This window comes from Mycobacterium sp. DL (genome assembly GCF_039729195.1).
GTDB lineage: Bacteria > Actinomycetota > Actinomycetes > Mycobacteriales > Mycobacteriaceae > Mycobacterium > Mycobacterium hippocampi_A.
The window spans coordinates 2,452,650-2,565,983 of record NZ_CP155796.1 but is presented as its reverse complement, the minus strand read 5'-3'; the positions used below and the strand labels follow the sequence as shown (position 1 = coordinate 2,565,983).

The 113,334-nt window shown below is 67.3% G+C and carries 107 protein-coding genes, 4 tRNA genes and 3 pseudogenes (2 of these 114 running past the window's edge); 58 read left to right on the top strand and 56 right to left on the bottom strand.

The window, feature by feature from the left end; translation table 11 throughout:
* The 7 genes from ABDC78_RS12410 to ABDC78_RS12380 all read right to left on the bottom strand — a co-directional run.
* On the bottom strand, positions 1–411 hold the beginning of the coding sequence (locus ABDC78_RS12410; protein ID WP_178358411.1) for a phosphatidylinositol mannoside acyltransferase. It extends 546 nt beyond the left edge of the window; only the first 411 of its 957 coding nucleotides appear in the window; its start codon is at positions 409–411; its stop codon lies off the left edge, out of view.
* Positions 408–1,079, bottom strand: coding sequence for a phosphatidylinositol phosphate synthase (gene pgsA, locus ABDC78_RS12405; RefSeq protein ID WP_306172911.1), 672 nt, complete (start codon positions 1,077–1,079; stop codon positions 408–410). Before pgsA ends, ABDC78_RS12410 begins: the two co-directional genes overlap by 4 nt.
* Complete coding sequence (locus ABDC78_RS12400) at positions 1,076–1,645, bottom strand: HIT domain-containing protein (protein ID WP_178358522.1); 570 nt, start codon at positions 1,643–1,645, stop codon at positions 1,076–1,078. Before ABDC78_RS12400 ends, pgsA begins: the two co-directional genes overlap by 4 nt.
* Positions 1,629–3,692 carry a threonine--tRNA ligase gene (gene thrS, locus ABDC78_RS12395; RefSeq protein WP_178358410.1) on the bottom strand — a complete coding sequence of 688 codons (2,064 nt, stop codon included), beginning with the start codon at positions 3,690–3,692 and terminating at the stop codon, positions 1,629–1,631. Before thrS ends, ABDC78_RS12400 begins: the two co-directional genes overlap by 17 nt.
* Before the next feature lie 87 nt (positions 3,693–3,779).
* On the bottom strand, positions 3,780–4,208 hold the full coding sequence (locus tag ABDC78_RS12390; RefSeq protein ID WP_178358409.1) for a TIGR02611 family protein: 429 nt from the start codon (positions 4,206–4,208) through the stop codon (positions 3,780–3,782).
* Entirely contained in the window at positions 4,205–4,834 is a 630-nt protein-coding gene (locus tag ABDC78_RS12385) for a PaaI family thioesterase (protein WP_178358408.1), read from the bottom strand. The genes ABDC78_RS12390 and ABDC78_RS12385 overlap by 4 nt, the downstream gene beginning before the upstream one ends.
* Before the next feature lie 21 nt (positions 4,835–4,855).
* On the bottom strand, positions 4,856–5,644 hold the full coding sequence (locus ABDC78_RS12380) for an aldo/keto reductase (protein ID WP_347133498.1): 789 nt from the start codon (positions 5,642–5,644) through the stop codon (positions 4,856–4,858).
* A gap of 98 nt (positions 5,645–5,742) precedes the next feature.
* Here ABDC78_RS12380 and ABDC78_RS12375 point away from each other — a divergent pair, with 98 nt between their 5' ends.
* From ABDC78_RS12375 to ABDC78_RS12365, 3 genes are all read left to right on the top strand, one after another.
* Positions 5,743–6,240, top strand: coding sequence for a DUF1990 domain-containing protein (locus ABDC78_RS12375; RefSeq protein WP_178358406.1), 498 nt, complete (start codon positions 5,743–5,745; stop codon positions 6,238–6,240).
* On the top strand, positions 6,237–7,139 hold the full coding sequence (locus ABDC78_RS12370; RefSeq protein WP_347133448.1) for a hypothetical protein: 903 nt from the start codon (positions 6,237–6,239) through the stop codon (positions 7,137–7,139). The genes ABDC78_RS12375 and ABDC78_RS12370 overlap by 4 nt, the downstream gene beginning before the upstream one ends.
* 132 nt (positions 7,140–7,271) lie before the next feature.
* Positions 7,272–8,030: an ANTAR domain-containing protein gene (locus ABDC78_RS12365; protein ID WP_347133447.1), complete on the top strand. Its 759-nt coding sequence runs from the start codon at positions 7,272–7,274 to the stop codon at positions 8,028–8,030.
* On the opposite strand, the gene ABDC78_RS12360 is transcribed toward ABDC78_RS12365, so the two are convergent.
* Both ABDC78_RS12360 and ABDC78_RS12355 read right to left on the bottom strand, forming a co-directional pair.
* Positions 8,008–8,775, bottom strand: coding sequence for an alpha/beta fold hydrolase (locus ABDC78_RS12360; protein ID WP_178358404.1), 768 nt, complete (start codon positions 8,773–8,775; stop codon positions 8,008–8,010). The two genes, ABDC78_RS12365 and ABDC78_RS12360, sit on opposite strands and share 23 nt — an antisense overlap.
* A 27-nt stretch (positions 8,776–8,802) precedes the next feature.
* Positions 8,803–9,366, bottom strand: a complete 564-nt coding sequence (locus ABDC78_RS12355) for a hypothetical protein (protein ID WP_347133446.1) — start codon at positions 9,364–9,366, stop codon at positions 8,803–8,805.
* Positions 9,367–9,727: 361 nt separating this feature from the next.
* Between ABDC78_RS12355 and ABDC78_RS12350 the strand changes: the two genes are divergently transcribed.
* From ABDC78_RS12350 to ABDC78_RS12340, 3 genes are all read left to right on the top strand, one after another.
* Positions 9,728–11,536: a hypothetical protein gene (locus ABDC78_RS12350; RefSeq protein ID WP_347133445.1), complete on the top strand. Its 1,809-nt coding sequence runs from the start codon at positions 9,728–9,730 to the stop codon at positions 11,534–11,536.
* Between the two features lie 872 nt (positions 11,537–12,408).
* A complete protein-coding gene (locus ABDC78_RS12345) occupies positions 12,409–13,200 on the top strand; it encodes a universal stress protein (RefSeq protein WP_347133444.1) in 792 nt (263 codons plus the stop codon).
* Positions 13,201–13,238: 38 nt separating this feature from the next.
* Positions 13,239–13,886, top strand: a complete 648-nt coding sequence (locus ABDC78_RS12340; protein ID WP_178360548.1) for a response regulator transcription factor — start codon at positions 13,239–13,241, stop codon at positions 13,884–13,886.
* 30 nt (positions 13,887–13,916) lie between these two features.
* On the opposite strand, the gene ABDC78_RS12335 is transcribed toward ABDC78_RS12340, so the two are convergent.
* Positions 13,917–14,909 (bottom strand): nitroreductase family protein, encoded by a 993-nt coding sequence (locus tag ABDC78_RS12335; protein ID WP_178360547.1) that lies wholly within the window; start codon positions 14,907–14,909, stop codon positions 13,917–13,919.
* Positions 14,910–14,999: 90 nt separating this feature from the next.
* Positions 15,000–16,652, bottom strand: coding sequence for a glycoside hydrolase family 13 protein (locus tag ABDC78_RS12330; protein WP_347133443.1), 1,653 nt, complete (start codon positions 16,650–16,652; stop codon positions 15,000–15,002).
* 118 nt (positions 16,653–16,770) lie between these two features.
* Between ABDC78_RS12330 and ABDC78_RS12325 the strand changes: the two genes are divergently transcribed.
* The 11 genes from ABDC78_RS12325 to ABDC78_RS12275 all read left to right on the top strand — a co-directional run bounded on the left by ABDC78_RS12325 (position 16,771) and on the right by ABDC78_RS12275 (position 28,801).
* The gene (locus tag ABDC78_RS12325; RefSeq protein WP_178360535.1) at positions 16,771–17,793 is read left to right on the top strand and encodes a LacI family DNA-binding transcriptional regulator; all 1,023 of its coding nucleotides are present in this window, start codon (positions 16,771–16,773) and stop codon (positions 17,791–17,793) included.
* Between the two features lie 117 nt (positions 17,794–17,910).
* The gene (locus ABDC78_RS12320) at positions 17,911–19,221 is read left to right on the top strand and encodes an extracellular solute-binding protein (RefSeq protein WP_178360534.1); all 1,311 of its coding nucleotides are present in this window, start codon (positions 17,911–17,913) and stop codon (positions 19,219–19,221) included.
* On the top strand, positions 19,218–20,150 hold the full coding sequence (locus ABDC78_RS12315) for a sugar ABC transporter permease (protein WP_178360533.1): 933 nt from the start codon (positions 19,218–19,220) through the stop codon (positions 20,148–20,150). The genes ABDC78_RS12320 and ABDC78_RS12315 overlap by 4 nt, the downstream gene beginning before the upstream one ends.
* Positions 20,147–20,974, top strand: coding sequence for a carbohydrate ABC transporter permease (locus ABDC78_RS12310; RefSeq protein WP_178360532.1), 828 nt, complete (start codon positions 20,147–20,149; stop codon positions 20,972–20,974). Before ABDC78_RS12315 ends, ABDC78_RS12310 begins: the two co-directional genes overlap by 4 nt.
* Positions 20,975–20,977: 3 nt before the next feature.
* Complete coding sequence (ugpC, locus tag ABDC78_RS12305; RefSeq protein WP_178360531.1) at positions 20,978–22,177, top strand: sn-glycerol-3-phosphate ABC transporter ATP-binding protein UgpC; 1,200 nt, start codon at positions 20,978–20,980, stop codon at positions 22,175–22,177.
* Positions 22,178–22,197: 20 nt separating this feature from the next.
* On the top strand, positions 22,198–23,457 hold the full coding sequence (locus tag ABDC78_RS12300) for a DUF4032 domain-containing protein (RefSeq protein WP_178360530.1): 1,260 nt from the start codon (positions 22,198–22,200) through the stop codon (positions 23,455–23,457).
* 75 nt (positions 23,458–23,532) lie between these two features.
* Complete coding sequence (locus tag ABDC78_RS12295; RefSeq protein WP_178360546.1) at positions 23,533–23,937, top strand: TOBE domain-containing protein; 405 nt, start codon at positions 23,533–23,535, stop codon at positions 23,935–23,937.
* A 26-nt stretch (positions 23,938–23,963) separates the two neighbouring features.
* Complete coding sequence (modA, locus tag ABDC78_RS12290) at positions 23,964–24,677, top strand: molybdate ABC transporter substrate-binding protein (protein ID WP_218621137.1); 714 nt, start codon at positions 23,964–23,966, stop codon at positions 24,675–24,677.
* The gene (locus ABDC78_RS12285) at positions 24,674–25,483 is read left to right on the top strand and encodes an ABC transporter permease (RefSeq protein ID WP_178360528.1); all 810 of its coding nucleotides are present in this window, start codon (positions 24,674–24,676) and stop codon (positions 25,481–25,483) included. Before modA ends, ABDC78_RS12285 begins: the two co-directional genes overlap by 4 nt.
* Positions 25,480–26,595: an ABC transporter ATP-binding protein gene (locus ABDC78_RS12280; protein ID WP_178360527.1), complete on the top strand. Its 1,116-nt coding sequence runs from the start codon at positions 25,480–25,482 to the stop codon at positions 26,593–26,595. The genes ABDC78_RS12285 and ABDC78_RS12280 overlap by 4 nt, the downstream gene beginning before the upstream one ends.
* 10 nt (positions 26,596–26,605) lie before the next feature.
* Positions 26,606–28,801 (top strand): acyltransferase family protein, encoded by a 2,196-nt coding sequence (locus ABDC78_RS12275; protein WP_256736262.1) that lies wholly within the window; start codon positions 26,606–26,608, stop codon positions 28,799–28,801.
* 30 nt (positions 28,802–28,831) lie between these two features.
* Here the strand turns inward: ABDC78_RS12275 and ABDC78_RS12270 are convergent, their stop codons facing one another.
* Positions 28,832–29,803, bottom strand: a complete 972-nt coding sequence (locus ABDC78_RS12270; protein ID WP_178360526.1) for a tripartite tricarboxylate transporter substrate-binding protein — start codon at positions 29,801–29,803, stop codon at positions 28,832–28,834.
* Between the two features lie 301 nt (positions 29,804–30,104).
* Between ABDC78_RS12270 and ABDC78_RS12265 the strand changes: the two genes are divergently transcribed.
* On the top strand, positions 30,105–30,326 hold the full coding sequence (locus tag ABDC78_RS12265; protein ID WP_178360525.1) for a hypothetical protein: 222 nt from the start codon (positions 30,105–30,107) through the stop codon (positions 30,324–30,326).
* Between the two features lie 741 nt (positions 30,327–31,067).
* Positions 31,068–31,352 carry an ANTAR domain-containing protein gene (locus ABDC78_RS12260; protein ID WP_178360524.1) on the top strand — a complete coding sequence of 95 codons (285 nt, stop codon included), beginning with the start codon at positions 31,068–31,070 and terminating at the stop codon, positions 31,350–31,352.
* Between the two features lie 482 nt (positions 31,353–31,834).
* On the opposite strand, the gene ABDC78_RS12255 is transcribed toward ABDC78_RS12260, so the two are convergent.
* Positions 31,835–31,909: transfer RNA gene (locus ABDC78_RS12255), tRNA-Val, on the bottom strand.
* A gap of 122 nt (positions 31,910–32,031) precedes the next feature.
* On the opposite strand from ABDC78_RS12255, the gene ABDC78_RS12250 reads away from it, so the two are divergent.
* The 5 genes from ABDC78_RS12250 (at position 32,032) to ABDC78_RS12230 (ending at position 34,152) form a co-directional block, all read left to right on the top strand.
* On the top strand, positions 32,032–32,445 hold the full coding sequence (locus ABDC78_RS12250; protein WP_256736261.1) for a DUF6636 domain-containing protein: 414 nt from the start codon (positions 32,032–32,034) through the stop codon (positions 32,443–32,445).
* Positions 32,446–32,540: 95 nt separating this feature from the next.
* A tRNA-Gly gene (locus ABDC78_RS12245) sits at positions 32,541–32,613 on the top strand.
* A gap of 27 nt (positions 32,614–32,640) precedes the next feature.
* Positions 32,641–32,711 (top strand) — tRNA-Cys (locus ABDC78_RS12240).
* Between the two features lie 14 nt (positions 32,712–32,725).
* Positions 32,726–32,800 (top strand) — tRNA-Val (locus ABDC78_RS12235).
* 929 nt (positions 32,801–33,729) lie between these two features.
* Complete coding sequence (locus ABDC78_RS12230; RefSeq protein ID WP_178360523.1) at positions 33,730–34,152, top strand: hypothetical protein; 423 nt, start codon at positions 33,730–33,732, stop codon at positions 34,150–34,152.
* A gap of 3 nt (positions 34,153–34,155) precedes the next feature.
* On the opposite strand, the gene ABDC78_RS12225 is transcribed toward ABDC78_RS12230, so the two are convergent.
* Complete coding sequence (locus tag ABDC78_RS12225) at positions 34,156–34,518, bottom strand: helix-turn-helix transcriptional regulator (RefSeq protein WP_178360522.1); 363 nt, start codon at positions 34,516–34,518, stop codon at positions 34,156–34,158.
* An 80-nt stretch (positions 34,519–34,598) separates the two neighbouring features.
* Between ABDC78_RS12225 and ABDC78_RS12220 the strand changes: the two genes are divergently transcribed.
* From ABDC78_RS12220 to ABDC78_RS12200, 5 genes are all read left to right on the top strand, one after another.
* On the top strand, positions 34,599–35,093 hold the full coding sequence (locus tag ABDC78_RS12220) for a polyketide cyclase (RefSeq protein WP_178360521.1): 495 nt from the start codon (positions 34,599–34,601) through the stop codon (positions 35,091–35,093).
* A 32-nt stretch (positions 35,094–35,125) separates the two neighbouring features.
* The gene (locus tag ABDC78_RS12215; RefSeq protein ID WP_178360520.1) at positions 35,126–35,836 is read left to right on the top strand and encodes a Clp protease N-terminal domain-containing protein; all 711 of its coding nucleotides are present in this window, start codon (positions 35,126–35,128) and stop codon (positions 35,834–35,836) included.
* A gap of 92 nt (positions 35,837–35,928) precedes the next feature.
* Positions 35,929–36,354, top strand: coding sequence for a PPOX class F420-dependent oxidoreductase (locus ABDC78_RS12210; RefSeq protein ID WP_178360519.1), 426 nt, complete (start codon positions 35,929–35,931; stop codon positions 36,352–36,354).
* 71 nt (positions 36,355–36,425) lie between these two features.
* Complete coding sequence (locus ABDC78_RS12205; protein WP_178360518.1) at positions 36,426–36,920, top strand: hypothetical protein; 495 nt, start codon at positions 36,426–36,428, stop codon at positions 36,918–36,920.
* Entirely contained in the window at positions 36,905–37,462 is a 558-nt protein-coding gene (locus ABDC78_RS12200) for a GNAT family N-acetyltransferase (protein ID WP_347133442.1), read from the top strand. The genes ABDC78_RS12205 and ABDC78_RS12200 overlap by 16 nt, the downstream gene beginning before the upstream one ends.
* On the opposite strand, the gene zapE is transcribed toward ABDC78_RS12200, so the two are convergent.
* A complete protein-coding gene (zapE, locus tag ABDC78_RS12195; protein ID WP_178360517.1) occupies positions 37,438–38,475 on the bottom strand; it encodes a cell division protein ZapE in 1,038 nt (345 codons plus the stop codon). The two genes, ABDC78_RS12200 and zapE, sit on opposite strands and share 25 nt — an antisense overlap.
* A gap of 34 nt (positions 38,476–38,509) precedes the next feature.
* Between zapE and ABDC78_RS12190 the strand changes: the two genes are divergently transcribed.
* The 4 genes from ABDC78_RS12190 to msrB are packed head-to-tail and all read left to right on the top strand — an operon-like array spanning position 38,510 to position 42,666.
* Entirely contained in the window at positions 38,510–39,307 is a 798-nt protein-coding gene (locus tag ABDC78_RS12190; RefSeq protein WP_178360516.1) for a pyrimidine reductase family protein, read from the top strand.
* Positions 39,308–39,330: 23 nt separating this feature from the next.
* Entirely contained in the window at positions 39,331–40,902 is a 1,572-nt protein-coding gene (locus ABDC78_RS12185; protein ID WP_178360515.1) for an alpha/beta fold hydrolase, read from the top strand.
* A gap of 51 nt (positions 40,903–40,953) precedes the next feature.
* A complete protein-coding gene (gene aftC / locus ABDC78_RS12180; RefSeq protein ID WP_178360514.1) occupies positions 40,954–42,222 on the top strand; it encodes an arabinofuranan 3-O-arabinosyltransferase in 1,269 nt (422 codons plus the stop codon).
* A gap of 33 nt (positions 42,223–42,255) precedes the next feature.
* Positions 42,256–42,666, top strand: coding sequence for a peptide-methionine (R)-S-oxide reductase MsrB (gene msrB, locus ABDC78_RS12175; protein ID WP_178360542.1), 411 nt, complete (start codon positions 42,256–42,258; stop codon positions 42,664–42,666).
* Here the strand turns inward: msrB and ABDC78_RS12170 are convergent.
* The 4 genes and pseudogenes from ABDC78_RS12170 to hemE all read right to left on the bottom strand — a co-directional run bounded on the left by ABDC78_RS12170 (position 42,618) and on the right by hemE (position 48,298).
* Positions 42,618–44,023: pseudogene (locus ABDC78_RS12170) on the bottom strand (EAL domain-containing protein). The gene msrB and the pseudogene ABDC78_RS12170 sit on opposite strands and share 49 nt — an antisense overlap.
* 1,129 nt (positions 44,024–45,152) lie before the next feature.
* On the bottom strand, positions 45,153–45,857 hold the full coding sequence (gene hemQ, locus ABDC78_RS12165; protein ID WP_178360511.1) for a hydrogen peroxide-dependent heme synthase: 705 nt from the start codon (positions 45,855–45,857) through the stop codon (positions 45,153–45,155).
* Between the two features lie 30 nt (positions 45,858–45,887).
* Positions 45,888–47,237 carry a protoporphyrinogen oxidase gene (locus tag ABDC78_RS12160; RefSeq protein ID WP_178360510.1) on the bottom strand — a complete coding sequence of 450 codons (1,350 nt, stop codon included), beginning with the start codon at positions 47,235–47,237 and terminating at the stop codon, positions 45,888–45,890.
* Entirely contained in the window at positions 47,234–48,298 is a 1,065-nt protein-coding gene (gene hemE, locus ABDC78_RS12155; RefSeq protein ID WP_178360509.1) for a uroporphyrinogen decarboxylase, read from the bottom strand. Before hemE ends, ABDC78_RS12160 begins: the two co-directional genes overlap by 4 nt.
* A 130-nt stretch (positions 48,299–48,428) precedes the next feature.
* On the opposite strand from hemE, the gene ABDC78_RS12150 reads away from it, so the two are divergent.
* Both ABDC78_RS12150 and ABDC78_RS12145 read left to right on the top strand, forming a co-directional pair.
* Positions 48,429–48,965 (top strand): DUF3000 domain-containing protein, encoded by a 537-nt coding sequence (locus tag ABDC78_RS12150; RefSeq protein ID WP_218621132.1) that lies wholly within the window; start codon positions 48,429–48,431, stop codon positions 48,963–48,965.
* Positions 48,966–48,971: 6 nt separating this feature from the next.
* Complete coding sequence (locus tag ABDC78_RS12145; protein ID WP_178360507.1) at positions 48,972–50,270, top strand: ribonuclease D; 1,299 nt, start codon at positions 48,972–48,974, stop codon at positions 50,268–50,270.
* Here the strand turns inward: ABDC78_RS12145 and ABDC78_RS12140 are convergent.
* The 12 genes from ABDC78_RS12140 to ABDC78_RS12085 form a co-directional block, all read right to left on the bottom strand.
* Positions 50,233–52,410, bottom strand: coding sequence for a thiamine pyrophosphate-dependent enzyme (locus ABDC78_RS12140; protein ID WP_178360506.1), 2,178 nt, complete (start codon positions 52,408–52,410; stop codon positions 50,233–50,235). The two genes, ABDC78_RS12145 and ABDC78_RS12140, sit on opposite strands and share 38 nt — an antisense overlap.
* A 15-nt stretch (positions 52,411–52,425) precedes the next feature.
* Positions 52,426–53,619, bottom strand: coding sequence for an acyl-CoA dehydrogenase family protein (locus ABDC78_RS12135; protein ID WP_178360505.1), 1,194 nt, complete (start codon positions 53,617–53,619; stop codon positions 52,426–52,428).
* Between the two features lie 25 nt (positions 53,620–53,644).
* A complete protein-coding gene (locus tag ABDC78_RS12130) occupies positions 53,645–54,880 on the bottom strand; it encodes an amidohydrolase family protein (RefSeq protein WP_178360504.1) in 1,236 nt (411 codons plus the stop codon).
* On the bottom strand, positions 54,877–56,004 hold the full coding sequence (locus ABDC78_RS12125; RefSeq protein WP_178360503.1) for an FUSC family protein: 1,128 nt from the start codon (positions 56,002–56,004) through the stop codon (positions 54,877–54,879). The genes ABDC78_RS12130 and ABDC78_RS12125 overlap by 4 nt, the downstream gene beginning before the upstream one ends.
* The gene (locus ABDC78_RS12120; protein ID WP_347133441.1) at positions 55,991–56,506 is read right to left on the bottom strand and encodes a (2Fe-2S)-binding protein; all 516 of its coding nucleotides are present in this window, start codon (positions 56,504–56,506) and stop codon (positions 55,991–55,993) included. The genes ABDC78_RS12125 and ABDC78_RS12120 overlap by 14 nt, the downstream gene beginning before the upstream one ends.
* Positions 56,496–57,374, bottom strand: a complete 879-nt coding sequence (locus tag ABDC78_RS12115) for an FAD binding domain-containing protein (protein WP_178360501.1) — start codon at positions 57,372–57,374, stop codon at positions 56,496–56,498. The genes ABDC78_RS12120 and ABDC78_RS12115 overlap by 11 nt, the downstream gene beginning before the upstream one ends.
* Positions 57,371–59,710: a xanthine dehydrogenase family protein molybdopterin-binding subunit gene (locus ABDC78_RS12110; protein ID WP_256736259.1), complete on the bottom strand. Its 2,340-nt coding sequence runs from the start codon at positions 59,708–59,710 to the stop codon at positions 57,371–57,373. The genes ABDC78_RS12115 and ABDC78_RS12110 overlap by 4 nt, the downstream gene beginning before the upstream one ends.
* Positions 59,707–60,498 carry an ABC transporter permease subunit gene (locus tag ABDC78_RS12105; protein ID WP_178360500.1) on the bottom strand — a complete coding sequence of 264 codons (792 nt, stop codon included), beginning with the start codon at positions 60,496–60,498 and terminating at the stop codon, positions 59,707–59,709. The genes ABDC78_RS12110 and ABDC78_RS12105 overlap by 4 nt, the downstream gene beginning before the upstream one ends.
* Complete coding sequence (locus ABDC78_RS12100) at positions 60,495–61,352, bottom strand: ABC transporter permease (RefSeq protein WP_347133440.1); 858 nt, start codon at positions 61,350–61,352, stop codon at positions 60,495–60,497. Before ABDC78_RS12100 ends, ABDC78_RS12105 begins: the two co-directional genes overlap by 4 nt.
* The gene (locus ABDC78_RS12095) at positions 61,349–62,128 is read right to left on the bottom strand and encodes an ABC transporter ATP-binding protein (protein WP_218621122.1); all 780 of its coding nucleotides are present in this window, start codon (positions 62,126–62,128) and stop codon (positions 61,349–61,351) included. The genes ABDC78_RS12100 and ABDC78_RS12095 overlap by 4 nt, the downstream gene beginning before the upstream one ends.
* A gap of 67 nt (positions 62,129–62,195) precedes the next feature.
* On the bottom strand, positions 62,196–63,194 hold the full coding sequence (locus tag ABDC78_RS12090; protein WP_178360498.1) for an ABC transporter substrate-binding protein: 999 nt from the start codon (positions 63,192–63,194) through the stop codon (positions 62,196–62,198).
* A gap of 344 nt (positions 63,195–63,538) precedes the next feature.
* Positions 63,539–64,537 carry an LLM class flavin-dependent oxidoreductase gene (locus ABDC78_RS12085; protein WP_178360497.1) on the bottom strand — a complete coding sequence of 333 codons (999 nt, stop codon included), beginning with the start codon at positions 64,535–64,537 and terminating at the stop codon, positions 63,539–63,541.
* A gap of 58 nt (positions 64,538–64,595) precedes the next feature.
* Here ABDC78_RS12085 and ABDC78_RS12080 point away from each other — a divergent pair, with 58 nt between their 5' ends.
* On the top strand, positions 64,596–65,246 hold the full coding sequence (locus tag ABDC78_RS12080) for an SRPBCC family protein (protein ID WP_256736258.1): 651 nt from the start codon (positions 64,596–64,598) through the stop codon (positions 65,244–65,246).
* Here ABDC78_RS12080 and ABDC78_RS12075 read toward each other — a convergent pair.
* The 5 genes from ABDC78_RS12075 to nhaA all read right to left on the bottom strand — a co-directional run bounded on the left by ABDC78_RS12075 (position 65,221) and on the right by nhaA (position 71,092).
* Complete coding sequence (locus ABDC78_RS12075; protein ID WP_178360496.1) at positions 65,221–65,691, bottom strand: RidA family protein; 471 nt, start codon at positions 65,689–65,691, stop codon at positions 65,221–65,223. The two genes, ABDC78_RS12080 and ABDC78_RS12075, sit on opposite strands and share 26 nt — an antisense overlap.
* Positions 65,688–66,449 carry a GntR family transcriptional regulator gene (locus ABDC78_RS12070; protein WP_178360495.1) on the bottom strand — a complete coding sequence of 254 codons (762 nt, stop codon included), beginning with the start codon at positions 66,447–66,449 and terminating at the stop codon, positions 65,688–65,690. Before ABDC78_RS12070 ends, ABDC78_RS12075 begins: the two co-directional genes overlap by 4 nt.
* Positions 66,450–66,596: 147 nt before the next feature.
* Complete coding sequence (locus ABDC78_RS12065; protein ID WP_178360494.1) at positions 66,597–67,787, bottom strand: prolyl oligopeptidase family serine peptidase; 1,191 nt, start codon at positions 67,785–67,787, stop codon at positions 66,597–66,599.
* Positions 67,788–67,809: 22 nt separating this feature from the next.
* Positions 67,810–69,723 (bottom strand): 1-deoxy-D-xylulose-5-phosphate synthase, encoded by a 1,914-nt coding sequence (dxs, locus tag ABDC78_RS12060; RefSeq protein WP_178360493.1) that lies wholly within the window; start codon positions 69,721–69,723, stop codon positions 67,810–67,812.
* 28 nt (positions 69,724–69,751) lie between these two features.
* Complete coding sequence (gene nhaA / locus ABDC78_RS12055) at positions 69,752–71,092, bottom strand: Na+/H+ antiporter NhaA (RefSeq protein WP_347133439.1); 1,341 nt, start codon at positions 71,090–71,092, stop codon at positions 69,752–69,754.
* A gap of 198 nt (positions 71,093–71,290) precedes the next feature.
* On the opposite strand from nhaA, the pseudogene ABDC78_RS12050 reads away from it, so the two are divergent.
* Positions 71,291–72,007: pseudogene (locus tag ABDC78_RS12050) on the top strand (UPF0182 family protein); the annotation flags it as partial.
* A 45-nt stretch (positions 72,008–72,052) separates the two neighbouring features.
* Here the strand turns inward: ABDC78_RS12050 and ABDC78_RS12045 are convergent.
* A complete protein-coding gene (locus ABDC78_RS12045; protein WP_178357649.1) occupies positions 72,053–73,282 on the bottom strand; it encodes an IS256 family transposase in 1,230 nt (409 codons plus the stop codon).
* 123 nt (positions 73,283–73,405) lie between these two features.
* Between ABDC78_RS12045 and ABDC78_RS12040 the strand changes: the two are divergent.
* A pseudogene (locus ABDC78_RS12040) lies at positions 73,406–75,631 on the top strand (UPF0182 family protein); the annotation flags it as partial.
* Between the two features lie 17 nt (positions 75,632–75,648).
* On the opposite strand, the gene ABDC78_RS12035 reads toward ABDC78_RS12040, so the two are convergent.
* Together ABDC78_RS12035 and ABDC78_RS12030 are read right to left on the bottom strand one after the other, a co-directional pair.
* Positions 75,649–76,908, bottom strand: coding sequence for a class I SAM-dependent RNA methyltransferase (locus ABDC78_RS12035; protein ID WP_178358537.1), 1,260 nt, complete (start codon positions 76,906–76,908; stop codon positions 75,649–75,651).
* The gene (locus ABDC78_RS12030; RefSeq protein ID WP_178358538.1) at positions 76,905–78,899 is read right to left on the bottom strand and encodes an APC family permease; all 1,995 of its coding nucleotides are present in this window, start codon (positions 78,897–78,899) and stop codon (positions 76,905–76,907) included. Before ABDC78_RS12030 ends, ABDC78_RS12035 begins: the two co-directional genes overlap by 4 nt.
* A 111-nt stretch (positions 78,900–79,010) precedes the next feature.
* Between ABDC78_RS12030 and ABDC78_RS12025 the strand changes: the two genes are divergently transcribed.
* Both ABDC78_RS12025 and ABDC78_RS12020 read left to right on the top strand, forming a co-directional pair.
* A complete protein-coding gene (locus ABDC78_RS12025; RefSeq protein ID WP_178358539.1) occupies positions 79,011–79,682 on the top strand; it encodes a TrkA family potassium uptake protein in 672 nt (223 codons plus the stop codon).
* A 25-nt stretch (positions 79,683–79,707) separates the two neighbouring features.
* Entirely contained in the window at positions 79,708–80,373 is a 666-nt protein-coding gene (locus tag ABDC78_RS12020) for a TrkA family potassium uptake protein (protein WP_178358540.1), read from the top strand.
* A 7-nt stretch (positions 80,374–80,380) separates the two neighbouring features.
* Here the strand turns inward: ABDC78_RS12020 and ABDC78_RS12015 are convergent, their stop codons facing one another.
* Together ABDC78_RS12015 and ABDC78_RS12010 are read right to left on the bottom strand one after the other, a co-directional pair.
* Positions 80,381–81,109: a DUF3159 domain-containing protein gene (locus ABDC78_RS12015; protein WP_178358541.1), complete on the bottom strand. Its 729-nt coding sequence runs from the start codon at positions 81,107–81,109 to the stop codon at positions 80,381–80,383.
* Positions 81,106–81,477: an OB-fold nucleic acid binding domain-containing protein gene (locus ABDC78_RS12010; protein ID WP_178358542.1), complete on the bottom strand. Its 372-nt coding sequence runs from the start codon at positions 81,475–81,477 to the stop codon at positions 81,106–81,108. Before ABDC78_RS12010 ends, ABDC78_RS12015 begins: the two co-directional genes overlap by 4 nt.
* Before the next feature lie 131 nt (positions 81,478–81,608).
* Between ABDC78_RS12010 and ABDC78_RS12005 the strand changes: the two genes are divergently transcribed.
* Positions 81,609–82,334, top strand: coding sequence for an alpha/beta hydrolase (locus tag ABDC78_RS12005; RefSeq protein WP_178358543.1), 726 nt, complete (start codon positions 81,609–81,611; stop codon positions 82,332–82,334).
* Here ABDC78_RS12005 and ABDC78_RS12000 read toward each other — a convergent pair.
* Together ABDC78_RS12000 and dut are read right to left on the bottom strand one after the other, a co-directional pair.
* Complete coding sequence (locus tag ABDC78_RS12000) at positions 82,321–83,097, bottom strand: DUF3710 domain-containing protein (protein WP_178358544.1); 777 nt, start codon at positions 83,095–83,097, stop codon at positions 82,321–82,323. The two genes, ABDC78_RS12005 and ABDC78_RS12000, sit on opposite strands and share 14 nt — an antisense overlap.
* A gap of 2 nt (positions 83,098–83,099) precedes the next feature.
* Positions 83,100–83,564, bottom strand: coding sequence for a dUTP diphosphatase (gene dut, locus ABDC78_RS11995; RefSeq protein ID WP_178358545.1), 465 nt, complete (start codon positions 83,562–83,564; stop codon positions 83,100–83,102).
* Between the two features lie 25 nt (positions 83,565–83,589).
* On the opposite strand from dut, the gene ABDC78_RS11990 reads away from it, so the two are divergent.
* Positions 83,590–84,066 carry a DUF3093 domain-containing protein gene (locus ABDC78_RS11990; protein WP_178358546.1) on the top strand — a complete coding sequence of 159 codons (477 nt, stop codon included), beginning with the start codon at positions 83,590–83,592 and terminating at the stop codon, positions 84,064–84,066.
* 6 nt (positions 84,067–84,072) lie between these two features.
* Here ABDC78_RS11990 and ABDC78_RS11985 read toward each other — a convergent pair whose 3' ends face one another.
* Positions 84,073–84,375, bottom strand: coding sequence for a DUF4193 domain-containing protein (locus ABDC78_RS11985; protein WP_178358547.1), 303 nt, complete (start codon positions 84,373–84,375; stop codon positions 84,073–84,075).
* A gap of 176 nt (positions 84,376–84,551) precedes the next feature.
* On the opposite strand from ABDC78_RS11985, the gene cei reads away from it, so the two are divergent.
* The gene (cei, locus tag ABDC78_RS11980) at positions 84,552–85,208 is read left to right on the top strand and encodes an envelope integrity protein Cei (protein ID WP_178358548.1); all 657 of its coding nucleotides are present in this window, start codon (positions 84,552–84,554) and stop codon (positions 85,206–85,208) included.
* 21 nt (positions 85,209–85,229) lie between these two features.
* Here the strand turns inward: cei and ABDC78_RS11975 are convergent, their stop codons facing one another.
* The gene (locus tag ABDC78_RS11975; RefSeq protein ID WP_218620646.1) at positions 85,230–86,105 is read right to left on the bottom strand and encodes an inositol monophosphatase family protein; all 876 of its coding nucleotides are present in this window, start codon (positions 86,103–86,105) and stop codon (positions 85,230–85,232) included.
* Positions 86,106–86,243: 138 nt separating this feature from the next.
* On the opposite strand from ABDC78_RS11975, the gene ppgK reads away from it, so the two are divergent.
* The 3 genes from ppgK to ABDC78_RS11960 all read left to right on the top strand — a co-directional run bounded on the left by ppgK (position 86,244) and on the right by ABDC78_RS11960 (position 89,801).
* Positions 86,244–87,047 (top strand): polyphosphate--glucose phosphotransferase, encoded by an 804-nt coding sequence (gene ppgK / locus ABDC78_RS11970; protein ID WP_178358550.1) that lies wholly within the window; start codon positions 86,244–86,246, stop codon positions 87,045–87,047.
* A gap of 204 nt (positions 87,048–87,251) precedes the next feature.
* Positions 87,252–88,706, top strand: coding sequence for an RNA polymerase sigma factor (locus tag ABDC78_RS11965; protein WP_178358615.1), 1,455 nt, complete (start codon positions 87,252–87,254; stop codon positions 88,704–88,706).
* 3 nt (positions 88,707–88,709) lie between these two features.
* Entirely contained in the window at positions 88,710–89,801 is a 1,092-nt protein-coding gene (locus ABDC78_RS11960; protein WP_178358551.1) for a methyltransferase, read from the top strand.
* A 14-nt stretch (positions 89,802–89,815) separates the two neighbouring features.
* On the opposite strand, the gene ABDC78_RS11955 is transcribed toward ABDC78_RS11960, so the two are convergent.
* From ABDC78_RS11955 to ABDC78_RS11945, 3 genes are all read right to left on the bottom strand, one after another.
* The gene (locus ABDC78_RS11955; RefSeq protein WP_347133438.1) at positions 89,816–91,477 is read right to left on the bottom strand and encodes a hypothetical protein; all 1,662 of its coding nucleotides are present in this window, start codon (positions 91,475–91,477) and stop codon (positions 89,816–89,818) included.
* Between the two features lie 279 nt (positions 91,478–91,756).
* Entirely contained in the window at positions 91,757–92,539 is a 783-nt protein-coding gene (locus ABDC78_RS11950; protein WP_178358553.1) for a hypothetical protein, read from the bottom strand.
* A 47-nt stretch (positions 92,540–92,586) separates the two neighbouring features.
* On the bottom strand, positions 92,587–92,958 hold the full coding sequence (locus ABDC78_RS11945) for a DUF952 domain-containing protein (RefSeq protein ID WP_178358554.1): 372 nt from the start codon (positions 92,956–92,958) through the stop codon (positions 92,587–92,589).
* Positions 92,959–93,091: 133 nt separating this feature from the next.
* Between ABDC78_RS11945 and ABDC78_RS11940 the strand changes: the two genes are divergently transcribed.
* A complete protein-coding gene (locus ABDC78_RS11940) occupies positions 93,092–93,283 on the top strand; it encodes a hypothetical protein (RefSeq protein WP_137147806.1) in 192 nt (63 codons plus the stop codon).
* 27 nt (positions 93,284–93,310) lie between these two features.
* On the top strand, positions 93,311–94,291 hold the full coding sequence (locus tag ABDC78_RS11935; RefSeq protein ID WP_178358555.1) for a YihY/virulence factor BrkB family protein: 981 nt from the start codon (positions 93,311–93,313) through the stop codon (positions 94,289–94,291).
* Here the strand turns inward: ABDC78_RS11935 and ABDC78_RS11930 are convergent.
* Complete coding sequence (locus ABDC78_RS11930; RefSeq protein ID WP_178358556.1) at positions 94,281–94,517, bottom strand: DUF3039 domain-containing protein; 237 nt, start codon at positions 94,515–94,517, stop codon at positions 94,281–94,283. The two genes, ABDC78_RS11935 and ABDC78_RS11930, sit on opposite strands and share 11 nt — an antisense overlap.
* A gap of 77 nt (positions 94,518–94,594) precedes the next feature.
* On the opposite strand from ABDC78_RS11930, the gene ABDC78_RS11925 reads away from it, so the two are divergent.
* From ABDC78_RS11925 to ABDC78_RS11915, 3 genes are all read left to right on the top strand, one after another.
* Positions 94,595–95,017 carry a DUF3099 domain-containing protein gene (locus ABDC78_RS11925; RefSeq protein WP_178358557.1) on the top strand — a complete coding sequence of 141 codons (423 nt, stop codon included), beginning with the start codon at positions 94,595–94,597 and terminating at the stop codon, positions 95,015–95,017.
* A 147-nt stretch (positions 95,018–95,164) separates the two neighbouring features.
* Complete coding sequence (locus tag ABDC78_RS11920) at positions 95,165–96,124, top strand: sigma-70 family RNA polymerase sigma factor (RefSeq protein WP_178358558.1); 960 nt, start codon at positions 95,165–95,167, stop codon at positions 96,122–96,124.
* A 139-nt stretch (positions 96,125–96,263) separates the two neighbouring features.
* Positions 96,264–96,956, top strand: coding sequence for a metal-dependent transcriptional regulator (locus ABDC78_RS11915; RefSeq protein ID WP_178358559.1), 693 nt, complete (start codon positions 96,264–96,266; stop codon positions 96,954–96,956).
* A 5-nt stretch (positions 96,957–96,961) separates the two neighbouring features.
* On the opposite strand, the gene ABDC78_RS11910 is transcribed toward ABDC78_RS11915, so the two are convergent.
* Positions 96,962–98,014: a DUF4192 domain-containing protein gene (locus ABDC78_RS11910; RefSeq protein WP_178358560.1), complete on the bottom strand. Its 1,053-nt coding sequence runs from the start codon at positions 98,012–98,014 to the stop codon at positions 96,962–96,964.
* 175 nt (positions 98,015–98,189) lie between these two features.
* On the opposite strand from ABDC78_RS11910, the gene sthA reads away from it, so the two are divergent.
* Genes sthA through ABDC78_RS11885 form a run of 5 tightly spaced genes read left to right on the top strand, consistent with a single transcriptional unit; the run spans position 98,190 to position 102,634 of the window.
* A complete protein-coding gene (gene sthA, locus ABDC78_RS11905; RefSeq protein WP_178358561.1) occupies positions 98,190–99,605 on the top strand; it encodes a Si-specific NAD(P)(+) transhydrogenase in 1,416 nt (471 codons plus the stop codon).
* Between the two features lie 57 nt (positions 99,606–99,662).
* On the top strand, positions 99,663–99,818 hold the full coding sequence (locus ABDC78_RS11900) for a hypothetical protein (protein ID WP_178358562.1): 156 nt from the start codon (positions 99,663–99,665) through the stop codon (positions 99,816–99,818).
* A complete protein-coding gene (locus ABDC78_RS11895) occupies positions 99,811–100,809 on the top strand; it encodes a PAC2 family protein (RefSeq protein WP_178358563.1) in 999 nt (332 codons plus the stop codon). The genes ABDC78_RS11900 and ABDC78_RS11895 overlap by 8 nt, the downstream gene beginning before the upstream one ends.
* A gap of 58 nt (positions 100,810–100,867) precedes the next feature.
* Positions 100,868–101,890, top strand: a complete 1,023-nt coding sequence (locus ABDC78_RS11890) for an alpha/beta hydrolase (RefSeq protein ID WP_178358564.1) — start codon at positions 100,868–100,870, stop codon at positions 101,888–101,890.
* A 57-nt stretch (positions 101,891–101,947) separates the two neighbouring features.
* The gene (locus ABDC78_RS11885; protein WP_178358565.1) at positions 101,948–102,634 is read left to right on the top strand and encodes a PhzF family phenazine biosynthesis protein; all 687 of its coding nucleotides are present in this window, start codon (positions 101,948–101,950) and stop codon (positions 102,632–102,634) included.
* Here ABDC78_RS11885 and nrdR read toward each other — a convergent pair.
* A complete protein-coding gene (gene nrdR, locus ABDC78_RS11880; protein WP_178358616.1) occupies positions 102,622–103,104 on the bottom strand; it encodes a transcriptional regulator NrdR in 483 nt (160 codons plus the stop codon). The genes ABDC78_RS11885 and nrdR overlap by 13 nt on opposite strands.
* Before the next feature lie 163 nt (positions 103,105–103,267).
* Positions 103,268–103,747: a LysM peptidoglycan-binding domain-containing protein gene (locus tag ABDC78_RS11875; RefSeq protein ID WP_178358566.1), complete on the bottom strand. Its 480-nt coding sequence runs from the start codon at positions 103,745–103,747 to the stop codon at positions 103,268–103,270.
* 190 nt (positions 103,748–103,937) lie between these two features.
* Here ABDC78_RS11875 and lexA point away from each other — a divergent pair, with 190 nt between their 5' ends.
* On the top strand, positions 103,938–104,636 hold the full coding sequence (gene lexA / locus ABDC78_RS11870; protein ID WP_178358567.1) for a transcriptional repressor LexA: 699 nt from the start codon (positions 103,938–103,940) through the stop codon (positions 104,634–104,636).
* 14 nt (positions 104,637–104,650) lie between these two features.
* Here lexA and ABDC78_RS11865 read toward each other — a convergent pair whose 3' ends face one another.
* Both ABDC78_RS11865 and ABDC78_RS11860 read right to left on the bottom strand, forming a co-directional pair.
* Positions 104,651–106,723, bottom strand: coding sequence for a hypothetical protein (locus ABDC78_RS11865; RefSeq protein WP_178358568.1), 2,073 nt, complete (start codon positions 106,721–106,723; stop codon positions 104,651–104,653).
* 195 nt (positions 106,724–106,918) lie between these two features.
* Positions 106,919–108,091: an acyl-CoA dehydrogenase family protein gene (locus tag ABDC78_RS11860; protein WP_178358569.1), complete on the bottom strand. Its 1,173-nt coding sequence runs from the start codon at positions 108,089–108,091 to the stop codon at positions 106,919–106,921.
* Between the two features lie 108 nt (positions 108,092–108,199).
* Here ABDC78_RS11860 and ABDC78_RS11855 point away from each other — a divergent pair, with 108 nt between their 5' ends.
* Positions 108,200–110,494, top strand: coding sequence for a molybdopterin-dependent oxidoreductase (locus ABDC78_RS11855; protein ID WP_178358570.1), 2,295 nt, complete (start codon positions 108,200–108,202; stop codon positions 110,492–110,494).
* 9 nt (positions 110,495–110,503) lie between these two features.
* On the opposite strand, the gene ABDC78_RS11850 is transcribed toward ABDC78_RS11855, so the two are convergent.
* Both ABDC78_RS11850 and hflX read right to left on the bottom strand, forming a co-directional pair.
* Positions 110,504–111,850, bottom strand: coding sequence for a DEAD/DEAH box helicase (locus ABDC78_RS11850; protein ID WP_178358571.1), 1,347 nt, complete (start codon positions 111,848–111,850; stop codon positions 110,504–110,506).
* A 201-nt stretch (positions 111,851–112,051) separates the two neighbouring features.
* A protein-coding gene (hflX, locus tag ABDC78_RS11845) for a GTPase HflX (protein WP_178358572.1) crosses the window boundary here: on the bottom strand, positions 112,052–113,334 show its 3' portion. The gene runs 115 nt beyond the window's last position; only the last 1,283 of its 1,398 coding nucleotides appear in the window; the start codon falls outside the window, past its right edge; its stop codon occupies positions 112,052–112,054.

Genomic DNA, 113,334 nt, shown 5'->3' with positions numbered 1-113,334 from the left:
CAACGCCAGGACCGCTCCCCGACCGTCCTCCAACGCCGACCACACCAAGTCGATGTCGTTGACGCTCAGGCGCCGACCCAGCTCCGCGTGATCCATCGATGGCAACCGAAAGGCCTCCCGCCAGTATCGGGCGTAGGAGGCCAGCGAATCACGAATCAACGCGTCCGGCACCTGCTCGGGCGCCACCCCGATCACCCGTGCCAGGTTCTTGCGCAGCTGCTGGGGTCCACCGTTGCGCGCGGAGTATCGAGCGCCGACGCCGAAGGCATTGCGCGCCACGATCTCCGGGGCAGCGCGCACCAGTCGCCAACCGGCGGCATACCCCCAGTCGGTGAGGTAGCCACCCCATGCGCCCGGGGACGGGATGAGGCCACCGCGACTGCTGTTCGAGCCGGCCGGGTGCGGTGTCATTGTTCGGTGGTCTCGGGTTTCTCACTGGTCTCGGCGCTCGCGAGGCGCTCCATCGCGCCGTTGGAGACCCGCACACTGTGCAACCGCTGGCCCACCGTCACCACGCTGGCGAGCGCCAGCACCCACATCGCGATGTCGAGCACCCAGGGCAGGCTGACGAACGGCAGGTCGGACAACCATGCACCCAGCAAGATGATCACCAGCCGCTCGGGCCGCTCGATCAGCCCGCCGTCGCCGCTGAGGCCGCTGGCCTCCGCGCGGGCCTTGATGTACGAGATGACCTGCGAGGACACCAGGCAGATCATCGTCGCGACCACCAACTCGGCGCTGTCACGCCCGAACGCGGCCCACCACAGCAACCCGCAGAACAACGCGCCGTCGCTGATCCGGTCGCAGGTGGCGTCGAGCACCGAACCGAACCGGGTGCCGCCGCCCCGTTCGCGGGCCATCGCCCCGTCGAGCATGTCGGCGAGCACGAAGAACGCGACCACCAGGGCGCCGGCGAACAACTGTCCGATGGGGAACAGGATGAGCGCGCCCAGCACGGCGCCTGCGGTGCCGAGGATGGTGACGCTGTCGGGGGTCAGACCCAGCCGCAGCGCGCCTTTGGCCACCGGTCGCGACAGCTTCGCGTAGGCCGCCCGGGTCATCAGGTAGAAGTCGCTCAACGCTGGTTCTCCCACTCGGCGGCGAGCAGCTGACGGGTGTCCCTGAGCAGCTGTGGGATGACCTTGGAGTCACCGATGATCGTGATGAAGTTGGCGTCACCGCCCCAGCGCGGCACCACATGCATGTGCAGGTGCTCAGCCAGGCTGCCGCCCGCCGAGTGACCGAGGTTGAGGCCGACGTTGAAACCGTGTGGTTGCGAGACGGCTTTGATGACCCGAATGGCCATCTGCGCGAATGCCATCAACTCCGCGCCTTCCTCGATGGTGAGGTCCTCGAGCTCGGAGACCCTGCGGTACGGCACCACCATCAGGTGGCCGGGGTTGTACGGGTAGAGGTTGAGCACGGCGTAGACCAGTTCACCGCGGGCGACCACGAGACCGTCTTCGTCGGACATCGTCGGGATGTCGCTGAACGGCTCGGTGGTGGTCGCGCGTCCGGTTTTCATCGGCGCCTCGGCGATATAGGACATCCGATGCGGCGTCCACAGCCGCTGCAGATGGTCCGGGTCGCCGACCCCGCGGTCTACGATCGTGTGCTCGGGATCCACGTCACCCCTCGCCTGCATCTGTGTCGACGACGACGAGTTCTGCAGTGGGCGTGGCATTCTCGCGGCGCGTAACCCAGTCCACGATCGCCTCGACCGCCTTGTCACGTGGGACGCCGTTGATCTGCGTGCGGTCCCCGAACCGGAATGACACCGCGTCAGCCTCCACATCGCGGTCGCCCGCGAGCAGCATGAACGGCACCTTCTGGTTGGTGTGGTTGACGATCTTCTTGGCCATCCGGTCGTCGCTGGCGTCGACCTCGGCGCGGATGCCGCGCTTGCGCAGCTGTGCCACCACGTCGTCGAGGTAGGCGACGTGGCCGTCGGCCACCGGGATCGCGACCACCTGCACCGGGGACAGCCAGGCCGGGAAAGCGCCGGCGTAGTGCTCGGTGAGGATGCCGAAGAACCGCTCGATCGAGCCGAACAGCGCGCGATGGATCATCACCGGCCGCTGCCGCGTGCCGTCGGCGGCGGTGTACTCCAGTTCGAATCTGTCCGGGAAGTTGAAGTCGAGCTGGATGGTCGACATCTGCCAGCTGCGACCGAGCGCGTCGCGGGCCTGCACCGAGATCTTGGGGCCGTAGAACGCGGCGCCCCCCGGGTCGGGCACCAGTTCGAGCCCAGACTCGGCGGCCACCTCGGCCAGCGTGTTGGTGGCCTCCTCCCAGATCTCGTCGGAACCGACGAATTTCTTGGGGTCCTTGGTGGACAGTTCGAGGTAGAAGTCGTCGAGCCCGTAGTCGCCGAGCAACTCGAGGATGAAGCTCAGCAGCGACCTGAGCTCGTCGCGCATCTGATCCCGGGTGCAGAAGATGTGGGCGTCGTCCATCGTCAGCCCGCGCACCCTGGTCAGCCCGTGGACCACACCCGATTTCTCGTAGCGGTACACCGCACCGAACTCGAAGGCGCGCAACGGGAGTTCGCGGTAGGACCGGCCCCGGGCACGGTAGATCAGGCAGTGCATCGGGCAGTTCATCGGTTTGAGGTAATAGTCCTGGCCCGGCTTGCGCACCGTGCCGTCCTCGTTGAACTCGGCGTCGATCTGCATCGGCGGGAACATGCCGTCGGCGTACCAGTCCAGGTGTCCGGAAGTGTGGAACAGCTGCGCCTTGGTGATGTGCGGGGTGTTGACGAACTCGTAGCCGGCCTCGATGTGCTTGCGGCGCGAGTAGTCTTCGAGTTCGCGACGCACGATTCCACCCTTGGGGTGGAATACCGGTAAGCCCGAACCGATCTCGTCGGGGAAGCTGAACAGATCCAGCTCGACGCCGAGCTTGCGGTGGTCGCGGCGCTGCGCTTCCTCGATGAGCTCGAGGTGACGGTCGAGCGCTTCCTGCGACTCCCAGGCGGTGCCGTAGACGCGCTGCAGGCTCGCGTTGTTCTGATCGCCGCGCCAGTACGCCGCCGAGCTGCGGGTCAGTTTGAACGCCGGGATGTAGCGCGTGGTGGGGATGTGCGGCCCGCGGCACAGGTCGCCCCAAACCCGTTCGCGGGTGCGGGGGTTGAGGTTGTCGTAGGCGGTGAGCTCGTCCCCACCGACCTCCATGACCTCGGGGTCGCCGGACTTGTCGTCGACGAGTTCCAATTTGTAGGGCTCACCGGCGAGCTCGTCGCGGGCCTCGTCCTTGGACTCGAAGACGCGGCGGGAGAACAGCTGGCCTTCCTTGACGATCTGACGCATCCGCTTCTCGAGCGCCTCGAGATCTTCGGGGGTGAAAGGCTCGGTGACATCGAAGTCGTAGTAGAAGCCGTCGGTGATGGGCGGGCCGATCCCGAGTTTGGCATCGGGGAACAGCCCCTGCACCGCCTGGGCGAGGACGTGGGCGGCCGAGTGGCGGATGACGCTTCTTCCGTCCTCGGTGTCGGCCGCAACGGGGGTGACCTCGATGTCGGCGTCGGGGACCCACGCCAGATCACGCAGTCGCCCGTCGGGGTCGCGTACGACCACGACGGCGTCTGGTTCCCCCCTGGCAGGCAAGCCGGCGTCGCGAACCGCCTGCCCTGCGGTCGTCCCGGCAGCGACCCGGATCGGGGCTGCTGGGGCAGGGTTGGCGGGGGCGCTCATCGCGGGCTCTCCAAACTTTCGGGTGGTAAGTGCGTGGTCAGGCCGGGGGCGGGTCGCTGACCGCGACCATGCTATCGGTGTGTGCCCTCACGACCCGATACCAATAGGGCTATCCAGCCAATCGTGCTCGATGCCGACCAACCCCGCCGCCCAGCCGAGCGCGCCGAACAACCACAGCGTGGCCAGCACGATGGCAGCCGTGAACACCGCGCCCAGCAACTGCACCCACAGGCCCTGCTCCTTGAACCACGCCATCGCGGCGTCGTAGCGCTCCCGCGCATACGCCAGCAGTTTCCGGGCCCAGTCGAATTCGGTCGCCAGGATCGCCAGGCCGACGAAGACGATCGCCCAGCCCGGGCCCGGGTACGGGATGGCGATGATGCCCACGGCAAGGACCAGCAGGCCGACCACGCCGACGATGATGCGATACACCAGGTCGGCCACGCGTCGCTCGCGCAGTCGATCGCGCCAGCGCGCCCACCGGCGGGTGAAACCGACACGTCTGCCCTCGCTCATGGCTGCCCCGGCTTGAGCATCACGAACAGCGAATGGGCCTCGGCGAGCACATCGCTGCCGTCGAGCAGGCGGCCGGAGACGAAGATCTTGCGGCCCACGATCTCGTCGATGGTCGCCTCGACCTGGAGTTGCTTCTCCACCGGGGCGATCTTGCGGTAGTCGACATGCAGGAACGCGGTGCGTTGCGCCCGGTTGCGGCTGAGCTTGAACGCCGTGAAACCCAGCAGCGAATCGAACAGATGCGCCACGGATCCGCCGTGCGCTGCGCCGTTGCGGCCCAGGTGGAAGCGGCGGAACTGAGCGACACCGCTGATCCGGCCATCCTCGGTGACGTGCAGGTCCACCGGGACCTGCAGGATGTTCCCGCGATTCGGCAGGTCCAGCCTGCGCCCCGACGGGGAGGACCATTCGTCGGCGTCGTAGGGGGCGAGCAGCCTCGACGCCGCCTCGATCAAGTCGGCGGCTTCGGTGATGATCTGGTCGGGAGCGTCGGCCGCACGGGCATGGTCCTGCAGTGCGCGCACGGCTGCGACGAAGCGCCCGTAGTCCGGCCCGCCGTGGGTCGTCGGTGCCGGCGGATTGAATCCCCCGCCCACGGGTGCATCGACGGGTTCATGGGAACTCACCCGCTCACCGTATTGGTTGGCTCATCCCTGGGCTGCCCCGGCGCTGCTCAGCGTCTCGAACTCCGCGTCGGTGAGTTCGATCTGGGCGGCGGCCACGTTCTCCTCCAGGTGCGCCACCTTCGACGTGCCGGGGATGGGCACCATCACCGGCGAGCGCTTCAGCAGCCACGCCAACGCCAGCTGCGAGGGGCTGGCGTCGTGGTCGGCGGCGATGCGCTGCAGCGGCCCGTCGGCGGCCGCGAGCGGCCCGGCGGCCAGCGGGAACCACGGGATGAACGCGATGCCATCTGTTTCGCAGGCGTCGAGCACGGGTTCGGCGTCACGTGCGGTGAGGTTGTACATGTTCTGCACCGAGGCGATCGGCGTGACCGCTCGGGCGGCAGTGAGCTGTTCCGCACTGACCTCGGACAGCCCGATGTGGCGGATCTTGCCCTCCTGCTGCAACGCGACGAGTTCGCCGATCTGGTCCTCGGCGGGAAATTTGGTGTCGATGCGATGCAGCTGGAACAGGTCGATGGTGTCCACTCCGAGGCGGCGCAGGCTCATCTCGCACTGCTGACGCAGGTACGCCGGGTAACCGAGCGGCGGCCACTGGTCCGGGCCGGTGCGCAGCAGGCCGGCCTTCGTCGCGACGACGATCCCGTCGTAGGGGTGCAGCGCCTGGCGGATCAGCTCTTCGGATACGTAGGGACCGTAGGAATCTGCGGTGTCGATGAAGTCGACTCCGAGCTCCGCGGCTCGGCGCAGCACCCTGATGCATTCGTCCGGGTCAGCAGGCGGACCCCACACGCCCTGGCCGGTCAGCCGCATCGCGCCGAAGCCGAGTCGGTTGACGGTGAGGTCACCACCGATGGTGAGAGTCGGATTCACGGTGACGACGCTACGCCGACGGTGACAAGCTGACACCTGTGAAGTTGAGCGCTCTATCAGGCAAGCCGCTGACCTACACCGAGGTGGGGGCGACCGCGGGGAACATGCCTACCGGGTATCACCACCTGCACAAGTCATCGGTGATCGGCCGCGGTCGCGACCGCTTCGAGACGGCCGCCGGACAAGGCATGGCCTGGGGCATGCTTCGCGGTGCCGGTCTGCGCGTGACGGCCACGACGCCGGTCGCCCAGATCGGCGCCGAGGTTCTCGTGCACCTCGGCCCCGTGGTGGCCCCGTGCCGGGTCGTCTACGTCGTCGACGAGCCCGACCGCCGCGGATTCGCCTACGGGACACTGCCCGGGCACGCCGAATCCGGCGAGGAACTCTTCCTGGTCCGTTACGACCCCGCCACCGAGGACGTCATCGCCGAGGTGGTCGCGTTCTCCCGGCACGCCACCTGGTGGAGCCGGCTGGGCGCTCCGGTCACCTCCCTGGTTCAGCGGCGGGTCACCGACCGCTACCTGCGGGCACTGTGATCAGCCGGGCATCGCTGCGGCGGGCGCAATCGGTGCTCAGCGCTGAGATCTCCGCGATCCGCCGCCGCGATCCCGACCTCGACGCAGGCGATCTGACGACCTTCACGATGCCCCTGCTCGTGAGGGCACTCGGAATACTGGCCCTCGGCGTCGTGCCGCTGCTGGTGATCCGCAGCGGTGACGACACCGACTCGCTGCTGGTGCCGCTGATCGGGTCTTTGGCCCTGGTGATGATCTGCACGGCGGTGGTGGCCTGGCTGACGTCGATCGTCATCTCGGGGCTGGTGGTGATGATTCTCTACCGCACAGGTCCGGCCGCATCGTCGCGTCTGGTCATTCGCACGCTGACCGATTCGTTTCGGCGCGTCAGCGATGCCACGTCGTACCTGACGCTGCTCGCGTTGGTGGCGGGGCTGTTGTCGCTGGCAATCGGGCTTCCCACCCGACGTGGCGACGACCTTGCAAACTCGGTGATCGACGATCTGCTGGCCGCCCAGGTCGGCGTGTTGCTGGCCGTGTTGGGCCTGGCCTTTGTCGCGGAGTCGATCAGGTCGGCCGCCGACGTCGTCGATGACCAGTCACTGATGCTCGCCTGGCCATGGGCCCTGATCATCGCCTGCGTCTCGTGGACGGTGGCAACCACTTTCGGTCCGTTCGAGATCACCCGCATGCTGACGATTCTGCTCAACGAGTGGCTGCCGGCGATGGTCGACGGCGTCTCACGCCAGCAGGTCATCGCCGAGCTCCTGCCGCCCGGAGCCAGATGGTGGGCTGCGCTGGGACCGCTCCCCGTGATCGCGCTCGTGTGGGTCATCGAGGCCTGGCGACGTGACGGCCTCACTCATCTGCGCGATTTTCTGCAGGGTGAGGACGACGTTCCGGCCACTCGGGTGATCTGATCGGCGCTTCCGGGGATGGGCTCGACGCGCCAACTGGTCACGGAAGCGACATCGCCCATGCGTAAGCCATCGGCGGTGGTCAAGGGTAATCTGGGAAACCTCAATTCGAGCGCGACTACACGGACGGTGACGGTGACGGATCAAGCCGGCATGGAGGCTGCGCACCTGCGCGTCGCCGAACTGGTGCAGGGGCTGCACAACAGACCCGATACCGATTCCGAAACCGTGGTGGCCGAGCTGGCTGAGCACGCCGCTGCCGAGATTCCCGGCGCGCAGTACGCGGGGATCACGCTCACCCGTAACGCCAAGGAGATCGAGACCCCGGCCGCGACCCATCATTGGCCGCTGCTCCTGGACAAAATCCAGCAGCGCCACCTCGAGGGGCCGTGCCTGACGGCTGCGTGGGAAGAGAAGACCATCCACGTCGTCGATCTGAAGACCGACGACCGGTTCCCGAAATACCGCGAAGACGCGCTCGCCGAGACTCCCATCCGGTCGATCATGGCGTTCCAGATGTTCATCGCCGGCAAGACGCTCGGTGCCCTGAACGTCTACTCCGAGCAACCCGGGGTGTTCGACGCGGAATCGCGCAACTTCGGGCTGATCTTCGCGGCGCACTCGTCGGTCGCGTGGAACTCCGCACGCCGTGACGAACAGTTCCGCCGGGCGCTGTCGAGCCGCGACGTCATCGGCCAGGCCAAAGGCATGGTCATGGAGCGCTACGGCGTCAGCGCGGTTCAGGCGTTCGATCTGCTGCGCAAGCTCTCGCAGGATTCGAATGTCCCCCTGATTCAGATCGCTACCGACCTGGTCGCCAGCACGCAGTCCCCGGAGTCCACGGGCACTGATCAGTCGCTGTCTCTGAAAGCTAGCCAGTCAAATTCAGCGTGACGTTCAGCCATGTCAGGACGGGCGGCGCGACCTCGTCAACCGCTGACTCGGCGATGATCCAATGCGGAAGCCCGGGATGCACTTGATGCTCGGCCCGGTAGCGTGCCGCGATTCGTCGTGAGATCCATTGCGCGACGTTCCGGTCCTGTCCCGCGCTGACACAAAGTACGGGGCAGGCCACCTGCGCGGCGTCGACCCGGGTTGACGGGGCGCCCATCGACATCTCCCGGAAGACTCGACCCGAGTCCCGGACCAACTCTGGGATCAACGCGTCCTGCTCGGCGGTCGACAACGTGCTCAAAGGGACTCTTCGAAGGGTGCGCTCCGACGGAAAGAACGCCCGCCCCGCCAGGATTCGCGGCAGCAACGGGAACAGGTGCGGAAGAACTTTCACCTGCGGCCACAGAATCCCCGGTGGGATCGATGCCAGCAACACCGCTGCGCGTGGCGAGCGCGCCGCCGCGAGCTTTTGAGTAAGAAGGCCGCCCATGCTGTGACCGATCACGATCGGCGGACTGCTCAACCGGTCGTAGGCGGCCAGGACCACGTCGAAACAGTCCTGGATGCCGGTCGCGGCGAGCACGTCGTCGCGCGTCGGATCCCTGCCGGGCAGTGCCGGGGCGTGCACTTCGAAGCCTCTGGCCTCGAAGTACACGCGCCACGGTTCCAGTAGCGACGGTTTCCCGAACACACCGTGCAGGAACAGGATTGGTGGCTTGACGTGTCCGGCCATCTCAGAGCCCATTGCGTCAGTATGCCCCGAATGTCCCTTCTAGTTGTCCCAGCGGTCCCGGCGATCGCCCACCGGATCGGCCCCGGTGACCAATGCCTTCGGAATGTCTACATTGACTGCCGGCGCAGCCGAATCTCCCTGAGACGCTGACCAATCGGTGCCAATGCACAGCAGGTCGGACGGCACAGGGATCTCGTTGGGTAGCGGCACAGGCAAGCCGGGGATCGACGGGATGTTCAGCGGCGGGGGCGCGATCAGATTGGACAACCCCGTGGCCGCAAGCGGGGTGAACGGGTCCGGCGTCGCCGGCACACCCACGTTGACGGCTCCCGCTGCACCCGGTACCGGCGCAGGCGGCGGCGGAAGCGCCCCGGCCACCGACGAAGCGCCGTCCTGCACGGTGCGAATCAAGCCGGGAGGAGTGAGCAGATCCCCGACCGTCACTGAACTGCCCGGGGTTCCGGGAATCGGCGACTGCGGCGTGCCCGTGTTGGCGCCCACCGACGACGGCGGGGCCGGCGGGTAGGGCGGAATGGGGTTGTTGACCGCGGCGTTCGTCGAGGACGGCGGGACAGGTGGTGCCGGCGGGGTCGCGCCAGGCACCGAAGTACCAACGGGCACACCAGGAACTGGGGGTGACGGAGGCGTCACGTTGGCAACTGGAACCGCTCCGCCGCCACCGGGGACCGGCGGAACGGGCGGTGGAGCCACTCCAGCCTCACCGAAGATCGGTGCGCCCGGGACCGGCGGCGCGGGCGGCGTGCCACTGGGGATACCCGCGGCGGCGGAGCCTCCGGGAGCCGGCGGACCAGCGGGACCGCCGACGCCCGCGGCAGCATCCACGGGAGCACCAGCGGCCAGCGTGCCCCCGGGGACTGCTCCACCGGCGGCAGCCTCGACAGGAGCACCACCGCCGGGCAGCCCACTCGGGGCCACCGCACCGGCGTCGCCGAAAACGGGCGTAGTGGGGAGCGGAGGACCGGCAGGCGCGATACCGGCAGAAGCGGCGTCGATCGGAGCACCTGGAGCACCCAGGGCCGGAGGTGTCGCTGCACCCGCAGCGGCGTCGATCGGAGCGCCAGGAGCCGGCGGCCCCGGGGGCGTTGCCAGGCCGGCCTCACCCACCACCGGAACACCCGGCGCAGGCGGGCCCGGCGGCGTCACCACACCAGCCTCACCCACAACCGGAACGCCCGGAGCCGGCGACCCGGACGGCGTCACCACACCTGCCTCACTCACCACCGGAACACCGGGAGCACCCGGAACCGGAGGAGTTGCCAGGCCGGCCTCACCCACCACCGGAACACCCGGCGCAGGCGGGCCAGGCGGCGTCACCACACCAGCCTCACCCACAACCGGAACGCCCGGAGCCGGCGACCCGGACGGCGTCACGACCTCGACCGAACTACCCGCGGGAGTCGCAGGCACACCCGGAGCAGGAGGCGTCACCACACTCGACGAACCCTCCACCGGCACACCCGGAACACCCGGCGCAGGAGGCGTCACCACCTCCACCGAACTACCCGCAGGAGTCGCAGGCACACCCGGAGCAGGAGGCGTCACCACACTCGACGAACCCTCCACCGGCACACCCGGAACACCCGGCGCAGGAGGCGTCACCACCTCCACCGAACTACCCGCAGGAGTCGCAGGTGCAGGAGGCGCAGGTGGCGAGAACGTCTCCACCGTGCTCGACGAAGGTGTCGCGGGCGCCGGTGGGGCTGGCGGCGAGAACGTCTCGATCGTATTGGCGGCAGGTGTACCAGTGGCACCCGGTGCAGGCGGCGTCACCACACCCGAAGAACCCTCCACCGGAGCACCCGGCGCAGGCGGGCCCGGAGGCGTCACTGCCTCAACCGAATTCACCACCGGCACACCAGGAGCACCCGGCGCAGGCGGCGCCACCACACCCGAAGAACCCTCCACCGGAGCACCCGGCGCAGGCGGGCCCGGAGGCGTCACTGCCTCAACCGAATTCACCACCGGCACACCAGGAGCACCCGGCGCAGGCGGCGCCACCAAGCCGGCCTCACCCACCACCGGAGCACCCGGCGCAGGCGGACCAGGAGGCGTCACTGCCTCAACCGAATTCACCACCGGCACACCAGGAGCAGGAGGACCGCCCGGAGTCACCGCTGCGGCAGCACCGTTGAGCGGCGCACCCGGAATGCCGGGACCAGGAGGGGTTGCGATGCCCGCTTCGCCAACGAGCGGCGCACCCGGCACGGGCGGGGCCGGCGGCGCGACTCCCCCGCCGGGCACAGCTGCGGGGAGCCCGAGAGACGGCGGCGCCGGTGGTGTCGCGACTCCCGCCTCGCCGAAGATTGGGGCGCCCGGCACCGGGGGTGCCGGCGGAACGATGTTGGCCACCGGCGTGCCGACGGGCCCACCCGGGACAGGCGGCAGCGGAGGCGTGGCGCTGCCGCCGGGGTTCCCCACAGGCACACCGGGAGTCGGTGGCGCGGGCGGGGTGGACCCCGACGCCGGGACCGACACCGAGGCCGGCGGGCGTGGCGGCACCGGAGGCGTGCCTCCACCGGTAGATGCCGCAGCAGGAACGGCCGGAGTGGGCGGGCTGGGGGGCGTCGCACCCGAGGACGATGTGGACACCGATGCCGGCGGGCGTGGCGGCACCGGAGGCGTGCCTGCCGAGGACGAGCTGGCGGGAGGCACGACTACCGGAGGTGTCGGCTGTCCCGGACCGGCGGTGAACGAGGTAGCGGCCCGCTGTAGCGACTGCGGGATGTCGGCCGGATTGGACACGATTTGCTGAAGGATCCCGACACACGGCACCCCGCCACGGACTGGGTCAGCGTCTGCCAACGGGCTGAACATCGGGGCGCTCAGAAACATCCCGGCGCTGCCCAGCATGACAACGACCATGCCCTTCTTGGTGCGTGACATGTGCTCCCAGTCTCTCTACATCCGGCCGAACGAATTACATCTGTGTAGTTACGGTGCTTACTGAACCGACAATTTCCGCTTTTGCCTCCGCGACAATTCTGGCGTTATGCAACTGTTGCGAATGAGAAGCGATCCCGTCATCAACAAAACCCGCTGACCTGGGCATATGAATTTTCGGCCGTTGTCGGTGAATGTTCCCGTTTCGAACGGCTGGCGAAAGAGTTCGAGAGGGGCCTGGCCGCCACACCCTGCATCGGGCAAGTGCGTGCCCCGATCTATGCAGCCGGTATCCGAGCCCTCCCGCTCGCACGTCCGCCGCCACATTGACGCCGCGGGCGCGACAGCTTGCAGCAATCTCGGCGGCCATCCTCCGTCCCCAGCCGACGACCTCTGGTCGGGTGTGGTCGCCGCTGCTGACAACGAGGGTCGAAGCGGCGCAATCGTGTGGCAAACGGGGTTGCTGATCGCCTGACGAACACGCCACCCGACGTCGCCCTGATGGTTCGCCGCGGGGACCAATGGCCCTGTACGTGAGCGCCGCGGACGAGCACTGTTGGTGGTGCACCGAACGGAGATCACGATGCCCGCGACCCAGCTCGACGTACGACCCTCGGCCAGACAGGACCGTCGCCCGATGCGAACTTCACGCCCCTGCGGCCCGACCGCCCGAAGCGACAGGAAAACCTCTCAATTCACCGGTGGCACAACGTGTTGAGTAGCAACGCCGCACCCTGTGTCGTCGTGGGAATCGACGGCTCACAGTCAGCTGTCGATGCCGCGTTGTGGGCGATCGACGAGGCCGTCGAGGCAGATGCCCCCCTGCGTCTGGTCTCGGTGATCGAGCCGACCGGTCAGTCGGAGATCGATCCGCGCGACCAGGCGCGCCGGATGGCCACCGCCGAGGTGGCGGTGCGCTACGCGCTGACCGCGGTGGAGTCGACCGAACGGCCCGTCGCCATCGAGCTCGAGATCCTCCAGGGACGGCCGGTCCAGGCGCTACTGGAAGCCGCCCGCTCCGCAGTCGTGCTGTGCGTGGGTGCGCGGGGACTCAAACACGCCACCCAGGGCCGGATCGGTTCGACTGCTGCGGCGTTGTCGGCCGCGGCGAGGTGCCCGGTGGCGATCGTGCGGACACATCGCCCTCACAGTGGTCGGAGCCGAGCAGTAGTGATCGAGGTCGACGAACCTTCGGAAATCGATTCGGTGCTGCATCGCGGCCTGGATGCAGCACGACGCCGAGGAGCTCCGGTGCGCGTCCTCACGACCGGGCGGATGCGTTCCGATGCTCACGCACAGTGGCAGCGCCGGCTCGCCGAGTGGCAGCACCGTTATCCCGATCTCGACATCGCCTCAGTGAGCACCCAGGAGGGCGCACTGGACTACATCACCGCGCACGCCGACTCGATTCAGCTGGTTGTCATCGGCCGTCGACGTCGCGGTGGGGTCGGGGCGTTTGTCGGGGCACCCGGCAATGTCGCCCTGCGAGACACCGATTGTTCGATAATGGTCTGCGAACCGAACAACGCGCTGTGATCAGCGCCGATCCAAAGGAGGATGACGTCGCACTCAAGGTGAGGGTTTTCCTGGTCGACGACCACGAAGTCGTCCGGCGCGGCCTGATCGACCTGCTCGGCAGCGATCCCGAGCTCGACGTCGTGGGCGAAGCCGGTTCGGTCGCAGAGGCGCTGGCCCGGATCCCGGCGATGCAACCGGACGTGGCCGTTCTCGACGTTCGGTTGCCCGACGGTAATGGGATCGAACTGTGCCGCGACCTGCTCTCCCTGCTCCCGGACCTTCGGTGCCTCATGCTCACCTCCTTCACCTCCGATGAAGCGATGCTCGACGCGATCCTCGCCGGTGCCAGCGGCTACGTCGTCAAGGACATCAAAGGCATGGAATTGGCCAACGCGATCAAAGAGGTCGGCGCCGGCCGATCGTTGCTCGACAACCGGGCGGCTGCAGCCCTGATGGCCAAACTTCGTGGCGAAGGGGAACGCTCCGATCCCCTGTCGGACCTGACCGATCAGGAGCGGGTGCTTCTCGACCTGCTCGGTGAGGGACTGACCAACAAACAGATCGCTGCGCGAATGTTCCTCGCCGAGAAGACCGTCAAGAACTATGTGTCACGCCTGCTGGCCAAGCTGGGGATGGAACGTCGCACCCAGGCTGCGGTATTCGTGTCCAAACTCCACCGGCCGCGCCGACCCGGCGCCGAGTGACCGGCGGAGTCGCCCGGATCAGAACTCACATCACGTCGGCGACCAATCATCGAGCCGTGCAACCACTTCCGATAGATCGCGGCGCGGCGTCGACGGAAGCGGATCGGCGTTGATCGGCGCCCACCCGATCCGCAGCAGCATCTGCGGATAGCCGTCTGCGCCGAAGACCTCGCGGCGCACCGCCTCGCGGGTGTCCGCGATCTCGAGCGGCTCGGTGATCGGGCAACTCGCCAACCCCAGAGCCGTAGCCGTCAGGAGCACGGTGCTGGTCACTTCACCCGCACGCAACCGCGACATCGGGTCGTCACCCACCGTTCCAAGCGCGAGGACAACCGCGTGGTCATCGGCCGGCTCCGTGTTGGGTGGCTGCAACAGCACTCCACCCGCGAACGCCCGCACGGGAATCGGTCCGGAGCCGTCAACGCCGGGGACACTTCGTGCGGGCACCCCGGCGGTCGATGCGTACCGCCCGCTCCACGTGGCCAGTTCACTCAGATATTGCTTGTCGGCCGCGTGCCGCCGCGCTGCTTCGGTGACAACTCGCTGCAAACCCGCAAGGTCGTCGACCCGGCGAAGGGTGACGCCCCCTCTGGCCGCCCGCGCACCCATCAGTGCGATATCGCCGCGCGGCACCGGCCACGAGCTGTAGTGCCGCCGGTCGGTGCGGCGGCGGGGAATCGCCGCGGCCAGCGCCACGTCGACATCGGCCGCGGGATAGCGGTGCAGTTCGAGCACGGCGAGGTGATTCGGCGCGGCCGGGTTCGGGAAGCGGTGGACTTTGGACTGCCACCCCAACGCCGCCAGCGCCACCACACAGTGATTGAGTGTGGCCCCACAACTCAGCATCAGGTCACGGCCGTCGGGATCAGTGTGCGGCAGAAGCAGTTCCGGGTTGGCGTAGAGATGCACGCTGCCATCACCCAGCCGCCACTGCCAGGGTTGAGAGTTGTGCACCGACGGCGCACGGACTGCCAGCGACAGCGCGGCACCGATGGTCTCGGAATCCGGAAACTCCGCGTTCACCCCGCCACCCCCTTCAGGAGTCATCGTCGCCTTCCAGGGTGCGCCGGGAGGCCGCCGACTGAAGAGGGCACAAAGACCCCTCCTGGGTCACTACTTCGGCGACTGCCCGGAGGCGAGCCACACGGCCGTGTCCGGGGGCAGAGTTCCGTCGACACCCGGTGCCGACGACAGCACCACCGACAGCGACCCCGGCAGCAGCACTCCGGTCTCGCCGGTGTTCACCCAGCACTGGGCGCCGCCGCGCTCGAATGCAGCGACGTCGGCCGCCACCTCGAGCCACGTCACGTCGCCGGCGTCGCGCCACAGCTCCGGTCGCAGCCGCAACGCGTCCCGATACAGGTTCAGTGTCGAATTCGGGTCACGATCCTGAGCCTCGACACTGTGTTCCGCCCAGTCCTCCGGCTGCGGAAGCCACGTGGCGGCGCTGTCATCGGGTGCAAATCCATAGGGCGCGGATGTGTCGCTCCATGGCAACGGAATACGGCATCCGTCCCGGCCGACATCGGTGAACCCGGACTGCACCCATGCAGGGTCCTGGCGCGCCTCGTCGGGAAGGTTCTCGACCTCTTCGAGAGCCAGTTCCTCACCCTGATAGACGTAGGCGGTTCCCGGCAGTGCCAACTGCACCAGAGCGGCGGCGCGGGCGCGCCGGCGGCCGAGCTCGTGATCGGGGTCCTCACCGGCCCAGCGTGCTCGCTCCCAGTCGGTTTCGATCAGATGCATCGGCTGGGACCGGGAGAACCGCGTCACGGTGCGGGGCACGTCGTGGTTGGACAGCACCCAGGTCGGCGGCGCACCCACTGTCGCCGCCGCGCCGATGGCGTCGTCCACCACGGAGCGGAGGAGCTCAGCGCGCCAGGGAGTCCGCAGGAAGTCGAACTGGAATGCGGTGTGCAACTCGTCAGGCCGGAGGTAGCGCGCGAGCCGCTCATTGCTCGGTACCCACGCTTCGGCGATGAATATCCGCTCGGGCGAATACCGGTCGGCCACCGAACGCCACCCGCGGTAGACCTCGTGCACCCCGTCCTGGTCCCAGGCCGGATGCCCCTCGTTGGGCTGGACGAGGGTCTGCGCGACATCGGCCGTATCGACCGCGTCGGGCAGATCCGCCTCTTTGACCAGACCGTGTGCCACATCGATGCGGAAGCCGTCGACGCCGCGGTCGAACCAGAAGGCCAGGATGTCCTCGAACTCACGGCGCACCTCGTCGTGTTCCCAGTTGAGGTCGGGCTGACCGGGGGCGAAGAGATGTAGATACCAGTCGCCATCGGCCACCTGTGTCCAGGCGGGGCCGCCGAACACGCTCTGCCAGTTGTTGGGCGGGAGCCCACCGTCGTCGCCGGCCCCCGGACGGAAGTGGTAGCGCTGCCGCGCCCCTGGCTCGTCACGAAGCGCCGCGCGAAACCACGCGTGCTCATCGGACGTGTGGTTGGGCACGATGTCGAGCAGCACCCGGATCCCGAGCGCGTGCGCTTCGGAGATCAGTGCCTGCGCCTCGTCGAGGGTTCCGTAGGACGGCTCGATGTCGCGGTAGTCGGCGACGTCGTAACCTGCGTCGGCCATCGGCGAGGGATACCACGGGTTGATCCAGATGGCATCAACTCCGAGCTGCGCCACATAGGGCAGCCGCATCCGCAGCCCGTGGACGTCACCGATGCCGTCGCCGTTACCGTCGGCGAAGCTGCGGATGTAGACCTGGTAGACGACGGCGGTCTGCCACCAGGACGGTACGACGGGAACCACGGCACTCCTCGAGGAATCTGCGCAAACGTTTTCGTCACCAGAATCGCGGTGTCTCTTGACCATGTCAATCAGTGAAGCATCAGCGCAAATAGTTACGTTCCGTTACGGTGGGGTTTTGATGATCCCAAAACAGACGGTCAACATGACCGATGTGGCGCGGCGTTCGGGTGTGTCGATCGCCTCGGTGTCGCGTGCGCTCCGTGGCGAGTCCGGTGTCTCCCCCACCACCCGGGAACGCATTCTGCGCGCGGCTCGCGAGCTGGCATACGTGGTGTCCCCCGAGGCGTCGCGCCTATCGGGTGGAGCCACCGGCCGAGTCGGTGTCGTGGTGCCACGCATAGACGCGTGGTTCTACTCGACCGTACTCGCCGGGATCGCCGGCGAATTCGACACTGTCGGCATGGATCTGGTTCTCTACGCGCTGCCGGACTCCGCTTCCCGCTACCGATTCTTCGAGGCGCTTCCGTTGCGGCGCAAGGTGGACGCGGTGATCGTTGCCTCGGTGCCGCTGACCGCCCGTGAGCGCACGCGACTGGACCAACTCGGGGTGCCCACCGTGTTCGTCGGCGGGCATCACCCCGGCGACAGTCACCCCTGGGTGGGCATCAACGAGGAGTTGGCCGCCAGACAGGCCGTCGGGCACCTGGTACGCATCGGCCACAGCGACATCGCGATGATCCAGGCCCGAGACGAAGAAGGCACACCGTGGGCGACCAATGAGGGACGCATCCGGGGATTCCATCGGCAGATCGACGAGGCCGGCCTGACCGACCCGATCGTGGTGATCGCCGAGTGGGGAATCGACGGCGGCGCGCAGGGCATGGAGATGCTGCTGAGCATGCCGCAGTTACCCACCGCGGTGTTCTGCCATTCCGATGAGATGGCACTCGGCGCGCTGCGCACCCTGAGCAAGTCTGGAATCTCTGTCCCGCATCAAATCTCGGTCATCGGGGTCGACGACCACCCGTCGGCCGACCTGAGTGACCTGACGACGGTCGCGCAGCCGGTGCGCGATCAGGGCCTGATCGCGGCGCGGCAGGTGCTCGCTCAACTCGATCCTGACGCGGTGGAGGCACCGGAGGAGGTGTCGACGCTGCCTACCCGGCTGGTCGTCCGCGGATCCACCGCCCCGCCGCGCTGAGACCGCTGTCCCATCAGCGTTGTGAACTGTGACACACTCGTCGCGTACCGAATGTGCTGCCCGTGGCCCTCATCCGGACTCGGGCGTCGTTGCAGGCTTTTCTTGGACGAGGACGTGATGAAACGAATTCAGTTCGCCCGGGGGCGACGCCGCCGCGCAATCGCGCTGGCCAGCGCGCCTCTGGTCGCGGCAACGCTGTTGTCCGGCTGCGGCAGTCAGGGTGGTCCCCCGACACTGACGTGGTACATCCTGCCCGACAACGGCGGCTCCGTGGCACGCGCTGAGCAGTGCGCGGAGGCATCCAACGGGGCCTACCAGGTGCGCATCGAGTCGCTGCCCAGTACCGCCACCGCCCAGCGCGAGCAGATGGTCCGCCGCCTCGCCGCCGGCGATTCCTCGATTGATCTGGTGAGCATGGACGTGGTGTTCACCGCCGAATTCGCCAACGCCGGCTTCCTTCGCCCCTACACCGCAGAGGAGACCAGCCGGCTGACCGCGGGAATGCTGCCCGCCCCCATCGAGACGGGCATATGGGAGGACACCCTTTACGGGGCGCCCTACAAGTCCAACGCCCAGCTGCTCTGGTATCGCAAGTCCGCCGCGGCCGCCGCCGGCGTCGATCCCGCCTCGCCGACGTTCACGTGGGACGAGATGCTCAAAGCCGCTGTGGGACAGAACAAGAAGATCGCGGTGCAGGCACAGCGCTACGAGGGTTACACGGTGTTGATCAACGCGCTGGTGCTCTCCGGCGGCGGCGCACTGCTCGAGGACGTCGAGGCAGGCCGCAATGCCAGGCCGTCGCTGGCCTCCCCACCCGGGGAGAAAGCCGCCGAGATCGTCGGCAACCTCGGTCGGTCCCCTGCCGCGCCCGTCGACATGTCCAACGCGTCGGAGGAGCAGGCGCGCGCCAACTTCCAGTCCGAGCAGGGCATGTTCATGGTCAACTGGCCCTACGTCCTGGCCGCGGCCCGCAGCGCCGCCGAGGAGGGCACGCTGCCGCAAGAGGTGGTCGACGACATCGGCTGGGCCCGTTACCCCAGGGTCTCCCCTGACCGTCCCAGCGCGCCGCCGTTGGGTGGCGCGAACCTCGGCATCGGTGCGTACACGGAGTACCCCGACCAGGCGGTGGCTCTGGTCGAATGCATCAACGCCGAGCCCATGGCCACCCAGTACATGCTCGACGAGAGCGAGCCCTCGCCGTACGCCGCGTCGTATGACAACCCCGACATCCGCGCCGAGTATGCCAACGCCGACCTCATCCGGGAGTCCATCGGCGACGGGGGGCCCCGCCCGCCGAGCCCCTTCTACACCGACATCTCGGGCGCGATCCAGCAGACCTGGCACCCGCCGGCCTCGGTGAACGCCGAAACACCGGAAAGGACAGACCAATTCATGGCTGACGTGCTGGCGGGGAGGCGGCTGCTGTGACGGCTGTTCAGGATGCCCCGATCCAGAAGGACCCCGGCAAGCCGGTAGCCAGTGAGCGCATCAAGGGCGAGCGCCGGCTCGGGTTCTACCTGACCCTTCCGTCGTATGTGGTGATGCTGCTGGTCACCGCGTACCCGCTGGGCTACGCACTGGTGTTGTCGCTGTACAACTTCCGCCTCACCGACCCGGAAGGTCGCAGCTTCGTCGGGTTGAGCAACTACCTCGTCATCCTCACCGACCCGCTGTGGTGGAACGACTTCGTCACCACACTGGTCATCACGGTCGTCACGGTGGCGGTCGAGCTCGTGCTCGGTTTCTGGTTCGCCTTCGTGATGCTGCGCATCGTTCGGGGGCGCGGCCCGCTGCGCACGGCGATCCTCATCCCGTACGGCATCGTCACCGTGGTGTCGGCGTTCATCTGGCGCTACGCCTTCGCCATCGATTCCGGTTTCGTCAACCAGTGGCTGAACCTGTCGGAGTTCGACTGGTTCGGTGACCGGTGGTCCGCCATCTTCGTCATCTGCCTCTCGGAGATCTGGAAGACCACACCGTTCATCTCGCTGCTGCTGCTGGCCGGTCTGGTGCAGGTCCCCGAAGACATGCAGGAGGCCGCCAAGGTCGACGGCGCCACCGCATGGCAACGACTCTGGAAGATCACGCTGCCGAACATGAAGGCCGCGATCATGGTGGCGCTGCTGTTCCGCACGCTGGACGCGTGGCGGATCTTCGACAACCCGTACGTGATGACCGCAGGCGCGAACAACACCGAGACGATCTCGTTCCTGGCCTATCGGCAGAACGTCACGCTGGTGAATCTCGGTATGGGGTCGGCGGTCTCGGTGTTGTTGTTCCTGTCCGTCGTCCTGATCGCCTGGATCTTCATCAAGGTCTTCAAAACCGACCTCTCGCAAGTCAGGGGTGACCAGTGACCAAGAACACCAAGTGGTGGACGATCGCAGGCATCGTCATCCTCATCTACAGCTTCGCGCCGATGCTGTGGATGATCAGCCTGGCCTTCAAGCCACCGTCGGACATCGTCTCGGGTACACCGTCCTTCCTGCCGAGCACATTCACCCTCGACAACTTCGCCCAGATCTTCAGCAATCCGCTGTTCACCAGGGCGCTGATCAACTCGATCGGCATCGCGGTCATCGCCACGGGCATCTCGGTGGTCATCGCGATGTTCGCGGCGTATGCCATCGCGCGCCTGGAGTTCCGCGGCAAGAAGGTGTTGCTGTCTCTGGCCCTGGGCATCGCGATGTTCCCGCAGGCAGCCCTGGTGGGCCCGCTGTTCGACATGTGGCGCGGACTGGGGATCTACGACACCTGGCTGGGTCTGATCATCCCGTATCTGACATTCGCGCTGCCGCTGTCGATCTGGACGATGTCGGCGTTCTTCCGCCAGATCCCCTGGGAGATGGAACATGCCGCGCAGGTGGACGGCGCCACCTCATGGCAGGCCTTCCGCAAGGTGATCGTCCCGTTGGCGGCGCCGGGGGTGTTCACCACGGCGATCCTGACGTTCTTCTTCTGCTGGAACGACTTCCTCTTCGCCATCTCGCTGACGTCCACCGACAGCGCCCGCACGGTGCCGGCGGCGTTGGCGTTCTTCCAGGGCGCGTCCTACTTCGAGTCGCCAGTGCCCTACATCATGGCCGCGTCGGTGATCGTCACGATCCCCGTCGTCATCTTGGTCCTCATCTTCCAACGGCGCATCGTCGCCGGCCTGACTTCCGGAGCAGTGAAGGGATAACCCATGGCAGCAATCACGATGCGCAACATCGTCAAGAAGTACGACGACGGCTTCCCGGCCGTCAACGACGTCAGCCTCGACATCGCCGACGGCGAGTTCGTCATCCTCGTCGGACCGTCCGGCTGCGGGAAGTCCACGCTGCTGCGGATGATCGTGGGTCTGGAGGACATCACCTCCGGTGACATGCTGATCGGCGACACCCGCGTCAACGACAAGGCCCCGCGCGACCGCAACCTGGCCATGGTGTTCCAGAACTACGCGCTGTACCCGCACCTGACGGTCTTCGAGAACATCGCGTTCCCGCTTCGGCTGTCCGGCAAGCACTCCGACGACGAGATCCGCAAGCTCGTCACCGAGGCGGCGGACACCCTCGAACTCGGCGAGCATCTCGACCGGAAGCCGGCCAACCTGTCCGGCGGCCAGCGCCAGCGGGTGGCGATGGGACGCGCGATCGTCCGCCAGGCCGACGCGTTCCTCTTCGACGAGCCGTTGAGCAATCTCGACGCGAAACTGCGCGGCCAGATGCGCACCGAGATCCTTCGGCTGCAACGCCGCCTCGGGGTCACGACGGTGTACGTCACCCACGATCAGACCGAGGCCATGACCCTCGGCGACCGTGTCGCAGTGCTGAAGAGGGGCATCATGCAACAGGTCGCCAGCCCGCGCGAGCTCTACGACCAGCCGGTCAATCTCTTCGTCGCAGGCTTCATCGGCTCTCCGCCGATGAACTTCGTGCCCGCGCGGGTGACCGGCAACGAGATCGAGCTGCCGTTCGTGACGATCCCGCTGCGCGACGAGTGGCGCGACGCCGTCGAGGACGGGAAGGTCTACATCGCCGGGATCCGGCCGGGGGCGTTCGAGGACGCCGAGTTCGTCGACGCCGACAAGCGCTCCCGCGGAGTCACTTTCGACGTCGACATCGATGTGACCGAGTGGCTGGGCAACGAGCAGTACGCGTTTGTGCCCTTCGAAGCCACCGCGGAGATTTCCGGCCAGCTCGCCGAGCTGGCCAGCGAGCTCGACAGTGAGCAGCTGCGCACGCAGATCTGCGTGGAGCTGGATCCGTTGAGCCGGGTGCGTTCGGGTGACAAGGCCACCTTGTGGCTCGACGACGAGAGGCTGCACCTGTTCGATCCTCAGACCGGTGACAACCTCACGCGTTCAGCAGAGTCCCGCGGGCGGCACGCAGCGTCCACCGGCTGAGCTGCGGAACCCACACGCCGATGGCAGCTCCCGAGCTGCGGCTACGGGCCCCGTGCCCGGGATTGCTGGCGCTGCCCTGGGACCGCCCGCTGGCCGAGTGGATGGTGCCCGAGGTTCCGCTGCGCGACATCGCGGTCGGACCCAGCCGGCACCTCGTGAAGTTCGTCGACTCCGACGGCGAACTGTGGGCCGTCAAGGAACTGCCGCCGCGGATCGCCGCCCGCGAATACGACGTGCTGAGCCGGTTGGAAGAGATGGGTCTGAACGCGGTTCGACCCGCCGGGCTGGTGTTCCAACCGGACTTCGACACCGCGATCCTGCTGACCCGATACCTCGTCGGTTCGTGGCAGTACCGGCGGCTGTTCATGCGACTGCCGGCCGATGCACCCAAGCACCGCGCCCGACTGTTCGACGCGATGGCCACGCTGCTGGTCGAACTACACCGGCACGGGGTCTTCTGGGGTGACTGCTCGCTGGCCAACACACTGTTCTCCCGCGACGGACAGGTCTTGCAGGCGTTCCTCGTCGACGCCGAGACCAGCGAGGTCCATCCGCGGCTCTCCGACGGACAGCGGACCCACGACATCGACATCACCGTCGAGAACGTCGCGGCGGGACTGCTGGATGTGGCGGCCAAGCTCGAAAAGCCGGAACTGGAAGCAGGATTCATCCAGGAGGCGCTGAGCATCCGACGGCGCTACGAGAGACTGTGGGACCTGCTCCACTCCGAGCCGACCTTCGGTTTCGCCGACCGCTACCGGGTGGAGGGGACCATCCGCAGGCTCAACGAGCTGGGCTTCGCCGTCGACGAGGTGTCCCTGCAGCCGGTGAGTGCCGGCGCCGACGAGCTTCGTCTGCATGTGGCGGTCGGTGACCGCCGCTTTCACGCAACCCAACTGCAGCGGCTGACGGGGCTGGACGTCGGCGAGGGGCAGGCCCGCATCCTGCTGGGCGATATCCAGGCGTACCAGGGGCAGCTCTGCCGCGAGGCGGGACACGACGTCGACGAGCGCACCGCTGCGCAACTGTGGGTGATGGAGGTCGCCACGCCGACGATGCATCGCGCGCATTCCGCGCTCGGGGGTACCGGAACACCGATCCAGGCGTACTGCGATCTGCTCGAGGTGCGCTGGCTGCTCTCCGAGCAGGCCGGCCGTGACGTGGGCACCGAGCAGGCGCTGCAGGCGCTGGCCCGCCGAGTCGTTCCGTCGGAGTCGGCGGCACAGCTGATGGTGGTCGAGACGCCGACCGAGCCGTTCTCGGTCCTCGACGACGACTGACCCGCATACCCCGTTTCCGCTGATACGGATAGAGTGGGATCTTCATTCAGTAAATGCGGAAAAGAGGGCCACGTGGTGCCGCCCATTCGGATCAAGGACGCCGCAGCCCTGCTCGGGGTCAGCGATGACACCGTGCGCCGCTGGATCGACGGCGGCACCCTGGCGTCCTATAAGGACGACACGGGCCGCAAGGTGATCGCCGGCGACGTGCTCGCCGAATTCGCGGGTGACCACGCGTCGCCGCCGCCCGATCTGCTCGGCGTCGGAAGTTCCGCGCGCAACCGGTTCGTCGGCCTGGTCACCAAGGTGACCGCGGATCGGGTCATGGCCGAGGTGCAGATGCAGTGTGGTCCGTTCACCGTGGTCTCGCTGATGAGCGCCGAGTCGGCGCGCCATCTGGGCCTCGAACCGGGTGTGGTCGCCGAGGCTGTGGTGAAGGCCACCACGGTCATCGTCGAAACACCGGCGGGGACGTCGTGAGGACGGTCGTCTGTGTCGCCGCGGCACTGTGGGTTCTCACAGGTTGTTCGTCGCCGCAGACCGACAGCACCGACGTCACGGTTTTTGCTGCGGCGTCACTGAAGTCGACGTTCACCGAGTTGGGCGCCCGATTCGAAAAGGACCATCCCGGAACGACGGTGACGTTCAACTTCGCCGGTTCCTCCGACCTCGTCACCCAACTCACGCAGGGCGCACCCGCCGACGTCTTCGCGTCCGCCGACACGAACAACATGTCCAAGGCGGTCGACGCCGGACTGGTCAGCGGTGACCCGGTCGACTTCGCCACCAACACGCTGACCATCGTCACCCCACCCGGAAACCCTCGCGGAGTGGCCTCTTTCGCCGATCTGGCTGCGCCGGGAACCCAAGTGGTGGTGTGCGCACCACAGGTGCCCTGTGGATCGGCCACCGAGACTCTCGAGCGGGCGACCGGGGTGAGCCTGTCGCCGGTCAGCGAGGAGTCCGCCGTCACCGACGTGCTCGGCAAGATCACCTCCGGCCAAGCCGACGCCGGCCTGGTGTATGTCACCGATGCAGTCGCCGCTGGCGATCAGGTGACCACCGTCGTGTTCCCGGAGTCGTCCGCCGCGGTGAACACCTACCCGATCGCGGCCCTCGAAGAAGCCGACCGTCCGGACACCGCGCAGATGTTCGTCGATCTGGTGACCGGAACCCAGGGACAGGAAGTGTTGGCAGCAGCGGGATTCGCTGCGCCATGACCAGCACGGTGCGCCCCGGCATGGTGCAGGTCGGACTACCGACGTGGATCTACCTGCCTGCGCTGCTCGGTGCCGCGTTCGTGATCGTGCCGCTTGTCGCGGTTCTTCTCAACATCGACTGGCCGCAGTTCTTTCCCTTGATCACCTCCGAATCCTCCCTTGCGGCACTGGCTCTCAGCGTGAAGACAGCGACCGCCAGCACCGCGGTGTGCATCGTCATCGGTGTGCCGATGGCTCTTGTACTGGCACGCGGCAGCTTTCGCGGGCTGCCGGTGCTGCGCGCGCTGGTGCTGCTGCCGCTGGTCCTGCCGCCGGTGGTCGGCGGGATCGCGCTGCTGTACACGTTCGGCCGGCAGGGACTGCTCGGCCAGCACCTCGATGTGCTCGGCATCCGGATCGCGTTCTCGACCACGGCGGTGGTGCTCGCCCAGTCGTTCGTGTCGCTGCCCTTTCTGGTCGTCAGCCTCGAAGGCGCGTTGCGTTCAGCCGGATCGGGATATGACCACATCGCCGCAACACTCGGCGCGCGGCCCACCACGGTGCTGCGGACCGTGACGCTGCCGTTGGTGCTGCCGGGCCTGGTGTCGGGTGCGGTGCTGGCGTTCGCCCGATCGCTGGGCGAGTTCGGCGCGACGCTGACGTTCGCCGGGTCGCTGCAGGGCGTGACCAGGACACTGCCCCTGGAGATCTACCTGCAGCGCGAAACCGATGCCGATGCCGCGGTTGCCCTGTCGCTGCTGCTCATCGTCGTCGCCGCGGCGATCGTGATCGCCTCGGCCAGCCGCCGGCTGACGGGGCCGCTGTGAGTGCCGTGCGTGTCGAGGCACGCCTGGAGCATCGCGGAGTCGATCTTGACGTCGACCTCGACGACGGCGAGGTGCTCGCCGTGCTGGGCCCCAACGGTGTCGGTAAGTCGACGCTGCTGCTGATGATCGCCGGCCTCCTCCGGCCGGATCACGGCAGGATCGAACTCGGCGGCACCGCCGTCACCGACACCAGCACCGGCACGTTCGTGCCCGCGCACGCCCGCGGTGTGGCAATGCTGACGCAACAGCCAATGCTGTTCCCACACATGACGGTTGCGGCCAATGTGGGCTACGCCCCACGCTGCAGGGGCCGTTCACGGTCGGCCGCGCGCGCCGCCGCGCGGCACTGGCTCGAGGCCGTCGGCGCCGCCGACCTCGCCGACCGGCGACCGGCACAACTCTCGGGCGGTCAGGCACAGCGCGTCGCGGTGGCCCGCGCGCTGGCCGCCGAACCACGGCTGCTGCTCCTCGACGAACCGATGGCAGCTCTCGACGTCACCGCGGCTCCGGCGCTGCGCCGATTACTGCGGGAGATCCTGCGCCGGGACGGCCGGACGGCGATCATCGTCACCCACGACCTGCTCGATGCGCTGGCCGTCGCCGACAAGGTCATCGTCATCGAGGATGGCCGGGTGGTCGAAAGGGGGCCGGTGCGGCGGGTCCTGACGGCTCCGCGCAGCGACTTCGCCGCCCGCATCGCCGGCATCAACCTGATCCCGGGGGTCATGTCGGACTCCGACGGGCTGCGTACCGCGTGGGGCACCCACATCGTCGGGGTCGGCGACGTCGCGGCGGCCACCCAGGCGATCGCCCTGTTCCGGCCGAGCACGGTGGCGGTCCACCTCGACCCGCCGCACGCAAGCCCACGCAATGTCATCGAGGTGACGATCGCCGAACTGGAGATCCACGGGACAACGGTGCGGATCCGCGGTGTCGACCAACCCGACGGCGGCACCGGACTCGCCGCCGACATCACCGCCACTGCAGCCGCTGACCTCGACCTGGAGCCCGGCAGAACCGTGCACTTTGTGGTGAAGGCACACGAGGTGCAGCTGCACCCGGCACTGTCGGCGAACGACGCCGAAGCGGCATTCGGGAGCCACCCTAGGTAAATTGAGGACAATGCGCGTCGGGCCCCACCCGACCATTGGCGCATATTCCCTGTTCAGCGAGGTGGTGAGCGTGCCCGGCATGATGCGCGGATCAGCCACGCCCGCTGTCGGCACTGCCGGCGACCAATCAGGATCCGCGTCGGCCCGCCGCGCCGATCTCGACGGTCTGCGCGGTGTGGCGATTGCGCTCGTCGCGGTATTCCACATCTGGTTCGGACGGGTATCGGGCGGGGTCGACGTCTTCCTGGTGCTGTCGGGATACTTTTTCGGCGGGATGGTGTTGCGGGGCGCCCTGACACCCGGGGCGTCGCTGTCACCGCTACCCCACATCCGCCGCCTGGCGCGCCGCCTCCTGCCCGCGCTGATCGTGGTCCTCGGTGTTGCGGCGCTGCTGACCGTGACGCTTCAGCCCAAGACTCGCTGGGAAACCTTCGCCGATCAGAGCTTGGCCAGCCTCGGGTACTACCAGAACTGGCACCTGGCGAACTCTGCCGCGGACTACCTGCGCGCGGGCGAAGGCGTCAGTCCGCTCCAACACATCTGGTCGATGTCGGTGCAGGGCCAGTTCTACATCGCCTTCCTGGCGGTGATCACGGCGCTGACCTATCTTCTGCGGTCGACGCTGGGGCCCCGGTTGAAGCCCGTGATCGTCGGCATTCTCGGTGCGCTCACCATCGCCTCGTTCGGATACGCCATCGTCGCCCAGTCCGAGAATCAGGCAGCGGCCTACTACGACAGCTTCGCCCGCGGATGGGAGCTGCTGGCCGGGGTGCTCGCTGCAATGCTGCTGTCGGGGCTGCGCCTTCCCGGCTGGTTGCGGACCGTGGCCGCGGCAATCGGCATCGCGGCGATTCTGACGTGCGGAATTCTGATCGACGGCGCGCAACTGTTCCCGGGTCCGTGGGCACTGGTGCCCGTCGGCGCGACGATCCTGGTGATCGCGGCGGGATCAGGCCACGTGGGCAGTGTCCCGTACCCACTCAGGGCGCTGTCCGCACGTCCGTTCATCGTGCTCGGAGGAATCGCGTACTCGCTCTATCTCTGGCATTGGCCGATCCTGATCTTCTGGCTGGTGCACACGGGCGAAAGCAGGGTCGGGTTTGCCGAAGGGCTTGCAGTGCTGGTGGTTTCGCTGCTGCTCGCCTATGTCACGCACCGCTTCATCGAAGAACCCCTGCGCCATCCCCGCCCGCACAGTCCTGCGCCGACCCGGGCAGTCAGGGTGCGCAACTGGCGAATCCAGCCGACGTTTGCCGTCCGGTCGATAGTGGCACTGCTGGCGGTGGCGCTGATGACGACATCGTTCGGGTGGCGCGAACACGTCACGATTCAGCGAGCCAGCGGACACGAACTGTTGCAACTGCCCGCCCGCGACTACCCGGGGGCGCGTGCCCTGGTCAACCAGGCGCGGGTGCCCGCGCTGCCGATGCGACCGTCGGTGATGGAAGCCACCGACGATCTACCGGCGACGACCAAAGACAAATGCATCAGCGACTTCCTCAACCCGGCGGTGATCAACTGCATCTATGGCGACCCGGACGCGATGCGCACCATCGCGCTGGCCGGCGGATCGCACGCCGAGCACTGGATCACCGCGCTGGATCTGTTGGGTGCACGGCACCATTTCCGGGTGGTCACCTATCTGAAGATGGGCTGCCCCCTGACGACCGAACAGATGCCGATGATCGCCCTCTCCGACAAGGGATATCCGCAGTGTCACCACTGGAACCAGAAGGTGATGGCGAAGCTGATCGCCGACCGACCGGACTTCGTGTTCACCACCACCACCCGTCCGAATCTGGACGGGCCAGGAGATGTAGTACCCGAAAGCTATCTGGGCATCTGGGACATGTTCTCCGACAACGGAATCAGCATTCTCGGCGTTCGGGACACCCCGTGGCTGATTCGAGACGGCTGGCTGCGCGATCCAGCCGACTGTCTGTCCCGCGGCGGAAGCGCGGCCAGCTGCGGCGTCGAGCGGTCAGAGGCGCTCTCCGGCGTGAACCCGACACTGGCCGTGGCGCAACGATATCCGCTACTGCATCCGCTCGATCTCAGCGATGCCGTGTGCGACGCCGAGGTCTGCCGCGTCCGCGAAGGAAACATCTTGGTGTATCACGACTCTCATCACCTGTCGGCCACCTACATGCGCACCATGGCAGAGGAACTGGGGCGTCAGATCGGCGCCGCAACCCACTGGTGGTGACCACCCGGATGTTTCGCGCCCGCCCGAAAGTTACGGGCCCGCCTCCTCGATGGCGGCCTTGACGTCGGCCTGGGTCTCGGCGAGGAAGGTCTGGAACTCGTCACCGATCATGAAGGTGGTGGTGAACTGGTTGCGCTCCGCGATCTGCTTCCACGTCGGCGACTCCACCATCTCGCCGAGCGCGTTCTGCCAGTAGGCGACCGCGAATTCGGGCATCTCCGGCGGTCCGTAGAGCCCACGCCAGTTCGACAGGGTCACGTCGAGTCCCTGCTCCCTGGCGGTGGGGGCGTTCAGTCCGGGCAGCCTCTCCTCCGACAGCACCCCCAGTGCGGTGAGCTGACCGGAGTTCACCATGCTGATCACCTCGCTCACGCCGGCAATCGCCACGCTGATCTCGCCGTTGAGAAGCGCCGCACTCTGTTCACCCCCACCCTCCAGGCTCACGTAGTCGACCAGTGCAGGATCGCCGCCTGCGGCCGTCACCAGTAGGTCGAACGGCGCCTGGTCGTCGATCGCGGCACCGACGGTCACAGCACCGGGGTCGGACTTGATCGCCGTCACGACGTCGGTGAGGTTCGCGAACGGAGAACCAGGGCCGGTGACGACGACGAAGTACTCCGTCATCAACCGGGCGATCATGGTGACGTCGCGGTAGCCGTACTCGGACATCCCCTGGAGTTCGTTCATCATCATCGCCAGCGAGGTGACCGACACCTGGTCGTCAGCGCCCTCGTACTGCTCCACCATCTCCGCGAGGAACACCGAACCGATCCCGCCGGGCCGATTCTGCATCGGCAGCGGCACGGTGACGATGTCGTCGGTCTCGAGGGCCTCGACGACGGAGCGGATGGTGAGGTCGAATCCGCTGCCCGGGTTCGCGCCGGCCGTCATGGTCACCGGCCCGGAGGGATACCCGTCCCCGGCGGTCGGTGGCGCGGAATTCTGGCATCCCGTCAGGATGAGCGAAGCGGCCAGAATGGCGGCGGTTACGGACTTGATCATCGAGGCGGTGCGCTCCTAGGTCGTGTTGTCGGCCGATCAGAAGCTGTACACCGGTTTCCACGTCGCTGTCTCAGGATCGGGGACATCGGCCCACGACGCCGCCGGATGACGCGGCAGGCCTGCCGTTCGGCCCCGTGATCCCGGGCGCAGGCCCGGAGAACAATCATGTTGAAGTCGAACGTGTTTCAAATCGCACATGAGGCCACTGATGACACCTGCGCGGGAAGCCGTCGCTCTGTAGCTCCCCCGTCGTCGGCGTGGGAGCCGCAGCTATGCGCCCGCCTCCCGGCATGATTGCCCAATGACGAAGCGGGCGGAATACACATTCGCGCTCTACTCCGGCTCACTGGCTGAGCCTGGTGACCGCAACCCCTATGCCGGTCAATCGCTGGTCCTGGCGAAGCTGTGGATGCGCGGGTACATGCGGATGTTGCGGGTACGGATCGACACCGGGCCCGCGATGCAGACGTACCGTCGGGCCCGCGCGGCCCGCGACGGCGCCGCCAACAGGTCGACCAATTGATCGTCTCTATCTCCCGCGTGACTTCCACCGGGTGATGGGCCGTCTTTCATGTGTGCGCCGCCAGGATTTTCACGGCTGTCGGCAAATTCAACCGATACCGTTGCGGCACCGGCGATCTAGCGCAGTGATTTGGTCACCGTGACGCCGGAACGAGCGACCGCGGGGTGTCCGCGTACGTGCTGGCGAGCCGCTGCTCGGCTTCGGCGATCATTCCTCCGCTGGCCTTCGACAACCGTCAACCCGGCGGGTAGCACTCGGTCACGACGTGCCGGTCCGCGCGCGATCATCGAGTATGGATGAGACGATCCTCTGATGGTCGATGACGTTGGGGCGGCGCAAGCACGGGCACTTCTGCGGGAGCTACACAGACACGTTGACGACATATCGCACCAGCTCGAAGCCGCAGATGATCGCAACCGCTACGCACACGAGCGAGGGATCTCCCGCAGAGACCCGAGCGCGGGCATTCTGCGCCGCGACCTCTACGAGGTGCACCGTCTGATCGATGGGCTACATCGCCGCTATCCCGAGACTGCGGAACGATTGCATGCGTTGAGTTACGAACCGGCGTCGCGAGGCGGGCGCGCAGTCCACACGAATGCAGCACCACCCAGCAGCGCTCAGCGTTTCACCACTCGCGGCGCGGTGTCACACCCCACCTAGAGCGATCTTGTCGCCGTGCGTTCATCTGACCGAGGCGTCCTCGACACACGGTAGGTATGAAGTTGACGGGTGCGGGCGATGAGCGAAAAGGGCCTACAGGGCGACCAGGCTTCCCGCCGCGTGATCGACGTGGCGATCGGCATCTTGATCGGAGTACGTGGCTGCACCGAGCGGGAAGCGTTCGACGAACTGGCTGGTGCCGTCCGTCAAACCGGTGTCGGCCTTGGCGCCATCGCGGGAGCGCTGGTTGATCTTGTCGCCGGGGCGGGCGGCGCTTCCCCCCATCGAGACCAAGCGTTGGACGTTTGGGGTCACATGCTGGCATGCCGCGGGACACGCACGACTGGCATAGCAGCTGTCTGAGGACTGACCGGCGGGTCGGCCCGACACTCGGGGAGGAGCGTCGGGCCGACGCCGGGGGCCGCTCACATGGCGTCCAGAACGGCCGCAGTGGCGTCGAGAGTCATCCATACAAGGCCGACGAATGCGCCTCAGTTTTAGGGCACAGGCAAGGTCTTGCAGTACGTCGCGTAAAGCGGTGCTGCCGGTCACGGCTTCTGCGGCCTAGACAATGAGGTTCAGGTCAAAAGGCTTCCGGGTTGGGGCGCTGATGGAGTTTGTCACGCGCGCCGTAGTTAACACCCATAAAAACCGAGTTACCCAGGGCTGCAAAAAGAGTTGTACATGTGCCGCGAACAGAGCAAATACGAATATGCGCCGGCCAACAGAAGGCCACGGGGAAATGGGGCACCAGTTGTCTGGTCCATATGGATCACGGAACTAACCGGCGTGAATCCGGCACGGTCAGAAATCCGCGCCAAACACCCTTGGAACTGCGGTTTTGGTGGTGGTCCCGGCTGGTTTCGAACCAGCGACCTTCCGCGTGTGAGGCGGACGCTCTCCCACTGAGCTACGAGACCGGATCCCAACGAATCGAACGAGGCAGAAGACTAACACGCGAGGGTGTTCGCCCCAGAATCCCTCACACCTCCATTTCCGTCTTCGCCCCGCCGACCAGCCAGTTCACCGGTATCTTCACGCTATGAAGCGACTCACCGTGGCAATGGCGGGATTGGCCGGTGCAGCGATGTTCAGCGCACCGGCCGCAACGGCCGACACCGTCGGGTTCACCTCGCCCAGCGGCAACATCGGCTGCATGATGGTCGACGACCTGCTGCGCTGCGATATCGCGGACCGGGATTGGTCTCCTCCCCCACGCCCCGCCGACTGCCCGAGCGTCGTCAACTTCGGCCAGGGCATCGAGCTGAATCCGACAGGCCCGGCCCGCTTCGTCTGCGCCGGCGACACCACCATGGGCTTCGGCTCGGTCCTGCCCTTCGGCGAGTTCCAGGCCGGCGGCGGCATGAGCTGCAACAGCGAGCCCTCGGGAATGCGGTGTTCGAACTCCGACGGCCGCGGGTTCACGATTTCGCGCCAGGGCTACACACTCTTCTGATCCGCAGGCGACATGGCCGGCGAGGGATTTGTGTACCCCTGACTGGGTGGACTATCGTTCTGCATCGCGACGGGCGACGATCTCGCCCGTGGCGCGCGGACGTGGCGCAGTTGGTAGCGCACAACCTTGCCAAGGTTGGGGTCGCGGGTTCGAATCCCGTCGTCCGCTCGAAGGTGCAATGGCATCAACCCCAGCGGTGGAGTGGCCGAGTGGTGAGGCAACGGCCTGCAAAGCCGTGCACACGGGTTCGATTCCCGTCTCCACCTCCGAGTATGTCCCGGCGCGATTAGCTCAGCGGGAGAGCGCTTCCCTGACACGGAAGAGGTCACTGGTTCAATCCCAGTATCGCGCACCATTGTTATCGCAGTTCAGGCCCGATCAGAAACCTCCGGGTCCTAAACCGACGCCGCTGGAGTCCGGCGGGTCTCCTAATTGCCCTGAGCGCCTTGGCGCGGTCTTTCGGTCGGTCGCCGATCGGATCTGCTGAGCGCTGCGACGGTAGCGGTCAGCAGGACTCAGTGAGTGTCGGCGTCTGCGCGGCATGAAAATGACCGCGGAAGCGACCAGGGCGATTGCCAGCAGAGGGACGGCAACCACGATGATCTGAGCCACCGTCATTCTCAAAGATTACGCGCGGACCAACGCAGATTCTCCGGAACCGGCCCGGTTGCGGTCACCGACGCATCGACGCGTTGACGACACGGTTAATTCCCCTGCAAACGGGTAACTGTTGGGTCACAATCAATTTCCACCAAGTGTCGCGACAGCGACCGGCCCGGCACGCAGGAGCAGACTCACATGGCAATGATGGACATCTGCCCCGCATGCGGTTATCCCACCGTCGGTGTCGAATTGTGCGCCTACTGCATTCCCGTGCAGTCCATGAACGGCCACCCTCCGTTTCATTCTCTTCCTGGAGCGGGACAGCCACGTTTCCGTCCGGCGCGGCCCTTGACGATCCTTGGGCACCCGAATACCTCACCCGCGGAGTCGAATCAGGCCCTACAGGCAGGGTGAACCGCCCGGGAAAACCGGCGCAGGCAGTAACACCCACTGACCGATCCGTGTCGAAGTGGTGACCTTTCTATCAGGTCATTCTCAGCTTGAGGTCGTAGCTTCGTAGTCAGCAGCACAGACAACCCCGATAAGCTCGGCCCGCCACCAACCCCCCCCAGGTGGCGGGCCGAGATCGTGTTTGCCAGTCCGGAAAGCCGATGGCGATCCCGCCGTACCCGCTAGAGTTCGCGATACACCGGACCCGTTCAGACGACCTAGGGGTAGGACATGATTCGCGAGATGCTCGTGGCGACCGCCATCGGAGCTGCTGCCCTGGGCGCAGCGCCGGCCGCGATAGCCGAGCCGGGTCCGATGTACCCCGACGACTCAGGTCGCTACGACACCGACGTCCCCGGAATGGTCTACGACGCCCCACTCACCGGACCTTGCACGAACATGGAGCGCTTCACGTTCGGTCGCGGCAAAGGCGGCGCGGCCATGCAGTGCCGGTGGATTCCCAACCAGTGGCCCCCGGTCTACACGGGCTTCTGGCAGATCAGCTACGAGCTGCACGGCGTCCGGGAAATCGGCAGCCGGTGCCCCAACCCGCAGGCCGCCGCGCAGGCCCCTGACGGCCGACCGTTGCTGTGTGTCGGAGCGCAGGGATGGCAGCCCGGGATCCTGACCAGCGCCGGCTTCACCCCGCTCTGACGCTCAGGTGCTGCGCAGAGTGCGACTGGGTTCGGTGCCGAAGACTTCCTTGTAGGCGCTGCTGAAGCGACCGGGATGGCTGAATCCGCAGCGCCCGGCGATCGACGTGACTGTGTCCAACGCCGGGTCGGCCGACTTCAACTCCCGGTGGGCCCGCTCCAGCCTGATGCGGCGCAGGTATTCCAGTGGTGTTGTGGTCAGGTGCTCACGGAACGCGTATTGAATGGCACGAGGCGTGACATCGGCGGCCGCGGCGATATCGCGGATGGTGATGTCGTATTGCGCATTGCTGTGGATGAAGTCCAGTGCTTGCCGCAACATCCGCGGTTGTGCCGTCGCTGTGGTGGTCCGGTCTTTTACCCCCATGGCTATTTCAGTTCCCGCACTTCACTCACAGCGAAACCCTGAGTGATCCATCCCACTGGATCTGCTGACACCATCAACGCATGACCGATCGCATCGAAGTGCCCCGAACCATCCCCGCCCCGGCCGCCGACATCTTCGCCGTGCTGTGCGATCCGCAGGGCCATGTGGCCATCGACGCCACCGGCATGCTGCAGGACGCCGACGGTGACCCGGTGCGCGCGGTCGGTGACACCTTCGTGGTGCACATGGACCGCGAAGCACTCAACGACTACCCGCTGGGTCGGTACGACGTCTCCGTGGAGATCAGCGCATTCGAGCAGGATCGGCTGATCGCGTGGAAGATCCTCGGGCAGATCAAGCCGCAGATCGGCCACGTCTACGGCTACCGCCTGGAACCCGCCGAGGGCGGCACGCTGGTCACCTCGTTCTACGACTGGTCCGACATCGACCAGCACTGGCGCGACGCCGATATCTTCCCGGTCGTGTCCGAGAGCGCCCTGCGGGCGACCCTCGGCATTCTCGATCGCACCGTGCGGCGTGGCTACCCCGAGGCGCAGTCGTCAACCCAGGGTTGACGCTCGCCTATCGTCAACCTAGGGTTGACGACATGAGCGCGAAGATCACCCACCCCGTCCGTCTCGACGACCTGATCGACGTCATCACCCAGGTGCACGACCAACCTCTCGATCAACTCACCGACGCCGTGCTGGCCGCCCAGGCACTCGGCGAGGTGGCCGACCACCTCATCGGCCACTTCGTCGACCAGGCCCGCCGATCCGGCGCCTCGTGGACCGAGATCGGCCAGTGCATGGGTGTCACCAAACAGGCGGCGCAGAAACGATTCGTCCCCAGGACCCCCGACAACCCCGACACCCTGGACCCCAACGCCGGATTCAGCCGGTTCACCGAGCGGGCGCGCAACGTCGTGGTCCAAGCCCAGCACCGTGCCCATGAAGCCGGCAACCCGTTGATCCAACCCGCACACCTGATCCTGGGCCTGTTCGCCGACCCGACCGGTCTGGCCGCCCACCTCGTCGCCGCCCAGGGCATCGACGTCACCGCGGTCGCAGCCACCGTCGCGCTGCCGCCGAGAACCGACGAGGTCCCCGCGCTCATCCCGTTCGACCCGCGCGCCAAAAAGGCACTCGAATTGACCTTCCGCCAGGCCCTACGGTTGGGACACAACTTCATCGGCACCGAGCATCTGCTGCTCGCGTTGCACGAAGAAGAAGATGACGGCGGAGTGCTGCACGGGATGGGCCTCGACTGGGAGCGCTTCGAAAGCGATCTGCTGGCCGCTCTGGACGCATTGGCGTGATCGACAAAATCTTCGACGCCGCCTACCGCGCCGTGGACGAACTCAAGACCTCCTGAGGGAATTAATCACGACGCCGCACGGTAGATAGCTCCATGAGACTCAACGACGCCGCCCGCGACCTCATCGGCACCGGGGCCGACGCCACCCTCGTCACCCTCAACCCCGATGGCAGCCCGCAGGTGAGCCTCGTCTGGGTCGCTCTGCAGACCACACCGGATGGCGACGAACTGGTCACCGCCCACCTCTCCGAGCACAAGAAGGTTCGCAACGTTCGCCGCGATCCGCGGGTCGCGGTCACCATCGTCGCGCTGGACGGTACTCATCAGGTGATGCGGCCGTATCTCGCGATCAACGGGACGGCCCGGATCGTCGAGGGAGGTGCCCCCGAGGTGCTCGCCGGCCTTGCGACGACGCTCGCAGGCCCCGACGCACACTTCCCGCCTGACGACGCGCCCGCCGGGTATCTGACGCGGATTCGCATCGACAGGGTGGGCGGCGTGGGTCCCTGGGTGTCCTGACGCCCAACGCGCACCGCCCCTCTCAGTGGGTGTGCAATCATGCGAAGCACGCCTACGAGGGGACACCACACATGCGTCGCTGGCTCGCGCTGCTGATCGCCACACTGGCGGCACTGGGAGGTCTGGTCGCCCCCTCAGCGTCGGCGGCGAACATCCCCATCGGGCGCCTGGGTGAGCCGTTGCGCGTGGAGTTCGAGGGCCTGGTCGCCGACATCTCGGTCAACAACGTCCTGCCCTCGCCCGTACCCCCGGGATTCGGGTATCCGCCCCGCCCGCCGCGCCACCAGGTCTACCGCGCCGACATCACGATCACGCCGGTGCGCGTCCCCACCGCGTTCGCGATGGCCATCACCTACCAGTTCCGTGGCGTCACCCCGACCGGCGACGCCTACGAACCGCGCAACAGCGACTCCCCCGATTCCTTGCAGTTGGGCATGCAGAACGCTCGGGTCGGGCAGACCTTCAGCGGCGGGGTCTGGTGGGACTGCTACCGCGACCTGGTGTCCAACGTCGTACTGCTGGACAAGATCACCGGCACCCGCCTGGCGCAGTGGAACCTTTCCTGACCCAGCCTGAGTTCCGCCCGCAGGTCGACACCGCATCCCCGGCGCGACTGGCCGAACTTGCCGAGGTGGCTGCGAGGACCTTCCCGCTGGCCTGTCCCCCGTCCGCCACCCCGGTGGACGTCGCGGCGTTCGTCAACGACAACCTCACCGCCGCGCGTTTCGCCGAGTATCTCGCCGACCCCGAACGCGCGGTGCTCACCGCGACCGAGGGCGGCCGAATCATCGGCTACGCCATGCTGATTCGTGGTCTGCCCGACGACGCCGACGTCAGGAAAGCGGTCACCGCGCATCCGGCCGTCGAGCTGTCGAAGATGTACGTGCTGCCCGAAGGTCACGGCGCCGGGGTGTCGGCAGCGCTGATGTCAGCAGCGCTGCAGCACGCCACGGAACTCGACGCCGCGTGCGTGTGGCTGGGCGTCAACCAGCAGAACCAACGGGCACAACGCTTCTACGCCAAGCACGGCTTCGTGATCACCGGCACCAAGACCTTCCGGCTCGGCACCCACATCGAGCAGGATTACGTGCTGGTGCGCCCGTCCTGACCGACCGCGGTCAACGCCAGCAGTCGCGACGTCGCCCGCAGGTACTTCTTGCGGAATCCGCCCTGCAGCATCTCGTCGCTGAACACCGTGTCCAACTTGGCCCCCGAGGCCACCACGGGGATGCCGGCGTCGTAGAGCCGGTCGGTCAGCGACACCAGCCGAAGCGCGACACTCTGGTCATCGATCGGGCGGACACCGGTGATGAAAACCTCCGAAACCCCTTCGATCAGCGTGAGATAACGCGACGGATGCATGGTCGCCAGATGCGCGCACAGCGCGTCGAAGTCATCCAGCGTCGCGCCGGGCACCGTGGCCGCCCGGTCGGCGACCTCGGTGTCACTCGGCGGCACCGGCGCCGGCGGCAGGTCACGATGGCGGTAGTCCGGGCCCTCGATGCGCACCGTGGTGAACATCGCCGCCAGCGTGTTGATCTCCCGCAGGAAGTCCTGCGCCGCGAACCGGCCCTCCCCCAACTGCTCGGGCAACGTGTTCGACGTCGCGGCTACCGACACGCCGTTCTCGACGAGCGCCGACAGCAGCCGGGAGATCAGCGTGGTGTTGCCGGGGTCGTCGAGTTCGAACTCGTCGATGCAGACCACCACATAGTCGGACAGCAACTCGATGCACTCGACGAACCCGAAGACCCCCGCCAACTGGGTGAGCTCGCCGAACGTCGCGAACGCTTTCGGGCCGGGCACCGCGTAGTACGACGACGCCAGCAGATGGGTCTTGCCGACGCCGAAACCGCCGTCGAGATACACCCCGACCCCTGGCAGCACCTCGCGTTTGCCGAACAGCTTCTTCTTGCCGGCCCGCCGCTGCACCGCCTGCTCACAGAACAGCCGACACGCGTCCACTGCCGCGGCCTGCGACGGCTCGGCCGGATCCGGCTTGTAGGTGTCGAACCCGACGTCGGCGAATGTGGGCGGCGGGACCAGCTGGGCGATCAGCCGTTCCGGGGTGACGGTGGGATGACGATCGACCAGACTCCCGACATCACTGGACCCGTGCATGCTGGCACTTTAACGGCGTGCTGTGATTCTGCGTATGTCAGAAGCCGGTGACGGGACGCAGTTCACAATGCTCGGCCGAACCGACCGATTCGGTCCGGGCGCGCTCGCCCAGAGCTACGCCTACCCCGACGATCTGAAGTCGTGCTGGGTGCGGGCCAACATGATCGCCTCCGTCGACGGCGGGGCGACGAGCGCAGGTAAGTCGGGTGATCTGGGCGGCGACGGCGACAAGGCCGTCTTCACGGCGCTGCGCGAAGCCGCCGACGTGATCGTCGTCGGCGCATCCACGGTGCGCGTCGAGGACTACTCGGGAGTCCAGTTCGACGCCGACCAACGAGGGGCACGCCGACAGCGCGGGCAGGCGGAGGTGCCGCCGATCGCCGTGCTGACGCGGTCGGGCCGACTCGACCGGGACGCGAAGCTGTTCCACCGCACCGAGATCACACCGCTGATCCTGACCAGCGCTGACGCGGCGGAGGACACCAGGTCTCGGCTCGACGGCGTCGCCGAGGTCCTCGATGCGTCCGGCGCCGACCCCGACTCGGTGGACATGTCGACCGCTCTCGACCTGCTGGCCGGCCGAGGGCTGCTGCGGGTCCTGACCGAAGGGGGTCCCGGCATCCTCGGCATGTTCACCGAACAGGACGTGCTCGACGAGCTGTGCCTGACGGTGGCTCCGATGCTTGTCGGCGGAGAGGCCGGACGCATCGTGACCGGGGCCGGTGAGGTGCAGACCGCGATGCGGCTGCGCCACGCGCTCACCGACGATGACGGCTACCTCTATCTGCGCTACGACCGCCGTGAGCCACCGCGCTTCGACGCAGCTCAGTGAGACCGGTCAGTACTGTGGTCACCATGCGTCGTCTGCCCCGTGCTCCTCGCGGTGCCGCCGCAGCGGCCGTTCTGGTGTCACTGCTGGTGGTCGGCTGCTCACCCGGCCTGGCCGCAAACCCGCGCTACGCCACCAACTCCGGGGCAGGCCCCCAGGGCGAGCCGCAGTCCAGCGCAGCGCCCGCCGGGCCACCGGCCATCGAGGCGCCGAAGAACGACCTGTCGTGGCAGGACTGCACGTCGCGGGCCTTCAGCGACGCGTCGGTGAATCCGGTTCCGGGTGTCTCGGTGGACTGCGCCACCTATGACGCCGACCTCGATTCGATCAACGGCGCCAGCGGCACCGTAAGCATCGGGGTGATGCGCGCAAGAACCGCACAGACCCCCGGTGATGCCGGACCCTTGGTGATGACCACCGGGTCGGATCTGCCCAGCTCGACCCAGCTGCCCGTGTGGTTGTCGCGCGCCGGCACCGACGTGCTCGCCCAGCACCCCGTCGTCTCGGTGGACCGCCGTGGCATCGGCATGTCGGGTGCGTTGGACTGCCGCGACCTGTTCGACCGTCAGGAGATGTTCGAGCAGGCCCAGTTCCAGTCCGGCGACGATCCCGTCGCCAACCTCGGTGCGGTGACGATGACGGCGACGACGAACTGCACCGACACCATCGCCCCCGGCGATTCCGCCTACGACAACACCCACGCCGCCGAGGATCTCGAGCGACTCCGCACCACCTGGGATGTGCCCGCTCTGGCGCTGCTCGGTGTCGGTAACGGGGCCCAGGTCGCGCTGGCCTACGCCGGGTCGCACCCGAGCAAGGTGGCCAGGCTGATCCTGGACTCCCCCCTTCCGCTGGGCATCGCGGCGGAGGCAGCCACCGAGCAGCGTGTCCAAGGTGAGCAGGCCGCTCTGGACGCGTGGGCGGCCCAGTGCGCGGCGACGAACTGCCCGCTGGGCGCTGATCCGAAGGCCGCGGTGGACGCGTTGCTGGAATCGGCGCGTTCGGGCAGTGGACCCAACGGCGCCTCGGAGGCCGCTGTCGCCGACGCCATCTCCACGGCGCTCGCCTATCCGCAGGGCGAGCGGGTCGATGCCGGCAACGAGTTGGCACTCGCGGTCGCCGACGCCCGGTCCGGCAACACCAACCGGCTCAACAACCTGATCAACCAGGCGGAGACGACGCGCCAGACCGACGGCCAGTTCGTCAACACCTGCAGTGACGCGTTGAACCGCCCCACCCCCGACCGGGTCCGCGAACTCGTGGTGGCGTGGGACGACCTTTACCCCCAGTTCGGCAGGGTGGGTGCGCTCGACATGGTGAAGTGCCTGAACTGGCCCAGCGGCACCGCGCCGCAGGAGCCCGAGAACCTCACCATCCCGACTCTGCTGCTGGGCGTGCAGAACAATCCGATCGTCGGCAATGCAGGTGTGGCCGCGGTCGCCGCCACCGCGATCAACGCCGGTTCGACCAACCGACGGGTCATGTGGCAGGGCATCGGACACGGCGCGGTCATCTACTCGCCCTGCGCGCTGCCACCGGTGATGGGCTACCTGGACTCCGGCCAGCTACCCCCCACCGACACGTACTGCCCGGCCTGACGTAGGTCATGTCGCGGCGTCACCCGTCGGCCCTTCGGGTACGGTGCCCACGTGCGTGATCTTGTTCTGAGCGGATTCCGGCCTCGCACGTCCCCGCCCAGCACCGCGTCGGTTCTGCGGTCGATCCTGTGGCCGCTGGCGATTCTGTCCGTCATCCACCGCAGCTACGTCCTGGCCACCAACGGCTTCATCACCGACGACTTCGCGCCCGTTTATCGCGCGGTGGTGAATTTCAAACTCGGCCTGAACATCTACGACGGAAACTTCGACCAGGTCGATCCGCACTACCTGTACCCGCCCGGCGGCACACTGATCATGGCGCCCTTCGGCTATCTGCCGGTCGAGGCGTCGCGCTACTGGTTCATCTTCTTCAACACGCTGGCGATCCTGCTGGCGGCGTACTTCCTGCTGAGGCTGTTCAAGTTCACGTTGGCCTCGGTGGCCGCGCCGGCGCTGCTGCTGGCGATGTTCTGCACCGAGAACGTCACCAACACGCTGGTGTTCGGAAACATCAACGGGCCCATCCTGTTGCTGGAAGTGCTGTTCTTCCGGTTCCTGCTCGACGGGAACAAGAGCCACGAATGGTGGGCCGGGGTCGCGATAGGTCTGACGCTGGTGGTCAAACCTCTGCTCGCACCGCTGCTGCTGCTGCCGCTGCTCAACCGGCAGTGGCGGACGCTGGTGACCGCGTTCGCGGTGCCAGCGGTGTTCAACGCGGTGGCGTGGCCGCTGATCAGCGACCCGATGAGCTTCGTCACCCGCACGGTGCCTTACATCCTGTCCACCCGCGACTACTTCAACAGTTCGATCCTGGGCAACGGGGTCTACTACGGGCTGCCGATGTGGCTGATCCTGTTGATGCGTGTCGGGTTCGCGCTGCTGGGTGCGGCCTCGCTGTGGCTGCTCTACCGGTACTACCGCACCCGCGACCCGCTGTTCTGGATGCTGACCTCCTCCGGTGTGCTCCTGCTGACGTCGTGGCTGGTGCTCTCCCTGGGGCAGGGCTACTACTCGATGATGCTGTTCCCGTTCCTGATGACCGTCGTGCTGCCGAACTCGGCCATCCGCAGCTGGGTGGCGTGGATGGCGATCTACGGCTTCACGACGATGGACCGCTGGCTGCTCGGACACTGGCCGACGACGGGGCGCGCACTGGAGTACCTGAAGATCACCTACGGCTGGTCGCTGCTGTCCATCGTGGTGTTCGTGGTACTGCTGTTCCGGTATCTCGACGCCAAGAACGACGGCCGCCTCGACGACGGCATCGACCCGCCGTGGGTCGGGCAACTCACCGACGCCGGGGCCAAACGCGACGCGTAACCTGTCAGCATGACGGCGACAGGGTCAGATTCGATGCCGGGTCCCAAGCTGGTGCTGAGCGACGATCAGTGGCGCGAGCGGTTGAACCCGGAGGAGTTCGCGGTGCTGCGTCGTGCCGGCACCGAGCGTCCTTTCACCGGTGAGTACACCGACTCCAAGACCGAGGGCGTTTATGCGTGCCGGGCGTGTGGGGCGGAACTGTTCCGCAGCACCGAGAAGTTCGAATCCCATTGCGGCTGGCCGTCTTTCTTCGACCCCGCCGATTCGGACTCGGTGATCCTGCGCACCGACAACACCCTGGGTATGCACCGAGTCGAGGTGGTGTGCGCCAACTGCCACAGCCACCTCGGGCATGTCTTCTCCGGCGAGGGCTATCCGACTCCGACCGACAAGCGCTACTGCATCAACTCGATCTCGCTGCGCCTCTTGCCTTCGGACGGGTAGCCGTTCTCGCCGGCGCTGCGACCGTCGCGTCGGCGCTGCTGCGATGCCAGCAGTTCGAGCATCGCAGGCGCCACGACAGGCGGACTGTAGTAGAAGCCCTGAGCGACGTCACAGCCGTACTCGAGCAGCTTCGCTGCCGTTTCGGCGTTCTCGACTCCCTCGGCCACCGGCGTGACGCCCAACACGTGAGCGAGGTCGATCACCGCGCGCACGATCGCGGCCGACGTCGGCTGGGTCAGGATGGGCGCGATGAACTCCCGATCGAGCTTGACCTCGTGCACCTGAAAATCCCTCAGATACCACAACGCCGAGTAACCACTGCCGAAGTCGTCGATCGCGATGCGAATCCCGCTGTCCCGCAGCTCGGTGAAGACCGCGCGGGTCTGGGCGATGTCCTCCAGCAGCAGATCCTCGGTGATCTCGACGGTCAGCGTCTCCGGCGGCAGGCGCCGGCATTCGAGGGCCTGCAGGAGTTGCCGGGGCAGATCGGTGTCGCTGATCGACGGGGCGAAGACGTTGACCGCGACGGGAACTCCGACGCCCTTTTCATACCAGTCGGCCACATCGTCCAACGCCAGGTCCAGCACCAGGGATGTCAACGAGCGCATCAATCCGTGCTCGCGCACCAACGGGAGGAACTGCTCGGGAGCCAGCAGCCCCGGCGCGGGTGCGGCCAGCGGACCAGCGCCTCCACTCCGACGATCTGGCCGGCGCGCAGGTCGAACTTGGGCTGGTAGAACACCGTGAGCTCGCGGCGTTCTATCGCGTGCCGAAGCTCACCGAGCAGGCGAGCCGCGACCCGACCCGCTGCACGACTCCTGGAGTCGGTGACAGGCACGCCCCCGACGATCTCGCCGTGCGACATGTCCGCGCTGTACACGTGCAGATCACCTGAGCGCGACTTCTTCGCGGCGTACATCGCGACATCGGCCTGCAGGAGCAACTCGTCTCCGGTGACTGCGGGAGCACCCTCCTCGGTCATCGCCAGCCCGACGCTGGGCCGCACCCACAGTTCCTGCCCCGCGACGGCGAAGGGCCGGTCGAAAGCGTGCGCCACACCCTGGGCGACGGCGCGCAGGGCCTCGACGTCACCCTCCATCAGGACCGCGAACTCGTCGCCGCCGAGTCGTGCGGCCGTGTCGTCGGGGCGGACGATGCCGTTGAGGCGTTCGGAGAACCGCACCAGCATGGCATCGCCGGCTGCGTGCCCGAGGCTGTCGTTGACGAGTTTGAAATGGTCGAGATCCATCAGAAGCACCGCCACCGAACGGTTGTCGTCACGCGGTGTCTGCACCGCCCGGTCGAGTCGCTCCTGGAACAGCGTCCGGTTCGCCAGGCCGGTCAGCGGATCACGCATCACCTGGTCGGACACCTTGGCCAGCATTCGGTGGTGCTGGTCGAGCACCAGGTACTGGCGGGTCATCACGGCGAACACGGTGATGATCCCGACGATGTACAGCGGCCCCAGGATCGGGATCATGACCGGAGCACACACCGCCACCGCGATCGTGACCGGCACGAACGGCAGCCACATCGACGCCCGCGAGGTCATCCGGGATTGGGTCCAGACCCGTTGAGGCGGCGCGCCGCGGCTGACCAGGGCGGCGCCGCCGATCGCCAGGAAGCCCCACGCATACCCGATTGAAATGGCCTCGTAGTACTGGTCCTGCACCGCCGTCACGTAGGCGAACGCGGTGTCGGAGGCAGCGATCAGAACCAATCCCACGGTCAGCAGTGCCGGTTTCGAGCGAGCCCCGGCAGGCGCGCGAACCAGCAGCAGCAGCGCGATGGTGACCACGGCGATGTCGGCGACGGGATAGGCCAGCGTCAGCGCCAGGGAGGTCGGTTCCATCACCTGTGCCGAGTACACGGTTCCCAGCAGGGTCACCCAGGCAGTGCCGAACAGGGCACCGGCCGTGATCACGCCGTCGAGCAGTACCCGAAGCCGCGTGGTGCGTGAGTAGTCGCCCAGCAGGAGTATCAGGGCGAGTCCGGCGCCGACGGGCAGTGCGGCGTAACCCAGGTCGGCCACCGACTGGAACTGCAGCGTTCCGCGGATCAGGCCGTTGTAACTCCAGACCAGTTGGCCTGCGGCAAATCCACCCAGGCCGACCGCCATGCAGGTCCACGCCGCGCGTCTTCTGCCCTCCGCCCGCCGTGCGGCAGCTACCGCGGATCCCACTGCGAACAGGGCGAGTGCCAGAACGGCCAGATCGGCCACGAACCGGACCACGGGTTCGCCGCTCCACCTGCTCAACTGCAGCGCAGTGAGACCGGCACCCACTGTGACGAGGGCTGCCGTCACCGCTCTGGCGTTCGGCATCGGACGATGCTAGCAACAGCGGGGGCCAGGAAGGCCAAATTTTAACGCCAACGTCACAGAGTCTTCAGCAACCAGAGAAAAGCGGTCCCCAGAACGGCGAGATGCTGGCAGCGTGTGCCACTTAGTTCCGCCGACGTGGCGGCACTGGCCTGTCAGCAAATGTCTACGGAAGCGACGTCACGAGTTGTTCGACCGAGACCCGCGGGCCGGTGAAGAACGGCGTCTCCTCGCGCACATGGCGCCGGGCATCGGTGGCGCGCAGATCGCGCATCAGGTCGACGATGCGGTGCAGCTCCGGCGCCTCGAAGGCCAGCAGCCACTCGTAGTCTCCCAGCGCGAACGACGGCACCGTGTTGGCCCGGACATCTTTGTAGTCCCGCGCTGCCATCCCATGCTCGGACAGCATCCGTCGACGCTCGTCGTCGGGTAGCAGATACCAGTCCAGCGATCGGACGAACGGGTAGACGCAGATGTAGGCGCCTGGCTCCTCACCGGCGAGGAACGCCGGGATGTGGCTCTTGTTGAACTCGGCCGGCCGGTGCAGCGCCACGTTGCTCCAGACCGCGGTCGACGCGCGGCCCAGCGTCGTGGTGCGGCGGAAATCCGAGTAGGTCGCCTGCAGGGCCTCGACGTTCTCGGCGTGGGTCCACATCATGAAGTCCGCATCGGCGCGCATCCCGGCGATGTCGTACAGACCGCGAACCACCACCCCGCTGTCCTCCTGGACTTTGAGGAACGTCGCCATCTCGTCGGCGACGGCCGCGCGCGCGTCGTCTTCATAGGCCAGCGCGCCCGGTCGCACGGAGAACACCGAGAACATCAGGTATCGGATGGTGGAGTTGAGCGCTTCGTAGTCGAGCTTGGCCATGGGCCTATCGTGCCACGTGCGCAGAAATCGTCAGCGGCCGTCGACCACCAGCGCCGCGGCCGCCCGGGTCGCGGACGCCACACAGGCCGGCACCCCGATCCCGTCCAGGTAGGCACCCGCCACCGCAAGCGTCGGCGGCAGCCCGGCGCGCAGTTCGGCGACCCTGTCGGCATGGCCCGGCCCGTACTGCGGCATCGCGTCGATCCAGCGGACGACCCGGTGATCCACCGGTTCGACCGAGATTCCGAACAGCGTCTTGAGGTCCTCCTCCGACCACGTCAGCAGCTCCTCGTCGCCGACGTTGCGTGCCACATCGTCGCTGAACCGACCGAACGACAACCGGAGCAGTTCGACGCTGCCACGGCGCCCCCACTTGCGCGACGACAGCGTCACCGCCTTGGTGCGCAACGGTCCCCGGCCTGCGACCAGCACACCGGACTGGTCGGGCAGCGGTGTGCCGCCCGGCAGTGCAAGGGCCACCACCGCCGCCGACGCCACCGGAATCGACGCCGCGACCGCCGCGCTGTTCGGAGCGAGGTCGGAGATCAGCGCGGGCAGACGCGGCGCCGGCACCGCGAGCACCACCCCGTCGGCCGGCCAGCGGGCTCCTTCGTCGTCGATCAACTCCCAGCCCCGCGGCGCGCGCTGCACGCCGCGGACGGCCACCTGCGCCCAGCGCAGGCCGGAGCGGCGCACCAGTTCGTCGAGCAGCACCGTGTAGCCGCCGTCGACGGCACCGAACACCGACCCGGTCAGCGGCGGCGGGAGCGCGGCGTTGACCGCGTCGGTCAGGTTGCGCGCGCCGCGATCCAGGGCCGCAGCGACCGTCGGGGCCGCTGCGCGGATCCCGATCGTCGCCGACGAACCCGAGTAGACCCCGGTCAGCAGCGGGTCCACCGACCGGATCACCACCTGTTCCCCGAAACGGTCGCCGACGAGGTCGGCGACCGACGGGTCGGCCCCCGGGCGCCAAGTGAACGGACGCCGGGGTTCGTCGAGCATCCAGCGGACCGTCGCGTCGTCGACCAGACCGGTCAGCGCGGCGGGCCGTGCCGGGATGCCGTTGACGGTGTCCTTGGGCAACGGATGCAACCGGCCCTCGCTGTAGATCAACGGCCGTGCTCCGGTGGTCGCGATCTGCTTACCCGAGAGGCCCAATTCGGCGAGCAGCGCAGGCACTTCCGGCCTGCGCGCCACGAAGGCCTCTGCGCCGACGTCCATCGGCTGCCCGCCGATCCGTTCGGTGCGCAGCACGCCACCGAGCCGATCGGCCGGATCCAGGACCGTGATGGATGCGTCAGGACCGGCTGCCACGCGCAATCGGTAGGCCGCTACGAGTCCTGAAATGCCGCCGCCGACAACACAATACGATGCACTCACAGCTCGTGCACCAAGGCGACCGCGTCGGTGATCACCTCTGGATCCGTCCCGGGCAGCACGCCGTGACCGAGGTTGAACACGTGCCCGGCGGCACCGGCGTCGACGGCGCGCCTGCCGTCCTCCACGACCGCCCGCACCGCGCGCTGCACGACAGGCCAGCCGGCCAGCAGCACCACCGGGTCCAGGTTGCCCTGCAGCGCGCAGCCTCGCTGCACACGCGCGGCGGCATCGGTCAGCGAGGTCCGCCAATCCACCCCCACGACTGCCGGCACCCCGTGTCCCGACACCGCCTCCGACATCGCGCCGAGCAGCTCGGCGGTACCCACCCCGAAGTGCGTCATCGGCACTCCGAAGTCAGCCAGCGAGGTGAACACACGAACACTGTGCGGCAGCACGTAGGCGCGGTAGTCGGCCAGGGACAACGTGCCCGCCCAGGAGTCGAACACCTGGATGGCGTCGACCCCGGCCTCGAGCTGGGTCCGCAGGAACCCGATCGTCACATCGGTGAGGGCCGTCATGAGCGCATGCCAGGTGGCCGATTCGCCCAGCATCATCGCCTTGGTGCGCTCGTGGTTGCGGCTCGGCCCGCCCTCCACCAGGTAGGACGCCAACGTGAACGGCGCACCGGCGAAGCCGATCAGCGGCACGTCACCCAGCGCAGAGGTCAGCTGGGTGATGGCGGTGGCGACCGGCGCCACCTGGTGGGGGTCGAGGGGGTTGATCGCGCGGACGTCGTCGGGGGTGCGGATGGGGTGGTCGATCACCGGGCCGACGTCCGGGACGATGTCCAGTGCGATCCCGGCGGCGCGCAGCGGCACCACGATGTCGGAGAACAGAATCGCGGCGTCGACGCCGTGCCTGCGCACCGGCTGCAGCGTGATCTCGGTGATCAGGTCGGCGTCGAAACAGGCCTGCATCATCGTGTTCTTGGCCCGAAGCGCCCGGTACTCGGGCAGCGATCGTCCTGCCTGCCTCATCATCCACACCGGGAGCCGGCGGGGCTTGCGACCGCTGGCGGCGGCAAGGTAGGTCGATTCGGGCAGCTCGCGGCGCGTATTCATCGCTCCCTATGCTGCCATGGCCCGTCCGGTGCCAATCGGCGCGCCACGAGCACAGACCTGCCCGAATGGACTAGCGTCAATCGTCGTGACCACCGCCGAACCGGCTCAATTCCGTGAAGCGGTGGCGGCGATGAATGCCACCACCGTGCGACCGGAGATCGAGCTCGGCCCGATCCGACCGCCGCAGCGGCTCGCGCCGTTCAGCTACGCCTTGGGCGCCGAGGTCAAGCACGCCGAGACGGCGATCATCCCGGAGCGCTCCGAAGGAGATGCGTTCGGCCGGCTCATCCTGCTGCACGACCCCGAAGGCGCCGAGGCCTGGGACGGCACCATGCGTCTGGTCGCCTACATCCAGGCCGATCTGGACTCCAGCGAGGCTGTCGACCCATTGCTCCCCGAGGTCGCCTGGAGCTGGCTGGTTGATGCGCTCGAGGAGCGTTCCGAGCACGTCACCGCCCTGGGCGGCACCGTCACCGCCACCACCTCGGTCCGCTACGGAGACATCTCGGGGCCCCCGCGCGCCCACCAACTCGAGCTGCGCGCCTCCTGGACCGCGACCACGCTGGAACTCGGCCCCCACGTCGAAGCGTTCTGCGAAGTCCTCGAGCACGCCGCCGGCCTGCCCCCTGACGGGGTGACCGACCTGAACTCCCGCAGCCGCGCCTGACTCCACATGTCCGAAATCGAGGCAGAGGGCCCCGCCATCGACTCCGTGCCCACTGAGGCTGCCGGCGACCCTGAGCCGCCCGAACCCGAGGCCACCCCGCTGCTGGCGCCTCGCGAAGGGGTACCGGAGGTGTCGGTCAGTCGCTACGAAATCGCCAGGGCCGCAAACGTTCTGGCGGCCGGCAGCGGGCCGTTCGCGGTGGACGCCGAGCGGGCGTCAGGCTTCCGCTACTCCAACCGCGCCTACCTGGTGCAGATCCGCCGCGCGGGTGCCGGCACCGTCCTGATCGACCCGGTCATGCACGGTGGGGATTCCCTCGAGGTGATGGCCCCGGTGGCCGAGGTGCTGGCCACCGACGAATGGGTGTTGCACGCCGCCGATCAGGACCTGCCGTGTCTGGCCGAGATCGGTATGCGCCCCACCGCGCTCTACGACACCGAACTCGCCGGGCGGCTCGCCAACTTCGACCGGGTCAACCTGGCCGCGATGGTGCAACGCCTGCTCGGACTGCAGTTGACCAAGGGCCACGGTGCCGCTGACTGGTCCAAGCGGCCGTTGCCCGACGACTGGCTCAACTACGCCGCGCTCGACGTCGAGGTTCTCGGCGAGCTTCGTGACGCGATCGCCGCGATACTCGAGGAACAGGGCAAATCCGACTGGGCGAGGCAGGAATTCGAGTTCCTGCGCACGTTCGAAGGCACCCCGACCAGACGTGATCGGTGGCGTCGCACCTCCGGTATCCACAAGATCCGCAATCCGCGGGCCCTGGCTGCGGTGCGCGAACTGTGGACCACCCGCGACCAGATCGCCCGGCGGCGCGACATCGCGCCGGGCCGCATCCTGCCGGACAGCGCGATCGTCAACGCCGCCACCGTCAATCCCGACAGCGTCGACAAACTCACCGAGTTGCCGGTGTTCGGTGGACCCAAGCAGCGGCGCAGCGCCCAGGTGTGGCTCGAAGCGCTGGAGCGGGCCCGAACCACCACCGATCCGCCCATCGCCTCCGAGGCGTCCAACGGCCCGCCGCCCGCGTCGCGGTGGGCGCGACGCAAACCCGAGGCGGCCGCCCGGTTGGAGGCTGCGAAAGCCGGATTGAACGAAGTCGCACAACGTGTTTCGGTGCCCGTCGAGAATCTGTTGTCTCCGGAGATCGTGCGACGACTGTGCTGGGACTGGGAACCGACCGAGGACACCGCGGCCGCAGTGGAGGAGTTCCTGCAGAATTCGGCTGCGCGTCAGTGGCAGCGCGAGTTGACGGTGCCGGTTCTCACCGTTGCGCTGACGGCCGATGCTGGACCAGCTTGAGCGCTGCCGCCTCGATCGTCTCCTCGGACAGCAGCACCTGCAGCGCCGCATCGCCGAGCGGGATGAAGCTGTCGTGGCTGGCCACCCGCGCCAGCGCGCCTGTGTATCCGTGGTCGATCAACGCGGTCAGCACGCCCTCGCTGACGCCGCCGCCCTCACGTGTCTCGTCGACCACGAGCACCCGACCGGTCGCGTGAGCTTCGGCGAGGATGTCCGCCACCGGCAGTGGTGCGAGCCAGCGGAGATCGACCACCCGCACCGCGACGTCGAGGTCAGCGAGTCGGCGTGCGACGCGCAGACTCATCCGGACACCGTTTGCGAATGTCAGGATCGTCAGATCGCGGCCGTCGCCGTAGGTTCGGGCGCGACCGATCGGCACGACTCCCCCGCCGTCACCGGTAAGCCACAGATCGTCGCCGTCCTCGTACAGGTCCCGCGTGTGGTACAGCGCGATCGGCTCGAGGAACAGGCACACCACCCCGGCCGTGCGAGCCGCGAGGACGCACGCCCGCATCATCGCCGCGGCGTCGTCGGGTCGCGCCGGGGATGCCACCACCACCCCGGGTAGATCGCGGATGGCCGTGATCGAGTTGTCGTTGTGGAAGTGGCCGCCGAACCCCTTCTGGTAGCCGTATCCCGCGATGCGCACCACCATCGGGTTGCGGTATTGGCGGTCGGAGAAGAACTGCAGCGTCGCGCCCTCACCGCGGATCTGGTCCGCGGCGTTGTGGAGGTAAGCCAGGTACTGGATCTCCGGAATCGGGACGAGCCCCGAAACTCCCGCTCCGAGAGCGAGTCCCAGGATCGACTGCTCGTCGAGCAGGGTGTCGAACACCCGGGGGGTGCCTGCTGTGGCCTGCAGCCCGCGCGTCACGCCGTACACGCCGCCTTTGCGGCCCACGTCCTCGCCGAACACCAGCGTCTCGGGGTGCTCGCGGAGCGCATCCCGCAGCGCGCGGTTGATGGCCTGCGCCACCGAGATCGGTGCCTCGTCAGCGTCGGTGACCGGTTGCTTCGCGGCGGCAGTGGTCACGCTGACGGCCTCGGCGATGGCGTCACGCAGCGGCGTCATCACCGCGTGCGGGCTGTCCAGCTGCGCCAGGTCGACGACCTCGGTCGCCAGGGCGAGCACTTCGGCGCGTTTCGCCTCGTACTCGTCGAGCACCTGCTGCGGTGTCAGCACACCCGCGGCGACCAGCAGCCGCGATGTGCACAGCACCGGATCGCGGGCGTAGTCGGCGGTGATCTCGTCACCCTTGCGGTAGCTCGGCTCGTAATCCGAGCCGGCATGACCCATCAGCCGGACCGTGCGCAGGTGCAGAAAAGCCGGACGACGTTGGGTGCGAACGTATTCGGCGGCCGCAGCTGCGACGGTCAGCACCTCGGGCAGGTTCGTGCCGTCGGCGGTGAAGTACTTCAGGTCGGCACGGTCACCGTAGGTTCGTGCGATCCATCCCTGGGGGGTCCGCACACTGATGCCGATGCCGTTGTCCTCACAGACGAACAGCAGCGGCATGGGCATGCCCTGGTAGGCGGTGTGCATCGCGGCGTTGATGGCGCCGACCGCGGTCGAGTGGTTGGCCGATGCGTCCCCGAAACTGCACACCGCCAGCGCATCGGCCGGCCAGGCGCAGTCGACTTTCAGCTTGCGGGCCCGCGCGATGGAGAAGGCGACGCCGACCGCCCGCGGCAGGTGCGACGCGATGGTCGAGGTCTGCGGGATCACGGCGAGGTCGTGTCTGCCGAACACCTTGTGCCGGCCTCCGGAGATCGGCTCGTCGGTCGCGGCGACCAGGCCGAGCAGCACGTCGCGCAGTGGGTCACTGCCTTCGACCTGCCGCGCGCGGGCGAGGTAGAAGCCACCGGACCGGTAGTGCAGCAGGGCCGGGTCGGTAGGTCGCAGCGCAGCCGCCACCGCTGCGTTGCTCTCGTGGCCCGCCGACCCGATCGTGTAGAAGCCCTTGCCCTTCGATCTGAGCCAGCGCGCGGCCAGGTCGAGGTGCCTGCTGCCGAGCTGGGCGTCGAAGGTGTCGAGGCAGTTTTGGGCCGAGACTCCCTGCAGAACATCGGTGTCGGCCACCCTGGGCGCCGTCAGCGACGCGACAGTCGCGGTGAAGTGTTCGTCGATCGGTTCGGCCACGGCAACTCCCCGATGTCAGCGGAACGCGGCAGTGCCGGTGAGGGCCTGCCCGATCATCAGCGTATGCATTTCGCTGGTGCCTTCGTAGGTCATCACCGATTCCAGGTTGTTGGCATGGCGCATCACCGGGTACTCGCCGGTGATGCCGCTGGCGCCCAGGATGGTGCGGGCCGTGCGGGCGATCGTGATGGCTTCCCGGACATTGTTGAGCTTGCCCAGGCTGACCTCTTCGGGACGCAACCCGTCGGTGTCCTTGGCGCGGCCGAGATGAAGGGCGAGCAGGAAACCCTTGCCGTACTCGAGCGTCATGTCCGCGAGCTTCTGCTGGGTGAGCTGGAATCCGCCGATGGGACGGTCGAACTGCATGCGTGACTGGGCGTAGGTCAGCGCGGTCTCCAGGCAGTCCCGGGCGGCACCCACCGCGCCGAACACGATGCCGAACCTGGCCTCGTTGAGGCAGCTCAACGGGGCCCGCAGGCTTGTGGCGCCCGGCAGTCGCGCGCTGTCGGGCAGTCGGACGTTCTCCAACACGAGCTCACTGGTCACCGATGCGCGCAGGGACATCTTCGCCTTGATGGGGTGCGCGGTGAAGCCGGCGGTGTCGGTGGGAACTGCGAAGCCGCGCACACCGTCATCGGTGCGCGCCCACACGATCGCCACGTCGGCGACCGACCCGTTGGTGATCCACATCTTCGTGCCGTTGAGGATCCAGTCGTCTCCGGATCGGGTGGCGCGGGTGCGCATCCCCGCCGGGTTCGAGCCGAAGTCGGGTTCGGTGAGCCCGAAGCACCCGATCTTGCGCCCCGCCGCCATCTCGGGCAGCCACTGCTGCTTCTGGTCCTCGCTGCCGAACGCGTGCAACGCGAACATCGCCAGTGAACCCTGGACGCTAACCAGCGAGCGGATGCCGGAGTCGCCGGCTTCCAGTTCCAAGCAGGCCAGCCCGTAGGCGACCGCCGAGGTGCCCGCGCAACCGTAGCCCTCCAGGTGCATGCCGAGCAGCCCGAGTTCTCCGAGCTCGGTGGCGAGCTCGCGGACGGGCAGCTCACCCTCCTCGTACCAGGCCGCGATGTCCGGAGCGATCCGGCTCTTCACCAGCGCGCGCACCGTGTCACGGATCTGGCGTTCCTCGTCGTCGAGCAGGCTGTCGATACGCAGCAGCACGTCCGGAGTGGTCGGTCCGGTGTGCGGGGCGGGCTGGCGGGACATGTGTCTCCTCACATCGTCGGGGTGGTCAGCAGCAACCGGAAGCGTGGGCTCCGACCGCCGCCGGGCGGGGGGTTTCGTGGCGCACGGCGGCGCCTCGCCAGGTGACCGAGCGGCTCGGGGGTGGTGTCTGCTCGCTGCGCGTGGTGACCAGCGGTACACCGTCGACGAGCACGGTGGCGATGCCCGGCAGATCACCGAGGGCAAACGCCTCCAGCGCATCGGTGGCGCCGGAACCCGTGATCGGGCCCAGGACAAGCAGATCCGCTGCCCTGCCCTCGGCGATCACGCCGGTCTCCAGTCCGTGCGCCCGTGCGGTCTGTCCGGTGGCCGCGGCGACTGCCGAGACCGGGTCGACGCCGCACACCGATGCCAGATAGCAGATGTTGCGCAGCATGCCGCGCGGGATCACGCCGGTGCCGCCGGGGGTGTCGGTGCCCAGGGTGAGGCGGTCGAGCCTGCCGCGCCGGCTCAGTTCGACGGCGACGACCATGGTGGCCCGGTAGTTGTTCGAACTGCACACCTCGACGTAGGTGTCGGGCAACCTGTCGATGATCTCGACGATGTCGGCGTCCGGTGGCGGGATCGGGCCGCCGGAGATGTGACCGACGATGTCGGGCTCGACCGCGACCACGACGTCGGCGCCGGCGACCCGGCTCGAGCCGGACCGCGACATCCCGCCGGAGTGCAGCTTGACGGTCATTCCGCGCTCGTGCGCCCAGCGCACGTATCGCTGAGCCTCGCCGTCGCCGAGGCGATTCCAGTCGTAGAAGATGAACTTGAGCTGATCGATGCCCTCACGTTGAGCCCGGTCGAAATGCTCCTCGGTCATGCCGGGCACCAGCAGCACCGTCCCGGCGTTCACCTTGACACCGGACGGCCGCATCCGCCCGGTGGTGTGCTTCGAGGTGATCGCGATGCTGAGCACCAGCTCCGGGGTCAGCGCGTCGAAAGCCAGCCCGGGGATGTGCAATTCACCGGCGGACACCATCGAGGTCGTACCGCCGTGCAGATAGTTGCCGATCCAGCCGACCGCGTTCTGCGCCGGGGTCCATTCTCCGAAGGTCGGGTGGATGTGGCCGTCGACCAGGCCCGGCATCACGGTCAACCCGCCTGCCGACAGCACCCGGTCGGGTGCCGCCGCGTCGACGCCGATCCCGGCGATGACCCCGTCCTCGACAACGAGCGTGGTGTCGCGGACCGGCGCAACCGCGGGGTCGCCGTGCACCAGAAGGCCGATGTCCTCCACGAGCAGCGTCGTCACCTAGACCTCCTTGATTGGATATCGTATACACTATCCGACGTGACCGGCTCACGGAAATCGCCCCTCCGGACCCGAGAACCGATGCGGGCCAAGGCCGGAACGCCGAACACCACCACCAGCACGATCGCCGCGCCTGCCAGATTCATCGCCAGCCGGACACCGCCCTCGTACCACGGAAAGAGCAGCGGATACTCGCTGATCATCAGCAGCACCGGCGGTCCGGTGACGGCCCACCACGTGTAGTTGACCGGGCGCAGAGCCATCGCGAGTGTGAACAGGACCACGGTCAGGACGGCGACGACGGCGACCGACGGGTGCACGCCCAGCAGGACAGCGGCGATCACAGCGCCCAGCGTGTTTCCCGAGAGTCGTTGCGCAAGGCGCATTCCGGTGTCACTTGCAGTGGGCTGCACAGTGAGGATCACACTCGTGATGAGCCAGTGCCCACCGACCAGAGCGTCGGGCAACAGGCCGGCCAGGCTCACCGCGGCCGCGACCGCGATGCCGACCCGCAGCATGTGCGGCCACGGTTTCTGCCGGCCCGCTGCCGCACTGCTCGCCGGCGGCGGTTCGCCCCGGGTTCGGCGCAGGGCCTCGGCGCACCCGAACCACGCTCCCCACGCGATCACCACGACCAGCGCGCCGAGCACATAGGGCAGCAGCGCTTCGGTGACGCGGCCGGGGTCCGAACCCGCCGGCCCCGTCGGCATGTCGACGGCGATCAGCACCACTGCGAGCCCGGCGGTCGGACCCACGCGCGCGAGCGCCGCCCCGCAGACCGCTGCCGCAACCGTCGCCGCGGCGAGCGCCACCGGATGCCCGGTCGTCAGGATCGCCACCACCGCACCGATCAACACCGTGCAGCCACGAATCGTCATCGTGGACAGGGCCGCACGCCACGTCAGAGGCAGCGACGGGACCGCCGTCAGCACAAAACCCAAGCCCACGGCCGAACCCCACTCGGCGTGACCGAAGGCGGCGGTCACGGCGAGAATCGCGCCGAGAGCCACGGCCAGCCACGCGGCCATCCCCCACCTGCTCGCGCCGACGGGCCGCAGCATCTCCGCGATGCGGCTTCGTCCGGCAGACGGCGACGTCGCCGGCGCTGCGTCAGGAGTCGTCACCGTCCGCACCGTCCGGCGGCGCGGCCACAGCGTCCAGCACCGCGGCCACGATGCCCTGGTATCCCGTGCACCGGCAGATGTTGCCGGACAACGCTTCTCGAACAGAATCTGCGGTCAGTGGTTTCTCGGCGTCCGGGTCGCGCAGCAACTCGACCGCCGAGACCAGGAATCCTGGCGTGCAGAAGCCGCACTGCAGACCGCCACGCTCGGAGAACGCTCGCCTCAGCCGCGCAGCCTCCTCGAACTGATCGAGACCCTCGACGGTGTCGACGCGCAGACCGTCCACCTGGACCGCGAGCATCAGACAGGCACGTGCCGAGCGACCGTCGACGAATACCGAGCACGCGCCACACACCCCGTGTTCGCATCCCAGGTGGGTGCCCGTCAGCCCGAGTTCGTCGCGCAGGAAGTCGGCCAGCGTCAACCGTGCGGGCACCGAGCGCTTGACGGGTGCGCCGTTCACCGTCACCGAGATCGTCACGACGGCAGCATCATTGGTCACTGGGATCTCCTGCCCGCCCGCAGGCGCGTCGGTGAGCATCGGTGAGGGACTCGTCGAGCGCAGCTGCGCACAGTCGGCGCGCGTAGTCGGCATCGTCGGCGGTCGGCTCGATGCCGGTGGCCCAGTGGTCCGCAAGATCCCGCCACAACCGCTCCGTCGGTGTCCACCCGACGACGTCGTCGCCGACGAAGAGCAGCGGCCGATCCGCCACGCCCAACACCCCGGCGCGCACCGCGCCGATCCGGCCGTCCGGGTCCAGGGTCAGCAGGCAAGCGGCCCCGGCCAGGCCGTAGTCTCCGTGCTGCCGGGCGTATTCGACGAATCCCCAGCCCTGGTCGGCTTTGATCGCGGGTACCGAGATCCAGGTGACCATCTCTTCGGGCGACATCGCGTTGGTGTAGACCGACACGAACATTTCGTCTGCCGTGATCTGACGCCGTCCCGACGTCGCCGACTCCACATGGAAGGTGGCGTCGAGAACCAATGTCGCCAGCGGGATCTCGGCTGCGGGGTCGGCATGTGCCACCGAACCGCCGATGGTGCCGCGATTGCGGATCCCGACATGTCCGATGTATCGCGCGGCGTCGGAGAGCAACGGCGCCCGCGCGGCGACGAGCGGGTCCACCTCGACGGTGCGGTGAGTGACCAAAGCGCCCAGCACCAGGTCGTCGGTGTCGTCGAAGATCCTCCGGAGTTCGCTGAGGCGGCCGATGTCGATGACCGCCGACGGGCGCGCCAGGCGCAGGTTCATCAGCGTCAGCAGCGACTGCCCACCTGCAAGCAGCTTGGCCTCGGGGTCGTGTGCCAACAGACCCAACGCCTCGGACACCGAATCGGGCCGGTGGTAGTCGAATTCGGTGGGCTTCACGACGCGACTCCCGCCAGGGCCCGGCAGAGCTCACCCGACGCGACGGGCGTCGTGGTCACGTGGAAGCCGTTCCCCAGCGCGTCATCCACAGCGGCGGCCACCGCCGAGTACACCGCGATGGTGCCGCTCTCCCCCGCCCCGCGGACACCGATCGGATTGCTCGGGGTGTCGACGTGCAGGTGGCTGACCGTCACATCGGGCATATCGGTGGTCAGCGGCAGGTGGTAGGCCGCGAATGTCGTCGACGTCGGTTCACCCGTCGGCGAGTAACGCCACGCCTCGAACAGCGCCCCGCCGATGCCCTGGGCCACCCCACCCACGATCTGACCTTCGACGATGCGTGGGTTGATCTCGCGGCCCCCTTCGTGGGAGACGGCATAGCGCAACACCTTCACGATGCCGGTGCGGCGGTGCACACCGAGGATCACCGCATGCACACCCATCGTCCACGTCACCGTGGACACCCGGTAGACCGTCGTGACGTCCAGAGCCGCGCCACGCTCGCCGGCGCCGCCGACCCGTCCGGCCGCGGCCAACTCCTCCCAGCCGACCGCCCGGGCCCCGACGGTGAAACGACCGCCGGAGTAGTCGACGCGGCCGACGCCCATCAACTCCGCGGCGCGATGCGACGCGAGGTCGATCAGCTCGCCGCAGGCCTGGTGCACCGCCGACCCGGCCAGGATCGCCGAGCGGCTGGCGAACGTGCCGACGCCGTCCGGCAATCGTTCGGTATCGGAGGCCACGTAGCGCACCTGTGCGAGCGGGACCCCGAGCGCGTCGGCCGCGACCTGCGCGAAGACCGTTTCGTGTCCCTGTCCCGCTGATGCCGCACCCGCGGTCACCTCGAATCGGCCCGACGGCAGCAGCCGCACCCGCGCGGTTTCGTGGGGTCCCCGGCCCGTCGCCTCCAGATAGGACGACAGCCCGTAACCGATGTGGTGGTGCGGGTTCTCGGCGGCGCACACGCCGATCTCGGACCGTGGCAGCGCAGCGGTCACCGACTCCAGGCAAGCGCGGTAGTCGCCGCCGTCGTAGGCGATCGGCACCCCGTCGCGGTACGGGATCGGCCGGCGGTAGGGCATGTCCGCGGCTGTCAGCAGGTTGCGCCTGCGGATCTCCTCGCCCGAGATACCGACGGCCGCGGCCGCGGCGTCGAGGCTGCGCTCGAGTGAGAAGGTCGCCTCGGGGCGGCCTGCGCCCCGGTATTGCGCCACAAGGGTTTTGTTCGTCAGTGCGGCACGCCCCCGGACATGCACGGCGGGAATCCGGTAGGGCCCCATCAGGTGCACTGCGGTGTTGGCGATGATGCCTGCGACCCACAGACTGCCTGCACCGATGTCCACGACGAAGTCGACGTCCCAGGCCAGGATCCGGCCGTCGGCGTCCACGGCCAACCGCGCACGGTGCAGTTGGTCTCGGGCCTGCGCGCTGGCGACCAGATGCTCTTGGCGGTCCTCGACCCAGATCAGGCGCCGACCGGTGTGCCTGGCCAACACGGCCAGCACGATCTCCTCGCCGTAGACGTTGGCCTTGGTGCCGAAGCCGCCGCCGACGTCGGGCACGCTGACCTTGACGGCCTCGTGGGTCCAGCCCGTGACAGCACAGATCGCGTTGCGCACCATGTGCGGGACCTGTGTCGAGGTGTGCAGCTCCACGCGGTCCTCATGGCTGCTGAAATCCGCCAGCACACCCCGGCATTCGAGAGGCACAGCACCGTGCCGTTCCATCCGGTAGGTGCCCCCGACAACGTGCGCTGCCCGGTCGAACGCGGTGCCGGGGTCTCCGAAGTCGTACTCGAGTGCGGCCGCCTGGTTGTCGGGCAGGTGCTCGAACAACGTGGCACTGGTGGGGTCGAACGCGGCGAGAGCGTCCATGACCGGCGGTAGCGGTTCGTAGGACACCACGACGTTCTCGGCGGCGTCCTCGGCGATGTACCGGTCGTCGGCGACCACCACCGCGATCGGCTGTCCGACATAGTGGACCCGGTCCGAGGCCAGGATCGGCAACCTCTGCTCGGCCAGGACCAGCGCCGTGGCCGCGGTGAAGTCGGGATCCGGTGTGGTCAGCGACGGGATCGGGGCGCCCTCGAGTCCGAGGGCATCCGCCCCGAATATGCCGTGCACGCCGGGCATCCCGTCGGCGGCGGTGGTGTCGACACCGGTGATCCTGGCATGGGCCTGCGTGGACCGGATGAACACGACGTGCTGCGCACCCGCGGCGTGGTCGGCGAGGAACATGCCGTTCCCGCCGAGCATGCGGTCGTCCTCCCGCCGCCGCACCGAGCTACCGACCCATTCGCGGGCGGCGCCCGGATTCGATGCGTCGGAGGTACTCAATGAATTCGTTTCTCCCACTGCCACAGGGCGATCGAGATGCCGAACGAGATGGTGATCAGCAGCATGATGGTCGCGACCATCGACGGGTAGTCGCCGTGGCTGTACGCCTGTAGCACCACCCGGCCCAGCCCGCGCCTGGTCGCGAAGAACTCCGAGAGCACCACACCGACGACGGCCAGGCTGACGGCCAACCGGATGCCGGTGAGCAAGGGCCGGCGAATCGCCGGGAAGATGATGTGCACCAGCGTCTGCCACGCGTTGGCGCGTACCGAACGGGCGAGCTTCCAGTAGACCTTCGGGATCTCCTGTACGCCGGTGGACACATTGATCAGCACCGGGAAGAGCGCGAACAGCACACCCATCACGACCTTGGATCCCGACAGGCTGAAGATGGGCAGCAGCACCGGGTACAGCACGATCTTCGGAATGCCGTTGAGCATGATGATGAGCGGCTCGAAGATCAGACGCATCCTGCTCGACAGGCCGAGCACCAGGCCGATACCGCCGCCGACGGCGGTGCCGACGACAAACGCCATCGCCACCGATTGTGCTGTCACGCGCAGGTCGAACAGGTAGGCGGGGTCCGAGAGGTTCTCGAACAGCACGGTCAGCGTCTGCAGCGGTGACGGAATGACGAACGTCAGTCCGGACACCACTTCCCAGGCGATGACCACCACCACGGCGACCACGCTGGCCCCGAAGAACTGGCTGCCGAGGACCTTCCGTGCCGAGAATCGTGGTGCGGCGGCGGTTTCGGTGTCCGGATCGGCGGGAAGCGTGGCGGTCATGCGTTCCTCCCTCGCAACAGCACCCGTTCGACGGCGGCGAGCGCGACAGTCAACAGGCAGGACAGCACGAGCACCACGACGATATAGGCGAACATCTGGATGTTGTCGAAGATCTCGTACAGGTAGCGGATGCGATAGCCGAGACCGGCCTGCGCGGTGGTGAACTCCATCGCGATGGTGCCGATCAGCGCGTACACGACCGCGAGCCGCAGACCCGCGACGATGTAGGGACCGGCGGCGGGAATGGCGATGGCGAACAGCGTCTGCCGCGGCGACGTGCGCAGCGAGCGGGCGAGTTTCATGTAGACGGGCGGCATCTGGTTCAGGCCGACGGCCGTGTTCAGCGCCATCGGGATGGCTGCCATGATCGTGGCCAGGATGATCACCGACATCGCATTGATGCCGACGAGCACGATCATCACCGGGTAGAAAAGCACCAGCGGCACGGCGTAGAACGACACGAGGTAGGGCTCGAACACCCGGCCCAGCAGCGGAACCTTCCAGAACAGCAGTCCCGCAGCGAATCCCAGCAGACACCCGAACAGGATCGAGGCGGCGACCTCGATGCCGGTGCGTCGCGCGTCGAGCCAGAACTGCGGTTCGGTGAGCAGTCTGCCGAGCTCAGCGAAGATGACCGACGGTGCGGGGAGCACGTTGTCGTTCCACCATCCTGCGCGCGAACCGATCTCGGCGATCGCGATGAACAGCAGGATCAGCGCGACGGTCGAGCCCACGCTGAATGCCAGCGTGCCGAACCGGCGCCCCCGCGGTGGCGGCGGAGCACCGGGTGAGGTGGGGGCCTCAGCGGGCAGATCGTCCGCCGCCGCGACGGACTTGGTGGATGCCGCGGTCACGTCCGCGCCGATTCCTGCTGCTTGAAGCCACGCATCGATTCGGCTTGCAGAGAGCCCCAGATCCGGTTGTGCAGTTCGTTGAAGCGTGGCGTGGACACCACGCCCGCATCGCGTTCGCCGGGTAGGTCGATGTCGACGACGTCGATGATGCTTCCGGGTCGGTAGGACATCACCCACACCTGCTGTGACAACAGGATCGCCTCGGAGATGTCGTGGGTGACGAACATGATCGTCTGTTTCGTCCTGGCCCAGATCTGCCGCACCTCAGTACCGAGGAACAGTCGGGTCTGCTGGTCGAGCGCGGCGAACGGTTCGTCCATCAACACCACCTCGGGCTGCACCGCGAGGGTGCGCGCCAAGGCGACACGCTGGCGCATCCCACCGGAGAGCTGCGACGGGTAGGACTTCTCGAAGCCGCCCAGACCGACGAGTTCGATGGCGTCCGTGGTCCGCTTGCGCCGCTCCTGCTTCGGTACGCCGATCATCTCCATGGCGAAGGCGACGTTCTCCTCGACGGTCCGCCATGGCAGCGTCGAGTCCTCCTGAAACACCACACCGATCTTGGGGTCGGGGCCGGTGACGGGCCGGCCCCCGACGCTGACCGTCCCCGTGGTGGCCTTCTGCAGGCCGGCGACCACCGCCAGCAGGGTTGACTTGCCACACCCACTCGGCCCGACGATCGAGACGAAACTCGAGTGCGGCACGCTCTGGTCGATGTCGGTGACGGCTGTGATCCGCCGGGCGGCCGTGTCGAATACCACTGACAGGCCGGTCATCTCAATACCTTGCGATTCCAAGACGCTCCCTCTCGTCGATTCGTCTGGGGCTGACGTGGCCTGCTCGTTAGAAGCTCGCCCGGTCGTCCTCGGGAAGGTACTGCTGGTCGAGCACGGTCGCCCAGTCGACGGGTTCGTCGATCTGGCCGGCGGCGACCATCAGTTCGGAGAGATTGGTCAGACCTTCGGTGTCGACCTTGAGCGAGTATCCCTTGGCGAGGTCCGGGCTGTTCCTGAACGCGGCCTGCATGACCTCGGGCGACACTCCCACCAGCGGGCCGATCTCGGCGCCGGCCTCGTCCGGGTTGGACACCACCCACTCGTTGAGGCGGTCGGCCACCTTGAAGAACGTCCTGATGTTCTCGGGGTTGGCCTCGGCGTAGTTGGTGTTGACCGCGACCAGGTCGGCGGGCAGATCCCCGAGGACATCGCGGGCGTTCACCAGGACCTGGGCGTTCTCGGTGGCCTGCTTCTCGGCGATGAAGGGCTGCATCGCCCACCCCGCGGTGATCTGGTTGGCCCTGGCGGCGGTCCAGTTGTCACCCATTCCGCCCACGGCCTGTGCCCTGACCCCCTGGCCGAGTTCCTGTTCGAGGCCCTTGACCAACAGTTCCGTCGACGACCCCGCCGAGCTGAAGCCGAGCGTGGCGCCCTCGATGCTGCGTCCGGGCGGGCTGATCCAGGAGAAGTCGTTGATCTGGAACCAGGGTGCGACCACCGTGAGGTTCGAATCCGGTTGCTGTGCAGCCAGAATCACTGATGTGTTACCGGCGATGGCCATGTCCGCGTCACCACTGGTGACGACACGAAGGGTGTTGCCGCCACCGCCGCCGGAGTACAGGTCGACCGTCAGGCCTTCCTCCTCGAACCACTTCTTGTCGATACCTGCCTGCAGGATCGCCATGAAGGGCAGGCTGTCGACTCCGGTCGCGGAGATGCTCAGCGTGTCGGTGGTGGCTCCACCGCCTTCGGTGGGACCCGCAGACTCGTCGGCACACGCGGTGGCGCCGACGAGCAGAGCGGATGTGGCGACGAGTGCGCCGACGACCTTGGGGAACCGTGACATCAGAGGAGCCTCCGTGTGTTGGTGGATATTGGATACACTATACGAACGGTCTTCATGGGGCGTCAACCGTCAACTGTTACGTCGACGTGAAATAAATCCGGCAATTTCCAAGCCCACCGCCAGCCCCGTCATCGCGGCCGCGGCGACCAGTCGCGATCCGCCTCCGTGCCCGTGCGGTGCTGAATGATCCTGCCGCCCAACAACTTCGACGGAACGGCTCGGTACAGGCGCGGTATTGGCGACACCGTCGGCAGGCGTCAGCGGCCGCTTCAATGCCGGCGGAGCCCCCGGGACGTCGCTGCCCGGCGCAGGATGTGTGCGCGGGTCCGGGGCTCCGGGAGCAGTCACGCCAGGTGACCGCTGACGATGTCGGCGAAGGTCCGGATCGTGCCCTCGCGACTCTGGCCCGGTCGGACGAACGGCACGATCGACACCTGGTCCACGCCGAGCGACTCGATCTCCTTGAGTCGCTGCGCGCACTCGTCTTTCGTCCCCGCCAGCGCGAACAGATCGACGAGTTCGTCGGGCACCAGGTCGGCGTGCGCCGCCTCGGGATTCATGTGCTCGTAGTAGTTGTACTGCTCGCGAATCCGGTCGATGGCTTTCTCCAGTGCGGGGTCGACCTTCGCGGGCAGTGGGCGGATCGCGACGCGGGACACGTGCGCGCGCACCAGGTCACGCGCCTCGGTGCTGTCGTCCGCGATGGCCGTCGGCGTCCACAGCACGATGTGCAGATCGTCGAGGGTGCGACCGCTGCTCACTGCCCCGCGCTCGATCGTCCGGAGCGCAGCCTCGATGAAATGCGGTGCGGTGCCGACCAACACGATGACACCGTCGGCGATGCGACCCGACATCTCGAGGATCTTCGGCGCGGAAGCGGCGATGTAGATCGGGACGTCGATCGGGCCGGGGAGATAGTTCAGGTGGTACTCGGCCCCACTGGTGGGCTCAGCCACCTTCTCGCCACGGAACAGGGCCCTCAGGTCGGCGATCGCGTGCTCGAGTTCGGCGAGCTTGAGCGGCTTGAGACCCATGGTGCGCAGCGACGAATCGCCCGTGCCGATCCCCAGAGCAACCCGGCCGCCGGTGAACTCGGCGAGCGTCGCCCATGTCGACGCCAGCAGGGAGGGATGCCGGGTCACCGCATTGGTCACGCCGGTACCGAACACGATGCGCTCGGTACCGACCGCGGCCGCCCCCATCACGGTCGACGACTCACGCCAGATGTTCTGGGAGTCGCCGAACCAGACGTTGTCGTAGCCGAGATCCTCGCAGAGTCGGACGTAGGAACACATCGCTGCCGTCGGTTCGGTGGGGAACAGTCCTACGCCCATGCTCAGCATCCGGCAGCCTCCTCGGCCATATCGACGATTGTTGTATATCGTATCCAATCGTAAGGTGATGACATTCGTTCCACAACCGCTGGACACCCGGGAGGCAGGAATGCAACTCGTCAACGAGTTCGCGGTCGAGGCACCACTGGACGCCACCTGGGCGGTGCTGACCGACATCCCGACGGTGGTCGAGTGCATCCCGGGCGCGGAACTGGACCGCCGCGACGGCGACGAATTCCACGCCCATGTCGCCGTCAAAGTCGGCCCGATCGGAATGACGTTGGCGGGCGTGGCCACTCTGGTGCGTCAGGACGACGCAGCCAGGGAGATGGTCGTGCAGGGCAACGCCCGCGATCGCAAGGGCAACGGTTCGACCGAGGCCACCGTGCGACTGGTGGCCCGCGAGGACGGATCGCGATCTGTGGTCACCGTGACCACGGATGTCGAGCTCAACGGCCGCATCGCCCAGTTCGGCAAAGGTGCGATCGTGCCGGTGACCAACCGCATCATCGGGCAGTTCGTCGACAGACTCGACGCCACCATCCTCGGTGAGGACCGGACGACTGCGACAAGCGTGCCCACGCCGGCGACCGACTCCGTCACCGCAGCTCCCCCCGACTGGATCACGTTGGTGGTCAACGCATTCGCCGGGGTGGCGCTCGGCCTCGCGATCGGTCGGTGGTTGGATCGGCTCAGCACCCAACCGTCGCGACACTGACCACCAGGTCGAGTTCCACGCACGCACCCCCGGGCAGCGAGGCAACACCGATCGCGGTGCGGGCGTGCGCGCCCACCTCGCTGCCGAAAGCTGCGAGAAGCACCCGCGAAGCTCCGTCGATGACGGCGGGATGGGTGTCGAAGTCCGGCACTGCGCGCACATAACCGCGCAGCTGCACCACCGCGGTCACCGTGTCGAGGCCCACCGCCGCGTCGATCGCACCGATCAGGTTGAGCGCGGCCAGGCCGGCCTGCTCGGCGGCCTGTTCGGCGTCGACATCGTCACCCACGACCCCTCGCAGTGCCGGCACACCCTCCCGGCGGGCGGTGGCTCCCGACACCCACAACTGGTCGCCGCACCGACGGCTCGGGAAGTACGCGCCCTTCGGCGCCGGCGGCGCGGGGATGACCATCCCCAGCTCGAGCAACCGATCGACAACCGTCATGCCGACGCGTCGGATTGCGCGTCGAAGATCTCGTGGATCGGCGCGATGGCGTGCGCACGGTGTTCGTGGTTGAGCCTCACCATTCGCTCGACATCGCGGTCAGCCATCGCCTCGATCATCAGCACGTGCTCCTTGCACACCTTCGGCATGTCGAGCAGGGGCGAGTACAGCGGCCGGTAGGCGTCGGCGGTGTTCCACAGCTGCGTGACGATGCGCTTGGTACGCGCCATGCCGCTGGCCTGGAAGGTCAGGACGTGAAACTGCCGATTGAACACCCCGACCGCGATCAGATCGTCTTCGGCCAGCGCGGCGTCCATTTCCGCATTGCACGAACGCATTTCGTCGACGATCTCGTCGGTCACGCCCGGCATCGCGTCCCGGATCAGCGCCTCCTCGAGGATGGCGCGCAGCGTGAACACCTCGAGGAGGTCAGTCAGACTGAGCTTGGTGACGCGGTAGCCGCTGTGCGGCACGTAGGTGATGTACTCCTCGGCCTCGAGGGTCTTGAGCGCCTCCCGGATCGGGATGCGCGACATACCGAACTGCTCGGCGACGGTTTCCTGGACGATCCAGCTCCCCGGAGCCAGCTTGCCGGTGGTGATGTCATGCCGCAATGCCTCGGCCACGGCCTGCTGAGCGGTCTTGGGACGCACAAAATCCGACCGTCGTCCCCGGACAGCGTCACCGGAGTACGTGGCGGGGTTTGCTCGGTCGGCACCCTCGGAATCGGGGCGCTTGGCGGCGGTGCGCGGTGGCATCGGCTCTCGCTTTCAGCTGACATTGGATACTCTATGCGATCACCCTGCCGGCGAGTCAACTTCCTGCGACCGCCTCGTCATCAGGCCTTCACCGCGTGCCTCCAATCGTGGCCGATCGCCGCGTCCGGCGCCCGGAGACGCGCCGGGTCAACCGAACTGTCGCGCCAGGAACGGCGTCGAGTCCGGCAGCGACGCCAGGACCGTGCCGCCGTGATCCTCGTCGGGGTAGACCTTCAGCTCGACGACCTGGTCGTCGGCCACCAACTGGTCGTAGAACCTCAACGTCAGGTTCGGTGGGACATCCCGGTCCAGCAACCCGACCCCGAGGAAACTCGGCCGGTCATAACCTGACGTCGGAATGCCCATGAACTGGTCGACGGCTTCGTCGAACCCCGGTATCGACGACGCGGGCGCGTTGAAGAACTGGGACACCTTCATATCGGCCAGGCCCGCGGAGAGCTCTGCGAGGCACTGTGTTTCGGCCTGGTCCGCGGCAGCACGGCCGGTCGGGGTCAGGACACGGTTGAGATCGAGGTCGGGGCGGGCCTCGCGCAAGGCGGCGACGATGTAGGCGGTGTAGGCATTCGCGACGGGGCCCAACTCGGGCGGCAGGGCCATCTCGGGTCCCGCCTGCTTGACCAGGTTCTCCACATTGGCGGGGGTGCCGGTGGCGACGACGCCGCGGTAGTCCAGCGAGGATCCGGCGCTGAACTCGCTGGCCCAGCGGGCCGTGGCGATGGCCGCTCCCCCGCCCTGCGACTGACCGACGACGGCCCAGTTCGGTGACAATGGCAGACCCATGTGGTGCACGGCGAGAACCGAATCCACCACCCCGCGCGCGGTGGTGACGCTGTTGAGGTAACTCATCAATCCGGGCGTGCCCAGTCCGGCGTAGTCGCTGCCGACGACCGCGTAGCCCTGCTCGAGCCAGTGCGTCAGGTACTCGTTGTCGCGTTCGCTGCGCGGCCGCGCCGACGGCGTGCAGTCGTCACCCAACCCGACCGTCCCGTGCGCCCACGCGATGACGGGCCAACCGCCCTGCGGCGGCGCGCTTTTCGGCACGAACACCGCGGCGGTGCTGACAGCCGGCCGGCCGTGCTGGTCGAGAGTGGAGTACAGAATGCGGTAGGCATCACCGGCGCCGGCCACCGACAGCGCCGGATCGAGCGGGACCGTGGCGATCAGCCCACCGGGGGCCGGGATCTGCCCGGCATATCCGCGAGAGTCCAGACCCGACCAACGCGGCTCCGCGGCCTGCGCCGTGGCGCCGCCGGCAACAAGTCCCGCGATGACCAGGACAACGACGCCGAGGGCTCGAACGAGCCGGGTGGTTCTCATACCGACAGGGTAGAGGCCGGGGTCAGTCGAGGTGTTCGCTGATCTCCTCGTCGTTGACCGAAGCACCCTGCGCGGCCACCCAACCGGTGATCTGGCGTGCGATGTTGCGCTCGGTCAGCCCGACGGCGGCGAGCACCTCGCCACGGGACGCGTGGTCGAAGAACTGTTGGGGCAGTGCGGCATCACGACACGGCACGTCGACCTCAGCGCGCCGCAACGCCGCCGACACCGCTGAACCGGCCCCGCCGTGCACACCGTTGTCCTCGAGGGTGACGACGAGCTTGTGGTTGACCGCAAGCGTCGCGATCTCACCCGGTACCGGTAGCACCCACCGCGGGTCGACGACTGTCACGCCGATCCCCTGGTTGCGTAACCGCTCGGCGATGGCGAGCGCCATCGACGCGAACGGCCCGACCGCAACCACCAGCACATCTTCGGACATCCCCTCGGCCGGGACTGCCAGCACGTCGACGCCACCTCGACGTTCGATCGCTGGAATATCCTCGCCCACATCGCCTTTCGGGAAGCGAATGGCGGTGGGTCCGTCGTCGACGTCGAGCGCCTCGCCGAGTTCCTCACGCAGCCGGGCGCCGTCGCGCGGCGCCGCCACCCGCATGCCGGGCACGATGCCCAGAATCGAGAGGTCCCACATGCCGTTGTGGCTCGCGCCGTCGGGGCCGGTGACCCCGGACCGGTCGAGGACCACCGTCACCGGCAGCTTGTGCAGCGCAACGTCCATCATGAGCTGATCGAAGGCACGGTTGAGGAACGTCGAGTAGATCGCGACCACCGGATGCATACCGCCCATGGCCAGGCCCGCAGCGGATGTCACCGCATGCTGCTCGGCGATGCCCACGTCGAAGAACCGGTCGGGAAAACGCTCGCGGAACGCGCTGAGACCCGTCGGACCCGGCATGGCGGCAGTGATCGCCACGACGTCGCGCCGCGTGGCCGCCAACCGGATCAGGGTTTCGGTGAACGCCGCCGTCCACCCGGGGCCGGGCACCGTCGTCGCCAGCCCTGTCATCGGGTCGATGACTCCGCACGCGTGCATCTGGTCGTCTTCGTCGTTCTCGGCGGGCGGATAGCCCATGCCCTTACGGGTGACGACGTGCACGACGACCGGAGCGTTGAAACCACGGGCGTGACGCAGAGCGCTCTCCACCGCGTGTTCGTCGTGACCGTCGATCGGTCCGACATATTTCAGCCCGAGATCGGTGAACATCACCTGCGGTGACAGCGCGTCCTTGATGCCCGCCTTAATGCTGTGCATGCACTGGTAGCAGAACTCGCCGATGACCGGCACGCCCCGCACCGCCTTGCGGCCCTCGTCGAGCACCTTCTCGTATCCCGGCTGCAGCCGCAGGCCGGCGAGGTGCTCGGCGAACCCGCCGATGGTGGGCGCGTAGCTGCGCCCGTTGTCGTTGACGACGATGACCACCGGCCGCTGGGATGCGGCGATGTTGTTGAGCGCCTCCCAGCACATGCCACCGGTGAGCGCGCCGTCGCCGACCACCGCCACCACATGCCGGTTGCGGTGTCCGCTGAGTTCGAAGGCCTTCGCCAGGCCGTCGGCGTAGGACAGCGAGGAGCTGGCGTGGCTGGACTCGACCCAGTCGTGTTCGCTCTCGGTCCGTGACGGATAGCCCGACAGCCCGTCCTTCTTGCGCAGCGTGCCGAAGTCCTGGCTGCGACCGGTGAGCATCTTGTGCACGTAGGCCTGATGACCGGTGTCGAACAGAATGGGGTCGTGGGGCGAGTCGAAGACGCGGTGAAGCGCCAACGTCAGTTCCACGACGCCGAGGTTGGGTCCCAGATGCCCACCTGTGGCCGCAACCTTGTGGATCAGGAAGTCGCGGATTTCGCGGGCCAGATCATCGAGCTGGACCTGCGTCAGGTGCTGCAGATCTGCGGGACCGCGGATCTGTTCGAGCATCCCGTCAGTCTACGCACGGCCGTCGCTGTCAGTCCTGTCGACTCTGGTAGACATCGGGCACTCCGTCACGGTCCGCGTCGGTGGTCTCTTCGAGGTGAATCCGCCGGTAGACGCGGTTTCGCGACAGCAGGAGCACCGAGGCCAGAAGGGCTGCCAACAGTGACCCGGTCAACACGCCGACCTTCACCAATTCGTCACGATCGGACCCCAGTCCGTAGGCCAGATCACCGATCAGCAGCGAAACGGTGAACCCGATCCCGGCGAGCATGGACATGCCGAGCACATCCACCCATCGCAGCGACGAGTCCAGATTCGCCCGGGTCACCGACGCCATCACCCGGGTGGTGAGCAGGATGCCGATGGGTTTGCCCAGGACCAGCCCCAGGACGATGCCGAGCGCGATCGGGTCGCTGAGCGCGTTGGTCAGACCGCTGAGACCACCCAGGCTCACCCCGGCCGCGAAGAAGGCGAAGACCGGTATCGCCAGCCCCGCCGAGACCGGGCGCACCCGGTGCTCGAAGTGCTCGGCCATGCCCACCCGGTGCGGCTTGGGGACCTCGGCGCCGTGTCGGGTCGCGGATCGGCGCACCGGGACCGCGAACCCGAGCAGCACGCCCGCCACGGTGGCGTGCACGCCGGACTCGTGCACCAGGACCCAGGTGGCGACCGCGAGCGGGATCAGCAGCCACCAGTGCTGCACCCCGCGCTGCACACACAGCGTGAACAGCGCCAGCGGTATCAGCGCCAACGCCAGCGCCACGATGTTGATGTCCTCGGTGTAGAAGATCGCGATGACGGTGATCGCCAGAAGATCGTCGACGACGGCCAATGTCAGCAGGAACGTCCGAAGCGCCGACGGCAGATGCGTCGAGATGACCGCAAGCACCGCCACCGCGAACGCGATGTCGGTCGCCGTCGGAATCGCCCAGCCGCGCAGTGCGCCGTCGCCGGTGTTCAGGTTCACCAGAACGAAGATCAGCGCGGGGAACACCATCCCACCCACCGCGGCGGCGATCGGCAACGCGGCGCGACTGGGATCCCGCAGATCCCCTGCGACGAACTCTCTCTTGAGCTCCAGCCCCACCACCAGGAAGAAGATCGCCAACAACCCGTCGGCGGCCCACGCGCCCAGCGTCAGGTTGAGATGCAGGCCGAACGGTTCACCGCCGATCTCCAGATCTCGCAGCGCGAAGTAGCCGGGCGCCCAGGGTGAGTTCGCCCAGATGAGCGCAGCCCCCGCAGCCACCAGCAGAATGACGCCACCGACGGTCTCCTTGCGCAGGACCTCGGTGATCCGGCTCGTCTCCGCCCATGAACCTCGGGAAAAGAGTGTGCCCCGGTTACGTCGACCGTCTGGGTTATCTGTCACAGCCTGCCTAAGGTTGTCGTCCACAATTTCCGCCGACCAGACTTCCCGGCACACCTACTACGATCAATGTAAGTCATCTCCCACCCGGGTACTCGCCGAGCCGGGTTCGACGCACTCGGCGATCTTGATGGGAGCCGGACCGCACGATGCCGCGGTACGCCCGGATCGACGGCATCTGACGCGATTCGGAGCGCGACCATGACGACACCATCGCCTACGACATTCCCCCCGCTGTCCACCCGCGGTCGAGTGCTGGCCGTGGTGTCGTCCGGGATGATCGCACTGCTTCTTGTCGGACCTCCGTCGCTGGATGTGTATGTCGACTGGTTGTGGTTCGGAGAGGTCGGCTTCCGGTCTGTATGGCTGACCGTGCTACTCACGAAGGTAGCGACGTTCGCGGTGGTGGCCGTCCTGATCGGAGGCGCAGTCCAAGCCGCGATGGTGCTGGCTTACCGGGCACGCCCAGCGTTCGTTCCAGAACGTAAGTCCGCTGACCCGCTGGTGCCCTATCGCGCAGCGGTCATGACCCGGCCACGATTGATCTCCCTCGCAATAGCCGGCGGTCTCGCGGTGGTGTGCGGGTTGGTCGCCCAGTTGAACTGGGCGACGGTGCAATTGTTCCTGCACGGCGGCGCGTTCGGGATCGTCGACTCCGAATTCGGCCACGACATCTCCTTCTTCGTTTTTGATCTGCCCTTCTACCGTTCCGTGCTCAGTTGGCTCCTGGTCGCTTCCGTTCTGGCTCTCATCGCCAGCCTGGTCACCCACTACCTCTTCGGCGGACTCCGACTCAACGGGGGCAAGGGCGTCCTCACCGGGCCGGCCCGTGTCCAGCTCGCCGTCCTCGCAGGGACATTTGTTCTGCTCAAGGCGGTCGCCTACTGGTTCGACCGGTACGAACTGCTCACCGGGGGCTTGTCAAGATAACTGTGTAAGGTGCTGTGGCCGTTGATGTTCGGGTTATAGGGGTAGTCGTTCGGGGAATTGGATGGCGAAGGTGTTTAGGGCCTGAGTCCAGTTGTGAGTTCCTTGTCCTTGGTTTCCTCGTTTCTGGTTGATGTTGCGGATGGCTAGATAAAGCAATTTCATCGCTGCGGCGTCAGAGGGGAACGAGCCGCGTGCTTTGGTGACCTTGCGCAGTTGGTAGTTCAGCGACTCGATGGCGTTGGTGGTGTAGATGATCTTGCGGATCTCGACCGGGAACGCCAGGAACGGCACGAACTCCGCCCAGGCCCGGTCCCAGACCGCCACCGCCCCGGGTGACTTGGTTTTCCACTCGGCGCGGAACTCCTCGAGCGCCAGGGCGGCGGCCTCCTCGGTGGAAGCGGTGTAGATCGGGCGCAGCGCGGCAGCCATTTTCTTGCGGTCGGCGTAGGAGGCATAGCGCATCGACGCTCGCAGCAGATGCACCACACAGGTCTGAATGATGGCCGCCGGCCAGACCGCGGCGATCGATTCCGGCAGCCCGGTCAGCCCGTCGCAGCAGACGAACAACGCGTCGCGACAGCCCCGGTTGCGCAGCTCGGTGAGCACGCCGTGCCAGAACTTCGCCCCTTCGGTCTGCTGGATCCAGATCCCCAGGACCTGCTTGATCCCGTCGACATCGACGCCGATCACGACGTGGGCGGCCTTGTTGGCGACTACGCCGCCGTCGCGGATCTTGATCCGGATCGCGTCGATGTAGAGGATCGGATACACCGGATCGACCGGACGGGACTGCCAAGCCGCGATCTCGTCGGTCACGACATCGGTCACCCGCGAAATCGTGGCCGCCGACACGCTGGCGCCGTAGACCTCGCCGAGGTGCTCGGTGATGTCACGGGTCGACATCCCGCGGGCGTAGAGCGACAGGATCATGTCCTCGACCTGCCCCAGGCGCCGTTGGCGCTTCGGGACGATCGCCGGGGTGAAGCTGCCGTTGCGGTCGCGGGGGACCTCGAGATCGACCGGTCCGGCGGTGGTCAGCACCGTCTTACGGCCGTGGCCATTGCGGGAGTTGCCTGAGCCCTTACCGGCCGGATCGCCATGTTCATAGCCCAGGTGATCGGCGATCTCGACGTCCAATGCACGTTCGAGCACGGCCTTGGTCATCTGCGCCAACAGCCCCTCCGGGCCATCGATGGGGGTTCCAGAGGCTTCCGCGTCGGCGAGCAACGCATCCACAGCTGCCGGCGGAAACATCTGCGCCAACCGCTGCGCAGCATCATCACGAGTTGAGTCGGATCGAGACAAAGCAATTCACTCCTGTCCGGCAGTCAGCATGCCTGACCACCATTCAGGCCCAACCCCTTACACAGTCAATGAGACACGCCCCTCACCGGGGGGCGCAAGGAACCGACGTTCACCGGCGCGGGATATACCGACATCCATGCGAGCCTGCCCGCCAGACTCGTGCTGCTTGCGATCGCCGTGCTGTGCGCTGCGACCTTCTTCGCTGCGGTGTTCCTCCGCGACATGCGTATACCTGCCATGGCGACTGCCCTGCTGGTCCTGTCGTCGATACTGGTGAGCGGAATATGGCCGATGCTGATGGAACAGATCTCGGTCCGGCCCAATGCCGCCGACGTCGAACGGCCCTACATCCAGCGCAACATAGACGCGACCCGGCAGGCTTTCCACCTGGGCGACGACACCGTCGAATACCGAGACTACCCGGGAGTCGGCACCAGACCTCCGCAGGAAGTACCGGCCGACCGGACGACCATCGCGCAGGCACGGTTACTCGACCCGAACATTCTGTCCCGGACGTTCACCCAGCAACAGCAGCTCAAGAACTTCTACAGCTTCCCCGACATCCTCGACATCGATCGGTATCGCATCGACGGTCAGCTGCAGGACTACATCGTCGGAGTGCGCGAACTCTCACCCGACAGCCTGACCGGCAATCAGACCGACTGGATCAACCGCCACACCGTCTACACCCACGGCAACGGCTTTGTCGCCGCCCCCGCCAACCGGGTCAATGCGGCCGTGCGCGACGCCGAGGAGGCGTCTGAGACCAACAGCGGTTACCCGATCTACGCCGTCAGCGACATCGCCACCCAGGCGGCCGGCAACCAGGTCATCCCCGTGGACCAACCCCGAATCTACTTCGGCGAGGTCATCGCACAGTCGGACCCCGATTACGCAATCGTCGGTGGCGCCCCGGACTCCCCACCGCGCGAATACGACACCGATACCTCGACCTACAGCTACACCGGTGCCGGCGGAGTCGCAATCGGAGACTGGTTCCACCGCAGCGTATTCGCCGCGCATTTTGTCGAACGCAACATCCTGTTCTCCCGCGCGCTCGGCTCGGAGTCAAAGGTGCTCTTCCACCGCGACCCGAAGGAACGGGTGCAGCGGGTGGCGCCGTGGCTCACCACCGATGCCAACACCTACCCTGCCGTGGTCGACGGTCGCATCCTGTGGATCATCGACGGTTACACAACCCTTGATGCCTATCCCTACGCGCAACGGATGTCGCTGGAAGGACCCGTCACCACAGGCACCGGTGCGGTACGTGCAGGCAACGAGGTCTCGTACGCGCGGAACTCGGTCAAGGCAACCGTCGACGCCTACGACGGCACCGTGACGCTCTATCAGTTCGACCCCGCCGACCCGGTGCTCTCTGCATGGATGCGCTCGTTACCCGGCACCGTCAAGGCCGAAGAAGAGATCCCCGACGAACTTCGCGTTCATTTCCGCTATCCCGAGGACCTGTTCCGCGTCCAGAGGGAACTGCTGGCCAGGTATCACGTCGACGAGCCGCGAGAGTTCTTCACCACGAACGCGTTCTGGTCGGTACCCAGCGACCCGACCGACGATGCCATGCCGACACAACCGCCGTTTTACATCCTCGTAGGTGACGAGCAGACATCCGAGCCGTCGTTCCGGCTCGCGACGGCGATGGTGGGATACAACCGAGAGTTCCTCTCCGCCTACATTTCTGCGCACTCAGATCCTGACGACTACGGCCGGCTCACCGTGTTCAAACTGCCTACCGACACCCTCACGCAGGGTCCACAACAGATTCAGAACTCCATGATCTCCGACACCCGGGTTGCCTCGGAGCGCACACTTCTGGAGCGGTCGAACCGGATCCACTACGGAAATCTGCTCACACTGCCGATCGCTGACGGCGGAGTGCTGTACGTGGAACCGCTCTACACCGAACGTATCTCGACCAATCCGAACAGTTCGACGTTTCCGCAGTTGTCGCGGGTGCTGGTGAGCTTCCGTGAGCCCGGAGCCGGCGGGGTCCGCGTTGGTTACGGACCGACGCTCGCAGAGGCCCTCGACCAGGTGTTCGGACCGGGCACCGGGCGGGTCGCCACCGCACCCGGTGGTGATGCCGCGTCAGCTCCCCCGCCGACCGCCGAGGCACTGCCGCCACCGGAGGTCGCCATGCCGCCCGGTCCGCAGAGCGGAACACCGGCACCCGGTTCCGACAACATCCCCACGTCTGCCACCGACCTCAGAGAGGCCCTTGCGGAGCTTCGCGAGGTGCTGGAGCGGATGGAGTCAGCAGTCGACGAGTTGGAACAGCCCGGCCCATAGCACGAAGTGATCCGCGCTCAGCGAGTCAGCACGGCGACGCATTCGACATGGTGGGTCAACGGGAACGAGTCGAACACCTCGAGCTGCTCGACGGCATAACCGTGACCCCGGTAGAGGCCGATATCTCGCGCGAAAGATGCAGCCTCGCAACCGATATGGATGATTCGAGGCACTTCGGCAGCCGCCAGCAGATCGATCACCTCACGGCCGGCCCCCGTGCGTGGCGGGTCCAGCACGGCGACGTCTGCGCGCTGCCGCTGCGCCGCCAGCGCCCGCCGCACGGATTCGGTCAGCACCGAGACGCCGCTGAGATCCGCCAGCGCGGCACGCGCCGAGCGGGACGCCCCACGCGAGGTGTCGACGGTGAGCACCCGGCCGGTGTCGCCGACCGCCTGCGCGAGGGCCGCGGCGAAAACGCCCGCGCCGCCGTACAGATCCCAGGCCGTCATCCCCTCGCCCAGTTGTGCCCACTCGGTCACCAGCGAACTGTAGAGCGCGGGCGCGTCGTGGTGTGCCTGCCAGAAAGCCGTCACCGGGACCTGCCAGCTGCGTCCGCCGACCCGCTGGACGGCCTCGTACCCGCCCTCGGCCACGGTCGTCCGGTGTCCGCCTCCGGCAGACGTGCCCTTCCGGGCGCCGGGCGTGCCCGCCACCACCACGTGGCGGGTGCCGTCGTCGTCGATCGCGACGTGGACGTGGGACTCCGATGGCCACTGCTTCTCGGCGATGCCGGCAAGCATCCCCGGGGGCAGTTGCGCACAGTCGAGCTGATGCACGAGCTCCGGACTGTGGTACCGATGGAAGCCCGCGCGACCGTCCCGCGAGGTGTCCAGCCGCACGCGGGTCCGCCACCCGGTGGCACCCCTCTCGCCGACCGGCTGCGCGGTGGCCTCACTCTCGTCGCGCCAGTGGTATCCGCCAAGGCGCGCAAGCTGATTGGCCACCACCGCACCCTTGAGCCGACGTGCGGCGCCCGGGTCGGCGAAGGCCAGATCACAGCACCCCGACCCATCCACGCCGGCGATCGGGCACAGCGGGTCGATCCTGTCCTCGGATGCCTCCAGCACCTCGATGACCTCGGCGTTCCAGTACGAGCCGCGACCACCTGCATTGCCTGTCAGTCGAACCCGCACCGTTTCGAAGGGCAGCGCGTACCGCACGAACACCACGCGGCCATCGTGACGCGCCACACAACTCCCCCCGTTGGCCGCGGCGCCGGTGGTCAGCGTCAGTTCGTCGGGCGGGGCGTATGCGCTCGTCTCAGGAGTCTTGCTCACTCCAGGAATCCTTTGCGTGCGTCGCCGGGAGCCGACTGGGGCTGCAGCTTCTTCAATCGCTCCGAGGAAGAGAGTTGCCAGGGAACAGAAGTGACCATGACATTGGGTTCGAACAGCAGCCTGCCCTTCAACCGCAGCGCACTCTGGTTGTGCAGCAACTGTTCCCACCAGTGCCCCACGACGTACTCGGGAATGAACACCGTGACCACGGTGCGCGGTGAGTCCTTGCCTACCCGTTTGACGTAATCGAGCACGGGGCGGGTGATCTCGCGATACGGCGACGCGATCACCTTCAGCGGCACGCTGATGTCGCTCTGCTCCCACTTGTGCACCAGTGCGCGGGTTTCGGCATCGTCGACGCTGACGGTGATGGCCTCCAACATGTCCGGACGGGTGGCCCGCGCATAGGCCAGTGCCCGCAGTGTCGGCATATGCGCGTTCGACACCAGCACGATCGCGTGGTTGCGGCTGGGCAGCACCATGTCGTCGGCCTCCGCCGAACGCAGTTCGAGCTCGCGGCTGACCGATGCGTAGTGCTTGTGGATGAGCTTCATGATCCCGAACAGCGCGCTCATCGCCACGATCGCGATCCATGCTCCGGCGACGAACTTCGTGACGACCACGATGACCAGCACCGTGCCGGTGCAGATCAGGCCGATCGCGTTGATCACCCGGGAGCGTTTCATCCGGCTGCGGACCGCGGTGTCGGTCTCGGTGCGCAGCAGCCGGGTCCAGTGCCGCACCATGCCGATCTGGCTGAAGGTGAACGACACGAACACCCCGACGATGTAGAGCTGGATCAGCGCGGTCACCTGAGCCTGGAACGCCACCACGAAGGCAACCGCGCCGAACGCCAGGAACAGGATTCCGTTGGAGAAGGCCAACCGGTCGCCGCGGGTGTGCAGCTGGCGCGGCAGGTACCGGTCCTGCGCCAGGATCGATCCGAGCACGGGGAAACCGTTGAACGCCGTGTTCGCCGCCAACACCAGGATCAGAGCTGTCACCAGGGCGATGAGGAACAGACCCAGCGGGAAGCCGTGGAACACCGTCTCGGCCAGCTGGACGATCAAGGTCTTCTGCTGATAGTTCTCCGGCGCCCCGACGAGCTGTTCGCTCGGCCGCTCCGCGATCTGCACGCCGATCGCCCTGGCGAGCATGATGATTCCCATGAACAGTGTGACCGCGATGACGCCCAACATCAGCAGTGTGGTGGCGGCGTTGCGGGACTTGGGCTTTCGGAACGCCGGGACGCCGTTGCTGATCGCCTCGACGCCGGTCAGGGCCGCGCTGCCCGACGAGAACGCCCGTGCCACCAGGAAGATCAGCGCGAAGCCGAGGACATCACCGTGCTCGGAGTGCATCTCGAAATCGGCCGATTCCGCACGCAGCGGGGTGCCCAGCACATAGATCTGGAAGAACCCCCAGGCCAACATGATCGACATGCCGATCATGAAGGCGTAGGTCGGAATCGCGAATGCAGTGCCCGATTCGCGGATACCCCGCAGATTCAACGCCGCCAGCGTCAGGATCGCCGCGACCGCGAACCACACCTTGTGTTCGTTGATGAACGGCACCGCCGACCCGATGTTGGACATCGCAGCGGACATCGACACCGCGACGGTCAGCACGTAGTCGACCAGCAGAGCGCTGGCGACGGTGAGTCCGGCGGTCGGGCCGAGGTTGGTGTTGACGACCTCGTAGTCGCCCCCGCCCGAGGGGTAGGCATGAACGTTCTGCCGGTAACTGGCGATCACGATGAGCATCACCGCGGCCACCGCCAGACCGATCCACGGCGCCATCGAGTAGGAGGCCAGCCCGGCCACCGACAGCACCAGGAAGATCTCCTCCGGGGCGTAGGCCGTGGAGGACAACGCATCGGAGGCGAAGACCGGCAGGGCTATCCGCTTGGGCAGCAGGGTGTGCGACAGGTTGTCGCTGCGGAAGGGCCGGCCCAGCAACAGCCGCCGCGCGGCGGTGGAAAGCTTGGACACGAGTGCCAAGAGTAAGCCCACATGCGAATACCGGTAGCGTTCCGAGTGCGCAGGTACTGCAGCAGCAGATTACGTAAGCCACCTCTGGCTCCGGCCGGGAAGGACCGTCAGGTGCGTGTAGTGGTGATGGGATGCGGCCGGGTGGGCGCATCCCTGTCGGACAGCCTGGCCAGGATCGGCCACGACGTCGCTGTGATCGACCGGGACGGAACAGCTTTCCACCGGCTCTCCGCCGACTTCTCCGGCGAACGCGTGCTCGGGATGGGCTTCGACCGTGACGTGCTGTTGCGTGCCGGCATCGAGGACGCCGCAGCCTTCGCGGCGGTCTCCTCGGGTGACAACTCCAACATCATCTCCGCGCGCGTCGCGCGTGAGACGTTCGGTGTGTCGCGGGTGGTCGCGCGCATCTACGACGCCAAGCGCGCGGCGGTCTACGAACGACTCGGTATCCCCACCGTCGCGACCGTGCCGTGGACAACCGATCGGCTGCTCAACGTCCTGACCCGGGAGACCGAGACCACCAAGTGGCGCGACCCCACGGGCAACGTCGGGGTGACCGAGCTCGCATTGCACGAGGACTGGGTGGGCCGCCGGGTGACCGAGCTGGAAGCCGCCACCGCGGGGCGGGTCTCCTTCATGATCCGCTTCGGCGCCGGCACGCTGCCGGACGCCAAGACCGTCATCCAGGCCGGCGACCAGGTGTACCTGGCCGCGATCTCCGGCCACATCGCCGAAGCACTGGCCATCGCGGCGTTGCCGCCCAGCGCGGACTCGGAGTCGTGATGCAGCGGACGCGAGGAGCAATCCGGTGAAGGTCGCGATCGCCGGGGCCGGGGCCGTGGGTCGATCCATCGCCCGCGAGCTGGTCGAATCCCACGACGTGACGCTGCTCGAGCGCAATCCGGACCACATCGACGTCGACGCGATCCCGTCAGCGCAGTGGCGACTCGGCGATGCCTGCGAGCTCAGCCTGCTCGAATCGGTCAAACTCGAGGAGTTCGACGTGGTGATCGCCGCCACCGGCGACGACAAGGCCAACGTCGTGCTGAGCCTGCTGTCGAAGACGGAGTTCGCGGTGGCCCGGGTGGTCGCCCGCGTGAACGATCCCCGTAACGAGTGGCTCTTCGACGAGGCCTGGGGTGTCGACGTCGCGGTGTCGACCCCACGGATGTTGGCCTCGCTGGTCGAGGAGGCGGTGTCGGTCGGCGATCTGGTGCGGCTGATGGAGTTCAGCAAGGGCCAGGCGAATCTGGTGGAGATCACCCTTCCCGACGACACCCCGTGGGGCGGCAAGCCGGTCAAGCGGCTCGAGCTCCCCCGAGACGCAGCGCTGGTGACGATCCTGCGCGGCCCCCGCGTCATCGTCCCGGAGGGCGACGAACCGCTCGAAGGCGGCGACGAACTGCTGTTCGTCGCTGTGAGCGAGGTGGAGGACGAGCTGCGCGAGCAACTGCTGCGGCCGCGTCAACGCTGACCGACGGTCAGTGCGGCTTCTGCGCCGAGGCGTCGTCGTCGGAGACCGGATCGACCACGGGATCGCTGTCCGGCGTCTGGGCCTCCACGGCGGCGTCGCGCTCCTGCACCGCCGCCTTCGCGGCTCTGATCGCCAGATAGGTCACCAACGCGGCCACCGCTGTCAGCGGCCAGCCCATCGCGATCCGCGCCACCCCGAGCCAGCCGGTCTGGTCGGCGTCGTACAGGTGGTGCTGCACCACGAAGCGGGCGGAGAACACCGCCACCCACACCAGGGTCGCCACGTCGAAGGCCACCACTGCGCGCCGCACCTCCCGCCAACTGCGGTCGTGAGAGCTGACCCACCCCCACGCGTAGCCGACAATCGGGCGACGGATCACAACCGAGATGGTGAACACGACGGCCCAGAACAGTGACGTCCAGATCCCGAGCAGGAAATAGCCTTTGGAGGCGCCTACCAGGTAGGCGATGAGCGCACTGATCCCGACGGCGAAGAAACCCGATATGGCCGGTTGCACCGAGTCCCGCCGGTACAGGCGCCACAGCAGGATCAGCGTCGCCACGGCCAGGGCGGCGCCGATGGCGGGCATGAGGCCGAACGCGGAGGACACGGGAACGAACACCACCACGGGCAGCGATGAATAGATCAGCCCGCTGATGCCGCCCATCTGCTCGAGGACAGCGGCGCCCCGAGGAGCTGTGGTCTGCGTGCCCGGTTCGGTGCCGGGGTCACTCACTTTTGAATCTCGTAGTGGGGGTTGTAGATCGCCTTGGCACCGTTGTCCAGCTTGCCGACACGTCCGTGCACTTTGAGGGTTCGACCGGATTCGATGCCCGGGATGCGGCGCTGGCCGAGCCAGACCAGCATCACCGAGTCGGTGCCGTCGAACAGTTCGGCCTTGACGCCGCCTGCGCAACTCTTGCCGTTGCATTCGACGCTGCGCAGGGTGCCGACCATGGTCACCTCCTGGCCGCGCTGACAGTCGATCGCCTTCTGCGCACCGGTGCTTGCGGCTTCGTCGCTGAGCTCCTGTACGTCGAGTTGTTCCGGATCCTCGGTCAACCGACGGGTGAGCCGCCGAAGATACCCCTCGGCCGTGGCCATGGCTTCTCCTGAGTCCTGTCAATCCACTGCGGATTGACCCAACAGACGCCACGGTAGACCTCTTGGTTCCGATTTGCCACGTAGGGCCGACCCGCCGCGCCGGGGATCACACGACCGGGCACGATCGTGGGATGGCGGTCGATCTACGCGGTGTCACCACCGTCCTTCTTGCCGGCACGGGCTCCGACGACGACTTCGTCTACCGGGCCTTTTCGACGGCTCTGCACGACGTCGGCGCGGTCGTCGTCACCCCGCCGCCGCAACCGCACCGTCTGGTCGAGGGTTATCTCGAGGCTCTCGAGGGCGCCGCCCGCCAGACGCCGATCGTGGTGGGTGGTGTCTCGATCGGCGCAGCGGTCGCTGCGGCGTGGGCACTGGCACATCCCGGCCGGGTGGTGGCCGCGCTCGCCGCGCTCCCGGCCTGGACGGGCGCACCCGATGCGGCACCCGCCGCGCTGTCGGCACGCCTGACCGCGGAATCGCTGCGGCGCGACGGCCTGGTGGCGGTCACCGGCCAGATGCAGGCGTCGAGTCCGTCCTGGCTGGCCGAGGAGCTGACGCGGTCGTGGGTCGGACAGTGGCCGTCGCTGCCGGACGCGATGGACGAAGCAGCCCGCTACGTCGCACCGACGAGTCGGCAACTGGAGGCGCTCGCCGCACCGATGGGTGTGGTGTCAGCCACCGACGACCCTGTGCACCCGATGGAGGTGGGCATCGAGTGGGTTTCGGCCGCACCGCATTCGGCGCTGCGCACAGTGTCACTCGACCAGATCGGGGAAGACCCCGCGGTGCTGGGCAGGTTGTGCCTGGCCGCCCTCGGCGACGCGCAGGACCCGGAGCGGGTCAGCCGCCCGTGATGGTGCGCAGCTGCTGCATCGCCGATCCCTGGGTGCCGCGTCGGGCAGTGGGCTGCTGCTGCCCGGTTGGGGGCTGGGGCTGCTGCTCGGCGACCGGCGGCTGAGGCTGGGGCTGGCCTGTCGCCGCGGCCTGCTGTGCGGCAGCCTGCTCGGTCGCGGCCTGAAGCTGGGCGGCCATGGGTTCGGGCAGCTGGATCGGCAGCGGGGTTCGAACCGGCATCGGGGTGTCGCCACGGCGAACGACGGTGTCCGCCAAAGCTTCTCGAGCCTGTTCGGCCAGGGCGCCGATCCGGTCGTGCGGTCCGCTGACCACGCAGCGGATCATCCAGCGGTAGCCGTCCACGCCGATGAAGCGCACCACCCCGGCGTTCTCGGCCCCGACACCGACCACTTCGCGCCCCCACGGACCGTCCTCGATGCCCACCTTCGGGACGTCCTTGCGCAGCGAGTCGGCCAGCTCGGAGGCGACCTCCCGCCACAGGCCCGCGGACTTGGGCGCCGCGTATGCCGCGATCGTGAAGCGGCCGTTCTCGGTCACCACCCAGATGGCGCTCGGCACGCCGGTGTTGCTGAGCTCGACCTGTACCTGCCCAGCATCGGGCATCGGGATCAGTACCGAACCCAGGTCCAGCCGGGCGACCGCGGCGACCGCCGGGTCGTCGAAGTCGTCGATGTCGAACGGACCGTCGAGCTCCTCGTCGGTATCCGCCGCCGTCACCTCGGGGGTGCCGGAGCTGTCATTGCCTTGCTTCTTCAGTGCCATGTTCACAAACTCGCATGTCCGCCGGAGGAACCGTGGCCGCCGTCGCCACGTGTGGTGTCGGCCAGGCCGGCCTCGTCAAAGGACGTCACCTCGATCAGCTCGGGCAGTTCGACTCGCTGCACGAGCAGTTGAGCTATCCGGTCTCCCCGCCGCACGACGATCGGGGCCCGGGGGTCGAGGTTGATCAGTGCCACCTTGATCTCGCCGCGATAGCCGGCATCCACGGTGCCGGGACTGTTCACGATCGAAAGCCCTACGCGGGCAGCCAGACCCGAGCGTGGATGCACAAGACCGACCATGCCGAAGGGAATCGCCACTGCGACACCCGTCGGCACCAGCGCTCGCTCACCGGGCGCCAACTCGACGTCCTGGGCGCTGTACAGATCGACTCCCGCATCGCCGTCGTGGGCCCGATGGGGCAGCGGCAGGTCGCGATCAAGTCGCACTACCGCCAGAGAGGTGGACACGACCCCAGAGATTACTCTTGGCTGCGTGTCCGACACGCGCGCCACCACTCAAACCGTTCGCTATCGCGAGCGCCTGTGGGTCCCCTGGTGGTGGTGGCTGCCCGGTTTGGGGTTGGCGTCGCTGATCGCGCTCCAGGTCAACCAGGGCATCAGGACACTGCCCAACTGGCTGCCGTTCGCCGTGCTGCTGCCCGTGGCGGTCGTCGTGCTGCTCTGGCTCGGACGAAGCGAACTGCGTGTCGTCAGCGAGAACGGCGATACGGAACTGTGGGTGGGCGGCGCCCACCTGCCGGTGAGCGTCGTCTCCCGGTCGGCCCAGGTTCCCCGTTCGGCCAAGTCCGCGGCACTGGGCCGCCAACTCGACCCGGCCGCCTTTGTCGTGCACCGGGCATGGGTCGGGCCGATGGCCCTGCTGGTGCTCGACGATCCCGACGATCCGACCCCGTACTGGCTGGTCAGCGCAAAGGATCCGGCGAAGTTGCTCGCCGCTTTGAACGCTTGAGTGGGGTCAGGCGGCGCAGTCGGTGCAGATCATCATGCCGTTCTTCTCGCTGGCGAGACGGCTGCGGTGATGGACCAGGAAGCAACTCGAGCAGGTGAATTCGTCTGCCTGCTTGGGGATCACCCGGACGGACAGTTCCTCCCCGGACAGGTCGGCACCGGGTAGCTCGAAAGATTCCGCAGTCTCGGTTTCGTCGACGTCGACGACGGCCGACTGTGCTTCATTACGCCGTGCCTTCAGTTCCTCGAGCGAATCCTCGGAGACATCGTCGGTCTCGGTGCGCCGTGGGGCGTCGTAGTCAGTGGCCATCTTCGTCCCCTCAAAAAAGCTCAGTGAAGCTTTGTGCAGCAGTGCTTTGTACCAGCGTCGAACGCGTCCGCCAAATGATTCGTGCCCGTATTGACACCGGTTCTATTGTGATTTGCGTCACATCAGCGTTCGCGCCGGTCGGAGCCCCTGCGCACAGTGGCCTTAGAGTGCACACCGTGGTCGCGCAAATCACAGACGGCACGGCGTTCGACAAACACGGACGCCCGTTTCGCCGTCGCAACTTCATCCCCGGGATCGTCTTGTTCATCGCACTGGCGGCGGTGACCCTGCTGGTCTGGGTGATCGCCCTGTCGCGCCCGCCGGACATCCGCGAAGCCGCGGTCTGCAACCCGCCCCCGGTGCCCGAGGATCCGAACGCGCCCAGGCCCCAACTCGGCGAGCAGGTGTCCCGCGCCGAGATGACCGATGTCACCCCCGCCGAGCTCGCCGACGCCAGAATCCGCGTGCTCAACGCCAGCGGGCAGGGCGGACAGGCCGGCGAAGTCGCGGGCGCACTGCGCGATCTGGGCTTCGCCGATCCCGAAGCCGCCAACGACCCCATCTACGAGACGGTGCGGCTGGAATGCCAGGGCCAGATCCGCTTCGGACCGTCCGGGCGAGCCGCGGCCGCAGCGGTCTGGTTGGTGGCGCCGTGCACCGAGCTCTTCCAGGACCAACGCAACGACGACACCGTGGACCTCGCGCTGGGCACCGAATTCACCGAACTGAGCGGCGGCGACGACATCGATGCCGCTCTGGCGAGCCTGCTGCCCGACGCGACGCAGCCGGCCGACCCGGAACTGCTGTCCAGGATCCACAGCGGCGTCTGTTAGGCGCGCCGTCCGCGGGCCGCGTCACATCGCGCCGCAGCGGACCAGCGCCTCGTCGAGCGCCGCGCTGATGCCCGGCGCGGAGACCACCACCAACCCGGCGCCGTCTACCGACTCCGGCAGCCGGACGTGCGCGCCGGCCTCGGTGGCGATGAGTGCACCCGCCGCCCAGTCCCACACGTGCACGCCGTCCTCGTAGTAGGCGTCGAGCCTGCCGGCGGCCACCATGCACAGGTCCAGGGCGCAGGAACCGATCCGGCGCAGGTCACGCACGTCCGGCAGCAGCCTGGCCACGATCTCGCCCTGGCGTCTTCGGCGATCGGGCTGGTAGGCGAACCCCGTACCCACCAGGGCCATCGGCAGTTCGGTGATGGTGTTGGCCCTGAGCTCACTGACAACACCGTCGCGCTCCAGCCGCGCACCGTGCCCGAGCGCCGCGGAGAAGATGGCACCGGCGGCGACGTCGGCGACCGCGCCGGCCACCGAGACGCCGTTCTGCTGCACGCCGACCGACACCGCGTAGGCCTCGATCCCGTAGAGGAAGTTGACCGTGCCGTCGATGGGGTCGAGCACCCAGGTGAGTCGCCCGTCCGCCGCGCCGCTCGGTCCGCCCTCCTCTTCGCCGAGGACCTGCTCGCCGGGGCGCAGTTCAGCCAGTCGGTCCCGTAACAGCCGCTCGGTCTCGGTGTCGACGACCGTCACGGGGTCGGTCGCGGTGCTCTTGGCACGTACCGACGACCCGTCGACACCACGACCGGAGCCGGCCGCGGCACCCGCGCCGAAGACCTCGGAGCGACGTGCCCTGACGTACGCCGCCGCCTCCTTGGCCAGCGTCTCGGCCACCGAACGAAGCAGCGTCGGGTCCGTGTCGATCTCAGTCACGTGCCCATCGCAGCACATCCTGCGACCGAATGGGATGCAGGACTGGCACACATCGGGATTGACCAGCCGATAGTGTGTGGAACGCGCGTCGGCTGCCGAACGGCCGAGCCGCGCCGAAGCCGTCAATGGCCGCCCGACCTGCGCAGAGGAGCTTCCATGACCGCCGCCGATTCAACTGCCCCCGAGTCCGGTGCCGCCGGGGACCATCGCGGGTTCGGTATCGATGTCGGCGGTAGTGGCGTCAAGGGCGGGATCGTCGACCTCGACACCGGGCAGTTGATCGGCGAGCGCTTCAAGCTGCTCACCCCTCAGCCGGCCACACCCGAAGCGGTCGCCAAGACCATCGCCGATGTGGTGGCGCACTTCGAGTGGGAGGGTCCGCTGGGAGTGACCTACCCGGGGGTGGTGACCGATGGCATCGTGCGGACGGCCGCCAACGTCGACAAGGGCTGGATCGGCGCGAACGTCCAGGAGGTCATCGGCGGAGCGCTGGGCGGGCGGCGGGTGACCGTGCTCAACGACGCTGACGCCGCCGGACTCGCCGAGGAGAAATTCGGGGCCGGCAGGGACAACACCGGCGTCATCGTGCTCCTGACCTTCGGCACCGGCATCGGTTCAGCGGTGATCCACAACGGCGTGCTTCTGCCCAACACCGAGTTCGGGCACCTCGAGGTCGGCGGCAAGGAGGCCGAGCACCGAGCGGCGAGCTCGGTCAAGGACCGCAAGGAATGGAGCTACGAGCGCTGGACCCAGGAGGTGACGAAGGTGCTGGTGGCGATCGAGAATGCGATCTGGCCGGACTTGTTCATCGCCGGCGGCGGCATCAGCCGCAAAGCGCACAAGTGGATTCCACTGCTCGAGAACCGCACACCGGTGGTGGCGGCGGCCCTGCAGAACACCGCGGGCATCGTCGGCGCCGCGATGGCGGTCGACACCGACGTCACTGCTACTCACGGGTAACCCCCGCAGTCGGGCGCGCGGGCGCGTCAAATTTGCCGCTCGGCGCGGCAGTCACCCACACTGTCGTTACAATGGTCGACGGCGGCCGCCTACCGAATAGCGGTGAAGCATCCCGAGTTGAGATCGACGCCGACATTCGACATAGCCGACCATTTCGGCGGCGCACCCGTGCGCGCCGAAAACCGCACGACCGAAAGGGTGTACGTGGCAGCGACGAAGGCAAGCCCGGCAACCGACGAGCCGGTGAAGCGCACCGCCACGAAGGCCCCCGCCAAGAAAGCCGCGCCGGCAAAATCGGCGAACGGTACCGCGCCCGCCAAGAAGGCGGCGAAGCCCGCCAAGCCGCGCGCCGCCAAGACCGCTGACGCGCCGGCCACCCGGGGCAGAGCGAAGAAGGCCACCGCCCCCGCCACCGGCGCAGCCGACGACGATCTCGCCGACTCCGACAGCGCCGAGGACATCGTCGAACCGGGCGAGGATCTCGAAGTCGACGACACCGAGATCGACCTCGAGGACATCGTCGTCGAGGACGAAGCCGACACCGACGACGAAGCATCCGACGACGCCGACGGTGCAACCAAGACCGCACCCAAGGCCGCCGGCAAGGCCGCCAAGGCCGACGCCGACGACGACGGGATCGCCGAACCGTCCGAGAAGGACAAGGCATCCGGCGATTTCGTCTGGGACGAGGAAGAATCCGAGGCACTGCGGCAGGCCCGCAAAGACGCCGAGCTGACGGCCTCGGCGGACTCGGTTCGCGCGTACCTCAAGCAGATCGGCAAGGTCGCGCTGCTCAACGCCGAGGAAGAGGTCGAGCTCGCCAAGCGCATCGAGGCGGGTCTGTACTGCACCCAGCTGATGACGGAGTTCGCCGAGCGGGGCGAGAAGCTGACGACGGCGCAGCGCCGTGATTACCAGTGGATCTGCCGGGACGGCGACCGCGCGAAGAATCATCTGCTGGAGGCGAACCTGCGCCTGGTGGTGTCGCTGGCCAAGCGCTACACCGGACGCGGAATGGCATTCCTGGATCTGATCCAGGAGGGCAACCTGGGTCTCATCCGCGCGGTGGAGAAGTTCGACTACACCAAGGGTTACAAGTTCTCGACGTACGCGACATGGTGGATCCGCCAGGCGATCACCCGCGCGATGGCCGATCAGGCCCGCACGATCCGTATCCCTGTCCACATGGTCGAGGTGATCAACAAGCTGGGCCGGATCCAGCGCGAACTGCTTCAGGATCTGGGCCGCGAGCCCACTCCCGAGGAACTCGCCAAGGAAATGGACATCACGCCCGAGAAGGTGCTGGAGATCCAGCAGTATGCGCGTGAGCCCATCTCCCTGGACCAGACCATCGGTGACGAGGGCGATTCTCAGCTCGGCGACTTCATCGAGGACAGCGAGGCGGTCGTGGCCGTCGACGCGGTGTCGTTCACCCTTCTGCAGGATCAGCTGCAGTCCGTGCTGGAGACGCTGTCCGAGCGCGAGGCCGGCGTCGTGCGGCTGCGGTTCGGGCTCACCGACGGGCAGCCGCGCACCCTCGACGAGATCGGCCAGGTCTACGGCGTGACGCGGGAGCGCATCCGGCAAATCGAGTCGAAGACCATGTCGAAGTTGCGCCACCCCAGCCGTTCTCAGGTTCTGCGGGACTACCTGGACTGACAGGTGCCGGGAACACCCAAGGGTCCGCCGCTTCGGCTGGTCCGGGCGATCGACCGGGTCCGCTCCGGCCTGACCAGACTGCACCGGTCCTCGGTGCCCGGCAACATCGCGCTTCTCGAGATGGCCACCGGTTCGTGGACGACGGCTGCGCTGTACACCGCCGCCAAGCTCGGCATCCCGGACGTACTGGCGCCCGGCCCGGCCCGGGCGACCGATGTCGCGGCCGAGGTGGGCGCCGATCCGGACGCGGTGTACCGCCTGATGCGGGCTCTGGCCGGCAAGGGTGTGCTCAAACAGCGCCGCGACGGCAGGTTCGCCAACACCGGCATCGGCGATGCGCTGCGTTCCGACTCCGAGGGCTCGCTGCGCGACATGGTGCTGTTCATCGGGCATCCGGCGCGCTGGGCCGACTGGGGCAACCTGCTGCACTCGGTGCACAGCGGAGAGGCGGCGGTACACAAAGTGCACGGCATGTCGTTCTTCGACCTGCTGGGCACCGACCCCGAACTCGCGCAGGTGTTCAACAACGCGATGACCGCAGTCAGCGGCCTGACCGACGACGTCACGCTCAGCCAGTACGACTTCACGCGTTTCTCGCTGGTCGTTGATATCGGGGGCGGTCACGGTGCGCTGCTCGCGACGATCCTGCGCAGTGCCCCCGAAGCCCGAGGCATCCTCTACGACCTGCCCTCGGTCGTCAGCGGCGCCGAGTCGACGCTGCATGCCTCAGGAGTCGCCCACCGCGTGTCGACCTCAGGTGGCTCCTTCATGTCGGCCGTTCCCGACGGCGGCGATGCCTACGTGCTCAAGAACATCATCCACGACTGGGACGACGAGACGTCCCTGACGATCCTGCGGAACATCCGGACCGCCATCTCCTCCGGCGGCACGCTGCTGCTCTTCGAGATGGTGCTGCCGCAACGACCGACCCAGTCACTGGCACTGATGCTCGACCTGGAGATGCTGGTCACCTCCGGTGGACGGGAACGCACTCAGCTCGAATACGCGAACCTATTGTCACGAGCGGGGTTTCGCCTCGACCGGGTGATCGGGACCGCAACGCCGACCTCCATCATCGAAGCGTCGCCGATCTGAGCTCGCCCCGTCGTTCAGTCGCCGCTGTCGTCTGAGCCGCGCCCGCCGTCACCGCCGCTGCCACCCTCGCCACCGGCACCGCCGCTGCTACCCGTCGGACCACTGCCGGCGCCACCCGAACGTCCGGAATCACCCGGGCCGCCGTCGCCTGCTGCTCCGCCACTGCCGCCCGTGCCACCGGACCCGCCTGCGCCGCCATCGCCCGTCGACCCGTGCGCACCGGCCGCCCCCGACGGGCCTTCGGCGCTTCCGGCCCCACCCTTGCCCCCGGCACCGCCTGAACCGCCGTCGCCACCCGTCCCGCCACTTCCGCCGCTTCCGCCGCTTCCGCCCGCACCGGGCGTCACGGGCCCGCTGCCCGGATCGGACGCGTCGACGCCGCCCGCGCCGCCGCTACCACCGTCGCCGCCCGTCGCACCGTTCCCGCCGGTGCCACCGGCACCGCCCGAACCGCCTGCCCCACCGCTGCCGCTGAGCCGTCCGCTGCGGCCGCCCGCGCCGCCGTCCCCGCCGCTCGTGCCGGTCGCTCCGGCCGCCCCGGCACCACCGTTGCCTCCCGAGCCGCCGGGCCCACCGAACCCGAGGGTCTGACCGACCTTGACGTCACCGCCGTCGCCGCCGTCACCACCCCGTGCGCCGACACCACCGTCACCGCCCACTCCACCATGGGATCCGAAGACCGCGACGCTGGGCGAAAAGCCCTGCGCCAGACCGGCATCGCCGCCGTCACCACCGACACCGCCACCGGCGCCGTCGCCGCCGTCGCCGCCTGCTCCGCTGATGGCGAAGTTGTGCTGCGGGGCGAACCACGGTGTGACGCCCTGCCCCTGACCGCCCCTGCCGCCGGACTGATTGCTCCCGGTGGCGCCGTCGGCTCCGCGGCCACCCATGCCGCCGACCAACATGCCGTCCACGACGTTGTTCGAATAGGGCAGGCCGGTCGATCCCAGGTAGTTCGGGTTTCCCGTCGCGGCGTTGCCTCGGGCGGCGGGGTTGCTCCCGGCGATGCCCGTTCCGCCGGCACCGCCGTCACCGCCGGAACCGCCGTTGCCGAACAACAGTCCGCCGTTGCCGCCGGCACCACCGCGACCTCCCCCGACACCGACGGCGCCATCAGCCCCGCGACCTCCGTCGCCGCCGTTACCGGCGAGGGCCAGCAGTCCGGCGCTGCCTCCGTCACCGCCGGCCTGACCCGGTTCGGCGCCGTCACCGCCGCGGCCGCCATTGCCACCGAGCAGGCCGCCGTTGCCGCCCTTGCCACCGTTGGCACCGGCACCGCCGTTGCCGAACAACAGTCCGCCGCTGCCGCCGTTGCACGCCGCAGCCAGACAATCCGCGGCGGCGTCGGCGCCGTCTCCGATCAGCCAGCCACCGGGACCGATCATCGGAATCGCGGACGTCGGAGCGACTTCCGGGTTGCCGGCACGATTGCCCGTCGGCAAGACCCACCACGGCTCATCGGAGAAACGCGGACCTGCCGGAGCGAGAAGCGAGTCGAACGAGGCCAGTTCGACGGGGCGAACGGTTGTCGCCGACTGCGTGGTCAGGAGCACCCCGATGCCGACCGCTGCCGCACCTCCCGCGCCGGCGGTCAACCAGCGGTTCGTCATGCCGGCGCGGCCCACCATAGGCGTCCGGTCGGTCATGTCACGTCCGTTGCGACGGCGTCTGGCCATGCGCAGTCCCCCGATCTGCTCGCTTCATGGAATCGCCGGAATCTAACATGGCAAATCGCCGTCGCAGTCAATTCCCCCGCGCCCCATGGTCGGTCGTGTCGACAAGAAGTTAGCCGACACCATGATCCGGCTCGCAAAGGCGAGCGTCAGGGCATGGAAGGCAAAAGCCCGTCTTCGCAAGTTCCCCGCAACGAGGCGTACAACGACGCCGACGGCACCGACGGTGCAGAAGCCGCAAACCAACAGGAACGCGCGGCGGAAGGTACCGCGCGCGGTTGGTCAGCGCTTGCGCTCGCGCACCTTGTACGTCGAGGGCCACGATTCACGGGTCTCGTCCCCGACGAGCGGAACACCTTTGCTGCCGATTCTGATGTCGAAAGCTTCCTTGCCGGGTCCGACCTCGCGGTTGGCGTGTTCGGTGGCCAGATAGATCAGCTGGTCGATCTCCGCTTCGGCGAACGTGACGAAGGTCGTCTTACGGACGAGTTCCTCGGCCGGCGGCGTCATCCGTTCGGGTAGGACCCGGGTCAACAGCGCGGCGATACCGAGCAGTGCGAACGGCACCACCCAATAGCAGATGAAGGACAGCGGCGTGCGTGTGTCCAGAATCGTCGCGTCGCCCTGCACGATCGGCGGAATGGCCGACGACACCGTCATTCCGCCGAACGCAGCGATCCAGATCCAGGTCAGCAACAAGGTGATGCGCGCGAACGCCTCGCTCTCGACGACTTCCTTGGGCTGACCGACGACGGCGAACTCCCGCACGAACGGTTTCCCGATCAGCGCGCTGACCAACGCCACCAGGAAGATCCCCGCCGTGCTGAGCGGCTGGATCCACCGCTCCATGAACCCCTGGCTCACCGAGAAGGTCAGCACGGTCAGAAGCAGGAACGTCGCGACGGCGCCGATCTCGAGCGTCCGTCCGGGGGATCCACTCGCACGGGCGATGACGAACGCGGCGATCGCAACCGCAAACGCCACAAGCACCGCCGCGACGAACGGCACGTTGCCCACCAGAACCCAGTAGATGATCCACGGCGCGAACCCCAGCAGTATCCCCACGCAGCAGAGTGTATTGAGTCCGACGCCCGGAACCGGGGGCGCCGTCATCACCCTTCGTCCGGCGCGAAGCTCCCCTCGCTGGTCGGCAGGTACGGAGTGACGCGAATCACAGCGGACACCGGTAGCGGTCCGTACAAATGAGGGAACTCCATGCCGGCAGGATCAGTGGGAACCCCCGGCTCCCAGCGGACCGGAGAGGAGAGCCGTGCGGCATCGATGCGCAGCAACATCATGTCGGTGCGGCCCGCGTACAGTCGGTTGGCAGGCAGATGAACTTGGTCCGGCCGGGACAGATGCACGAAACCCAGCTGGTCGAGTGAATCAGGTCGCAACTCACCGCAGTCTGCGGCGTCCCGCCACTCCTCGACCGAACACAGATGGACGAGCACATCACCGGACGTGTTCGACGTCGAATCCATACCGCCAGCCCCAATCGGTCGCAACACAGAGGTTCGTGAGACACGACACACCCGCAAACCCCCGGGGAACAAGGCTGAAACCCCAAGCGTCTGACAGAGTATGAAGAACGTCGCTACACCCTATGGAGGTGCCATGACCGCAACGCTCACCAGTCCAGAATTGACCAAGGCTGATCGATGCGACCGGTGCGGCGCGGCGGCACGCGTGCGGGCCAAGCTTCCTTCCGGTGCCGAACTGCTGTTCTGCCAGCACCACGCCAATGAGCACGAGGCGAAGCTCGTCGAACTCGCGGCGGTCATCGAAGTCAGCCAGTTGGAGCCATAGCCGCCCATCGGCAATGCTGGACTGGTCATGACTGACCAGTCGCTGCGGCCACGGCCGTCACGTCACCACCTTCGCCGCATCACCGGGCGCACTCTGGCGAAGAGTTGGGACGACTCGATCTTCTCGGAGTCGGCTCAGGCTGCTTTCTGGTGCGCGCTCTCGCTTCCTCCGCTGCTGCTGGGGATGCTGGGCAGCCTGGCCTACGTCGCTCCCCTGTTCGGGCCGGACACACTTCCGGTGATTCAGAGCCAGTTGGTCAGCACCGCTGCGCGGTTCTTCTCCCCCAACGTGGTCAGCGAGATCATCGATCCCACGGTGCGCGACATCGTCCAGGGCGCCCGCGGCGAGGTGGTGTCACTCGGATTCGTGATCTCACTGTGGGCGGGGTCGTCGGCCATCTCGGCGTTCGTCGACTCGATCACCGAGGCGCACGGCCAGACGCTGTTACGGCACCCGGTGCGTCAGCGGTTCTTCGCGCTGGGCCTGTACGTCGTGATGTTGTTCGGCGCCATCGTGACTGCGCCCTTTCTGGCCCTCGGCCCACGAAAGATCGCCGAGTTCATCCCCGACAGCTGGGACCACATCCTGCGGTTCGGTTACTACCCGGTGCTGTTCCTGGCGCTGGTGGTGGCGGTGAACCTGCTCTACCGGGTGTCGCTACCGAAGCCGTTGCCCACGCACCGACTGCTGTACGGGTCCGTGCTGGCCGCGGTGGTCTTCCTGGTGGCCACCTGGGCGCTGCGGGTGTACCTGACCTGGATCACCAGCACGGGCTACACCTATGGCGCCCTGGCCACTCCGATCGCGTTCCTGCTGTTCGCGTTCTTCCTCGGTTTCGCGATCATGTTCGGCGCCGAACTGAACGCCGCGATCGAGGAGGAGTGGCCGGCTCCGGACACCCACGCCAAACGCTTCCGCTGGTGGCTGGAGTCGAAAGCAGAGTCGCTCAACGGCGGCGGCCGAGCGCGAGCCGCGGAGCCGACCGATGTCGATGCGGCTACTTCTTGAGCTGCTCGTAGATTTTCTTGCAGTCGGGGCACACCGGCGAACCCGGCTTTGCCGACCGTGTCACCGGGAACACCTCGCCGCACAGCGCAACGACATGCGTGCCCATGACGGCGCTCTCGGCGATCTTGTCCTTTTTGACGTAGTGGAAGAACTTCGGGGTGTCGTCGTCGGTCCCGTCATCGACACGTTCGTCGGTCTCGGTGCGCTCGATCGTCTGGGTCTGCATCACCCCATTCTGCCTCGCAATAGATCGGTAAGAAACGTGACGGCTGCGCCCGCGCTGCGATGTGGAACAGTGGAGAGATGAAACAAGGCCAAGAGCTGAGTTTCGACGACGAAGGTCGGCCGGTTCTCATCACCCGAGCCGCCGTCGCGTACGAGGAACAGCACCGCCGGCGGGTACGGAAGTACCTCGCGCTGATGTCTGTTCGCATCCCGGCACTCATCCTGGCCGCGGTGGCCTACGGCATCTGGCAGAACGGCCTGATCTCGCTGGCGATCCTCGTGGTGTCGATCCCGTTGCCGTGGATGGCTGTTCTGATCGCCAACGACCGGCCGCCTCGCCGCGCCGAGGAACCCCGTCGCTACGAATCGCGAGGGCGGATTCCGCTGTTTCCGACGGCTGAGCGGCCCGCGATCTACGGCCCGCAGGCCGGGCCGCCGCCGCCGGACGCCGACGATTCGCAGCACGACACCGAAGATCTCCGCGGCGACGTTCCCCGCTGAGGATCTTTCGGCGCACTTCTCAGCACATTCTCAGGTCTGGCTGCGAAAAGCGCAGCTCAGAAGGTGTGAATCTAAGTTCGGGCGGGAACTCTTTCCGGGAACAGAGCGTTGTAACTCGTGAACGCTCGACCCGATCAGGAGGCCGTAATGGCAAACGCCGCCAGCACTCGCAGTGACCAGGATCTGGATGCTCAGAGCCCCGCAGCGGACCTTGTGCGCGTGTATTTGAACGGCATCGGCAAGACCGCGTTGCTCACTGCAGCCGACGAGGTCGAGCTCGCCAAGCGCATCGAGGCCGGCCTCTACGCGCAGCATTTGCTCGCCACCCGTAAGCGCTTGGGCGACAACCGGAAACGTGATCTCGCCGCCGTCGTCCGCGACGGTGAGGCGGCACGGCGCCATCTTCTCGAAGCCAACCTGCGGTTGGTGGTGTCGCTGGCCAAGCGGTACACCGGTCGCGGGATGCCACTGCTGGACCTGATCCAGGAGGGCAACCTCGGACTGATCCGGGCGATGGAAAAGTTCGACTACGCCAAGGGGTTCAAGTTCTCCACCTACGCGACGTGGTGGATCCGGCAGGCGATCACCCGCGGCATGGCCGACCAGAGCCGTACCATCCGCCTCCCCGTCCACCTGGTCGAGCAGGTGAACAAGCTCGCGCGGATCAAGCGAGAGATGCACCAGAACATGGGCCGTGACGCGACCGACGAGGAACTGGCCGAGGAGTCGGGCATCCCCGCCGAGAAGATCGCCGATCTGCTGTCGCACAGCCGCGACCCGGTGAGCCTGGACATGCCCGTCGGCAGCGATGAAGAAGCGCCGCTGGGCGACTTCATCGAAGACGAGAACGCGATGTCGGCGGAGAACGCAGTGATCTCCGAACTGCTGCACACCGACATCCGGTACGTGCTGACCACTCTCGACGAGCGCGAACAGCAGGTCATCCGGCTTCGTTTCGGGCTCGACGACGGCCAGCCCCGCACGCTGGATCAGATCGGCAAGCTGTTCGGGCTGTCCCGGGAGCGCGTCCGCCAGATCGAGCGCGAGGTCATGTCGAAGCTGCGCAACGGTGAGCGTGCCGACCGGTTGCGGTCCTACGCCAGCTGAGCTGATCCCCCGAGAAGAAAGCCCGCCGGTCCCCCCGGCGGGCTTTCTGACGCACGGGGGTGTGGCCCGTGTCGCCTGATGAAGCACCGCTGTTCACGCGGGCAGACCGGTAGACTCTCGTCAGACGGAGGGTGTGCGAATGAACGATCTGGTCGATACCACCGAGATGTACCTGCGAACCATTTACGACCTCGAGGAAGAGGGCGTCATCCCGCTGAGGGCGCGGATCGCGGAACGTCTCGATCAGAGTGGACCCACCGTGAGTCAGACCGTGTCGCGGATGGAGCGCGACGGGTTGCTGCACGTGGCGGGAGACCGTCACCTCGAACTCACCGACAAAGGCAGGTCACTGGCAGTCTCGGTGATGCGCAAGCACCGTCTGGCCGAGCGACTCCTCGTGGATGTCATCGGCCTGCCGTGGGAAGAAGTGCACGCCGAGGCCTGCCGCTGGGAGCACGTGATGAGCGAGGACGTCGAGCGCCGGCTCGTCCAGGTGCTCAACAACCCCACCACATCTCCGTTCGGAAATCCGATTCCTGGTCTGTCAGAGCTCGGATACGGCGATCAGCTGATCAACGAAACCATCAACCTCGTCCGGCTGACCGAGTTGCCCGCCGGTATGCCGGTTGCGGTGGTGGTGCGTCAGCTGACCGAGCACGTCCAAGGCGACGCTGATCTGATCGCCAGGCTCAAGGACGCCGGTGTGGTGCCCAATGCGCGGGTGACGGTCGAGGTGAACAACCACGGCGGCGTCGTGATCGTCATCCCCGGCCACGAGCAGGTCGAGCTGCCGCACGAGATGGCCCACACCGTCAAGGTCGAGAAGGTCTGACCGGCCTACCCCGCCCGGCGGCCGAACCGCTGCCTCGGCGGCAGCCGCACACCGAGTTGTTCGGCGAGTCGATAGCCGGTACGCGCCAGCTCCCGGATCCGCTCGGGACGCATCCCCGACTGCAACGCGGAGTCGAGCATGCCGGCCATCCGGTGCCAGGGGGCACATCGCAGCGCAGCTTCCAGCGATATGCCCGCAAGCGGTCCATCACCACGCGCATACGCTGAAAAAGCCAACAGCACAAGCGCTTCCACCCGCCACGGTTCCGGCAGGCGGCGCGCCAGATCAGCCCAGAGAGACTCGGCCGCTCCCGCGTGCTCGCCGACTGCGAGGGCATAGAGGGTGTCGCGCACCCTCGGATCCGTCAGCGACAGCGCCAAGCGGACCAACTGGTCATCGGCGAGCGGACCACCCGCACCGATCTGCTCAGCGCACGCGAACGCATGCTCGATGTCACTTCGCACCTGCGAATCCGGACGATCTGCTGCGACCTCACCGACTTGCCCGATCGCCCCCGCCAGCACAGCGCCGCGGTCGGGGTCGGTGGGTGCGACGACCGCGACGAGCTCGGAGCGGCGCGTGTAGAGGCGGCGGCCGTCGAGCACCGCCGCCACCGCGATCGGCGACGCCGCCGGATCCTCGACCACACCGGAACTCCCGCATCCGTCAGCGCAAAACCATCGCCCGCCCGCTGCGACCTTGTCGACCACGTGCGCGGCCAGAAGCTCGACATCCCACCTCGCGAGCTCGACGGCCAGGTCGTGGGCCAGTTCGCGATATTCGTCGGCACACATCCGGCACGAAGCGCCCTCGCCGTCGACGATCACCGCGATCGCGACCTCTGCTCTGGACGCAGCCGCCAACTCTGCGAAGTGACCGAGCGAGTCGCCATCCACCTCAGCGCAGAGATCGGCACGCATCACAGCGCCCATCTCGCCGTGCGCAGCGGTGACGAGCACCAGCGACTTCTCGGGCACGAAGCCGAGCACAGCGGGTAGCGCGGCGATCAGCTCGCCGGGTCGGTCGAGCGGGGAATCGGGACGATGTGTGGTGGGCATGACGCAAACCTCGCAACAGCTGCCGACGAGTTGCCCTCGACGCCGATCCGATGGCCCTGAACTGTGGATGGAATCGCCATTGGGGATCAATGGCCACAGCCCTCCGGCAGCTGTTCACCTGGAGTTGACATCGGTGTCACGGGAGTCGGGGTCAACGGGCGTAGATGTGTGTGCCATGGGTTCCACGCAGGAATACGACCTCGTCGTGATCGGGTCCGGCCCGGGCGGGCAGAAAGCGGCCATCGCCGCGGCGAAGCTCGGCAAGTCCGTCGCCGTCATCGAGCGCGGGCTGATGCTCGGTGGGGTGTGCGTCAACACCGGCACGATCCCGTCGAAGACGCTGCGCGAGGCCGTCGTCTACCTCACCGGCATGAATCAGCGCGAGCTCTACGGTGCCAGCTACCGCGTCAAGGACAAGATCACCCCGGCCGACCTTCTCGCGCGCACGCAGCACGTCATCGGCAAGGAGATCGACGTCGTGCGCTCGCAGCTGATGCGCAACCGCATCGAGCTCTATGTCGGTCACGCCCGGTTCCTCGACGAGCACACCATCCACGTCGACGATCCCAACCGCGCCGAACGTGTCACCGTGAGCGGCCGCCACATCGTGATCGCCACCGGCACCAAGCCTGCCCGTCCCTCCGGCGTGGAGTTCGACGAGGACCGGGTCCTGGACTCCGACGGAATCCTCGACCTCAAGACCATTCCCGGCTCGATGGTCGTTGTCGGCGCAGGCGTCATCGGCATCGAGTACGCGTCGATGTTCGCCGCGCTGGGTACCAAGGTCACCGTCGTCGAGAAGCGCAGCAACATGCTGGAGTTCTGCGATCCGGAGATCATCGAGGCGCTGAAGTTCCACCTGCGCGACCAGGCCGTGACGTTCCGGTTCGGCGAGGAGGTCACCGCAGTCGACGTCGGCGCATCCGGCACCGTCACGACGTTGGCCAGCGGCAAGCAGATCCCCGCCGAGACCGTGATGTACTCGGCGGGCCGTCAGGGCCAGACCGAGCACCTCGATCTCCCGAACGCCGGTCTGGAAGCCGACAACCGGGGCCGGATCTTCGTCGACGACAACTACCAGACAAAGGTCGACCACATCTACGCCGTCGGCGATGTGATCGGCTTCCCGGCCCTGGCCGCGACGTCGATGGACCAGGGCAGGTTGGCCGCGTATCACGCGTTCGGCGAGCCGTGTAAGGGCATGACCGAACTCCAACCCATCGGTATCTACTCGATTCCCGAGGTGTCCTACGTCGGTGCCACCGAGGTGGACCTGACCAAGGAGTCGGTGCCCTACGAGGTCGGAGTGTCCCGCTACCGCGAGCTGGCGCGCGGCCAGATCGCCGGCGATTCCTACGGGATGCTCAAACTGCTGGTCTCGACCGAGGATCTGCGCCTGCTGGGCGTCCACATCTTCGGCACCAACGCCACCGAGATGGTGCACATCGGCCAGGCCGTGATGGGCTGCGGCGGCACCGTCGAATACCTCGTGGACGCGGTGTTCAACTACCCCACGTTCTCGGAGGCCTACAAGGTCGCAGCGCTGGACGTGATGAACAAGCTGCGCGCGCTGCACCAGTTCCGGTCCTGAGGCTTCTCCGCGTCGCAACGGCACCCCGCCGCGCCCCGGGGGCGTCGACCCGGTCGCATGGAATGTCACATCGAGGTGTTCGCGTTCGAACAAATGGGTGACGCCGGGCATACCGCCGTGGCGAAGATCCCCACGTGCGAGACACTGGATGTTCACGGTGCCGACGACATCACTGTTGCGGTGCACCGCGAAGAGGAGGCGAGAGATGGCTGAAAGCCCAGACGAACCCGGTCAGCAGTACCAACCCGAGCAGACCGGCATGTACGAACTCGAGTTCCCCGCTCCGCAGCTCGCCGCTGCCGACGGCCGCGGCCCGGTGCTGATCCATGCACTCGAGGGCTTCTCCGACGCCGGACGAGCGATCAAGCTGGCTGCCGAGCACCTCAAGAACACTCTCGACACCGAGTTGGTGGCGTCGTTCGCCATCGACGAGTTGCTCGACTACCGGTCCCGTCGGCCGCTGATGACGTTCAAGACCGACCACTTCACCCACTACGACGAGCCCGAGCTGAATCTCTACGCGCTGCACGACAGCGTCGGGACGCCGTTCCTGCTGCTCGCCGGCCTCGAGCCGGACCTGCGGTGGGAGCGCTTCATCACCGCCGTCCGACTGCTGACCGAGCGGCTCGGGGTGCGCCGCGTCATCGGGCTCGGCGCCATTCCGATGGCGGTGCCCCACACCCGTCCGATCACCCTGACCGCGCACTCCAACGACAAGGAGCTCATCACCGACCACCAGCCGTGGGTCGGTGAGGTGCAGGTCCCCGGCAGCGTGTCGAACCTGCTGGAGTTCCGGATGGCCCAGCACGGCCACGAGGTCGTCGGGTTCACCGTGCACATCCCGCACTACCTGGCCCAGACCGACTATCCGTCCGCCGCCGAGACGCTGCTGTCGGAGGTTGCCCGGAGCGGGTCGCTGCAGATCCCGACGGCCGCGCTCGCGCAGTCCGCTGCCGAGGTCCACGACAAGATCAACGAGCAGGTGGCGGCGAGCCCGGAGGTCGCTCAAGTGGTGGAGGCTCTTGAGCGCCAGTACGATGCGTTCGTTGCCGCTCAGGAGAACCGGTCTCTTCTGGCGCACGACGAGGATCTGCCCAGCGGTGACGAGCTCGGCGCCGAGTTCGAGCGTTTCCTCGCCCAACAGGCCGGTGATGACGACAGGAAGGACGGGGACGATCCCACTGATCGGCCCTGGCCGAAGTAGCTGCTATCCGTCCCGACGACGAAGTGGGCGATATGACCGTGACCCTCGGGTTTGTGTGATGACCGAACGCAAACCGAACCTGCGTACCGTGCGGGAACTCACTCCCACGCTGGAGTACCGGACGATCCACGGCTACCGCCGGGCATTCCGGGTCGCCGGCTCGGGTCCGGCCATCGTGCTCATCCACGGCATCGGTGACAACTCCACCACGTGGGACACTGTGCAGGCCAAGCTCGCGCAACGGTTCACTGTCATCGCGCCCGACCTACTCGGCCACGGCAAGTCCGACAAGCCGCGCGCCGACTACTCCGTGGCCGCCTACGCCAACGGACTGCGTGACCTGCTCAGCGTCCTGGACATCGACAGCGCCACGGTGGTCGGCCACTCTCTCGGCGGCGGCGTGGCCATGCAGTTCGCCTACCAGTTCCCGCAACTGGTCGACCGACTCATCCTCGTCGGGGCGGGCGGGGTCACCAAGGAAGTCAACGTGGCACTGCGGATCGCGTCGCTGCCGCTGGGCAGCGAGGCGCTCGCCCTGCTACGACTCCCCCTGGTGTTGCCCGCCTTGCAGGTCATCGGCCGGATGGGTGGTGCGCTGTTCGGGACAACCGGAGTGGGCCGCGACATCCCCGACATGCTGCGCATCCTGGCCGACCTTCCCGAACCGACGGCGTCGTCTGCGTTTGCGCGAACACTGCGCGCGGTGGTCGATTGGCGCGGCCAGGTGGTGACCATGCTCGATCGGTGTTATCTGACACAATCCGTTCCGGTGCAACTGATCTGGGGCGGCAGCGATTCGGTCATCCCGGTCAGCCATGCGGAGATGGCGCACGCGGCGATGCCGGGCTCGCAGCTGGAGATCTTCGAAGGCTCCGGGCACTTCCCGTTCCACGACGACCCGGACCGATTCGTCGAGATCGTGCAGAAGTTCATCGACTCCACCGAACCTGCGGTCTACGACCAGGATTACCTACGCGGTCTGCTGCGGGCGGGCATCCGGGAGGGCGCCATCTCAGGCCCGGTGGACACTCGGGTCGCGGTGCTGGACGCCATGGGCGCCGACGAGCGCAGCGCAACCTAGCAACCCCACCGCAGCCGTTTCTCGGCCGGCCGACGTGCCCACACGTAGCATCGGCTCATGGCCATCGACGTGACAGTGCTGCGCGTGTTCACCGACCGAGACGGCAGATTCGGCAACCCCCTGGGCGTGATGGACGCGGCCACCGTGGACCCAGCGGATCGGCAGCGCATCGCTGCCGAATTGGGTTACAGCGAAACGATATTCGTCTCTCTGCCGGAAACGGGTACCCATACCGCACATGCTCATATCCACACGCCCACCACGGAACTCCCCTTCGCCGGACACCCGACGGTGGGCGCGTCCTGGTGGCTTGACCACCGAGGCACACCGGTGAAAACCTTGCAGGTTCCCGCCGGCATCGTGCAGGTGACGTACTCCGGGGACCTGACGTCGGTCAGCGCCCGTGCCGAGTGGGCGCCGGACTTCTCGATCTACCAACTCGGCAGCGTCGACGAACTGTTCGCCGCGGACCCGGACGACTACCCCGACGAGGTCGAGCTCTACCTGTGGGCCTGGCTGGACGAACCGGCGGACACGATCAGATCGAGGATGTTCGCCCCCCACCTCGGGATTCCCGAAGATGAGGCGACCGGCGCGGCAGCGGTCCGCATCACCGAGCACCTCAGCCGTGACCTCACCATCGTGCAGGGACAGGGGTCGATCATCCAGACCACCTGGTCTGCTGAAGGGTGGGTGCAGGTGGCGGGGCGGGTAGCCGACGACGGAACGCGTCAGATCGACTGAGCGGGCTCGCCCTCGACCGGCGCCTCGCGGTGCGCACGCAACGCCTGAATCTCACGTTCGAAGTCCTCGGCCGACGAGAACGAGCGGTACACCGACGCGAACCGCAGATAGGCCACCTCGTCGAGCTCACGAAGCGGCCCGAGAATCGCCAGGCCCACTTCGTGACTGGGCACTTCCGGCGATCCGGTCGCCCGCACCGCGTCCTCGACCTGTTGGGCGAGCAGGTTGAGCGCATCGTCATCAACCTGTCGGCCCTGGCAGGACCGCCGGACACCTTTGATGACCTTGTCCCGGCTGAACGGCTCGGTGACCCCGCTGCGTTTCACCACGGCCAGAACCGCGGTCTCGACGGTCGTGAATCGTCGCCCGCACTCGGGGCACGACCGACGTCGGCGGATCGCCTGACCCTCATCGGTCTCGCGGGAATCGACCACACGCGAATCGGGGTTACGGCAGAACGGACAGTGCATCACCGCTCCTTCGCCGCACCGACAGAGAACCGCCTCGAACGTCTTCGAGCGTACCTGCGTGGCCCACGGGTAGCTCAACGCCGGGCCGATTGGCGCGTACCTCACGTCACGGTTCCTCAGAGCGCTTGGACAGCAGGGCGTTTGGCGGCTCGGCAGCCATTGTTCAGCCGACGGGCGCGATGAGCGTCTGCCCGGCGGCCAGCGACGCGGTCTGGAGTTCGTTCAGTTCACGGATCCGCTCGACGACATCTCCGACGGGCGCATCGGGCGCCACCCGCTGGGCGATGTGCTGAAGCGACTCCCCTGACTTCACCTGCACCACCGCCAGGCGGCCGGGAATCTCGGCCTCGCTACCGACCACACCGCCCAACTGTGCGACCAGCCCCAGCCACAGGGTGATCGCCCCGGCGATGAGCGCCAGAATCACGGTGGTTGCCGGGGTGATCGGACGCCGACGATGTGATGCCCGGGATACCAGCACGCCGGTGCCGCGGTAGCGGACCGCAGCGCCGCCGGGCCGCACCCTGCGCGAGGCGTCCGCCGGTCGAGTGCGCCCGCCCTCGACCACCGCGCACCGGCGTTCGACACGCCGGAAGTCGTCGTCGAACGCGGTCCAGGCCTCGCGAGTGTGGAGGATCGTCATCTGTCTGCCCTTTCGGTCCGGCTGGTTGTTCGCTCTTGTGTTCGAACGGTACTCGATCATGTGTTCGATGGATAGAACATGTGATCGAACTGTTGCGAACGCTAGAGCAACCCACCGACATGCCACCCCGGACCGACACGCGTCGAACACATGTTTGATTCTTGGTGCCGTCCGCGTTACATTCGGCCCCATGAGCGATGACAGCAGCGACACCACGGCCATCGTCGACGCACGGCGTGACCGCGAATCAGGACTCACCGACCGGCAGCGCACGATCCTCGATGTCATCCGCGCATCGGTGACAACCCGCGGATACCCGCCGAGCATCAGAGAGATCGGAGATGCGGTCGGGTTGACGTCCACGTCGTCGGTCGCACATCAACTGCGGACGCTCGAGCGCAAAGGGTTTCTCCGGCGCGACCCCAACCGCCCCCGCGCGGTGGACGTGCGCAGCCCCGAGGAGGGTGGCGCACCCATCGTGACCACGGACGTCGCCGGTTCCGACGCATTGCCGGAACCGACCTTCGTGCCCGTCCTCGGGCGCATCGCCGCCGGCGGTCCCATCCTGGCCGAGGAGGCCATCGAAGACGTGTTCCCGCTACCGCGCGAGCTCGTCGGCGAAGGGTCGCTCTTCCTGCTCAAAGTAGTCGGCGAATCGATGGTCGACGCAGCGATCTGCGACGGCGACTGGGTGGTCGTCAGACAGCAGAACGTCGCCGACAACGGCGACATCGTCGCGGCGCTGATCGACGGGGAAGCCACCGTGAAGACGTTCAAGCGAACGCGGGGCCAGGTGTGGCTGATGCCTCACAACCCCGCGTTCGACCCGATCCCCGGCAACGACGCAGCCATCCTTGGCAAGGTCGTCACCGTGATCCGCAAGATCTGACGCAATCCCGGACGCTAGTCCCCGCGCACGAATCCGTTCGTGCGTGCCATTTCCTCACTGGCAAACCAGATCTCGACGGGGGCCTCGTCGTAGTCGGCACTGTCCGGCACCCAGTACAGGCCCGACGCGGTGTCGGCCTTGATCGGATATCCCTCGGGGATTTCGTGTGGATCATCGAGAGGCAGTCGCAGAGCCGTGGCCGAGGGTGCCGGTTCGTCGAAATCGATCCTGGCGTGGCGGCCGGTGTCGGTCAACGGGTCTCGGTCGAGCGCGGCGAAAGGCTCCGGCTCGAACGCGGCGAAAGGCTCCGGTTCAGACTCGACCGGCCCCTCCTCGTCGGGTGTGGTGTCGGTCTGATCCTCTGAGCCCTCGGCGCCCTCGGAGAAGGCGATGTCGGTGGCCGTCGGGACTCGTGTCGGTGCGGTGTCCACCGAGTCCGGGTCGTCCTGCTCGAGGGCAAGGTCGTCGAACTCGTCCTCATCCGTCTCGGCTGGTGTCTCGGCCGGCACCGGCGCACCCCAGAAGCTCAGCGGAGCAGGAGGAAGCTCGTCGGACGCAGTCGGCGCCGCCGGAGACCCGGAAGACAGCGATCCCAGCCCCTCTCGTGCATAACGATCACCGAACAGGGTGTCCTCGCGACCGTCCTCGTCCTGACGGCCCGCGCCCGCCAGTGCCGGCTCGTAGCCGCGACCGTCATCGGCCGCACCACCGGCCGGCGGACCGAACAGGTCATCGTCGTCGCCCCCACGCCGGCGGTTGCGCATGACCGCGAAGGCCACCAGGCCCGCCAGCAGCAACACCGGGATGACTGCGAGCAGCCACCACCATGTCCACTGCATCCCCTCGGCGTCGGTGTTCGACGCCGGTGTGGTCGACTGCGGCGCTTGTTGTTCGGGCACCTCGAGGTCGGCCAACTGCGACGCGAGATTGGCGGGTTCGGTGCTGAACCGCTTGGTGTCCGAGTTCCACGAGATGGCTCCACCGCTGAAACGCTGGGTGATCACCCCGCCGTTGTCGGTCTGGTCTGCCACGGGCGCACCCAACTCGCCGGTGGCGCCGCCGAGCTTCTCCCACGCGGCGGCCATCGGGCCCCGGACGATCACCGCACCGTGGTCGGGTGTCCAGAAGATCACCGGCTTGTCGTCGGCGGCGAAGGCACTCATCCGGCTCGCCGGAGCGACCCCGCCGTCGACCTCGCTGGTGACCGGGAAGCCGAGGTCACCCTCCGGGCCGCCGACACTCTCGTACTTGGCCAGCACCTGACCGGTCACGACGTTCGCACCGGTCTGGGGACTGTAGAAGATCTTGCCGTTCACAAAATCCTGACCGAGGCCGTCGGCCCCGATCGGGTACGGCTCCCCTTCTGCGGCACCGAGAGGACCCAGCGGTCCTCCCGCAGCCCGGCGTGCGGCGTTGATCGCCGACACCGGATCGTCAGGAACGGTCAGATCCGTCAGCTGGCCCGCGAGGTCGGGTGGGACCGTGGTGAACGTCTTGGCCCGGGAGTCATAGGAGAGCTCACCGCCGGTGAACGCCTGGGTCACCACCGCGCCGTCGTAGGTCGGATCTTCTGCGGGCACGCCGAGCACCCCGGACGACCCGCCGAGCCTGTCCCACGCCGCGTTGATCGGCCCGCGAACCACCCGGGCACCCGTTTCGGGGGTCCAGAAGATCACCGGGTTGTCCGCCGCGTCGAACGTGCTGTTCCGGCTGTTCGGGGCACGGCCGGGCCCCTCGTCGATCTTGGGAAAGCCCAGATCGCTGTCCGCAGGGCCACCGAGTGCTTCGTACTTCTCCAGAATCGCGCCCTGCATGAACCGGGCACCCGTTGCCGGCGTGAAGAACATCTTGCCCGAGGCGAAGTTCTGCGCGAAGCCGGCACCGGCCGGATACACGTCGCCTGACTTGGGGCCCAGCGGACCGGCGTCACCGCCGTTGGCCTGCCAGGCAGCGGTGATCGCGTCGTTCGCCTCGATCTCAGGCTGCGCGGCCGCGACGGGAGCCAGCAGGAGCGCCGCAGCGACTCCCAGCACCCCGATCGTCGCGCGACCGACCACACGTAAGCGCAGCATCGGCTGCCGGATCATTCGTCCTCCCCGCGGTCGGCGACAAAGTTTCCTCCAACAGATCCTTTCGAAACCTGGCTTCGAAAAGTCCTGCGAAAGTACCGCGTGCGTTCACTTTGCGTCAGTGGACGTCGATTACCAAGGAACCTCGCCGATTCGACGGAAATAATATGAAGTCATCGACCACTGTTCGACAGCCCCGTCGACGTGCTTTGTTCAGACGCCGAGGCTCCTACCGATGATTTCCTTCATGATCTCGGATGTCCCCCCGTAGATGGTCTGCACCCGGGCATCGAGATATGCGCGCGCCACCGGATATTCGCGCATGTACCCGTAACCGCCGTGCAACTGCAGGCACCGGTCGATCAAATGGACCTGCTTCTCGGTGGAATACCACTTGGCCATGGCAGCCTGTTCGACGGTCAAGCGGTCGTCGAGGTGCAAGCGGATGTACTCGTCGACCATCATGCGGACGACGGTTGCCTCGGTGGCCAACTCGGCCAGCAGGAATCGGCTGTTCTGAAAGCTGCCGATCGGCTTTCCGAATGCCTTTCGCTCCCTGGCGTATTCGACGGTCTGGGTCAGCACCTCCTCCATCGCGGCGGCAGCCATGATGGCGATCGAGATCCGCTCCTGCGGCAGGTTCTGCATCAGGTAGACGAACCCCTGACCCTCTTCGCCGAGCAGGTTCTCTGCCGGCACCCTGACGTCGGTGAAGGACAGTTCGGCGGTGTCCTGGGCGTCCAGGCCGAGCTTGTCGAGATGGCGGCCGCGCTCGAAGCCTGCCATTCCGCGCTCGACCATCAGCAGCGAGAATCCCAGCGCGCCCTTCTCCGGGTCGGTCTGGGCCACCACGATCACCAGATCGGCGTGAATTCCGTTGGTGATGAAGGTCTTGGAGCCGTTGAGGATGTAGTGATCGCCGTCTTTGACCGCGCGCGTCTTGATCCCCTGCAGGTCGCTGCCGGTGCCGGGCTCGGTCATGGCGATAGCGCTGATCAGCTCGCCGCTGCAGAATCCCGGCAGCCAACGTTGCTTCTGCTCCTCGGTGCCCAGTCTGATCAGATACGGCGCGGTGACGTCGTTGTGCAGGCTGAAGCCCAGCCCGCTGTACCGGCCGGCGGTCACTTCCTCGGTGACGATGGTGTTGTAGCGGAAGTCCGCTACTCCGCCGCCGCCGTACTCCTCGGGCACCGCCATGCCCAGGAAGCCCTGCTTACCGGCTTCGAGCCAGACACCGCGATCGACGATCTTGTCCTTCTCCCACTCCTCGTGGAACGGCGCGACGTGCCGTTCGAGAAAGGAGCGGAAGGAGTCGCGGAACATCTCGTGTTCAGGCTCGAACAGGGTGCGCTCGTAGGCGATGACGGGTTTGGCTTCGGCCCCCATGGGCGTCCCTCCGTGGTTGGTACGGGCTGTTACCGTCAAAGTACCCCATCCAACCGGGTGGTTGGTCGAGCCACCGCCGCGTCAGCCGACCGTCATAAACTCGCCACCATGGTCTCGCCCGTCCCACCCGCTCTGACCAGCCTGACGCATTGGGGCGCGTTCACCGCGACCGTCGATTCCGGTGACGTCGCGTCGGTGACACCGCTGCCCGGCGACGCCGATCCCTCTCCTGCGCTGGGCAACCTCCCCGGCTCCGTCCGGCACCGATCGCGGGTCACCACGCCTGCGGTCCGCCGCGGCTGGCTCGAGGGCGGACCGGGCCCCAGCGATCGACGCGGCGCCGACGAGTTCGTCGCGGTGTCCTGGGACGAACTCACCGACCTGCTGGCCGATGAACTGCGCCGCGTGGTGCACACCCACGGTAACGAGGCGATCTACGGCGGTTCGTACGGTTGGGCCAGCGCCGGCCGCTTCCACCACGCTCAGAGCCAGGTACATCGATTCCTGAACTGCCTTGGCGGGTACACATTCTCGCGTCACTCCTACAGCCTGGGCGCGACCGGGGTCATCATGCCCCGGGTGGTGGGCACCCACGACGACCTGTTCAAACGGTCCACCCAGTGGGACGTCATCGTCGAACACACCGACCTGATGGTGTGTTTCGGCGGGATGGCACTGAAGAACACCGGTGTCAACCACGGCGGCACGACCGCCCACCCGGCCCGGGATGCACTGCGCCGGTTTCGGGAACGCGGCGGTCAGATCGTGTCGTTCTCCCCGCTGCGCGACGACGTCGACGGCCCGTGCGACTGGTACGCCGCGGTGCCCGGGACGGACGTGGCGATCATGCTCGCCCTGGCGCATGTTCTGGCCTCCGAATCGCTGGCGGACCGCGATTTCCTGGCGACCTACTGCGTGGGCTACGAACGCTTCGAGCGCTATCTTCTCGGAGTCGACGACGGCGTTCCGAAGTCACCGCAGTGGGCCGCGTGTATCTGCGGGTTGTCCGCTGAGGAGTTGACGGCGCTGGCACGCCGGATGGCCGCCGCACGCACGATCGTCACCGTCAGTTGGTCACTGCAGCGGACCCGGCACGGCGAACAGGCGCCGTGGATGGGGCTGACATTGGCCGCGATGCTCGGCCAGATCGGTCTTCCCGGAGGAGGATTCGGCCACGGATACGGGTCGATGAACGAGCCGGGACTGCCACCGCTGCGGTGCGGCCTGCCGCGGCTACCGCAGGGCGTCAACCCGGTCTCGTCGTTCATCCCCGTCGCCGCGGTCAGCGATATGCTGCTGCATCCCGGAGAGATGTTCGACTACAACGGAATCCGGCTCGTTTATCCCGACATCAAACTTGTCTACTGGGCCGGCGGTAACCCGTTTCACCACCATCAGAACATCCCCCGATTACGGCGGGCGCTGGGGCGCCCCGACACCGTGGTGGTTCACGAACCGTACTGGACCGCAATGGCCAAGCACGCCGACATCGTGGTGCCGTCGACCACGTTCCTGGAGCGAGAGGACTTCTCCGGGTCCAAGAACGACCCGGTGCTGATGGCGATGCCGAAAATGACCGAGCCCTATGCGCAATCGCGGGACGACTATCAGACATTCGCCGCACTGGCGCGCAACCTGGGCTTCGAGGAGGCGTTCACCGAGGGACGCACGACCCGGGAATGGCTGGCGCACCTCTACCGAACCTGGTCGACGTCACTGGATTTCGACGTTCCCACGTTCGACGACTTCTGGCGGGCCGGCCGGCTGCGGCTGCCGACTGAAGAGGGGCTGACACTGCTGGCCGACTTCCGGTCCGACCCGACGACGCACCGACTCGGCACCCCCAGTGGCCTGATCGAGATCTTCTCCGCCACCATCGACGCCTTCGGCTATGACGATTGCCGGGGTCACCCGGCATGGTTCGAACCGACCGAATGGCTCGGCGGGCCCCGCGCAGCCGACTATCCGTTGCACCTGATCGCGAATCAGCCTGCGAGCAGGCTGCACAGCCAACTCGACGGTGGCGCGGCCAGCCAGCAGTCGAAAGTCGAGGGCCGGGAACCGATCCGGATGAATCCGTCGGATGCGCAGGCGCGTGGACTGGTCGGTGGCGATGTTGTGCGGGTGTTCAATGACCGCGGGGCATGCCTGGCCGGAGTGCTGCTCGACGCCGGGGTGCGGCCTCAGGTCGTACAGTTGTCCACCGGGGCCTGGTTCGATCCGGTGGATCCGACCGACCCGGACGCCATGTGCGTCCACGGCAACCCCAATGTGCTCACCGACGATGTGGGTACCTCGTCACTGGCCCGCGGATGCACCGGCGCACACGTGCTGGTGGAGGTCGTGAAGTTCACCGGTCCACCGCCGCCGGTGCGTGCTCACGAGCCTCCGGTGATCAGGTAGCCGCGCCGTCTACGGCGTGGTGCGGGCGTGCCCGCGGGCTCCGGCGCCGCGTGAGCCGCGCCGCCGGTTTCCACCACCGGCGCCGCCGGCACCCCTGGGGGCGCCACCGCCGCGTCGATGATCGGAGCCGCGATCGTACTTCGGTCCGCCGCTCTTCACCGTCGGGGCAACAACTTTCGGGGCCTCACGCAGCGGTGCGATCTCGCCGACCAGCTCATGCACCGGAGCCGAGTCCGCGGTGACCTCCTGGGGCCGCACGGTGATACCCGCACGGCGCAGCAGTTGCTGGGTGTCCCTGCGCTGTTCGGGCAGGACAACGGTGACGACGTCGCCGTCGCTACCGGCCCGTGCGGTACGCCCCGAGCGATGCAGATACGCCTTGTGTTCCATCGGCGGGTCGACGTGGACGACCAGTTCGACACCGTCGACATGGACACCGCGAGCAGCGATGTCGGTGGCCACGAGCACTCGCGCCGTGCCACTGGTGAATGCGGCCAGGTTGCGGTCGCGCGCGGGCTGCGACAGGTTGCCGTGCAGATCCACCGACGGCACCCCGGATTCGGTCAGCTGCTTGGCGAGCTTGCGTGCCTGATGCTTGGTGCGCATGAAGAGGATCCGGCGTCCCGTGCCCGAGGCCAGGCGGTGCACCAGGTCCTTCTTCTGCTGCACTCCGCCGACGTGGAACACGTGATGGGTCATCACCGCGGGCACCTCGTCGGCCTCTTCGACCGAGTGCAGCACCGGGTCGCGCAGGAACCGCTTGACCAGCTTGTCGACCCCGTTGTCCAGGGTGGCCGAGAACAACAGTCGTTGGCCGCCGGCGGGCGTCGCCGTCAGGATCCGGGTGACGCCGGGCAGGAAACCGAGATCCGCCATGTGATCGGCCTCATCGAGCACCGTGATGGCGACGTCGTCGAGCCGGACCAGCTTCTGACGCATCAGATCCTCGAGGCGGCCGGGGCAGGCCACCACGATGTCGACGCCGCCGCGCAGAGCGCTGACCTGCCGGCTCTGCGAGACGCCTCCGAAGATGGTGGTGACACGCAGGCCCGCTGCGGCCGCGAGCGGCTCCAGCACGGCGGTGATCTGCGTCGCGAGTTCCCGCGTGGGAGCCAGGACCAGACCGGTCGGGCGGGACGGCTGACTGCGGCGCCCGGTGAGCGTCGCGACCAGCGGAAGCGAGAAGGCGAGCGTCTTGCCGCTGCCGGTCTTTCCCCGGCCGAGCACGTCGCGGCCGGCAAGCGAGTCCGGCAGGGTGGCGGATTGGATGGGGAACGGTTCGTTGATGCCGCGCTCGGTCAGCGCGCGCACCAGTGGTGCGGGGACGCCGAGGTCAGCAAAAGATTGCAGGGTCATGTGTGCCTTTCCAGCCTGTTCGGGCAGCGTGTGCCCGGGCAACCGCGACGGAGACCGTCCAGCGGGAGTGCGCACACAGTGGCGGTTTCGCCGTAGTGGGTGATCTGGCGCCGGCGTTGTCCACAGAGTGGGCGGGTGTTCCGCAGCCGACGTTCTCGTTGAGCCTACCGCACCACCGTGTGTGCGACGCACTCGCCGCGATCAGTACGTCGCGAACCCGCTCAACCCGACAGCGAGTGAAATCGGTACGCGGGCCTTGATCCTGGTGCCAGAAGCGCTGTGCTCCATGGCATCGACGCGCCCGTCGGCATGCACGCGGTTGACGAGATCGCCACGGCTGTAAGGGATAGTGACATCGATCACTACATCACGGGGGGCGATCAACTCCGCCATCCGGGAGCGCAACCGCTCCATCCCGTCGCCGGTGCGCGCGGACACGAACACCGCGTCGGGCAGCGCGCGCCGCAACTTCGCCAGCGCCAGATCTCCTGCGGCGTCGATCTTGTTGACTACCAGCAATTCCGGCGCCGCCTTGCCGTCGTGGTCGGCCACGACATCCCTCACTACCTGCCGAACCGCATTGATCTGGGCCAGCGGATTGACGTCCGACCCGTCGACGACGTGCAGCAACAGCTCGGCGTCGACGACCTCCTCGAGTGTCGACCGGAACGCCTCGACCAGCTGGGTCGGCAGGTGGCGGACGAAACCCACGGTATCGGTCAGGACGACCTCCCGGCCGTCGGCGAATTCACCACGGCGAGTGGTCGGCTCGAGCGTCGCGAACAACGCGTTCTCGACCAGCACACCGGCACCGGTCAGCGCGTTGAGCACACTGGATTTGCCGGCGTTCGTGTAGCCGACGATGGCCACCGAAGGCAGGTCGCTGCCGAGCCGCCGGCTGCGCTGGGTATCGCGCACCTGCTTCATTGCGCGAATCTCCCGGCGCAGCTTGGCCATTCGTTCACGGATCCGCCGGCGGTCGGTCTCGATCTTGGTCTCACCCGGGCCGCGGGTACCCACCCCGCCGCCGCTGCCACCTGCACCACCACCCTGCCGGGACATCGACTCGCCCCAGCCGCGCAGCCGCGGCAGCATGTACTCCATCTGAGCGAACGCCACCTGGGCCTTGCCCTCCCGACTGGTGGCGTGCTGGGCGAAGATGTCGAGGATCAGCGCGGTACGGTCGATGACCTTGACCTTGACGGCTTTCTCCAGAGCATTGAGCTGCGCGGGGCTCAGTTCGCCGTCGCAGATCACGGTGTCGGCGCCGGTGGCTTGGACGACCTCGCGCAGCTCGGCTGCCTTGCCCGAGCCGATGTAGGTCGAGGGGTCCGGCTTGTCGCGGCGCTGGACCAGGCCCTCGAGCACTTCGGAGCCTGCGGTCTCCGCAAGCGCCGCGAGCTCAGCCATGCTGGCGTCGGCGTCGGCGGCGGTGCCGTCCGTCCACACGCCGACCAGGACGACACGTTCGAGCCGCAACTGGC

What these genes read in the sequence shown, in the direction of transcription:
- ABDC78_RS12400 (WP_178358522.1), bottom strand. Translation starts at nt 1,645, where the DNA reads ATGCAGGCGAGGGGTGACGTGGATCCCGAGCACACGATCGTAGACCGC.
- thrS (WP_178358410.1), bottom strand. Translation starts at nt 3,692, where the DNA reads ATGAGCGCCCCCGCCAACCCTGCCCCAGCAGCCCCGATCCGGGTCGCT.
- ABDC78_RS12390 (WP_178358409.1), bottom strand. Translation starts at nt 4,208, where the DNA reads ATGAGCGAGGGCAGACGTGTCGGTTTCACCCGCCGGTGGGCGCGCTGG.
- ABDC78_RS12380 (WP_347133498.1), bottom strand. Translation starts at nt 5,644, where the DNA reads ATGCGGCTGACCGGCCAGGGCGTGTGGGGTCCGCCTGCTGACCCGGAC.
- ABDC78_RS12360 (WP_178358404.1), bottom strand. Translation starts at nt 8,775, where the DNA reads ATGGGCTCTGAGATGGCCGGACACGTCAAGCCACCAATCCTGTTCCTG.
- ABDC78_RS12325 (WP_178360535.1), top strand. Translation starts at nt 16,771, where the DNA reads ATGATCCCAAAACAGACGGTCAACATGACCGATGTGGCGCGGCGTTCG.
- ABDC78_RS12320 (WP_178360534.1), top strand. Translation starts at nt 17,911, where the DNA reads ATGAAACGAATTCAGTTCGCCCGGGGGCGACGCCGCCGCGCAATCGCG.
- ugpC (WP_178360531.1), top strand. Translation starts at nt 20,978, where the DNA reads ATGGCAGCAATCACGATGCGCAACATCGTCAAGAAGTACGACGACGGC.
- ABDC78_RS12300 (WP_178360530.1), top strand. Translation starts at nt 22,198, where the DNA reads ATGGCAGCTCCCGAGCTGCGGCTACGGGCCCCGTGCCCGGGATTGCTG.
- ABDC78_RS12285 (WP_178360528.1), top strand. Translation starts at nt 24,674, where the DNA reads ATGACCAGCACGGTGCGCCCCGGCATGGTGCAGGTCGGACTACCGACG.
- ABDC78_RS12275 (WP_256736262.1), top strand. Translation starts at nt 26,606, where the DNA reads ATGCGCGTCGGGCCCCACCCGACCATTGGCGCATATTCCCTGTTCAGC.
- ABDC78_RS12270 (WP_178360526.1), bottom strand. Translation starts at nt 29,803, where the DNA reads ATGATCAAGTCCGTAACCGCCGCCATTCTGGCCGCTTCGCTCATCCTG.
- ABDC78_RS12265 (WP_178360525.1), top strand. Translation starts at nt 30,105, where the DNA reads ATGACGAAGCGGGCGGAATACACATTCGCGCTCTACTCCGGCTCACTG.
- ABDC78_RS12260 (WP_178360524.1), top strand. Translation starts at nt 31,068, where the DNA reads ATGAGCGAAAAGGGCCTACAGGGCGACCAGGCTTCCCGCCGCGTGATC.
- ABDC78_RS12250 (WP_256736261.1), top strand. Translation starts at nt 32,032, where the DNA reads ATGAAGCGACTCACCGTGGCAATGGCGGGATTGGCCGGTGCAGCGATG.
- ABDC78_RS12230 (WP_178360523.1), top strand. Translation starts at nt 33,730, where the DNA reads ATGATTCGCGAGATGCTCGTGGCGACCGCCATCGGAGCTGCTGCCCTG.
- ABDC78_RS12225 (WP_178360522.1), bottom strand. Translation starts at nt 34,518, where the DNA reads ATGGGGGTAAAAGACCGGACCACCACAGCGACGGCACAACCGCGGATG.
- ABDC78_RS12220 (WP_178360521.1), top strand. Translation starts at nt 34,599, where the DNA reads ATGACCGATCGCATCGAAGTGCCCCGAACCATCCCCGCCCCGGCCGCC.
- ABDC78_RS12215 (WP_178360520.1), top strand. Translation starts at nt 35,126, where the DNA reads ATGAGCGCGAAGATCACCCACCCCGTCCGTCTCGACGACCTGATCGAC.
- ABDC78_RS12210 (WP_178360519.1), top strand. Translation starts at nt 35,929, where the DNA reads ATGAGACTCAACGACGCCGCCCGCGACCTCATCGGCACCGGGGCCGAC.
- ABDC78_RS12205 (WP_178360518.1), top strand. Translation starts at nt 36,426, where the DNA reads ATGCGTCGCTGGCTCGCGCTGCTGATCGCCACACTGGCGGCACTGGGA.
- zapE (WP_178360517.1), bottom strand. Translation starts at nt 38,475, where the DNA reads ATGCACGGGTCCAGTGATGTCGGGAGTCTGGTCGATCGTCATCCCACC.
- ABDC78_RS12190 (WP_178360516.1), top strand. Translation starts at nt 38,510, where the DNA reads ATGTCAGAAGCCGGTGACGGGACGCAGTTCACAATGCTCGGCCGAACC.
- ABDC78_RS12185 (WP_178360515.1), top strand. Translation starts at nt 39,331, where the DNA reads ATGCGTCGTCTGCCCCGTGCTCCTCGCGGTGCCGCCGCAGCGGCCGTT.
- msrB (WP_178360542.1), top strand. Translation starts at nt 42,256, where the DNA reads ATGCCGGGTCCCAAGCTGGTGCTGAGCGACGATCAGTGGCGCGAGCGG.
- hemQ (WP_178360511.1), bottom strand. Translation starts at nt 45,857, where the DNA reads ATGGCCAAGCTCGACTACGAAGCGCTCAACTCCACCATCCGATACCTG.
- hemE (WP_178360509.1), bottom strand. Translation starts at nt 48,298, where the DNA reads ATGAATACGCGCCGCGAGCTGCCCGAATCGACCTACCTTGCCGCCGCC.
- ABDC78_RS12150 (WP_218621132.1), top strand. Translation starts at nt 48,429, where the DNA reads ATGAATGCCACCACCGTGCGACCGGAGATCGAGCTCGGCCCGATCCGA.
- ABDC78_RS12145 (WP_178360507.1), top strand. Translation starts at nt 48,972, where the DNA reads ATGTCCGAAATCGAGGCAGAGGGCCCCGCCATCGACTCCGTGCCCACT.
- ABDC78_RS12135 (WP_178360505.1), bottom strand. Translation starts at nt 53,619, where the DNA reads ATGTCCCGCCAGCCCGCCCCGCACACCGGACCGACCACTCCGGACGTG.
- ABDC78_RS12105 (WP_178360500.1), bottom strand. Translation starts at nt 60,498, where the DNA reads ATGACCGCCACGCTTCCCGCCGATCCGGACACCGAAACCGCCGCCGCA.
- ABDC78_RS12095 (WP_218621122.1), bottom strand. Translation starts at nt 62,128, where the DNA reads ATGACCGGCCTGTCAGTGGTATTCGACACGGCCGCCCGGCGGATCACA.
- ABDC78_RS12090 (WP_178360498.1), bottom strand. Translation starts at nt 63,194, where the DNA reads ATGTCACGGTTCCCCAAGGTCGTCGGCGCACTCGTCGCCACATCCGCT.
- ABDC78_RS12085 (WP_178360497.1), bottom strand. Translation starts at nt 64,537, where the DNA reads ATGCTGAGCATGGGCGTAGGACTGTTCCCCACCGAACCGACGGCAGCG.
- ABDC78_RS12080 (WP_256736258.1), top strand. Translation starts at nt 64,596, where the DNA reads ATGACATTCGTTCCACAACCGCTGGACACCCGGGAGGCAGGAATGCAA.
- ABDC78_RS12075 (WP_178360496.1), bottom strand. Translation starts at nt 65,691, where the DNA reads ATGACGGTTGTCGATCGGTTGCTCGAGCTGGGGATGGTCATCCCCGCG.
- ABDC78_RS12070 (WP_178360495.1), bottom strand. Translation starts at nt 66,449, where the DNA reads ATGCCACCGCGCACCGCCGCCAAGCGCCCCGATTCCGAGGGTGCCGAC.
- ABDC78_RS12065 (WP_178360494.1), bottom strand. Translation starts at nt 67,787, where the DNA reads ATGAGAACCACCCGGCTCGTTCGAGCCCTCGGCGTCGTTGTCCTGGTC.
- dxs (WP_178360493.1), bottom strand. Translation starts at nt 69,723, where the DNA reads ATGCTCGAACAGATCCGCGGTCCCGCAGATCTGCAGCACCTGACGCAG.
- ABDC78_RS12010 (WP_178358542.1), bottom strand. Translation starts at nt 81,477, where the DNA reads ATGGCCACGGCCGAGGGGTATCTTCGGCGGCTCACCCGTCGGTTGACC.
- ABDC78_RS12005 (WP_178358543.1), top strand. Translation starts at nt 81,609, where the DNA reads ATGGCGGTCGATCTACGCGGTGTCACCACCGTCCTTCTTGCCGGCACG.
- ABDC78_RS12000 (WP_178358544.1), bottom strand. Translation starts at nt 83,097, where the DNA reads ATGGCACTGAAGAAGCAAGGCAATGACAGCTCCGGCACCCCCGAGGTG.
- ABDC78_RS11985 (WP_178358547.1), bottom strand. Translation starts at nt 84,375, where the DNA reads ATGGCCACTGACTACGACGCCCCACGGCGCACCGAGACCGACGATGTC.
- ABDC78_RS11975 (WP_218620646.1), bottom strand. Translation starts at nt 86,105, where the DNA reads ATGTGCTGCGATGGGCACGTGACTGAGATCGACACGGACCCGACGCTG.
- ppgK (WP_178358550.1), top strand. Translation starts at nt 86,244, where the DNA reads ATGACCGCCGCCGATTCAACTGCCCCCGAGTCCGGTGCCGCCGGGGAC.
- ABDC78_RS11955 (WP_347133438.1), bottom strand. Translation starts at nt 91,477, where the DNA reads ATGGCCAGACGCCGTCGCAACGGACGTGACATGACCGACCGGACGCCT.
- ABDC78_RS11945 (WP_178358554.1), bottom strand. Translation starts at nt 92,958, where the DNA reads ATGGATTCGACGTCGAACACGTCCGGTGATGTGCTCGTCCATCTGTGT.
- ABDC78_RS11940 (WP_137147806.1), top strand. Translation starts at nt 93,092, where the DNA reads ATGACCGCAACGCTCACCAGTCCAGAATTGACCAAGGCTGATCGATGC.
- ABDC78_RS11935 (WP_178358555.1), top strand. Translation starts at nt 93,311, where the DNA reads ATGACTGACCAGTCGCTGCGGCCACGGCCGTCACGTCACCACCTTCGC.
- ABDC78_RS11930 (WP_178358556.1), bottom strand. Translation starts at nt 94,517, where the DNA reads ATGCAGACCCAGACGATCGAGCGCACCGAGACCGACGAACGTGTCGAT.
- ABDC78_RS11925 (WP_178358557.1), top strand. Translation starts at nt 94,595, where the DNA reads ATGAAACAAGGCCAAGAGCTGAGTTTCGACGACGAAGGTCGGCCGGTT.
- ABDC78_RS11920 (WP_178358558.1), top strand. Translation starts at nt 95,165, where the DNA reads ATGGCAAACGCCGCCAGCACTCGCAGTGACCAGGATCTGGATGCTCAG.
- ABDC78_RS11915 (WP_178358559.1), top strand. Translation starts at nt 96,264, where the DNA reads ATGAACGATCTGGTCGATACCACCGAGATGTACCTGCGAACCATTTAC.
- ABDC78_RS11910 (WP_178358560.1), bottom strand. Translation starts at nt 98,014, where the DNA reads ATGCCCACCACACATCGTCCCGATTCCCCGCTCGACCGACCCGGCGAG.
- sthA (WP_178358561.1), top strand. Translation starts at nt 98,190, where the DNA reads ATGGGTTCCACGCAGGAATACGACCTCGTCGTGATCGGGTCCGGCCCG.
- ABDC78_RS11900 (WP_178358562.1), top strand. Translation starts at nt 99,663, where the DNA reads ATGGAATGTCACATCGAGGTGTTCGCGTTCGAACAAATGGGTGACGCC.
- ABDC78_RS11895 (WP_178358563.1), top strand. Translation starts at nt 99,811, where the DNA reads ATGGCTGAAAGCCCAGACGAACCCGGTCAGCAGTACCAACCCGAGCAG.
- ABDC78_RS11890 (WP_178358564.1), top strand. Translation starts at nt 100,868, where the DNA reads ATGACCGAACGCAAACCGAACCTGCGTACCGTGCGGGAACTCACTCCC.
- ABDC78_RS11885 (WP_178358565.1), top strand. Translation starts at nt 101,948, where the DNA reads ATGGCCATCGACGTGACAGTGCTGCGCGTGTTCACCGACCGAGACGGC.
- nrdR (WP_178358616.1), bottom strand. Translation starts at nt 103,104, where the DNA reads ATGCACTGTCCGTTCTGCCGTAACCCCGATTCGCGTGTGGTCGATTCC.
- ABDC78_RS11875 (WP_178358566.1), bottom strand. Translation starts at nt 103,747, where the DNA reads ATGACGATCCTCCACACTCGCGAGGCCTGGACCGCGTTCGACGACGAC.
- lexA (WP_178358567.1), top strand. Translation starts at nt 103,938, where the DNA reads ATGAGCGATGACAGCAGCGACACCACGGCCATCGTCGACGCACGGCGT.
- ABDC78_RS11865 (WP_178358568.1), bottom strand. Translation starts at nt 106,723, where the DNA reads ATGATCCGGCAGCCGATGCTGCGCTTACGTGTGGTCGGTCGCGCGACG.
- ABDC78_RS11860 (WP_178358569.1), bottom strand. Translation starts at nt 108,091, where the DNA reads ATGGGGGCCGAAGCCAAACCCGTCATCGCCTACGAGCGCACCCTGTTC.
- ABDC78_RS11855 (WP_178358570.1), top strand. Translation starts at nt 108,200, where the DNA reads ATGGTCTCGCCCGTCCCACCCGCTCTGACCAGCCTGACGCATTGGGGC.
- ABDC78_RS11850 (WP_178358571.1), bottom strand. Translation starts at nt 111,850, where the DNA reads ATGACCCTGCAATCTTTTGCTGACCTCGGCGTCCCCGCACCACTGGTG.